The sequence below is a fragment of the Pseudomonas sp. 9AZ genome (genome assembly GCF_902506525.1).
In the GTDB taxonomy this organism is placed as follows: domain Bacteria; phylum Pseudomonadota; class Gammaproteobacteria; order Pseudomonadales; family Pseudomonadaceae; genus Aquipseudomonas; species Aquipseudomonas peli.
Genome location: NZ_LR733840.1, coordinates 953229 through 1065773, shown reverse-complemented (window position 1 = coordinate 1065773; position 112545 = coordinate 953229). Strand labels below are relative to the sequence as shown.

Below are 112545 nucleotides of genomic sequence, written 5' to 3'. Positions count from 1 at the left end.
GTAACCCGACGACCCCTCTCCCGAATACGGGAGAGGGCGGTTGCTTAGCCATGATGAAGAGGAGTGACGCGATGCCGATCTACGAATACGACTGCACCGATTGCGGTGATTTCACCCAGCTGCGGCCGATGGCCGAGCGTGACCAGCCCTGCAGCTGTCCCTGGTGTGGCGGGGCCAGCGCGCGGGTGATTCTCAGCGCGCCGAGCCTGGCGACCATGTCCGGCAGCCAGCGCCGTGCCATTGCGGCCAACGAACGCAGTGCCAATGCGCCACAAACGGTTGAAGAATACGCGCAGAGCCGCAAGCACCCGAAAGGTTGCGGTTGCTGCACACCGAACAAACCTTTGGCGCCAACCAAGGCAAATCCCCATGCACTCAAGACCAAACCCAGCGCCCGGCCGTGGATGATCAGCCACTGAAGCCCTTGCGGGTGAGCTGCAGGGGCGTTGTATATAAATGCATTCAAGATCAATCGTTTAGCCCACAGTAATGGTGCAAAACGCTGTGGATAAGGTGTGCGGCCCTGGCGCTTGGTCAAGCGGCTTGCGGTCTGCAGGGCGCTGGTTGTTTATTGACCAGTTGCTTCACGTAGTCGGGTCGCGTGCCCGGCGGCAGCCCTGCGTATGCGCTACATGCGCGCTCTGAAGCGGCGGCTGATGGCTTCAATGCCCGGTTGATAGTCAGCCTGCTCTACGGCTTGCAGCGCCCAGGCCATCACCCGTTCGGCGATCTGCTCATGTTGCTGGCTGGTGGTGTTGACGCGCATCGGCAGAAAGTCGAGTAACCGGGTGTCGCCGAATGTGGCCAGGCGCAGTGCCGACCAGGCGGCATCGGGCTGCTGATAAATCGCGTCCAGCACGCCCTCAAGCAAGACATACGCGGTGGTGATCAGTGCATCCGGCGGCCCGTCTGCAGCAATCAGGTCGTGCATCTGCTGGTAGCCACTGTCACGGCTGAAGTGCTCGCTGTGATAAACGCTGACGCGCCCGTCGAAATCCGCCAAGGCCTTATGGAAACCACGTTCGCGTGCCTGGCTGATAACCAGTTCCGGGCGTGCGCCGAGCAGGGCGATATGCCGGGGTTTGGGCGTCAGCAGGCTGTGCGTCAACTGCTGGCCAGCCGCTTCATCATCACTGATCACCGAACGAATGTGGCCGGGGCAAAGGGCCCGGTCCACCGCAATGATCGGCAAGCCGTCGCTGACCAGCTTGGGGTAGAGCGGGTCGTCCTGTGGCAGGCAACTGGCGACGATCAGCGCCGCACAGCGGCGTGAACGAAACAAGCTGATCAACTGCCGCTCGCTGTTCGGGTTGTCATCAGAGCTGGCTATCAGCAACTGATACCCGGCGGCGCGGGCCTTCTGTTCCAGCCGCTTGGCCAGGCGGGCGTAGCTGGGGTTTTCCAGGTCCGGGAGGATAAAGCCCAAACAACGGCTGTCGCCACGGCGCAGCCCCGCGGCCTGCTGGTCGGGACGATAGCCGTATTGCTCGACCACCGCCTGCACCCGTTCTACGGTTGTGGGACTGATCCGCCGCTGAGCAGCTTGGCCATTGATCACATAGCTGGCGGTGGTTACCGAGACCGCTGCCAGCCTGGCGATGTCACTGAGTTTCACGGGCGTAGCACTCTTTCACTGAGGGATATCCGGGCTGGAATACAGGGCCGCGCGGGGCGCTGGCCACTGTGCTGTTATCCGTGTCGGGCTTCAAGGATTACCCATAATCAGCTAAGGTGCCACTGCTTGATGAATCGTTTCAGCAATGTTGTTCACCAGGCAGGTTTCAAGCCAGCCGCGACACCTTGTCAAACCGGATAGCCAGAGGAATACCCATGCTCGAACTTGATGCCAGCCAGATCCAAATGGGCTGCCATGCGGCGGATAAGGCGCAGGCACTGGCCATGCTGAGCGAGGCGCTGGTCGATGGTGGGCTGGCCACTGCCGCGTATCTGCAGGGTTTGCAGGCACGTGAGGCGCAGGGTTCGACTTTTCTTGGGCAGGGCGTGGCGATCCCGCATGGCACGCCGCAAACCCGCGATCACGTTCTGCGTACCGGGGTGCGGTTGATCCAGTTTCCCGATGGGGTCGACTGGGGGAATGGTCAGCAGGTGTACCTGGCTATCGGCATTGCCGCGCAGTCCGATGAGCATTTGCACCTGCTGCAATTACTCACTCGCGCGCTGGGGGAAGGCGATCTCAGTCAGGCGCTGCGTCAAGCGCGCGAGCCCGAGCAGCTCGTCGAACTGCTGCAAGGTGCGCCACAGGCGCTGGCACTCGACGGCCAGTTGGTCGGGTTGGGGCTGCACATTGAGGACTTTGACGAGCTGCTGTGGCAAGGCGCGCGGCTGCTGCGGCAGGCTGAGTGTGCCAGCAGCGGCTTTGCCCTGGGCTTAGCGCGCAGCGAGCCGCTGCCCCTGGGCGATGGGCTGTGGTGGCTGCACAGTGAACAGAGCGTGCTGCGCCCCGGTTTGGCGTTTGTCACCCCGGCGCAGCCCCTGCAGTTTCGCGGCGAGGTGCTGAAAGGGCTGTTTTGCCTGGCCAGCCAGGGCGAGGCGCACCGTCAGGCCCTGGAGAGGTTGTGTGATGTGCTGATCGGCGGCCGCGCTGCCGAACTGAGTGAAGCCAATGACAGTCGCCGGGTGATCGAGGCGCTGGGCGGCGAAGTCGCCCCGGACTGGCCGAGTTTGACTCTGCCGCTGCTCAATGCCCATGGTTTGCATGCGCGCCCGGCCAAGGTGCTCAGCGAGCTGGCGCAGCGTTTTGGTGGTGAGTTGCGCGTCCGCTTGAGCGGCGATGAAGGGGCTGGGGTGTCGGTGAAAAGCCTCAGCCGTTTGCTGTCGTTGGGTGCGCGGCGTGGGCAGATGCTGCACTTCAGCGCCGAGCCGAGTATTGCCGCCGATGCCTTGCCCGCCCTGCAAGCGGCGCTGGAAAGCGGTTTGGGCGAGGCAGTGGAACCGTTGCTGGCCGAACAGGGCGCGGCGCTGTTGCCGGCGGCTGCGCCCGTGCCAATGGCGCCGCCCGCGGGCAGTCAGTTGATGGCGGTGGCGGCATCGCCCGGCATCGCCATCGGCCCGGCGCTGGTGCGGATCTTTCCGCGCTTTGAATATGCCGAGCACGGCCAGGGTGTTGATGTCGAGCGGCAGCGCCTACAAGCGGCGCGTGCGGTGGTTGCCGTGCAGGTTCAGCGCCTGGTCGACGGTGCCGGTGTGGCCAGTATTCGGGAAATATTCAGCGCTCACCTGGCGATGCTGGATGATCCCGCGCTGATTGATGATGTTGAGGTTCGGCTGCTCGCCGGAGCCAGCGCCGAAGCGGCCTGGCAACACGAAATCGATGCTGCTGCGCAGCGTCAGGAGGCGTTGCACGACGCGCTGCTGGCCGAGCGTGCGGCGGATTTGCGTGACATCGGCCGGCGTGTGCTGGCGCAGTTATGCGGCGTTACTTTGCCTGACGAGCCGCGCGAGCCCTACATCCTGGTGATGGATGAAGTGGCGCCCTCGGATGTCGCCGGTCTCGATCGGCAGCGTGTAGCCGGCATTCTCACCGCGCGCGGTGGGGCCACTGCGCACAGTGCGATCATTGCCCGCGCCTTGGGTATTCCTGCGCTGGTCGGTGCCGGTGAGGCGGTGCTGGCGCTGGCGCAGAACACCTTGTTGTTGCTGGATGGCGACAGCGGGCTGCTGCGCGTAGCACCGGATCAGGCCACCCAGCAGCAGGCCCTGCGTGAGCGCGAGGCAGCGCAACTGCGCCAGCAGCAGGCCCATGCCGAGCGCCTGCAGCCGGCCATCACCCGTGATGGTGTACAGATTGAGGTGGCCGCGAATATTGGTGCCAGTGGCGAAACCGCCGAGGCCGTGGCGCTGGGTGCCGAGGCGGTCGGCCTGTTGCGCACTGAACTGGTGTTTATGGAGCACGCCCAAGCCCCGAGCCAGGCGGCGCAGGAGCGCGAATACCGGCGTGTGCTGGATGCCCTGGGCGGACGACCGCTGGTGGTGCGCACCCTGGATGTCGGCGGCGACAAACCGTTGCCTTACTGGCCGATGCCGAGTGAAGAAAACCCCTTCCTTGGCGTACGTGGCATTCGCCTTAGCCTGCAACGCCCGGACATTCTGGAAACCCAGTTGCGCGCCTTGCTGGCCTCGGCCGACGGGCGTGCGCTGCGGATCATGTTTCCCATGGTCAGCACGGTTGAAGAGTGGCGTGTGGCGCGCGATATGGCGCAGCGTTTACGCGAAGAAATTCCCGTGGCAGACCTGCAACTCGGGATCATGATCGAAGTGCCCTCGGCTGCGCTGATGGCTCCGATGTTGGCGCGGGAAGTGGACTTCTTCAGCATCGGCACTAACGACCTGACCCAGTATTGCCTGGCCATCGACCGCGGCCATCCGACCCTCTCTGCACAGGCTGACGGCTTGCATCCAGCGGTGTTGCGACTGATCAGCATGACGGTCGACGCCGCGCATGCCCACGGTAAGTGGGTCGGCGTCTGCGGCGAGCTGGCCAGTGATCGTTTGGCGGTGCCGCTGCTGGTTGGCTTGGGGGTGGATGAGCTGAGTGTGTCACCGCGCTCGATTGCCCTGGTCAAGGCGCGCGTGCGCGAATTGACGATGAGCGCCGCACGCACCCTGGCTGAGCAAGCGTTGACACTCGATAGCGCTGCGGCTGTGCGTGCCCTGATCGCGGGGATGCACTGATGGCCCGTATCCTGACCCTGACCCTGAACCCGGCGCTGGATCTCACGGTTAGCCTCGACAAGCTGATCCCCGGTGCGGTCAATCGCAGCCTGGGCCTCACGCGTCACGCCGCTGGCAAGGGGCTGAATGTCGCCCAGGTACTGGCTGATCTGGGCCATCACCTGACGGTCAGCGGTTTTCTTGGCAGCGACAATGCGCAGCCATTTGAAAATTTGATGCAGGCCCGTGGTTTTGCCGATGCCTTTATCCGAGTGCCGGGCGAGACCCGCAGCAATATCAAACTGGCTGAGGCCGATGGGCGGATTACCGACCTAAACGGTCCTGGTTTGCAGGTCGAGGACGAGCACCTGCAGAGCCTGCTCGATAACCTGATACCGCTGGTGGCGGGGCACGATGCGATTGTGGTGGCCGGTAGTCTGCCGCGCGGCGTGAGCACAGCGTGGTTTGCCGCGTTAGTGCATCGGCTCAAAGCCAGTGGCGTTCCGCTGGTGCTCGACAGCAGTGGCGCGGCGTTGCAGGCCGCGTTGCCCATTGCGCCCTGGATGATCAAACCCAACGAAGAGGAGCTCAGCGAGGTCTGCGGCAGCGACCTCACGGCGGCTGTGCGTAAATTGCGCGGGCAAGGCATCGAGCATGTTGTGCTGTCGCGGGGCAGTGCCGGTGTCGACTGGCATGGCCCCGGCATTGCCTTGCGCGCCATACCGCCTCGCGTCGAGGTCGTTAGCACAGTCGGTGCTGGCGATTCGCTGTTGGCCGCCAGCTTGCACGGCCTGCTGCAAGGCTGGCCGGCTGAACGCACCTTGCGTATGGCGACGGCGGTGGCTGCGCAGGCGGTGACGCAGATCGGCTTTGGCATCCATGACCGCGAACAATTAGCCCGCTTAGAAGCCGCTGTGCGGCTACAGCCCTTGTAAGAATAAGAGGCATTGACCATGAATCTGCTGATCATTACCGCCTGCCCCAATGGCCAGGTCACCAGCGTGTTGTGCTCGCGGCTGCTGCAGGCCGCCGCCGAACGCCTGGGTTGGAAGGCCAAGGTTGAGGTTCAGGATGCGCGGGCTATCGGCTCGCCATTGAGCGCGGCGGATATCACCGCGGCCGACCTGGTACTGGTGGTGAAAACCGGCGAGCTGTCGCTGAGCCGTTTTGTTGGTAAGCGCCTGGTGCAGTCCACGCCCGCTGATGCCTTGGCTGACCCGCAACGCTTCCTACGAGAGGCGGCTGAACGCGCGGAGCCCTATGTCGAAGAGGCTGCGGTTGCCAGCAGCGTGCGACGCTTGGTTGCCGTGACCGCCTGCCCCACCGGTGTGGCACACACGTTTATGGCAGCCGAAGCCTTGCAACAGGCGGCGGCGCGCATGGGCATCGTGCTGCAGGTGGAGACCCGCGGCTCTGTCGGTGCGCGCAACCTACTGGATGACGCCACCATTGCTGCCGCCGACGCCGTTCTACTGGCGACCGATATCGAGGTGGACACTGCCCGTTTCGCCGGCAAGAAGGTGTACCGCTGCGGCACGGGTGTGGCGCTCAAACAGCCACAACAAACGCTGGAGCTTGCTTTTGCTGAAGCCCGCCCTCTGACGGGCGAACCGTCAGAGGCTAGCGCGAGCCCTTCCCCCAGCGAGAAAAATGGTCCCTACAAGCACCTGCTCACGGGTGTGTCCTACATGCTGCCGATGGTGGTGGCTGGTGGTTTGTTGATCGCCCTGTCATTTGTCTTCGGCATCGAGGCGTTCAAGCAGGAGGGCTCGCTGGCCGCCGCGCTGATGCAGATTGGCGGGGATGCAGCATTCAAGCTGATGGTGCCGTTGCTGGCCGGTTACATTGCCTATTCGATTGCCGACCGGCCGGGGCTGGCTCCTGGGATGATTGGCGGGCTGTTGGCCAGCTCCTTGGGCGCAGGCTTTCTCGGTGGCATCGTGGCCGGCTTTTTGGCGGGCTATTCGGCCAAGGCGTTGGCGCGTTGGGTCAAGTTGCCGACCAGCATTGAAGCGCTCAAACCCATTCTGATCATCCCGCTGCTGGCCAGCCTGTTTACGGGGTTGGTGATGATCTTTGTGGTCGGCAAACCGGTTGCCGGCATGCTCGCCGCGCTGACCGTGTTTCTCGACACCATGGGCACATCCAACGCGGTGCTGCTGGGGTTGTTGCTTGGCGGCATGATGTGCGTGGACCTTGGCGGGCCGATCAACAAGGCCGCTTATGCCTTCTCGGTTGGCTTGCTGGCCTCGCAGAGCTACGCCCCCATGGCAGCGGCCATGGCCGGCGGTATGGTACCCCCCATCGGCATGGCGATTGCCACCGTGCTGGCGCGGCACAAGTTCGCGCAAAGCGAGCGCCAGGCAGGCAAGGCCGCTGGTGTTTTGGGGCTGTGTTTTATCTCCGAAGGGGCGATTCCGTTTGCCGCCAAGGACCCGTTACGGGTGATTCCAGCGAGCATCGCTGGAGGCGCACTGACCGGTGCTCTGTCGATGTATTTCGGCTGCAAGTTGATGGCCCCGCATGGTGGCCTGTTTGTGTTGTTGATCCCCAACGCGATTAACCATGCGCTGTTGTACCTGTTAGCCATTGTTGCGGGCAGTCTGCTGACTGGGGTGAGCTATGCACTGTTGAAACGTGCGGACACTCAGCCTCTGGTTGAGGCGGCGGCATAAGCCCGCGACGTATGGTTTCGCCCCAGGTCAGTCCCAGCAAAACAACTCGGTGGCATTGCGGCTGCTGGCGCTGGCTAGCTCTTCGGCACTGATGCCGCGTAGCTCGGCCAGGGCCGCGCAGATGTCCGGCAGGTAGTCCGGGCTATTGCGCTGGTTGGGGTGCATGGACGGCGCCATGTCGGGTGAGTCGGTTTCCAGCACGATGGCCTCCAGCGGCAATTGCGCCACCACCTTGCGCAGGCGCAGTGCCTGCGGCCAGGTGGGGGCGCCGCCGAGGCCGAGTTTGAAGCCGAGCTTGAGGTATTCCCTTGCTTCTTCAGTGCTGCCGGCAAAGGCATGGATGATGCCGCCACGTGATGGTTTGAAGCGTTTCAGCGTGGCGATGGTCGCCGCATGGGCGCGGCGTACGTGCAGTAGGGCCGGTAGTTCGAATTCGCTGGCGAGTTTGAGCTGCGCTTCGAACAGCTGTTGCTGCCGATCGCGGTCCAGCTGTTCGAGAAAATAGTCCAAGCCGAACTCGCCCACGGCGCAAAGCTTGGGGTGGCCGGCGCAGCGAGTCAGCCAGTCACGCAGTTCGCTCAGGTGTTCTGGCTGGTGTTCATCCAGGTACACCGGGTGCAGGCCGAACGCCGCGTACAGGCTGTCTTCGGCTTGCACCAGATCCCACACCCGCTGCCAGTTGGCCTGATGCACACCCAGCACCACCAATCGCTCAATGCCATGGCTTCGGCAGCGGGTTAGTAGCTCGCTGCGATCCGCATCGAAATCGGGGAAATCCAGGTGGGTGTGGGTGTCGATCAGGCGCATGGCGTTAAGGTTGGCACGGTTTGCCAGAGAGCTGCATGCGACGGGCTTCCGCGTCGCTGACGCACGCACTGTCGTAGCCTTGGACGATTCGTGGAGATTTTCCACTGATGCTACTGGTGAAGCTGTCGATAAAACGCTGCGCTTTGTGCGCGTCGTCAAAGCGGCGAGCGGCTCCCTGGTTGGCGGAATAGCTGCCGTTACTCGACGCAAAGCATTGTGGGTTGCCCTCGCAAGTCAGCTCGACGAACCAGTAGGGTTGGCGGATTTCTACCCCGGCCAGGCTGTAGCTGGCGAGCAGGCTTAACGCGGTGAAGAGCATCGTGCGCATGGAGTTACTCCCTGTAGGTTGAGAAACCAGCCTAAGCCAGTGCCTTGTCCGTTGGAAGTGTGGCGTTCGATGTTGAGGCAAAAGCCGCGCATGCGTGCATACGCGGCTTCGCCGTGGCTTAGTGGTGTTCGCGAGTGGCGCGGAATTTCACGTCCGGCCAGCGCTCTTCCATCAGGCTCAGGTTGACCCGCGTCGGTGCCAGGTAGGTGAGGTGGCCGCCGCCATCCAGGGCGAGGTTTTCCACCGCCTTGTTGGAGAATTCTTCGAGCTTCTTCTTGTCGCTGCAGTCGATCCAGCGCGCCGACCAGACCGTGATCGGCTCGTAGGCGCACTCGACCTTGTATTCCTCTTTCAGGCGGCTGGCGACCACGTCGAACTGCAGCACACCGACTGCGCCGAGGATGATGTCGTTGCTGCGCTCGGGGAAGAACACCTGCGTTGCGCCTTCTTCGGCCAGCTGCTGCAGGCCCTGGCGCAGTTGCTTGGATTTCAGCGGGTCCTTCAGACGCACGCGGCGGAACAGTTCCGGGGCGAAGTGCGGAATACCGGTGAAGCCCAGCGCTTCGCCCTCGGTGAAGGTGTCGCCGATCTGGATGGTGCCGTGGTTGTGCAGGCCGATGATGTCGCCAGCATAGGCCTCGACCAGCATTTCGCGTTCGCTGGAGAAGAAGGTCAGGGCGTCACCGATGCGCACATCCTTACCGGTACGCACATGGCGCATCTTCATACCCTGGCTGTATTTGCCCGAGCAGATACGCATAAAGGCGATGCGGTCGCGGTGCTTAGGGTCCATGTTCGCTTGTATCTTGAACACGAAGCCGCTGAACTTCTCTTCCACCGGCTCCACGGTGCGCTCGTTGGCGATGCGGGCCAGCGGCTTGGGTGCCCAGTCGACTACCGCGTCGAGCACATGGTCGACGCCGAAGTTGCCCAGCGCGGTGCCGAAGAATACCGGGGTCAGTTGGCCGTCGAGGAACTCCTGCTGGTCGAACTCGTGGCAAGCACCCTGCACCAGTTCCAGCTGCTCGACAAAGCGCTCGTACTCGTCGCCCAGGTGGGCGCGTGCCTCATCGGAGTCGAGATGCTGGATGATCTTGGTTTCGGTGCGCTCGTGGCCGTGGCCCGGGGTGTAGACAATGATGTAGTCGTCGGCCAGGTGGTACACACCCTTGAAGTCGCGGTAGCAGCCAATCGGCCAGGTGATCGGCGCGGCTTTAATTTTCAGGACGGCTTCGATCTCGTCGAGCAGTTCGATCGGGTCGCGGATGTCGCGGTCGAGCTTGTTGATAAAGCTGACGATCGGCGTGTCGCGCAAGCGGCAGACATCCATCAAGGCGATGGTGCGTGGCTCAACGCCTTTACCGCCGTCGAGCACCATCAGCGCGCTGTCCACGGCGGTCAGGGTGCGGTAGGTGTCTTCCGAGAAGTCTTCGTGGCCGGGGGTGTCGAGCAGGTTGATCATGTGCTCGCGATACGGGAACTGCATCACCGAGGTGGTGATGGAGATGCCGCGCTGCTTCTCCATTTCCATCCAGTCGGAGGTGGCATGGCGGTCGGATTTACGCGACTTAACCGTACCGGCCACGGCGATTGCCTTGCCCATCAGCAGCAGCTTCTCGGTAATGGTGGTTTTACCGGCGTCTGGGTGGGAAATGATGGCGAATGTACGGCGTTTGCCGACTTCGGTGGCCTGGATGGTCATTGTGCGGGAACCCGTCGACTGAATAGTCGGTCTGTCAAAAAAGGCGGCGATTATAACGGTAAACGTCGGTCAGCGCGGCGACCTGTAGTCAGTGCGCAAAACCTGGGTTTTTTCGCGCGTTGTGCAGCATTTCATGGCGTTTTGTTTTGAATATAAAACGTTCAATCAATAAGGCGACAAAGAGGAGCAAAAGCACGGCATTTTTGATTGATCTCAGCCCCCCATGGCCCTAAAGTTCGCGCCCGAACGTCCATGCTGGCAACGATCCATCCGGCTCAAGTACTGACGACGAGAGGCCCACAGGGTTCTCGGCGACATGCCTTGGGAAGTAGGCGAACCAAAGTGGGGAAACTGATCAGACGTTCTACCTGTGCGGGTTAGCCGCCAGGTCTCCCTAAATGGTGGGCAACGGGCTGCGTACGCAGCGGTTGCCTGACTAAAACTGTGTTAACGGGTTCAGCCAACTGGAGTTCCGCATGCCGATCAAGGTCGAAGACTATTACGCACCCGCTACGTTTCAGCGCATGAAGGCGTTTGCCGATACTCAGGAAACCCCGTTCGTGGTCATCGATACCGCGATCATCAGCCAGGCTTACGATGACCTGCGCGCTGGTTTCGAATTCGCCAAGGTGTATTACGCAGTCAAGGCCAACCCGGCGGTCGAGATTATCGACCTGCTCAAGGAAAAGGGCTCCAGCTTCGACATCGCCTCGATTTATGAGCTGGACAAGGTCATGGGCCGTGGCGTCAGCCCGGACCGCATCAGCTACGGCAACACCATCAAGAAATCCAAGGACATCCGCTACTTCTATGAGAAGGGCGTGCGCCTGTTCGCCACCGACTCGGAAGCCGACCTGCGTAATATCGCCAAGGCTGCGCCGGGTGCGAAAGTCTATGTGCGCATCCTCACCGAAGGCTCGACCACGGCCGATTGGCCGCTGTCGCGCAAGTTCGGCTGCCAGACCGACATGGCCATGGACCTGCTGATCCTCGCCCGTGACCTCGGTCTGGTGCCTTACGGCCTGTCCTTCCATGTTGGTTCGCAGCAGCGCGACATCTCGGTGTGGGACGCGGCGATTGCCAAGGTCAAGGTGATCTTCGAGCGTCTTAAAGAAGAAGACGGCATTGAGCTCAAGCTGATCAACATGGGCGGTGGCTTCCCGGCCAACTACATCACCCGTACCAACAGCCTGGAAACCTATGCCGAGGAAATCATCCGTTTCCTCAAGGAAGACTTCGGCGATGACCTGCCGGAAATCATCCTTGAACCGGGCCGCTCGCTGATCGCCAACGCGGGCATTCTGGTCAGCGAAGTGGTGCTGGTGGCGCGCAAGTCGCGTACCGCGGTCGAGCGCTGGGTATATGTCGATGTGGGCATGTTCAGTGGCCTGATCGAAACCATGGGCGAAGCGATCAAGTTCCCGCTCTACACCGAGAAGAAGGGCGAGATGGAAGAGGTTGTCATCGCGGGGCCGACCTGCGACAGCGCTGACATCATGTACGAGAACTACAAGTACGGCCTGCCGCTCAATCTGGCCATTGGTGACCGTGTCTACTGGCTGTCCACTGGCGCCTACACCACCAGTTACAGCGCTGTGGAGTTCAACGGCTTCCCGCCGCTGAAGTCGTTCTACCTGTAATACGCAGGCTAAACGCTAGGCAAAAAGGCACGGGCTCACCCTCGTGCCTTTTTTGTGCCCGCAATCTTCTGCCTCTGATCCGTCAGGTGCCTGCCGTTATTGCAGGCGTGTGGGCTTCAGTTCTGGGTGTTTCGCCGTAACAATTTTGTTACAAACGAGTTGCTGTAAACGAGATGTAAAGATTGATTGAGAGTGCTTACTAATTAGAATTGCGCCAGATTTTTAAGCCTGAGCGATTCTCATGAACAACTACGATAAAAAGCGCAGAAGTCTCCCGCAACGCCGCCTGCTGGCCAGCGCCATCGGTTTTGCCATCGCGTCCTGTGCCAGCCACAGCTTGGCTGCCGACGCCGATAAAACCCCAGTTGAGCTGGGCAGCGTCACGGTTAAAGGTCAGCAGGACGACGGCTACAAGGTCGATAAAGCCTCATCGCCAAAGCAGACTGCAGCGTTGCTGGATACGCCGCAAACCTTCAGCGTGATCCCTGAAGCGCTCTTCAAAGAGCAAGGCGCGCGCAACCTGACTGACGTGCTGAGCAACACGCCTGGTATCAGCTTCAATGCCGGCGAGAACGGCTTTGCCAGTGGCACCAACAATTTCAGCCTGCGTGGTTTCGACACCAGCGGCAGCATCTTTATCGACGGTGCGCGCGACAACGGCAGCTACACCCGTGACGTATTCAATGTCGAGTCGGTTGAAGTGGCCAAGGGCCCGGCGGCCGACAACGGCCGGGGTGGTGCAGGTGGCTACGTCAACCTGGTGACCAAGACGCCGACTCTGGAAGAATTTATCGGCGGCGGCATCAGCTATGCCTTCGACCAGTACGATTCCGAGGCGCGCAAGCGCATGACCCTCGATACCAATCAGGTGATTAACGACAGCACCGCAGTGCGCCTCAACCTGCTGCTGGAAGACAGCGGTGTGGCCGGGCGTGAACATGCCGAGAAGAACAGCTGGGGCATCGCACCTTCGGTAGCGTTTGGCTTGGGCACCGGTACGCGCGCGATCTTCGCCTATGAGCATGTACAGATGAATGATCGTCCTGACCTTGGGGTGGCCGGGGTGGCGCTGCGCGACAAACTCAAGGGTGCCGGCACGCCCTATGACCCGTCCGTTTGGTCGGCGGACCGTGACACGTTCTTCGGCCTAAAGTCGGATTTCGACGACACCACCAGCGATGCATTGCTGTTTCGTATTGAGCAGGATCTTGGTGCTGTCACCACTGTGAGCAACCAGACACGCCTAGCGCGGGTGGATCGTCAGGCGCGGTTTACCCATGTGCTGGATGACGATAACAATGCCAATGCCGCGCTGGTCAATGTGCAGCGTCAGCAATACGACCGGGTCAACACGTCCCTGAGCAACATCACCAACCTGTCCACCCAGTTTTCGACCTGGGGTATTGCCCACAACCTGTCCACTGGGCTGGAGTTGACTCACGAGAAGTCCGAGTCGCTGGCATTCGCTTCACAGACCTTACCCGGCCTGGTCAATGTGTTTGACCCGGACTGGTCGCGCAGTGTGCCGGCAGCACTGGCTCCGCGTGATCGCACCAAGGTGAATGTGGATACTGCCGCGCTTTATGTTTACGACACGCTGGAGTTCAACCCGCAGTGGCAACTCACCGGTGGCCTGCGCCTGGAGCAATACGAGGCCAGCATCAGCAGCCGTAACCTGAGCAGCGGTGCCGCTACGGCGGGCGATGGTTTCAATGACACCGAGTTGAGCCTGGGCGGCAAGCTGGGCCTGGTGTACAAGCCACTGCCGAATGGCAGCCTCTACACCGCGTATGGCGTTTCCACTCAGCCGCCAGGCTCCTACCTGTCGAACTCCGATATCTCGCGAGCCGACCAGGGGCTGCCCGCGCTGATCAAGGGGGCCGACCCGGTGCGTGCGCACAACTATGAAATCGGCACCAAGTGGGATTTCTTCGACAAGCGCCTCTCGACCGCGGCGGCGTTGTTCTACACCGTGAAGAAAAATGTGGCCATCACCGGGCTTGATGTTGGCCAGACCGGCAGCGCCACGCTCAAAGGGTATGGTGAGCAGGCCGTCAAAGGGCTGGAGTTGAGCGCTTCGGGCAAACTCACCGATAACTGGAGCGTGTTTGGCGGCATCGTCTTTATGGACAGCGAACGTAAGCACAGCGCTTACCTGGATGACGTACGTCGTCGTGCGAATGCTGGGGATTACGGCACTGAACTGCGTACCAATGGCGACGAGCTGGCCTTTACGCCAAAAGTCTCCGGCAACCTGTGGACGACCTACCGCCTGCCGGTCGGGCTGACCTTCGGTCTGGGCGCGCAGCATGTCGGCTCGTCGTACCTGGGGCGTCCGGATGATGCCGAGCGTATGGTCGCCAATGGCCGCTTTGGTCGCGTGCCGAGTTACACCACCTTTGCAGCGATGGCTTCTTATGAAGTGAATGCCAATGTGGATGTGCGTCTGAACATCGATAACCTGACGGATGAGGAATATGTCGCCTCAGCCAACTGGCAAGGTCGCCGTGCTTTGTTGGGTGATCCACGCACCCTAACCTTGAGCACTGATTTCCGTTTTTAAGTCACACCAGGCAGCAAACAAGCGCCCCGAATACCGATGGTATTCGGGGCGTTTTATTTTTCCGCTGCCGCGGTTGGCTGGCGCATTGAGGTGGAGGCTGAGCGCTTTTTATTGGGCTGGATCAACGCCGCGGTGTGTGGCGCTGTCATAGTGCGCGCTAGCTATTTAGAATCATTTGCAACTGTTTGGTGGCGGTCGCTCAGGGCGGCCGGTGAGGAGAGCGAATCATGATGTTGAGCATTGCCGATGTGCTGACGCCCGAGCAGGTGCGGGAGTGCCGTCAGGCCTTTGAGCAGGCCAGTTGGCAGGATGGCCGCCTGACCGCCGGCCATCAGGCGGTGAAGGCCAAGGCCAATCAGCAGCTGGCGCAGGATGATCCGCTGGTGGTGCAGATTGGCGACTTTATCGTGCAGCGCCTGGGCAACCATCCGCAGTTTGTCTCGGCCGCCTTGCCGCTGAAAGTGTTGCCACCGCGCTTCAACCGTTATACCGGTGGTGGTACCTATGGCAACCATATCGACAATGCGATTTTCAGTGTGCCGGGTACGCCGCATCGAGTGCGCAGTGATCTGTCGGCCACGCTGTTTTTCAGTGATCCGGATGAGTACGAGGGTGGTGAGCTGGTGGTCGAGGACAGCTACGGCAGCCATAGCGTCAAGTTGCCGGCTGGGCATCTGGTGCTGTATCCCGGCAGCAGCCTGCACCGCGTCAATCCGGTAACCCGTGGCACGCGTTATGCGGCGTTCTTCTGGATTCAGAGCCTGGTGCGTGATGACACCCAGCGCGGCCTGTTGCTGGAGCTGGATCGGGCGGTGCAGGCACTGACCCTTGAAGTGCCAGAGAGTGCTGAGCTGGCGCGGTTGACCGGGGTTTATCACAACCTGCTGCGGCAGTGGGCCAATACATGACCGGCATGCCATTACCAAAACTGACGCAGATTCCGCCAAGTGTTGCTGCCGTGGCGGACTATGAACCCCTGGCCCGCGAGCGCATGAGCGCCCAGGCCTGGGCCTATATCGCGGGCGGCGCGGCTGATGAACTGACTCTGGCGGAAAATCAGGCGGCGTTTCGGCGTATTCGTCTGCGTACGCGGGTGTTGGCTGATCTCAGTGGTGGTAACACTCATCTGCAGTTGTTCGGTCAGACCTTTACTCACCCGGTTTTCCTCGCTCCGGTGGCGTATCAGCAGTTGGCGCATGCCGAGGGTGAGCTGGCTACGGTGCTGGCTGCGTCGGCTGTGCAGGCCGGCATGGTGCTGAGCACCCAGGCCAGTGTGTCCCTTGAAGCCGTGGCCGAGCAGGCGCATAACCCGCTGTGGTTTCAGCTGTATATCCAACCTGATCGAACCTTTACTGAAGCGTTAGTCAGGCGCGCCGAAGCGGCGGGTTATCAGGCGCTGGTGTTGACGGTGGATGCGCCGGTCAACGGCATGCGCAACCGCGAACAGCGCGCGGGCTTTTGTCTGCCCGGGGGCATTGAGGCGGTCAATCTGCGCGGCATGCAGCCATTGCGTGAGGAAGCTCCGCCTAGCGGTGGTTTGCTGCTCGGTGGTGCGTTGCTTGCGGCAGCGCCAGGCTGGGCGGATGTGCAATGGCTGCGTTCATTGACGCGTCTGCCGATCCTGCTCAAGGGCGTGATGACTGCCGAGGATGCGCGGCGTGCAGTGGCCGAAGGCGTCGACGGCATCATTGTCTCCAATCATGGCGGACGGACTTTGGACGGCCAGCCCGCAACCATCGAGGTACTGGCGGAAATTGCTGCTGCGGTGCAGGGGCAGGTGCCGCTGCTGCTCGATGGCGGTATTCGCCGTGGCACGGATGTGTTCAAGGCGTTGGCCTTGGGCGCTGATGCCGTGCTGGTCGGGCGCCCCTATGTGTATGGCCTGGCAGCCGCCGGGGCGAGCGGGGTGGCGCATGTGGTACAGCTGTTGCGCGCTGAATTGGAAGTGGCGATGGCGCTGACGGGCTGTCGTGATCTGGCCAGTATTGGAAGCGAGTGCCTGCTGGACAAAAAACCACGAGGAGGGAACTAAATACGAATTAAGGTGTAAATGCCTATTGCTTGATAATAGTTATCAATTAGAATCACGCCTCGTTTTTATCTGGGGGTGGTTCTCATGGGTATGGGTAAAAAAGCCGGCAGTCTGCCGCAGCGTCGTGTTCTGGCTTCGGCCATTGGTCTGGTCATCGCCTCTTGGGCGGGCGCAGGCCTGGCCGCTGAGCAAGCGCCGCAAAAAGCCAAGACACCGGTTGAGCTGGGCAGCGTAACGGTCAAAGGTGAGCAAACCGAAGACTACAAGACCGAAAGCTCGGCGTCGGCCAAGTACGCTGTGCCGCTACTCGATACCCCGCAGACCATCACCGTGGTACCGCAGGCGCTGCTTAAAGAGCAGAAAGCCCTGAGCATGAAAGAAGTGCTGGCCAACGTTTCCGGCATCACCTTCAACGCCGGTGAGGGCGGTGGTGGCTCGGGCGACAGCATCAACATCCGTGGCTTCAGTGCCAACGCCAACATGCAGATCGACGGCCTGCGTGACAGCTCGCAGAACAACCGTACCGATACCTTCAATATCGAAGCCGTTGAAGTCATCAAGGGCCCCAACTCGGTATTCGGTGGTTCCGGTACCACTGGCGGCAGCATCAACCAGGTCAGCAAACAGCCGCTCCAGCGTGACTTCACTGAAATTGGGGCTAGCCTGGGCACCGACAACTATCATCGCCTGACCCTGGACTCCAACCAGACCCTGGATGGCGTGGGTACCGGCAGCGCCATGCGCCTCAACCTGATGGCCCATGAGAACGATGTGCCAGGCCGCGACTATGTGGATCGTCAGCGCTGGGGCATCGCGCCGTCGCTGCTGTTGGGTCTGAGCGATTCGACGCGTTTGACCCTGAGTTACTTCCACCAAACGGATGACAACCTGCCTGATTACGGCGTGCCGGCAATCAATGGCAAGCGCCTGGCGGGTGTGGACCGTGAAAGCTTCTTTGGCTGGCGCAACCTGGACAAGGAAGAAATTGAGAGCGATGCATTCACGGTCAAGCTTGAGCATGACATCAACGACAGCCTGCGCTTGCAGAACCTGACCCGTTACTCGGAAATCCACCGCGATACAGTCATCTCGGCGTCCCATGTGAACCTTGAGCGTCGTCGTTCAACGACAACGGGTGTTGGTCCAGTTCTGGCGGCTGGCAAGTATCTGCCCGCAGGTCCGCAGGCCTACGGTCGTGATGTCACCAGCAAAATGCTGATCAATCAGACCAACCTGACTGCCAACTTCGAGACTCTTGGCCTGGCCCACACGCTGGTCAGCGGTGTCGAGCTGTCACGTGAGACCTATGACCGTACTACCTACGCCTATAACTTGGCGTTTCCGGACAGCGGTTATGACCTGAGTAACCCGCCTGGTCGTTGGAATGGTCCGACCAATAAGGCTGATAGCGCGAATACCGAGACGCGCCTTCTCGACCGCGCGCTGTACGCGTTCGACACCATCGCACTGAACGACTACTGGGATCTGAGTCTCGGCCTGCGTTATGACTGGGTGGATGGCGATGCCGATGATCACACCCTGGCGACCAATGCCCGGACGTCCTTCAACTCAAGCGACGAGCATCTGAGCAAGCGTGCTGGACTGACCTATAAGCCGGCCGAGAACGGGCGTATCTACGTTGCCTATGGCGACTCCTTCAACCCATCCGCCGAGAACCTGGCGACCAGCGGTGCTGGCCTCTCTGCGGCGACTCAGGATCTTGAGCCTGAGAAGAACAAAACCTGGGAGTTGGGCACCAAGTGGGAGTTCCTCGATAGCCGTCTGGGCCTGGATGCAGCGCTGTTCCGGGTAGAGAAGAGCAATGCCCGTGAAACCATGGTTGACGGCTCTACCCAGCTGGCAGGCAAGCAGCGCGTTCAGGGCTTTGAGCTGGGCGCAACCGGACGTGTCACTGATCAGTGGAATGTCTACGCCAACTACACCTTCCTGGACAGCGAGACCCTGGAAGCGGCCAACACGGCGGCAGGTATTGCCCGCGAAGGTCAGGCGTTGGCCAACACTCCGCCTCGTTCGCTCAATCTGTGGACGACTTATGATCTGCCAGCTGGCTGGCGCGTCGGTTACGGTGCCCGCTATGTCAGCGAGCGTAACCTTACCGCTTCCAATGATGGCGTAAAGCTGGATGCCTATTGGCTGCACAACGCCATGGTCGGTTACAAGGTCAACAAGGAACTTGATCTGCAACTCAATCTCAACAACCTGTTTGATAAGGAATATGTTGAGAGCGTGAGAACGCAAGTGGGCACCACAGTGGGTGCCGGCACCACCACCGCACGCTCTTCGGCCATCGAGTACGGTGCAGCGCGTTCGGCAGTGCTGTCGGCCACATACCGCTTCTAGCCACGCCAAGCGGCAGGCAGGCTGCGTAAGCCAGCCTGCCTGCGAGCCAATTGAGAAAACCCTGCTCGAGTATGTGCAGGGTTTTTGTGCGTTCGCTGACCGCTAACTGTTGCAGTCCGCTATGTCGGATGGCTGCGCTGAGTGAACGGCGATCGCGGCCGGCGCCGTGCCGAGTGAGCGGCTCGGCTTCACTCAGGCTTGAATCGTTCGTGTCGTTCAACGAATCACGGCTTTAGGGCTGTTTGTATGAGCGTTCACGCTAGGTAAAGAGTCGGTAAAGGTCGGCATATGGCTGGTTATTGAAACAAATTATTAAATAGAATTGCTTCTCTTTGGCCGTTGCCGGTTTGTAGTGCGACTGCCTGTGTTCAACGCCGGTGATCGAGTTTCCCGTGTTAAAGAAAATACTGTTCCAGCTGCATTGGCTCTTCGGTATCACAGCCGGCTTGGTGTTGGCCTTGATGGGTGTTACGGGTGCGGCCTACTCGTTTCAGGATGAGCTGATGCGTGCGCTCAACCCCGATGTGCTGAAGGTCGAGGTGCGTGACAGTGGCACGCTGTCGCCCGCCGAGCTGGTGCCTAAACTCGAAGCGGCCAGTCAGCAGCGGGTGGTCGGCCTGTGGTTGGCGGTAGAGGGTGATCGGGCTGCGCGGGTGTTTTTCGCACCGCCGCCTGGCGAGCGTCGTGGGCCGTCGCGTTACTTCGATGGTTACAGCGGTGAATTGCTAGCTGAGCCACGCGGGCAAGGGTTCTTCGACCTGATGCTGAGGCTGCACCGCTTCCTCGCCATGGGGGAATACGGCAAGCAGATCACCGCAGCCAGCACGTTGATACTGGTGTTCTTCTGTCTCTCGGGGCTGTACCTGCGGTGGCCGCGTCAGGCGGGCAGCTGGCGCGCCTGGCTGACTCTGGATTGGGCGCGCAAGGGCCGCAGCTTCAACTGGGATCTGCACGCGGTGGCCGGTACCTGGTGCCTGGCGCTATACCTGCTGGCGGCGCTGACAGGGCTGTATTGGTCATATGACTGGTACCGCGAAGGCGCAACCGCGTTACTTAGCGCTGAGCCTGGTGGTCAGCAGCGCGGAGGCAAGCGCGGCCCGCCACCGGCCGGTGAGTTGCCGATAGTGAACTACCACGCCGTCTGGGAAGGCCTGCAGCGTGAGGCCGGCAGTCAGTTGAGCAGCTACAACCTGCGCTTGCCGCCAGTGGCTGGGCAACTCGTGACTGTGTTCTACCTGCGTGATGATGCACCGCACGAACGTGCTTTCAACCAACTGGCGCTTGACCCTTTAAGCGGCGAGGCAGGAAAGCACACGCGCTACGAGCAACAGAGCTTTGGCGATCAACTGCTGACCAGTGTGTATGCCTTGCATGTGGGCAGCTATTTCGGCCTGACCGGGCGCATTCTGATGATGCTTGCCAGCCTGGCGATGCCGTTGTTCGCCATCACTGGCTGGTTGCTCTACTTGGATCGTCGGCGTAAAAAGCGCGCCATGCTCAAGGCGCGTGGGGCGTTGCAACCGAGTACGGGGCTGGGCGAGGGTTGGCTGATTGGCTTTGCCAGTCAGAGCGGTTTTGCCGAACAGCTGGCCTGGCAAACCGCCGGGCAGTTGCAGGCTGCCGGCCTGGCCGTCAGTGTGCAGCCCTTGGCCAAACTCAATGAACAGATGCTACGCCAGGCGCATAACGCGCTGTTTGTGCTCAGCACCTTTGGTGATGGCGAGGCGCCGGACAGTGCGCGCGGCTTCGAGCGCAGGCTGCTGGGGCAGGCGTTGCATCTGCCTAATCTGCGGTATGCCATGCTCGCCCTGGGAGATCGCCAGTATCAGCACTTCTGTGGCTTTGCCCAGCGGGTCCACGGCTGGCTGGCTCAGCAGGGGGCGCGCAGTTTGTTCGAGCCGGTGCAGGTCGACGCTGCCGATGTGACAGCCTTGGCTCACTGGCAACGTCAACTCGGTGAGCTGACAGGCGCCCAGCCGCTGCCTCAAGCGGAAACGCCGCCCTGCCTGTGGACACTAACGCGTCGCGAGCTGCTTAATCCGGGTAGTCAGGGCGCGCCGACATACCTGCTGGCACTGCGTGCTGAACAGCCGGTCGACTGGAGTGCCGGCGATATTCTCGACGTACCGCCGCGCCATAGCGATGCCACCGTGCAGGCCTGGTTGCAGGCCCATGCGCTGGACGGCAACCAGACGGTCAGCCTCGATGGCCTGACGCAGTCGCTGCAGCAGGCACTGCGTGGCAAGCAGCTACCTGAGCAGTTCACCCACCTGGTCGGCTTGCACGCCCAGGCCATGCTGGATGCGCTGGTGCCGCTCGCTGCGCGCGAATACTCGATCGCCTCCTTGCCCCGCGACGGCGAGCTGGAGCTGATCGTCCGCCAGGAGCGGCATCGCGATGGCTCGCTCGGGCTTGGCTCCGGTTGGTTGACGGAAGGCGCGGCGCTGCAGGGCCAGTTGCTGGCGCGGGTACGGCGCAACAGCGCCTTCCATGCCCCCGAAGATGATCGACCGCTGCTCCTGATCGGCAACGGCACTGGCCTGGCCGGGCTGCGCAGCCTGCTCAAGGCGCGGATCATCGCCGGGCATCGGCAAAACTGGCTGCTGTTCGGCGAGCGTAATGCGGCGCATGACTTCTACTGCCAGGCTGAGTTGCAGGGCTGGCTGGCAACCGGTGAGTTGGCGCGCTTGGACCTGGCTTTCTCGCGTGATCAGGCCGCCAAGGTCTATGTGCAGGATTGCCTGCGTGAGTCCGCCGAGCAGCTGCGTGAGTGGCTGGCCGAGGGCGCTGCAATCTACGTCTGCGGCAGCCTCGAGGGTATGGCGGCTGGGGTGGATGCGGTGTTGCATGAGTTGCTCGGCGAATCCGCTGTCACGGCCCTGCGCGAAGAAGGGCGCTATCGCCGCGACGTGTATTAACGCGGCCAGGCTTCCCGCAGCGGTAATGCACCACTAAGCTTGTCTGCATGAAAAAAATCCTGCTGAACTGCGACATGGGTGAAAGCTTCGGCGTGTGGCGCATGGGCGATGATGTGCATGCCATGCCGCTGGTTGATCAGGCCAACCTGGCTTGCGGCTTTCATGCGTCCGACCCGATGACCATGCAACGCACCGTCGCCCTGGCGGTGCAGCATGGGGTGAGCATTGGTGCGCACCCGGCTTATCCGGATTTGCTCGGTTTCGGCCGTCGGCATATCGCTTGCTCGCCAGAGGAGGTCACCGCGCTGGTGCTTTATCAGCTCGGCGCGCTGGATGCCTTCTGCCGCGCGGCCGGCATCCAGCTGGCCTACGTCAAACCGCATGGCGCGCTGTACAACGACCTGGTGCGTGACGATGCGCTGTTCAACGCGGTGCTTGAGGCCTGCGCCAGTTACCGCAAGGGCTTGCCGTTGATGGTGCTGGCGCTGGCCGACAACAGCCGTGAGCTGCGCCTGGCCGATGCCGCCGATGTGCCGTTGATGTACGAGGCCTTTGCCGACCGTGCTTATCTGGCTGATGGGCAGTTGGCGCCGAGGCGTTTGAGCGGCGCGGTGCACCATGATCCGCAGCGAATCTTTCAGCAGGCCCTGGCGATTGCCCAAGGCGAGCCGTTTGCCGATATTGATGGCAAGCCGCTGCAGCTGCGCGCCGACAGCCTGTGCGTGCATGGCGATAACGCCGACTCCCTGGCCGTATTGCGGAGTTTGCGGGCCAGCCTGGACGCCCTATGATCCGCCTCGAACCGGCCGGTGCCGAAGCGCTGCTGCTGGTGCTGGCCGAGCAGCCGGATGCGCAGCTGCCGCAACGGATCGCCCTCTTGGCCGAGCGTGTCCGTGGCGAGTTGGGTGAAGTGCTTACCGATCTGGTGCCGGGTTGGACCAGCCTGCTACTGCACTACGACCTGATGCGCACCGATCATCTCGAACTGGCCGAGCGGCTCAAACCCCTGCTGGAGCGCTGGCTGGCCGAGCCTTTTGTTGCGCAGGCCGGGCGGCTGCATGAAATCCCTATCTTGTATCACGGTGAAGACCTCGCCGAGGTCGCGCGACTGTGCCAGCTGAGCGGCGCTCAGGTGATCGAACTGCATGCGGCGACCGAGTACCGCGTTGGCGCGATTGGTTTTGCTCCGGGGTTTGCCTACCTCGGTGAGCTGGATGCGCGCCTGGCCTTGCCGCGCCGCGCCACCCCGCGCATTGCCGTACCGGCCGGAAGTCTGGCGATTGCCGAGCGGCAAACGGCGATCTATCCACACAGCTCGCCCGGCGGCTGGCACCTGATTGGCCGTTGCCCCTGGTCGTTGTTCGACGCCGCGCGCACGCCGCCCTGTCCGCTGGCGCTGGGTGATCGGGTGCGTTTTCGCAGCATCGATGAGCGCGACTTTATCCGCGAAGGCGGTCAGCTATGATCGGCCTGCGGGTGCTCAAGCCAGGGCCGCAAAGCCTGTTGCAGGATGCTGGGCGGCGCGGCTGGCAGCATCTGGGTGTATCGCCGGCCGGGCCGCAGGATTGGCATGGTGCGGCCTGGGCCAATCATCTGCTGAACAATCCCTGGGGCACGCCGCTGCTGGAAATCGCCCTGGGCGGTGTCGAGTTGCAGGCCGAGGTCGACACCTGGGTGGCGGTGTGCGGCGCGCAGATGCCGCTGAGTGTGGATGATCAGCCGCAACCGTTGTGGACGCGCCTGCCATTGCGCAAAGGCCAGCAGTTACGCCTGGGCTTTGCCCGCAGTGGTCAGCGCGCCTACCTGGCAGTGACGGGCGGTTTTGTCGCCGAGCCGCTGCTGGGCAGCGTTAGCGTGCAGCTGCGCGAAGGGTTGGGGCGGGCGGTGCAGGCGGGCGATCTGCTGGCCTGTCGGGCTGCGCATTTTACTCACGCGGCCAGTGTGCCCTGGCCTTATCTGCCAGATTACCGCTGCAAACCTTTGCTGCGGGTAATTACCGGCGGCGATGCGGCGAGTTTTGAGGAGGACCAGTTGCAGGGCTTTTTCGCCCAGACCTGGCAGCTTAGCCCACACTCCGATCGCATGGGCGCACGACTGCTCGGCGAGGCGGTGCAGCCGCCTGTGCGGCAGTGGTCGTTGGGCGTTGCTCGTGGGGCGATTCAGGTACCACCGGATGGCCAGCCGATCATCCTGCAGGCCGACCACCAGAGCATGGGCGGTTACCCGTTGCTCGGTTGGCTGCATCCGCTCGATCAGGGGCGCCTGGCGCAATGCCCGGCGCACCATCCGCTGCGCTTCACCCCGGTCAGCATCGGCGACGCGCAGGCTGAGCTGCGCGAGTTCTACCGATTTTTTCGTCGTTAAAGCGTTTTAGCCATACGGCTGGCCATCAACGCCCAGGCAAATAGCCCCAGGCAGATAATCAGCATGGGCCAACCACGCCACTGCAGATAAGGCGTGAGCCCCTGCATCGGTTGCACTTGGCCGTAGAGCACTGCCTGTTCGAACTGCGGCAGTTGTGTGGTGATCTGGCCTTGCGGGTCGATCAGTGCGGTGACGCCGTTGTTGGTCGCGCGGATCATCCAGCGGCCGGCTTCCAGAGCACGCATCTGCGCCATCTGCAGATGTTGCAGCGGGCCGATGGAGCGGCCAAACCAGGTGTCGTTGCTGATGGTCAGCAGCAGGTCGCTCTGCGCGGCCAGGCCGGCGGAAAATTCCGGGTAGACCACTTCGTAGCAGATAAACGCGGCAATCGAATGGCCCTTGGCCTGCAGCAGGCTCTGCTCGGCGGAGCCACGGGCGAAGTCGGACATCGGCAGGTCGAAGAAGGCGATCAGCCCGCGCAGCACTTCCTGCAGCGGTACGTATTCACCAAACGGCACCAGCTTCTGCTTGAGGTAATCGCCGCTGCCCTGGCCGACCACGCTGATGCCGTTGTAGTAGCGCTGTTCGCCGCGCTCGTTGCTCTGGCGAATCGGCACGCCGGTAATCAGCGCGGCATTTCGCTCATTGGCGAAGCGATTGATCATGCCCAGGTAGCCCTGAGCGCGGTCCTTGAGCACCGGGATGGCGGTTTCCGGCCAGACGATCAGGTCGGTCGGTTTGGCGCTGAAGGTCATGTCGCGGTAAAGCGCGAGCTGCGCGTTGAGCTGCTCGGGGTCCCACTTCATGTTCTGTTCGATATTGCCCTGCATGGCCGACACGCTCAGCGGTTCGCCTAGCGGTTGGGTCCAGGCGTGGCCCTTGAGCGCGAGACCGGCGATCCACGGGGCGACTAACAGCACAACGCCGATGGCGAGAAACGCCTTGCGCGTGCGCAGTTGCGCCAGATTCACCAGCAGCGCGGCGCTCAGCGCCAAGGCAAACGACAGCAGCCACACGCCGCCCACCGGGGCCAGGCCAGCCAGAGGGCCATCCAGCTGGCTGTAACCGGCATACAGCCAGGGGAAACCGGTGAGAAACCAGCTGCGGAAGGCTTCCTGCGCCAGCCACAGGGCGGCAAAGGCCAGGGCGTCGGCCAGCGGCGCTTCGACTCGGCGTAGCCAGCGCGTCCAGACCCAGGCGCTGAGGGCGAACAGCAGACCGAGGCCACCGACAAACAGCAGGGTCAGAAAGACCGCCAGGGGCGGCGAGGCCGCGCCGTAATCGTGGATGCTTACGTACACCCAGCTGGTGCCGGCGGTGAACATGCCAAAGCCATAACTCCAGCCACGCAGCACTGCCTGGCGCGGCGTGAGGTCACGCAGGCCGAGGTAGAACAGGGCGATGGAGAGGATGGCCAGCGGCCACAGGTCGTAAGGTGCCAGCGCCAGGGGCGTGATAGCGCCAGCGAGTAGCGCGATCAGGTTGCCGGGCCAGCCAAGTCGGGTTATCCAGTGCATTGCATGCAGGTCCTTGGATTGAGGTGGCGCAAGGGTAAAGCGGGAAAGCAGGCGGGGGAAGTGTTGCGAACCGGCCACCCTTGGAGGTGGCCGGTTTTGGATCAATTACTAACCGGGCTCAGGCGCAGCAGATGGATGCGGCGACTGTCGGCGTTGAGGACGCGGAAGCGGAATTCGCCGATCTGGGTGACTTCGTTGCGCTTGGGCAGGTGGCCGAACGCGCTCATCACCAGACCGCCGACGGTATCGAACTCGTCATCGGAGAATTCGGTATCGAAGGCTTCGTTGAAGCTTTCAATCGGCGTCAGCGCCTTGACCAGAAAATCGCCGGAAGGCAGTGGTTTGACGTAGCTGTCTTCCTCCACGTCGTGCTCGTCTTCGATATCGCCGACGATCTGCTCCAGCACGTCCTCGATGGTCACCAGGCCAGCAACGCCGCCGTACTCATCGATCACCACGGCCATGTGGTTGTGGTTGGCGCGGAACTCGCGCAGCAGCACATTGAGGCGCTTGGACTCGGGCACAAAGGTGGCCGGGCGCAGCAGGTCTTTGATGTTGAAGTTGGGCTGTTCGCCCGAGAGGATCAGCGGCAGCAGGTCTTTGGCCAGGAGGATGCCGACCACATCGTCGAGGCTCTCGCCCACCACGGGATAACGCGAGTGCGCGGCTTCGATGATCGAGGGCAGAAATTCCTTGGGCGTCTGGTTGGCCTTGATGCTCATCATTTGTGAGCGCGGCACCATAATGTCGCGAACCTGCAGGTCGGCGACCTGAATTGCACCTTCAACGATGGCCAGTGCTTCGCTGTCGAGCAGCTTGTTCTGATGCGCTTCGCGCAGCACTTCCAGCAATTCCTTGCGGTTTTTCGGCTCATGAGCAAAAGCCTGGGTCAGTCTGTTAAACCAGGACTTCTGCTCGTTGCTCGATCGGTCTTCGCTCATGGTGGTTACTCAGGAACCTTTTGTAATTTCAGTTGGGTTTGCGTAGAGGGGTATTTATTCGTGGTCGGCGTAAGGGTCGGGATGACCCAACTCAGCCAGCAATTCTCGTTCCAGCGCTTCCATCTCTTCGGCTTCCTCATCGTCGATGTGGTCATAGCCGAGCAGGTGCAGGCAACCGTGGATCACTAGGTGCGCCCAATGCGCTTCGCTGGTTTTAGCTTGTTCTTGGGCTTCGCGCTCAACCACTGGCACGCAGATCACCAGATCACCGAGCAGCGGTATATCCAGCATCTCGTCCGGCACGTCGGCAGGGAAGGATAGTACGTTGGTGGCGTAATCTTTATGACGCCAGGTGTGATTGAGCTCGCGGCCTTCGGCTTCATCGACCAGACGGATGGTCAGCTCGGAATCTGCCGTGCGCTGGCGCAGGGCGATCTCGCACCAGGCGCGAAACTGCGCCTCGCTCGGCAGGGAGGCGGCGTCGCTGGCGATCTGCAGGTCAAGCTCAAGCATTGTGATCATCCTGCTCGTCATCCAGCTTGCCGTGCATGCGATTGTCGTAGCGCTCGTAGGCTTCGACGATGCGCTGCACCAGTGGGTGGCGCACCACGTCCTTGGGCTTGAAGTGGGTAAAGCTGATGCCCGGAACGTCACGCAACACATCGATGACGTGGGTCAGGCCGCTTTTGGTGCCGCGTGGCAGGTCGACCTGGGTGATGTCGCCGGTGATCACGGCGGTGGAGCCGAAACCGATGCGGGTAAGGAACATCTTCATCTGTTCCAGCGTGGTGTTCTGGCTTTCGTCGAGGATGATAAAGCTGTTGTTCAGGGTGCGGCCGCGCATGTAGGCCAGCGGCGCGACTTCGATCACCTGTTTCTCGATCAGCTTGGCCACCTGTTCGAAGCCGAGCATCTCGTAAAGCGCGTCGTACAGCGGGCGCAGGTAGGGGTCGATCTTCTGCGACAGGTCGCCGGGGAGGAAGCCGAGCTTCTCGCCAGCTTCTACCGCCGGGCGTACCAGCAGGATGCGGCGAATTTGCTCGCGTTCCAGGGCGTCCACGGCGCAGGCCACCGCCAGGTAGGTTTTACCCGTACCGGCTGGGCCGATGCCGAAGTTGATGTCGTGGTCGAGGATGGCTTTGACGTAGCGCTGCTGATTGGCCCCGCGTGGGCGAATCATGCCCTTGCGGGTGCGCAGGGCGACGCTGGCTTCGACGGTCGGGTTGCTCATTTCCTCGATGCCGGACTCCTGTAGAAACAGGTGCACCAGCTCGGGCGACAGTTCGGTGTTTTCGGCTTCGCGGTACAGGCGGCGCAGCAGCTGTTCGGCTGCGCGGGTCTGGCCAGCGGTGCCGACCAGTTCGAACTGGTTGCCGCGGTTGCGCAACTCGATGCCCAGGCGCTGTTCGATCAGGCGCAAGTGCTCATCAAATTGGCCGCACAGGTTAGCGAAGCGGCGAGCCTCAAAGGGTTCAAGGATAAAGCGGAGTGGTTCTATGGGTGCGTTCAAGGTCGTGTGATGGCCGCCAGTCGGCTGGGGTAGTGAAACGAAGAATAGCGCTAGCGGCCGCGAGGGGGAAGCTCGGGCCGCTGCGGCTTTAGTTGCAGACGGTTTCGCTGAGCAAAGTGCCGCGCAGCGAGTTGGGCATGGCTTCGTCGATAAACACGTCGACAAACTGGCCGATCAGGCGCGGGTTGTCGCTGCGGAAGTTGACCACCCGATTGCTCTCGGTGCGGCCCTGGAGCATGCCAGGGTCCTTCTTCGAGTAATCGTTGACCAGGATTCGCTGCACAGTGCCGGCCATGCGTCGGCTATTTTCGAAGCCCTGCTGGGTGATGCGGTGTTGCAGCAGTGCCAGGCGCTGTTTTTTCAGCTCCAGCGGGGTGTCATCGGGCAGGTCCGCCGCCGGGGTGCCAGGACGCGCGCTGTAGACGAAGGAGTAGCAGAAGTCGAAACCGACATCCTCGACCAGCTTCATGGTCTGCTCGAAGTCCTTCTCGGTTTCACCGGGGAAACCGACGATAAAGTCCGAGCTGATCAGAATGTCCGGCACGGCGGCGCGCAGCTTGCGGATGCGCGACTTGTATTCCAGTGCGGTGTGGTTGCGCTTCATCGCCGCGAGAATGCGGTCGGAGCCCGATTGCACCGGCAGGTGCAGGTACTTCACCAGTTCGGGAATTTCGGCGTGGGCCTGGATCAGCGCGTCGGAGAACTCCAGCGGATGGCTGGTGGTGTAGCGAATGCGGTCGATACCGTCGATTGCCGCTACGGCGTAGAGCAGCTCGGCGAAGTCAGCAATCTGCCCATTCTGGGTTGCGCCACGGTAGCCGTTGACGTTCTGCCCGAGCAGGGTGATCTCACGCACGCCGTGTTCGGCCAGGTGGATGATCTCACCGAGCACGTCGGCCATGGGGCGGCTGACTTCTTCGCCACGGGTGTAGGGCACCACGCAGAAGGTGCAGTACTTGCTGCAGCCTTCCATCACCGACACGTAGGCGCTGGGGCCGTCGACACGTGGTTCGGGCAGGCGGTCGAATTTTTCGATCTCGGGGAAGCTGATGTCGACCTGGGCGATCTTGGTGGTACGCGCGGCGTCGATCATTTCCGGCAGGCGGTGCAGGGTCTGCGGGCCGAAGACCACGTCGACGTAGGGCGCGCGATCACGAATCGCCGCGCCTTCCTGGCTGGCTACACAGCCACCGACGCCAATCACCAGGTCGGGGTTGGCAATTTTCAGTTTTTGCCAGCGGCCGAGTTGCGAGAACACCTTGTCCTGGGCTTTTTCACGGATCGAGCAGGTGTTGAGCAGGATGATGTCAGCGTCTGCTGCCTTCTCGGTGACTTCCAGGGCTTGATGTTCGCCCAACAGGTCAATCATGCGCGAGCTGTCGTACTCGTTCATCTGGCAACCGTGGGTTTCGATATAAAGCTTCTTGGTCATGCGCGCTCAAAAAGGGTGATTCGAAGAACCGCGCATTATAGGGAGCTAGTGCCAGGGTTCCTAGCGTTGGCTGCTAGGCGGCTATGCTATGATCCGCGCCCTTTCAATTAACCCATCGGTACGAACTGCATAGCCATGAGCAAGCGCGAACCCATCTACAAGGTGATTTTCCTCAACCAGGGTCAGGTGTACGAGATGTACGCCAAGCAGATCTTTCAAAGCGATCTGTGGGGCTTTCTGGAAGTAGAAGAGTTCGTCTTCGGCGAACGCACCCAGGTGGTCGTCGACCCCAGCGAGGAAAAGCTCAAGGCGCAGTTTGACGGTGTGGTGCGCAGCTTTATCCCCATGCACGCGATCATCCGCATCGACGAAGTCGAACGCCTGGGCACGCCGAAGATCAGCGAAGCCAAGGGTGGCGGCAATGTCATGCCGTTCCCCATGCCCATGCCGGACAAGTAAGCAGTCGGCATACGATCTGCTGCGCGTCGGCCCTGCTGCGTTAAAAACAGCCTCAGAATGCTCATGTACAAAAGTACACTCCGCTTCCTCGTCTGTTTTTGCCTTGCATGACTCTAGCTCGCGAGATCTTAAACAGTGTCTAAGCGTGTTAGATGGGTTGAATCAGGGCAGCGGGGCGAACGGTGAGGTAAGGGTGTCGGCGTTCTGCAATTCCAGCAGGTAGTTGCGGAAGATTTGCCCGAGCACCTGGCTGGCGATTTCCAGCTCATCACGGGGCATCTGTGCGGCAATCAGGTCGGCGCTGTCCATGGCTTCATCCGAGCCATTCACCGCCGCCATCTTCAGCACGATATAAGCCTGCACCGCGTTTGCCTGCACGCCTTCGCCGCGGAAAAACATCATGCCCAGGCGGTACTGCGATTGCGCATGGCCTTGCAGTGAGGCCTGCTCGAACCATTTCAGCGCCTGGCTGAGATCGCGTTCGACGCGCTTGCCGTCGTAATAGAACTCGCCCAGTTCAAACTCTGCCTGCAGATCGCCATTGAGCGCAGCTTGCTCGCAGGCTTCGACAGCAGCGGGTAGTTCTTCGGGGGCGGTGTTGAGTGAGCAGCTGCCAAGCGCGGGGATCAGCAAGGAATTGCCGCTCGCCGAGGCAAGCAGTGGCAGCAGGAGCAACAGGCAGCCCAGAGACAGGGTGCGGCCGGTGCGTTTCATGAAAATCCGTTTACCTCGGGATGCACAACAGGCGATGTGCCTGGCCGCCGTAACGCGGCAGCCATCACATTATGAAATAAGCAGCGGCGTTCTTACAAAGTCTTTACCGGGTTTTCTTCCGTGCGGCCATTTTTTGCGCTGCCAGGCAGGCTCAACAGTAGCCAGGCCAGCAGTGGGTAGGCCGGCGTCAGCAGGGCGTGGAACAAGTCGACTCGGCGTAAAGAACCGATAAAGCCCTCGGTGCCGACGGCCAAGCCGGCCAGCAGAAACAGCCCGACCACCGCAATCGCCGAAGCCAGGGGTGCGCGTCTGGGCCACTGCACAGCACCGGCGTAGAGAATCAGCAGCAAGGTTGCCAGGTTGAGCAGCAGGCGATAATCCTCCAGCTGGTTCATCTGCCGGAACAGCTCGAAGAACGCGCACAGCCCCAAAAGGATGCGCCCCCAGTTGGCGCGACTCCATTCCCAGCCTCGGCCCAAAGCCAGTGCGGCTGCGCCGAGCAGCGGCAGGCCGAGAAAGCTGCTGGCTTGGCTCAGCCACAAATGTGCAGCTTGTGCGTCGGGGTCGATGCCGAAGCGAACCACGCCAACGGTCGCCGCAGCGGCCGGCAGGAGAAACCCTAGCAGGGCGCAAAACAGCGCGGGCTGATCGGCCTCGCCATAGTGCCTGCGGGCTTTGCCGATGGCGATTGCGCAGGCCAGGCAGGCCAAAGCCAGTACGCCATCGGAGAGTGCCGTGCTGTACTGCATCAGGCGTTCTTCAGCTCGGCAAAGGCCCGTTCAGCGGCATCCAGGGTGATCTTCAACTCGGCATCGCTGTGGGCGATGGAGGTGAAGCCGGCCTCGAAAGCACTCGGCGCCAGGTACACGCCACCGGCCAGCATCAGGTGGAAGAAGCGCTTGAAGCGCTCGGCATCGCTGGCCATTACATCCTCAAAGGTGACGATGTCGTCAGCGCCGCTGAAATACAGGCCGAACATGCCGCCCGCTTGGGTGGTGACAAACGGGATGCCGGCCGCATCGGCGCGATCCTGCAGGCCCTGTAGCATGCGGCTGGTGTAGTCAGTCAGCTCGGCGTGGAAGCCCGGGCGTTTGATCAGGCGCAAAGTAGTCAGGCCTGCGGCCATGGCCAGCGGGTTACCCGACAGAGTACCGGCCTGGTACACCGGTCCGAGCGGGGCGATGCAGTGCATGATCTCGCGTTTGCCGCCGAAACAGCCGACCGGCATACCGCCGCCGATGATCTTGCCGAAGGTGGTCAGGTCCGGGGTGACGCCGTAATACGCCTGGGCACCACCGAGGGCGACGCGGAAACCGGTCATCACTTCGTCGAAGATCAGCACCACGCCATGCTTGTCGCACTGCTCGCGCAGACCCTGCAGGTAGCCCGGTGCTGGCGGCACGCAGTTCATGTTGCCGGCTACCGGCTCGACGATGATGCAGGCGACGCTCGAACCGACTTCGCTGAGCATCTGCTCGACCGCTGCCAGGTCGTTGAAGGGCAGGGTCAGGGTGTGTTTGGCAAAGTCCGCCGGCACGCCGGCCGAGCTTGGCACGCCCTGGGTCAGCAGGCCGGAGCCGGCTTTCACCAGCAGGCTGTCGGAATGCCCGTGGTAGCAGCCTTCGAATTTGATGATGTTGTCGCGGCCGGTGTAGCCACGGGCCAGGCGGATGGCGCTCATGGTCGCCTCGGTGCCGGAGCTGACCATGCGCACCATTTCCATCGACGGCACCAGGCTGCACACCAGATCGGCCATCTCGGTTTCCATCGCGGTCGGCGCGCCGTAGGACAGGCCGTGCTGCAACTGGTTACGCACTGCGTCGAGGACTTCCGGGTGGCTGTGGCCGAGGATCATCGGGCCCCAGGAGCCGACGTAGTCGACGTAGCGCTTGTCGTCTTCATCGGTGACGTAGGCGCCTTCAGCATGCTTGAAGAACAGCGGCGTGCCGCCGACGCTTTTGAAGGCGCGCACCGGCGAGTTGACGCCGCCAGGGATGTGCTTTTGCGCGTTGGCGAAGAGGGTTTCGGAACGGGACATGGCAGGGCCTCTCAAACGGGGAGTTGGGGCAAGCCGGGCTGCCCCTGACAAGAATTAATTATGGCCTGCCATCCCTGGCGGCCACCCTTCGGGTCGTCGCTGTGCGACGTTAATAATGGCTCCAGGCCTTTATTTCTGGGTAAACAGGGCGCTAAAAGCGCGGGCGCGACGCTCGACTTCAGCAGCCGAGTCGGCCCCGAACAGGCCATGCACCACAGCCACCATGCTGGCGCCGTGGGCAATCAGCTCAGGGGCGTTGTCCAGGGTCACGCCGCCGATGGCGACAATCGGCAGGTTGATCTTGGCTTTCGCCGCTGTCAGCAGCTCAGCATCAGCCGCCGGTGCGCCAGGCTTGGTGGTGGAATTGAAGAAGCGGCCGAAGGCGACGTAGCTGGCGCCTTCTTTGGCGGCGGCTTCGGCCAGTTCCAGCTGGGCGTGGCAGGTGCCGCCGATAATTGCTTTGCGCCCGAGCAGGGCGCGGGCGACGGACAGCGAGCCATCGCCTTGCCCCAGGTGTAAGCCCACGCCGAGGCGCGCCGCCAGTTCGGCGTCGTCATTGATGATCAATGCGGCGCCATAGCGGTTGCACAGCTCGCGTAGGGCTTCGGCTTCGCGTAGGCGCCGCGCTTCGTCGCTGGATTTGTCGCGGTACTGCAGCAGCCTCGCGCCACCCTTGAGTGCCGCCTCAACGTAGGGCAGCAGCTTGCCCTTGAGTAATTCGCTGTCGGTGATGGCATACAGGCCACGCAGTTTCATCGGGTACTCCATCAGCGGCTAACTATTAAGAGATATCCAGCGGCAGGCGGCGCGGGATGTACTGGCCGTGGCCCGGTTGTTCGGCATCGCGCAGGGTGCGCCAGGTGTAATCGAGGGCGAACTGCACAGCGCTGACCAGTTCCTGGCCTAGTGCCAGGCGCCCGGCCAGGGTGCTGGCCAGGGTGCAGCCGGAACCATGGTAGCTGCCGGGTAGGCGCTGGCAGGTAAAGGTGTGGCGGCTGCCATCACGGCTGTACAGGCGGTTGTGCACTTCATGCTCATCGCCATGACCGCCGGTGATCAGCAGGTGTTGGATGAAGGGCAGCAGCTTCTCGGCGCACTCATCGGCCGTACCCTCGGGCAACTCGGCGAGGATGCGCGCTTCCGGTAGGTTCGGCGTGGCAATGGTGGCAACGGGCAGCAGGCGCTCGCGCATGGCATAACCGACTTCGTCCTTGCCCAGCGCGCCGCCGCCGCCGGCACGCAGCACCGGGTCGCAGACCAGCGGAATGCCGGGTAAGCGCTGCATGATATGCAGCACGGTCTCGACCATCTCGACCGAGCCGAGCATGCCGAGCTTAACGGCTTCGACCGGCAGGTCATTGATCACCGCATTGGCTTGGGCCAAGACCCAGTCGCGGTCGAGCACGCGGAAGTCAGAAACATTGACGGTGTCCTGCACGGTCAGCGCGGTCACGGTAGGAGCGGCGTGACAGCCTTGGGCGAGCAGGGCTTCGATATCGGCTTGCAGGCCAGCACCACCACTGGGGTCGTGACCGGACAGGCACAGCACTACGGGGCGAGAAGTAGGCGTTTTCATGGTGCGCGAGCTTACCACCAAACGGCGGCTTGCAGACCCTGTTGCGGCAGGAAAGCCCATGCTGCGGACGATCTGTCGCAGGCTCGGAAAGAGTTGTGACACGGCCCAATGAACGGTCAAAAAACTCCAGGTCATTCAGGTTTTCCTGGGGTTCTGGTGTAAAGGCCTATGTTAGAGTGCCAGCATTCAATTACACCGCTTCCAACGGCGCGCCGTGGCGCTGTTGGCCTACTCTGGCTGAGCTGCATGCACTACATCCTTCTCTGCTTCTTCATGCTGGTGCCAGGGTTGGCCGGGGCATTGGTTTTTGACGAAAACACCCGCAGCCTGCCGCTCGGCACGGCCATGTCTGTATTCGAGGATGTACGCGGCGATGCCAGCATCGAGGACATCACCTCTCCAGCCCTGCAGGCCAGCTTCCGTCAGCATGACAAGGGCGTACTGAATGCTGGTTATTCGCGTTCAGTGTTCTGGCTGCGCCTGGATCTGGAGTACCGCCCGCAGCAGGCGAATGGCGACCAGCCCTGGTTGCTGGAGCTGGCCTATCCGCCGCTTGATCATGTGCAGCTGTACCTGCCCGATGCACAGGGACGCTATCAACTGAGCCAGCACACCGGCGATGCCTTGCCGTTCTCCAGTCGCGAGATCAAGCAGCACAACTATGTGTTTGAACTGAGGTTGCCACCGGGGCAACGGCAAAGTGTTTACTTGCGCCTGGAAAGCCAGGGCTCGATCCAGGCGCCACTGACCCTCTGGGCGCCCAACGCCTACCTGGAAGAGCAACCGGCGCGCATCTATGTGCTGGGCATCATCTACGGCGTGCTGCTGGTGATGCTGATCTACAACCTGTTTATCTTCCTCAGCGTGCGCGACACCAGCTACCTGTATTACATCCTCTATATCGCCTCGTTCGGCTTTTATCAGCTGTCGGTTAACGGCGCGGCCATCGAGTATTTCTGGCCCAACAGCCCGTGGTGGGCGAACGCTGCCACGCCGTTTCTGATTGGTGCGGCTGCGTTGTTTGGGTGTCAGTTCGCCCGCAGCTTCCTGCATACCGCCGAGCACAGCCCTTGGGTCGACCGCGCCTTATTGCTGATGATGGGGTCTGGTGTGCTGGTGATGACCCTGGCACTGACGGCCAGTTATGCCCTGTCATTGCGTTTGGCCACCTATCTGGCGCTGGGCTTTACCGTGGTGATCTTCAGTGCTGGCATCCTCGCCTGGATGCGCGGCATGCGTGTGGCGCGCTATTTCATCATCGCCTGGACGGCCTTTCTCGCCGGTGGGATGGTCAACACGCTGATGGTGCTGGGCTACCTGCCGAATATGTTCCTCACCATGTACGCCAGTCAGATTGGCTCGGCGTTGGAGGTTGGCCTGCTCTCGCTGGCCCTGGCCGACCGCATCAACGCGATGAAGGAAGAACGCACGCGCATCCTCCAAGAGGCCGGGCTCAAGCTCGAAGCCTTCAACCAGGAACTGGCCAACAGCAACCGCCTCAAGGATGAATTCCTCGCCACCGTCACCCACGAACTGCGCACACCGATGAATGGGGTGATTGGTTCGCTTGAACTGATGCAGATGCTCGAGATCGACGGTGAGTTGGCGCATTACCAGCGCACCGCTGCGAGCTCGGCCCGCGACATGATGCGCATGGTCAATGACATCCTCGCTCTCACCGAGCTGCAGGCCGGACGCCTTTACCCACGGCGCGAGCCATTCAGCCTGCGTGGCCTGTTCGACGGTTTGCGTGCGCAGTACGCGCCGCGCGCCGAAGACAAGGGCCTGCGCTTTGTGCTGGAGCTGGATGACAGCCTGCCGGACACCCTCGAAGGCGACGCCAGCAAACTGGTGCAAAGCCTTAACTGCCTGCTGGATAACGCCATCAAGTTCACCTTACATGGCGAGGTGCGTGTAAGGGTCAGCCGTGGCGGTTCGGCCAGCGATATTCTGCCGCTGCGCATCGAGGTGATTGATACCGGTGTGGGCTTTGCCGTACCGGCGGACGGCAAGCTGTATCAGCGCTTTCAGCAGCTGGATGGTTCGATGACCCGCGAATACGGCGGCCTGGGCATTGGTCTGGCGATCTGCCGGCAGCTGGTCGATCTGCTCGGCGGTGATCTCAGTCATGAATCACAGCCCGGTCAGGGTAGCTGTTTCCGCCTGGAGCTGCCGTTGGCCTTGCCGGTGCAAATGACCTCCCCAGTCGCCGTCGTGCTGCGCGCCACCGGCCCGGCGCTGCGCGCGCCTGAGCAGTGCACGGTATTAATCGTCGAAGACAACGCGATCAATCAGCTGGTAACCCGCGGCATGCTGCTCAAGCTGGGGTATCAGGTGCGCACGGCCGACAATGGCGCTGAAGCCCTTGAGCTCTTGCGTAGCGAGACCATCGACGCCGTGCTGCTGGACTGCCAGATGCCGGTGATGGACGGTTTTGCCACCTGCCGGGCGCTGCGTAATCTGCCGGGCTGTCAGTTGCTGCCGGTGTTGGCGATCACCGCCCACAGCCACAGCGGCGACCGCGAGCGCTGTCTTGCTGCTGGCATGAGCGACTACCTGGCCAAGCCGGTGAAGTTCGAGCAGCTGCGCAATCTATTGCACGACTGGGTGCTCTGCCGCGAGTCCTGATCTTACGATCTGCTGCGCGTCGGCACTACTGCGTTAAAAGCAGGCTCGGTAAGCCACTTGTGGCTAACGCGCTTTAGCGCGGCCCGTAGGGCGAGTGAAACGAGTAATGCTCATTTACAGCTCGTAAACTCCGCTTCCTCGCCGCTTTGACCAGCCGAAGGCTGTTACTAACGTAGCGCCTTGTATGGCTCTAGCTCGCGAGATCGTAAATACATTATTGAGTTGTATGCGCCAACAGCTGGCCAATATGCCCGCTGTTGTGCCCGGAATCGCCCTTTAGCCAAACTCTGAATCCTGATTCACTTGAGCAATAGTGAATCAGGATTCAGACCATGGCTTATCGCACCACCGCCCTGCGTATCGATCGTGACCAGGCGCTGCGTGAGCGCATCATCAGCGCCGCCTTGGCGCGGGTGGCCGAAGGCGGCTTTGCCGCGCTGACCATGCAGGCCCTGGCCGAGGATGTCGGGATTGCCACCGGCAGCCTCTACCGTCACTTCAGCAGCAAGGGCAGTCTGGCAGCCGAGGTGTTTGCTGTGGCCAGCCAGCGTGAAGTCGATGCGTTGGCCGCCACCATGCGCGGACCCGGTCGTCCGGAGCAACGCCTGGGCGCGGGGCTGGAGCGCTTTGCGGCGAGGGCTTGGGAAAGCCGCCGCTTGGCCTTCGCCCTGATTGCTGAGCCGGTTGATCCGGAAGTCGACGAGCAGCGCCTGTTCTACCGCGAAGCCTATGCCGAGCTGTTCGTCGAATTGCTGCAGGAAGGCGCCGCACTCGGCGTGTTCCGTGTACAGCAGATCAACCTGGTCGCAGCCTGCCTGGTCGGCGCCATTGCCGAAGCCCTGGTCGGCCCGTTATCGCCGCCCGCGCGCGCCGCCCGCGAAGCCGGTTATCCCGCCCCCAGCCTGGCTGAAGTCAGTCAGGCCTTGGTTACCTTTTGTCTACGCGCTGTGGGCGCCCCATTGCCCGCAGAGGAGCCTCAGTCATGAATGCCAGCCAACACGCCGAAACCCATGAAGTGTTCAACCAGGTGCCGCCGCTGGATGGCGCTAACCTGTACCGCGTTGACCTACCGCTGCAGGAGTGGAGCAAACGCTTCGGCGGCGGCTGGGCCGAGCAGCGCCTGGATGTGTATGGCGGCCTGGCCGGTGGTGAGCTGATGGCCGCAGGCTTTCTCGCCAATGAAAACAAGCCGGTGTTCAAAAGCCACGACCGCTATGGCCATCGCGCCGATCTGGTGGAGTTTCACCCGGCTTATCACCAACTGATGAGTGCGGCCATCGAGCATGGCCTACCGTCCATGCCCTGGACCGATCAGCGCGCCGGTGCTCAGGTGGCGCGCGCCGCCATGAGCTACCTGCACAGCCAGGCCGAAGCCGGCAGCGGTTGCCCGCTGACCATGACCTTCGCCAGCGTGCCCGCACTCAAGCTGCAGGCCGATGTGGCCGAGAAGTGGCTGCCGAAAATACTCTCCACCCAGTACGACCCGCGCAATCTGCCGATCGAGCAGAAAACCGGTGCGACCATCGGCATGGCCATGACTGAGAAGCAGGGCGGCACCGATGTTCGCGCCAACACCACCCGCGCTTACCCCGTAGGTCTTGGTGGCCCGGGCCAGGCTTACGAGCTGGTCGGTCACAAATGGTTCTGCTCGGCGCCGATGTGCGATGCCTTCCTGACCCTGGCATACACCACCAAGGGCCTGACCTGCTTTCTGCTGCCGCGCCACCGCCCGGACGGCACGCGCAACGAGTTCTATATCCAGCGCCTGAAAAACAAGCTGGGCAACTGGTCGAACGCCTCCAGTGAAGTGGAGTTTCGCGGCGCCCTGGCCTGGATGGTTGGCGAAGAAGGCCGTGGCGTGCCGACCATTATCGAGATGGTCGCGCTGACCCGCTTCGACTGCATGATCGGCTCCAGCGCCCTGATGCGTCAGGCCCTGACCCAGGCCGCACACCACTGCGCTCATCGCCAGGTGGGCGGTCGGGTACTGAGCGAACAGCCGCTGATGCAGAACGTACTGGCCGACCTGGCCCTGGAAAGCGAGGCAGCCCTGGCGCTGACTATGCGCATGGGTAAGGCGCTGGATAATCCGCATGACGAGCAGGAAGACAAGTTCGCCCGCCTGGTCACTGCTGTGGGCAAATACTGGATCTGCAAACGTGCGCCCGCCATGATCAACGAGGCCGCCGAATGCATGGGCGGCGCCGGGTATGTCGAGGACACCATCTTGCCGCGCCTGTACCGTGAAGCACCGGTCAACTCGACCTGGGAAGGCTCGGGCAACGTGCAGTGCCTGGACGTGTTGCGCGCCCTGTCCAAGGAACCCGGCGTACTCGATGCACTGTTCCATGAACTCGGCGATGGTCATGCTGATGCACGCCTCAAGGCGCATATCACCAAGCTGCAGGCAGACTTCCGCGACACCGCCGATATCCAGTACCGCGCCCGTCAGTTGACCGAAGACGTGGCCCTGGCGCTGCAGGCCAAGCTGCTGCTGGAAGCCGGCAATTCGGTGGTAAGCGATGCCTTTATCGCCAGCCGTTTGGGCGGGCAGGGCGGCCGGGTCTACGGCACTCTGCCGCGTGGGGTGAATGTCGAGGCGCTGGTGGTGCGCAGTACGCCGCATCTGATCTGAGGCTTGGACATGCACAGCAGTCTCTTTGAGCGATTAAAGGCCTGGCTGGCCGGTGATATCGGTGCGGACTACGGTATCGCTCAGCTGCAGGCCGCAGCCGGTGTGGCGAGCTTCAGCAGTCAGCCGCCGGCTGTGCACTTCAATCCGCTTGGCGGTGTGCATGGCGGCTACACCGCCACGCTGTTCGATGCGGCGTTGGGGTTGGCGGTGTATTCGCAAGCCTGTGCCGAGGAGGTCTACGTGACCGCCAGCCTGCAGGTGAATTACCTGCGCCCGATTGGTCTTGCGGCCTTGCCGCTGCGAACCGAAGCCCGCGTGCAGCAGCGCGAAGGGCGACATGTCGCGGTACAGGCCACGCTGCACGATGCTCAGGGGCTGCTGTGCGCCAACGCCAGTGGTGTCTTCACTTGCTTGCTCCATACGGCGTCAGGCGCTACTCAGTCCGTTGGTTTACCTGCGCGGTAAACGCCCGGCTCTGTCATTTCCCGCGGCCGCCGGGTAAGGTGGCCGCCGATGGTTCCAGCCCGTGTGATGCGACTGGATGAAAAGGGAACATGGAAAGCACCACAACCGGTGCCGAAGCCATGGCTGCCCCCGCAACTGTAAACGGCGAGCGACGCCCAGATGCCACTGACCGCAAGGTTGGGAAGGCGGGTGGAGTATCAAGCCGTGAGCCAGGAGACCTGCCATCGAAGTAGGGCGCTTATGCCCATTCCCTCAATCCGGATCATCGCGCGGTGGGCGCGGTACAGGAATCGCTATGCACATCGAACCAGAAGTCGTTACTGGCGCCAAACTCTTCCTCAGTTATGCAACCGCCGCAGGTGCCTTTGGCCTCACGGCCAAGCTTGCCCTCGACAGCGTACGCAGCAATGGTGGCGCCGCCGCCCTGGCGCTGCGTAGCCTGCTAACCACCGCCTTGGTGTTCTGCTTCTTCGAGGTCTTTCCGCACCATGCGGTCGGGGTTTCCGAGGTACACCTGATCCTCGGCTCGACCCTGCTGCTGCTGTTTGGCGCGGGTGCCACGGCTGTTGGTCTGGCGCTCGGCTTATTACTGCAGGGGCTGCTCTTTGCTCAGTTTGACCTGCCGCAGTACGGCATGAACGTCACCACGTTGCTGGTGCCGCTGTGGGCGATCAGTGTGCTGGCCAAGCGCATTATCGCGCCGGGCACCGCCTATGTAGACCTCTCCTACAAACAGGCGTTGGCGCTGTCGACCGCCTATCAGGGTGGCATCGTCGCCTGGGTCGGCTTCTGGGCGTTCTATGGCAACGGTTTCTCCGGTGAGAACCTGGCGGCCGTGGGCAGTTTTGGTCTGGCCTATATGAGCGTGATCCTGATCGAGCCACTGGTTGATCTGGGTGTGCTGGCCGCTGCCAAGGCACTGTCCGCTTATAGCCGTGGGCCGCTGTTCAACACGCGTCTGCATCAGCCGGCCTGATTGACTACTGGCGGCGCTGCCAGATCAGCTTGCCGGTATTGCTCTCAGTGACCAGGTACTGGTCACTGAAGCGGTAGTAAGCGGCGGGCTGATAATCGCTGCGGCCCTGCATCTGCACTTCCAACAAGCCGTTGTTGCTCTGCCAGCGGCCGCTGTATTGCAGCTCGCCAGGGCTGTCGTAGTTCCAATCAGCGCCACCTGCCACACTGCGCGTCCACTGCGAAACGCTGCCGTCATCACTCAGTTGCAGAATCATCTGGGTGGTCATTGAGGCGAAATTGGCACCGCCGCTGTTGATGATCTTCTCGTGTACCCAAGTGCCGATCAGCGCCGGATCGCGTGTGGCGCTGCTGCTTGGTGCTGCCGCTGCAGCGTTAAGGTTCTGCCGGTGGAACAGCGCCTTGCGCTCCAAGGTGGCCCCGGTCGTCGGGTTGCGTGCGGCAATATGGGCGTTGAGCATGCCATTGGCGTAAGTGGCGTTCATATTGGCGATCAACTGGCCAGATTGCGCATCACTGATCTGAGCCCGGAGCAGTTGCCCGTCAAAGGTGCCGCTGATCTGCAGGTGCAGCCTGCCACCTTCCACGTACTCCCCCATGACCTGCTGGCCCTGGCTGCGCAGGTGCATTTCGGCTGGCTGGCCGTCCAGCGTGGTCAGGTAGTGGCCATCCAGGCTATCGGCCAGCAGAAAACTGGGTAACAGACAGAGCACAAATGTGACCAGGGCGCGCGGCATGAGTTTTCCTTAGAAGACGAGCTGACAGAAGATTAGCAACGGATGCTTGACCTGGGGGCCGCCCCACACTTGCAGACTGGCAACGCAGCTTAATAGAGGAGCGTTGCCATGACCCGTGAACAAGCCTTCTGGCAGGAGTACCAACTGGCCCGCGCTCAGCGCGGCACTGATCCCACTGCCGAGCTGCGTCATCTGGAGCGGGCGCATATTCTCGGTCAGCGTTATTTCAGCGAGCACCTGCGCAGCCACCTGTGGATGCTCGCTTGGGCCTGGCGTCAGCGTGACTGGGCCGAGGGCCTGGCACAACTGCTGCGTATCCCCGGTAGCCTGGGTTCGCTGCTGGGGCTGTTTCCCTTGGGTAATCCGGGTACACGGCGCGTCGGCCCGCTTACCCCGCAGGCTGTGCCCGAGGATCTGCAGGCGCTACTCAAGTAGCCTGCGCGGGCAACGTCGCGCTATCGCAAGCGCGGCGGATCAGGGCAAGATAGAGCCATTCCGATCAGCCAGGAAGGTGCCTTGTGAACCCTTGTTCCGATGACTTTATTGTCGCCAACACCGCTGAAGAAGCAGTGGATCGTCTGGCCGCCTTGCACCTGCAGGCGACCACGGGCTTGAGTCAGGCGCTCAAGCGCTACCTGAAAGAGCGCGTCAAACCGGATGCCGCTCAGCAGTGCCAGTTCCGCTACCCTGAGTTGCGTCTGGTCTACCTGTGTCAGGGCGAAGTGCCGACCACCGTGCGCGCCTACGCCAAGGTGCAGGTGCCGGGCACCTACAGCATCACCGTCACCCACCCGGCAGCGTTTCGTAAATACCTGCTGGAGCAGCTGCGCCCGCTGATGAGCGACTTCACCGTGCGTGTGGAAGTGGGCATCAGCCAGCAGAACATTCCTTATCCGTACGTGGTTGAACAGGGCGATGAGCTGGCCGGCTCCGGGGTGACTGCCGCCGAGTTGGCGCGGGTGTTCCCCAGTACCGATCTGTCCGCCGCAACCGATGGTACAGCCGATGGCCTGTACGACTGGGAAAACACCGACCCGCTGCCGCTGGCGCTGTTCGACGCCGCGCGGGTGGATTTCTCCCTGCGCCGCCTGGTGCATTACACCGGTAGCGACTGGCGGCATGTGCAGCCGTGGATTCTGCTGACCAACTACCACCGCTACGTCGACCAATTTATTCGCCATGGTCTGGACATGCTGGTCGGTGAGTCGCGCTTCAACCGCATGGTGCTGCCGGGCAACGTGGTGATCGAGCGCGGCATGGCCGAAGGTGAGATGCAGGCGATTATCGAGAACGTCATTTGGCACCGCTACCAGATGCCGGCCTACCACCTGCAGGCTGAGGACGGCCACGGCATTACCTTGGTCAACATCGGTGTCGGCCCATCCAACGCCAAGAACATCACCGATCACCTGGCTGTGCTGCGTCCGCATTGCTGGCTGATGATTGGCCACTGTGGCGGCCTGCGTCAGTCGCAGACCATTGGCGACTACGTGCTGGCTCACGCCTATATGCGCCGCGACGGCATTCTTGATCGCGTGCTGCCGCCGCATATCCCACTGCCTGCCCTGGCCGAGGTGCAGCAGGCGTTGCAGGAAGCGGCCAAGTTGGTGACCGGTGAAGAGGGCGATGAGCTGAAGAAGCGTCTGCGTACCGGCACCGTGCTGACCTACGACGACCGCAACTGGGAACTGCGCTGGGCCCAGGAGCGGCCGTTGATCAACCTGTCCCGCGCCGTGGCCGTGGACATGGAAAGCGGCACCATCGCCGCGCAAGGTTATCGCCTGCGCGTGCCCTATGGCACGCTGCTGTGCGTGTCCGACAAACCGCTGCACAGCGAGATCAAACTGCCGGGTGCGGCCGGTGCCTTCTATGAGCGCGCGGTCACCCAGCACCTGCATATCGGCATCACCGCGCTGGAACTGATGCGCAGCCAGCTCAACTCGCTGCACTCGCGCAAGCTGCGCAGCTTTGATGAGCCGCCGTTCCGCTAACGCATCAAGCGAGGCGCAGGTGCAGAATCGGGAAAGGCCGCCCGCCGCCATCCAGCGGTGAGCGGCCTTCGACTGCTAAGCCCTGGCTCAGGTAGAAACCCAGCGCCTGGAGGTTCTGCTCATTGACGTCGACCTGGTGTGCGCCGAGGCGTACCACTGCGTCGTTGAGCAGTGCTCGACCAATGCCCATGCCGTGGTACTGCGGGTCAACGAACAGCATCTCGACCTTGCCTTCGGCATAGCCGAGAAAACCGGCGATCGTGCCATCGTCGCCACGTATGCAACTGAGCTGAACCAGGGGGAAGTACTGCTCGATCAGTAAGGGTTTGAGCAGCTGAATGTCGTGCTCTTCGAGAAAGTCATGGGTAGCGCGTACGGCTGCTTCCCACACTTCAAGCAAGCGCGGGAAGTCGGTGGCGCGGGGTGTTTCGATCGGGTGCGGCATGTGTGGCTCAGCGGCGGTGAAAAAGGGGCAAATCATGCAGCTGATTTGCCCCTGCTGTCACTTGCTGGCGTCCAGCACCACGCGGTAACGCGCTTTGCCGGCGCGCAGGTGGTCAATGGCGTCGTTGACCTTGCTCATGGGGAAGTGCTCGACCTGCGGCAGGATTTGATGGCGCGCGCAGAACTCGAGCATTTTCGCCATGTTGGCCGGTGAGCCAACCGGTGAGCCAGACAGGCTCTTCTGTTTGGGAATCAGGTTGAACACATGCACCGGGATCGCGCTTGGTACGATGCCGACAAAGTGCAACCGGCCTTTACCACGCAGGGTGCCGATCATAGCGCTCCAGTCCAGGTCGGCACTGGCCGTGACCAGCAGGAAATCCAGGCTGCCGGCAATCGCTTTCAGCGCTGCGCTGTCGGTCGAGGCCACCACTTTGTGTGCGCCCAGGCGTTTGGCTTCTTCCTGTTTGCTCAGCGATGAAGTGAATGCGGTGACTTCGCAGCCCCAGGCATTGAGAAAGCTCAGCGCCAGGTGACCAAGGCCGCCGATGCCGACCACGCCGACCTTGTCGGTGGGTTTTACATCGAAATCCAGCAGCGGGCTAAACACCGTGGAGCCTGCGCAGAACAGCGGGCCGACCAGCGCTGGCTCGAGGCCGTCTGGCAGTGGTACTGCCCAGGCCCAGTGGCTACGCAGGCGGTCGGCGAAACCGCCGTTGCTACCGACAATCGTTGGTTTTACCGTGCCGCACAGCTGGTGCGAGCCTTCCATGCACGAGCTGCAATGCATGCAGCTGCCCTTGTACCAGCCTATGCCTACACGTTGGCCGAGTTTGAGGCCGCGTGCCTGGGGGCCGAGACGCACCACGGTGCCGACCACTTCATGGCCGGGGATAAAGGGATAGCGCGCGTTGCCCCATTCGTTGTCGATCATCGACTGGTCGGAGTGGCAGATGCCGCAGTATTCCACCGCCACTTCCACTTCTTCGGCGCCCAGCGGGCCGGGGTCATAACTGTGCGGTTCGAGGGGCGCGCCGGGGGCTTTGGCGGCCCAGCCGGTAAAGGTATTGACGATGGATTCGGACGAACTCATAACAATGGCCTCGGGACGGGAAACACAACTTTGCCAGCATAGCCCGCTACACCAGCCAAGGCTGCGCGGATCACTCAGCCTGATAGTCCAACCTTGGCCTCGGTTACACTGGCAGCCTCGTAACCTGTTGCTGGATCACCTATGTCGCGCCCACCTCGCCCTGCGTCCCCTCGTCCGCACAGCGGCAAACCTGCCGTGCGCCGCGTGGCCAAGGCACCGCCCGCCGAGCCGCGTTTGCTGGTGCTGAACAAACCCTTCGACGTGCTGACCCAGTTCAATGACGACCAGGGCCGCGCCACCCTCAAGGATTTTGTCGATGTGCCCGGCGTCTATCCGGCCGGTCGGCTGGACCGTGATAGCGAAGGTCTGTTGCTGTTGACCAATGACGGCGGCCTGCAGGCCCGCATCGCCGATCCCAAGCACAAGCTGGCGAAAACCTATTGGGTGCAGGTGGAGGGCGAACCGAACGGCGTGCAATTGCAGCAGCTGCGTGACGGCGTGCAGTTGAATGACGGCCCAACCCTGCCAGCCGAAGCTCGGTTACTGGATGAGCCGCAGCTGTGGGAGCGCAACCCGCCGGTGCGCTTTCGCAAAAGCATCCCGACGGCCTGGCTGGAGCTGGTGATTCGCGAGGGGCGCAACCGTCAGGTACGCCGTATGACCGCCGCTGTTGGGCTGCCAACGCTGCGCCTGGTGCGCGTGCGTATCGGCCCGTTCAGCCTGGATGATTTGCAGCCGGGGCAGTGGCGCGAAGTGCCGGCCCGGCTGGATTGATCAGTAACCAGCTTTGATAACGGCGATGCCTTTATCCAGCACCTCATTCCAGGCGTTGCGGGTTTCGTTGCAGTACTGCTGATCATGCTCGCCGATGGTTTGTAGCAACGCTTGCTGCCACAGCACATACAGCTCTGGGCGGATGTCCATGGCGGCGCGGGAGTGGCTGCAGCCCAGGGCGCGCAGCTTGGTATCAGGCATGCCGCGCGCATGCATCACCAGATTGAGAATGCCCTGACGCAGAAGGAGCTTTTGTCCGTTCATCTCGGTATTGGCAAACTTCTCGCGCACCTCGGGTGAGCTGGCGAGGAAATGCCGGTAAAAGCTGTCGAAAAAATCAGGGCTGGCGCAGCAGCGGCCATAGCTCTGCATCACCCGGTCGGAAGGGGACATGAATGCTCCTGGAGGAAGGCGGAAAGGCGCATTCTAGAGCAGTTTGCTGCGGCTTGGTGTGCAGTGGTCGGCGCGGGGCAGCTTTCTAGCCGTGGATGCCGCGACTTGCTTCGATGATGTAGGTGATGACCGGTTTGGCCAGGAAGGCAAACAGGCACAGGCCCAGGCCGAGGAACAGGATGGCGGTGCCCAAACGGCCGGCTTTGGAGGTTTTTGCCAGGTCCCAGATGATGAAGAACATAAAAACCATCAGCCCGCCGACCAGGGCGTACATCATCAGGGATTCGAACTGTTCGGTTTCCATTCGGGCCTCGTGAACCTGCAGGTGCTCGGCTGGGTGCCGACCAGCGCTATGCGAGGCGCATGAAAGGAAGGCCATCGCACAGAGGCCGCGATTATACGCACCATCGGCGGCTCTGCCAGCCGACCACTGCCAAGGTGCGGCGATCAGCCGCGCAGGTGCTGTAACGGCAGCTGAGTACTGGAGAGAATCTGTTGCAGCACAAAGCTGGAGCGCACGCTGGAAACGCCCTCGATGCGGGTCAGGGTACCCAGCAGCAGTTTCTGGTAATGATCCATATCCGGTACCACCACCTTGAGCTGATAGTCCGCGTCCATCCCTGTCACCAGGCAGCATTCCAGCACTTGCGGGCATTTGCGGATTTCTTCCTGAAAATGCTCAAAGCGTTCCGGGGTGTGCTTGTCCATGCCGATCAGCACGTAGGCGGTCAGCGTCAGGCCGAGCTGTTTACGGTCGAGCAGGGCGACCTGACCGAGGATATAACCATCGTCTTCGAGCTGTTTGACCCGCCGCGAGCAAGGGGAGGGCGACAGGCCGATGCGTTCGGCCAGGTCTTGGTTGGACAGGGTGGCGTCGCGCTGCAATTCAGCGAGGATATTCAGGTCGTAACGATCAAGTCTGTTCATCTCTATCCTGCTTTCGTTATTAGGTTGTGCAGAATGATGCGCTTGTGGTTATTAATTGCGCAAGTGGTGGGTATTTCAGCAATGTTCGCAATCTTTCACTACGTCGGCAGGCGTAAGCTTTACCTCAACTTCAAGGCCCGGACGACACGTCCAGCCGCCTCGCCCAATCAGGTGAGCGGTCGCCGCCGATCCAACCGGATCGTCACGGCACCCGGGTTCGCACTGCCCAACCAGGTAGGCGAAGAAAAGGCGTTACCATCGCCACAATGACGGACACGCAAAAAAGGGGAAGGCCTGCAGGCCTTCCCCTTTTTTGTGCCCGCTGTCTTCGGCTGCGCGCCGCTAAACATGGTGTCAGGCGACTCCTGTTACCTGCTCGCTACCTTCAAGAGGCCGTTGCTGGCGGTGCCACATTGCTTGGGTCGGCGTGTACCAGTACCTCGGCGCGGGGGAACTCGCTGCGGATCGCCGCTTCAACCTGATCGCACAGGCCGTGGGCATGCTGCAGGCTCAACTCGCCCGGCAGCTCCACATGCAGCTGCACAAACCAGTGGGTGCCGGAGAGCCGCGTGCGCAAGTCATGCACGCCCAGCACGCCGGGCACGGCGCAGGCCAGGCTGTGCATCTGTGCGCTGATCTGCGGGTCGAGCTCCTGATCCATCAGTACGGTGGCGGCTTCGCGGACGATGCTGATGGCGCTCCAGAAGATATACAGGGCAATGCCGATACCGAAGATGGCGTCCAGTTGCGGCCAGCCGTAACTGGCCAGCAGCAGTGCCAGGAGGATGCTGCTGTTGAGTAACAAATCCGAGCGGTAGTGCAGCGAATCGGCGCGAATCGCGGTGGAGCCGGTCAATTTCACCACATGGTTCTGAAACATCAGCAGGGCGATGGTCACCGCCAGTGACAGTAGCATCACCGCGATGCCCAAGGCCGGTGCACCAATCGGTTCGGGATTGAGCAGGCGGTCGATGGCGTGACTGCCGACTAAGATCGCGCTGGCGCCGATAAACAGCGCCTGGCCCAGGCCAGCCAGGGCTTCGGCCTTACCGTGACCGTAGCGGTGATCCTCATCGGCCGGGCGCAGGGCGTAGTGCACGGCGATCAGGTTGAGCAGCGAAGCGGCGCCATCAAGCAGCGAGTCGGTCAGCCCCGCCAGCAGGCTGACCGAGCCGCTGAGCCACCAGGCAATGGCTTTGGCCAGTGCCAGCGTAAGTGCCGCCGCCAGTGCGGCGAAGGTCGCCAGGCGCATCAGGCGGGCGTGTTGCGGCTGTATGTTCACGGGTTATCCAGAGTGGGGACGTTCTGCCAAGGCTAGCGCTAAATAACAAAAGCCCGTCGTAAAACGGGCTTTCAGTATGAGCTTGCTGTTACCGGGCTTAGGCTGCTGGGCGCAGGCCATAGGCTGCCAGTTGCTCCGCACTGCCGCTGTGCTGAATCAGACGCGGGTCATCAAGCGGCAGGCTGTGGCCCGTTTGCACTTCGATCAGTGCCTTGAGCTTGATCGGATCGACCTTGCCGTCAGCATCCACCACATTCTGCAGGTCTTGCGGGTCAACTTGGGAGGTCAGGCCGCCCGGTAGGTAGATCGCGCCGGTGGCGAAGTCGATACCAAAGGCGATCAGTCCTGGGATCACATAGAACAGGATGCCGATAGCGTTGAGCCCAGCGACCATGGGGTCGATGCGGCCTTCGATCTGGCCACGGCGATCCGGGAAGAACAGGGTGCCGCAGGCGGTCAGTTGGGTGAGCAACGCGGCGACGATAAGGCCACCGATAACGCGGGTTTGGGTGCGCATTGAACATCTCCATGGAAAAAGTGGCGCAACTATACCAATGCCTGTATTGCAATGCCGCTGCGTCAGGCGCTGCCAGCGCTATTTCGCGCAGCCATACCTAACACTCAGACAGCGCCAATGCTCTACAGGTTCGCCGTTATAATCCCGCGCCTTGAATGGAGCCCGCATGAATTCCCTGCCAATCGATGTGCTGCTGCCTGAGCTGTGTCAGGCCCTTGCCCTGCGTGACGAAGCGGTGCTGGAAGCGCCGCCCGGTGCCGGCAAGACCACCCGTGTGCCGCTGGCGCTGCTGGAGCAGCCCTGGCTGGACGGGCAGACCATCATCATGCTTGAGCCACGTCGGCTGGCAGCGCGCGCTGCGGCCGAGCGACTGGCCAGCGAGCTGGGTGAGGCGGTGGGGGAAACCGTCGGTTATCGCATCCGCCTGGACAGCAAGGTCGGCCCGCGCACCCGTATCGAAGTGGTCACCGAAGGCATTCTGGCGCGGCGGCTGCAGGACGACCCTGCGCTGGAAGGCGTCGGCCTGGTGATCTTCGATGAATTTCATGAGCGCAGTCTGGATGCGGACCTGGCGCTGGCGCTGTGCCTGAATGGTCGAGCGATGTTTCGTGGTGCGGACTCCGGCGAACTGCCGCTCAAGGTGCTGCTGATGTCGGCAACCCTGGAAGGTGAGCGGTTGGCGGGCCTGCTCGGCGATGCGCCGGTGCTGCGCAGCGAAGGGCGGATGTTCCCCGTGGATATCCGCTGGGGCGCGCCCTGGCAGGCGGGCGAGTGGGTCGAGCCGAAAGTGCTACAAGCCATCCTGCAAGCGCTGGCCGATGAACCGGGCAGCCTGCTGGTGTTTCTACCGGGGCAGGCGGAGATTCGCCGGGTCAATGAACAACTGGCAGAGTCCCTGGCCGGACGGCGCGATGTTCTGCTCTGCCCGCTGCATGGCGAACTGGATCTTAGCGCCCAGCGCGCTGCCATCGAGCCTTCACCAACGGGCCTGCGCAAGGTGGTGCTGGCGACCAACATCGCTGAAACCAGTCTGACCATCGATGGCGTGCGGGTAGTGATTGATGCCGGTCTGGCGCGGGTACCGCGCTTTGACCCGAACAGCGGCATGACCCGCCTGGACACCCAGCGCATTTCCCGCGCCTCGGCCACCCAGCGCAGCGGGCGGGCCGGGCGCTTGCAGCCGGGCGTCTGTTATCGGCTGTGGTCGCAGGCGCAGCATGAGCAATTGGCGGCCTACGGCACGGCGGAAATGCTCCAGGCCGACCTTGCCGGCCTGGCCTTGCAATTGGTGCGCTGGGGCGTGCAGCCGGCCGAACTGGTCTGGCTTGATCCGCCGCCGGCAGCCGCCTATGCCCAGGCTTTGGAGCTGTTGGGACGGCTGGGCGCGGTGGATGCTCAAGGCAAACTGACCGCTCACGGTCAGGCCATGGCTGAGCTGCCGACTCATCCACGTATCGCCCATCTGCTGCTGCGCGGTCAGGAGTTGGGCCTTGGCCCATTGGCCTGCGATCTTGCTGCGTTGCTCGGCGAACGCGACATTCTGCGTGGCGCGGGCGCTGATCTGCACAGCCGATTGGCCTTGCTGGCGGGTGAGTCACGCGGCGCGCGCGGCAGTCAGGGCGGGGTGCAGCGCGCCCGGCAACTGGCCCGGCAGTTTCAGGGGTACCTCAAGCGCCGGCCCAGCCCGCAGGCAGTCAGCGATCCCGAGCATCCGCGCTGGCTGGGCGCGTTGCTGGCGTTTGCCTACCCGGATCGCATCGCTCAGCAGCGGCGTGACGGCGGCGCGGAATACCGTTTGGCCAACGGCCGTGCAGCGCTGTTTACCGAAGTCGATGGCCTGATGAAACACAGCTGGCTGGTGGTGGCGGACCTGGGCAGTCGTCAGGGGCAGCGTGAAGAGCGTATCTACCTGGCCGCTGAGCTGGAACCAAAGCTATTCGAGGGGGTGCTGGCTGAGCAGGTCAGCAACCTGGACGTGCTGGATTGGGATGAACGCGAAGGCGCCCTGCGCGCCGAACGCCAGCGCAAGGTCGGTGAGCTGGTGTTGTCACGCGAGGCGTTGACCGGGCTCGATGCGCAACAGCGCAGTCGCGCCATGCTCGGCCTTGTGCGGCGCAAGGGCCTGGCGCTGCTGCCCTGGACGCCGGAGTTACGCCAGTGGCAGGCGCGAGTGGCGTTGCTGCGCACGCTGGATCTGGCCAGCAAGGGCACCAGCGAATGGCCCGATGTCAGTGATACCACCTTGCTGGCGACGCTGGAGAGTTGGCTACAGCCCTATCTGGATAACGTCACCCGGCTCAGTCACTTCGCCAATCTGGATTTGCCCAGCCTGTTGCTGAATCTGCTGCCCTGGCCGCTGCCGCAGCGTCTGGATGAGTTGGCGCCACGCAGCGTGCAGGTGCCGTCTGGTTCGCGCATCAGCCTGGATTACAGCGAGCAGCCGCCGGTGTTGGCGGTGCGTTTACAGGAGCTGTTCGGTCTGGCCGATACGCCACGCATTGCCGGTGGCCGCCAGGTGGTCAAGTTGCACCTGCTGTCGCCGGCGCGGCGGCCCGTGCAGGTGACTCAGGACTTGGCCAACTTCTGGCGCAGCACCTATGCCGAGGTGAAGAAAGATCTCAAGGGCAGGTACCCGAAACACTACTGGCCGGATGATCCGCTGATCGCCGAACCCACCGCGCGGGCCAAGCCGCGTAAGTAGGCCTCAGGGCAGGCGCAGGTCTTCGCCGGCCGCCTGAAGCTCGGCATAGGCACGATCCAGCGCATCGCGCAGGGCTTCGGCGCCGGGGGCTTTATTGGACACAATCAGCTTCAGCGGGATGCGCTGCAGCTCCACATACGGCAGCTCGGACATGCCCAGGCGTTTGCGCGCCTGCTCCACCGGGGTTTGGTAATCGAGAAGGAAGTCGCCGCGGCGGCGCTGGAGCATTTCCAATGCGGCGGTGTGGGTGCCGGTGCGGTGTTGCTCTACGGCCAGTTGCGGGTCGTTGAGCATTTCGTTGACCGTCTGCCAGTAGGTGTAACCACTGATCATGATCACGCCGCGACCCTTGAGGTCGTCAGGCAGGCGCGGCATCAGGGTGTCCCGGCGGAAATACAGGTTGAGCACGATCTCGCCCAACAGGGTTTGGGTTTCCAGGGTGTGCTCGCGCAATTCCAGTTTGCCCGGTGCGCCCGGCCAGACCTGTACGCTGCCATCCTGAATAGCGTTGTACAGCCGTGCGCTGGGGTAGGAGCGCAGTGTGGTGCGATAGCCCGCATGTTCCAGCAGGCGTTTGCTCAACTGCAATATGGCGCCTTTGGCGCGCCCTTGGCTGTCCGTGTAGGAATAAGGTGGAAACTCGTAATATCCCACGTGCACCAATGGTCGCGAATCATCGGCGGCAGAAGCGGCGAGGCTGGCGCTGCAGTGCAAGGCTACAGCCAGCGCGAGGCAGAGAAATCGTGGCATCAAATGGGTACGTACTGCGGCTATCTGCCGTCTTTTCGTTATAAAAATGTCACACAACCCGAGCATGGCTAACTGCAAGCATTTTTGTCCAGTGGCTTGCTGAAAAAGCTTAGTCCAGCGTCGGCAGCAGCAGGCGGGCGAGCACCGGCAGGTGGTCAGAAATGCCTAAGCTGTCGTGTTGGCGTACCTGGCTGTCGAGTAGCGTCAGCTGTGGGCTGTGGAACAGGTAGTCGAGGGTACGATCCGGGCCAGTCACTGCCGGATCGTTGGGGTAATGGGTGTACCAGCGCGTCTGTTCGGCGCCGCTGGCCTGCTCCGGGCTCGGCACCATCGGGTAGCGCTCAGCCAGTTGCTGCAACTCACTGGTGGGGCTGTACCAGCTGCGCTGGTTCTCAGGCAGGCGCTGGTACTGGCCGGGAGGCAGTAGGTTGAAGTCGCCGCCGATCACCCAGGGTATGCCGTCGGCCTGGAGCTGGTCGAGCAGGCTGCGGGTCATGGCCACTTGGCGCTGCATGGTGTCATTGCCTTGGGCGAAGGCATCCAGATGGGTGTTGATGGCGACCAGTTCGCCACCGCCACGCACGGGTAGGTGACTGACCAGCAAGGCACGCTTGAGGTTGAATTGGCGGCTGATCAGGTTGGCGGGCATCAGCGGCAGTTGCAGGCGTTCGGCGTGGGATATCTGGAAGCGGCTGAGGGTGCCCAGCTGCATGCCGACGCTGCCGAGAATCTGCGGGTGCGGCACAAAGGCGGCTTTCCAGTAATAGGCATGGCTGCTGCACGGATACAGGTCGCTTAAACGCTCGTGCAACAGTGCGAGCTGGTTCTGATAGTCCGTGGCTTTGGCCCCGTTGTGCAGTTCTTGCAGCAGGACGATATCGGGCTGTTCGTCACGCAGAATGCGGGCGACTTCATCCAGGGTAAACGCCAAGTCTTGCGCGCTGGGGCGCTGGTCGGGGCCATTGCCACCGACCAGGTCGTACCAGAACACATAGCGCTTGCCGGCCAGGTATTGGATGTTCCAGGTCATCACTTTCAGAGCCTGGCCAGGTTGCAGTTGCGGCGCGCTGGTCTGGCAGCTCACGGGGGCGGCTTCGCGGGCGGCTGGGTGCCAGGTCAGGCTGTAGATCAGTGCCGCCAGCACGCAGCACAGGCTAGCCAGGCTGAGCAGGAGAAGGCGCAGGAATCGGGGCAGGGGCATAAACAGGATCGCCGGCAGGTGAACTATGCTGTGGGAGCATACCGGAGATGGCCGATGCTGCCGATGTTGCAGGGCCTTGCTCGGGTGCTTCAGGAGGTCACATGACTCACCCAACGATTGCCCAGCGCAGCCCCTATGCGGTTGCGGTCACCGCCGGCAACGACTACTTCTGGTGCCGCTGCGGGCTCAGCGCCGCACAGCCGTTCTGCGACGGCAAGCATAAAGGCAGCGGTTTCACCCCGTTGAAGTTCCACGCAGACGAGGACGCCACCCTGTACTTCTGTGGCTGCAAGCACACCCAGATACCGCCTTGTTGCGATGGCAGCCATAACAGGTTGTAGTAACCGCCTTTGCAGTCACTGGGTTGGAGACAGGTTATGTACCGCAAGGTGTTCGCCAACAAGGTATTCGACCGTAAAGTTGTGGTGATTACGGGCGGCTGTGCCGGTATTGGCCGCGCGCTGGCGATGCGCTTGGCACAGGCCGGCGCACGGCTGGTGATCTTTGATTTGCAGCAGCAGGCGCTCGACAGCCTGGTGCAGCACCTGGCCGATCATCACAATGCTGAGGCCCTGGGCGTGCTCTGTGATGTGGCTGATGCGGCGGCAGTTGAGCGGGCGATGGCGCTGACCGTCGAGCGTTTTGGCGGCATTGATGTACTGGTCAATAATGCCGGCATTACCCACCGCAGCAGCTTTGCCGACACGGAGTTAGCGGTGTTTCAGCGGATTATGGCGGTCAACTATTTTGGCGCGCTGCACTGCACCAAGTCCGCTCTGCCCAGTTTGATCGCCCGCGGCGGGCAGATCATCGTGCTCAGCTCTCTCTCAGGCTTTGCGCCGCTGCTTTATCGCAGTGCCTACAACTCCAGCAAGCATGCCCTGCATGGTCTTTTTGAAACCCTGCGCTATGAGCTGAAGGGCTCCGGGGTCAATGTGATGCTGGTATGCCCTGGCTTTACCGCCACTGATTTGCGCAAAAATGCCTTGGTCGGTGACGGCTCGGTGGCGGCGCAACCTCCGTTGGCTATGGGCTCGGTGGCTTCGCCGCAGGATGTCGCTGAGGCTATCTACCAAGGTGCCTTGAAGCGTCGTCGGCTGCTGGTATTGTCCAATGTCGACTGGCGCGCGCGGGTGTTGGCGCGGTTCTTCCCGCGGCTGTTCGAGCGGGTGCTGCTGCCGCGCCTGTCTGGCTTGAAGCCGCAGCGTGCAGGACGGTCCTGATGCGCCGCGCATGGCCCGTTTTACTGCTGTTGCTCGGTGCGCCGCTGCACGCCGAGGAGCCGCCTGCGTTGCGGGTCATGACCGATATCTGGCCACCGTTCCGTATGCAGGAGGGTGATGGCCCGCTAACGGGGCTAGACATTGATGTGCTCGAGCAGCTTACTCAGCGCACCGGGTTGCGCTTCGATGTCCAGCGCGCGCCCTGGGCGCGCGGTTTGGCGGCGCTGCAGAACGGCAAGGCGGACTTGATGACGGGGTTGGCGAAAACCCCTGAGCGTGAGGGTTATATCCATTACCTCGCACAGCCTTACTACGCTTGTGCGCCGCGTTTCTATGCTGCACCGGCGCAGGCCAAGGCGCTGCAGAGCTACAGCCAGTTGGCCAGTCTGACGATCGGCCATGTGCTGGAGTCGGCGTACTTCGAACCGTTTGATTCGGATCCGCAACTGCGCAAAACCGCGGTCAATACTGAAGGGCAGTTACTGGAAATGCTGGTGCGTGGTCGCTTGCAAACGGTGATCGGCACTGATTGCCAGGTCGACTATGAATTGCGCGATGCGCGCTGGAATGGCCATATCGCCAAGGCGGTGTTTCAGCCCGAGGCACACACCGATTTGTACATTGGCTTCTCCCGCCAGCGCGGCTTGCAGGCGCAGTATCAGCAGGTAAGCGAAGCACTGGCGCAGATGCAGGCTGAAGGCTGGATCGCCAAGGCGGCGCAGCGTTATCAGTCCACCGCGCCTTGAGCTGCAACAGCCTCAGCCATCAATGTTCGTGTGGCTCGATATACACCTCGTAGATCATTTCCAGATCCCAGAACGCTGCTTCGATCTTGTGGCCATCCAGATCGCGAACAAAGCAGCCGTAATAGGGCTCGCCATATTCTGCGCGAGGGCCGGGAGCGCCTTCATCGCTGGCGCCAGCTTCCAGGGCTGCCTGGTAGAAATCGTGCACGGCGGCCTTGTTCGATGCGACAAAGCCGAAGTGGCTGCCATTGCCAATACTTGCTGGTTTGCCGTTGATCGGCGTCTGCACCCAGAACTCCGGGTATTCGCGGCCATAGGCGACAGCGCCGGGGTGGGCGAGTACGCGCTTGCAGCCGAGGGTGGCGAGCACCTGATCGTAGAAGGCGGTGGCCTTGTCGAATTGATTGGTGCCTATGGAGATATGCGAAAGGATGCTCGGGTTGGCGTCAGCCATGGCTCTGTCCTCCTTGAGTGTTGCTGGCGTTCACTCGACTTCGGGCTGGGCGCTGCGCAGCATAAATAGACGAAACAGCACGACGCTTGAGAATAGTTGTAAAAAGCGACTTGCGCAGTCGAGCAGCAGGCTCGCTAGGGCGTTGTCGGCCAAGACCTCGTTGGAGTGACTCCAGCCGTCGAGCAGCCACAGCGGCAGCATGACAATCAGGATGCAACCGAGCATAGGCCAGAAGTAACCGCTGCTCAGTTGGAAGCTCTCGTGCAGCGCCTTCATCGGGCTCAGACCGCGCAACACCAGCAGGTACTCGGCAAACGCCAGTTTGACCATCAGCCAGATTCCCGGTAGCACGAACAGCGATGCGCCGAGCAGAATCGCCAAGGTATTGAGGCCTGCCAGCAGAGCAAAACTTGGCCACAGCCGTAGGCTGGCTGCGAGCAGATCGCGAGCGCGCGGCTGCTGGCCTTGGCTGCGTGCGTCGAGGAATAAAATCAGCGCGGCGCTATATAACGGGTAGAACAGCAAACCGGCGAGCAGGCGCCAGAGGGTGGCGGATTCGGCATCCACCAGGCTGGTGACCTGCTGCAGCAACAAGCCTTCGAGCACGATCAACGGCAGGCACAGGCGGGCAATCGCCAACAGGTTATGGCTGAAGAAATACCAGGAGTCGCGCAGAGCGGAGGTCATATTCATGGTGGGCGCGTGTTGAGTCTGAGAGTCGCCACTCTAGCCGATTGCCCCAGGCGCTCCAATTTATGCCGGCTTTGCTAGTGCCTTGCTTCTGGCATACTGCCCGGCGCTTATTGCCCTGCCATGAGGATTACCGGTGAAGAAGATCGCCGTATTCGCCGATGTACAGAACCTCTATTACACCGTGCGCCAGGCCTATGGTTGCCATTTCAACTACGCCGCGCTGTGGGCCGATATCAGCCAGCATGGGCAGATTGTCGAAGCTTATGCCTACGCTATCGACCGAGGCGATCAGAAGCAGCAGCAGTTTCAGCAGATCCTGCGCAACCTCGGCTTTACCGTAAAACTCAAACCCTTTATCCAGCGCAGTGACGGCTCGGCCAAGGGTGATTGGGATGTCGGCATCACCATCGACATCATGGACGCTGCGCCGCGCGTCGATGAAGTGGTGTTGGCCTCCGGTGATGGCGACTTCGACCTGCTGCTGGATAAGATTCGCGGCAGTTATGGCGTTGAGGCGGTGGCCTATGGCGTGCCAGGTCTGACCGCGCAATCGCTGGTGCGTGCGGCCAGTCGCTACGTGCCGATCGACGGCGCACTGCTGCTGAGAAACTGAGCAATGCTTGCCGACTCCATCGCCGTACTCGACTTTGAAACCACTGGCATGTCGCCGGCCCAGCAGGCGCGTGCCACCGAAATCGGTGTGGTAATCGTCGAGGGTGGGCAGATCGTTGCGCGCTACCAGAGCCTGATGAACAGCGGTGCCTGGGTGCCGCCGTTTATCGAGCAGCTCACCGGCATCAGCAACGCCATGTTGCGCACCGCACCGCCTGCCGCGCAGGTTATGCAGGAAGTGGCCGAGTTTGTCGGTGATCGTCCGTTGCTGGCGCATAACGCCAGTTTCGACCAGAAGTTCTGGGACGCCGAGCTGGGACTGATTCGCCGTCGACGTGTGCAGCCGTTTGCCTGTTCTTTATTGCTGTCGCGTCGTCTGTTACCGATGGCGCCGAGCCACAAGCTGGGCAATCTCAACCAGTGGATTGGTCTACCCGATACTGGCAAGGCGCACCGTGCGCTGGCCGATGCGGAAATGGCGGCCAATCTGACCTGCTTCATGGCGGCGTTGCTGCGCGAGCGCCATGGCATTGCCGAGATTTCCCATGAGCTGCTGTGCAACCTGCAGCGGGTGCCCGCCGCGAAGATGTCGCTGGCGTTGCAGAAAATCCGTGATCACGCCTTTGGCTGACGATGCTTTTAGCGGCTTGTTACATCTGCGTCTCAACCATGGCGCGTGGCTGAATTAAGCTGGACAGGCACCTATCCGGGGCTCTTTGTCGACAGAGGCACACAGCATGTTCGGTTTGTTTAAAAGCGATCCCGCCAAGAAACTACGCAAGCAATACAGTGCCAAGTTGGAAGAGGCAATGCAGGCGCAGCGTAACGGTGATATCCGCAGCTATTCGATGCTGACGGAAGAAGCGCAGGCGTTGTGGGCGCAGTTGGAGCCCCTGGAGCGGGCCAAGCAATAAGTTGCCGATGCAAAAATCAAAAAAGGCTGCCATCAGGCAGCCTTTTTGCGTTTCAGTGGGGCTTAGTTTTGCGCCAGCTTCTGCTCGTATTGGGCGAGCATTTTCTGTGCGTGAGCCACTTCCAGGGCTTCCATGGCGTTGATCGGCTTGATCGCTACTGCGCGCTTGAGGTGTTGCAGTGCCTTGTCCTGCTCGTCGTCACCGTACACATAGGTCAGGGCGTTGGCGTATTCGTAATGGCCGATGGGCAGGTTGTCCTGGGCTTTGAAGCTGCGGCTGAAATACTTCTCCATATTGTCGGCGCTGACGCCGTAGGTCATACGCCCGACCATCTTGCCGACCTTGCGGATCACTCCAGCCTCATAGCCGCCATACAGGGCCAGAGCGAATGGCTGTTGCGGGTGTTTAGCCAGCAGGGCTTTCAGCTCTTCGGGGATCTGCGAGGTGTAGCCGCGCTTGAGCACTACAGGCACCGCCAGCTCTTCGCCCAGGCGCGCCTTGGCGTACACCCGGCCGAATTGCGCCACCGTATCGGCCTGAACCAGCTCGCCGGCCTGGTCGGTGTAAGTGATCACCTCTTCCAGCAGCTTGTGCTTCTCGGCCTGGTCGGGCACCAGGAACATGGCATACACCACCTGGGCAAACATCGCCGGGATCTGCCCGCCAACACCCAAGGCTAGGCCCTGTTGCTTGGCCTCGGCGAAATCACCACGGAACATCAACCGCCAGACATCCTGCAGCTTGGCCGCGTAAACCTCGGCTTCTTCCGGCTTGCCAGTGAAGCCGGTGTTTGCCAGCACGGTTTTTTCCAGCGCCTGAGGGTGCGTGGTGGCCATGGTCACCACCCAGTCGGCGTCGGGGAAGGGGTAGTCGGCGCCGAAGCCGCGAGTCAGTTGCGGCCACGCCTGGCGCAACTTGTCGCCTGAGTAGTCGTAGGCGCTTTGGTCGTAGGGGAAGGGTTTCCAGTTGTCAGCGGCGACAGCGCTGAAGCTGCAGGCGGCAAGTAAGGCGATAAGTGTGCGGCGCATGGCGATGACCTGATTGTTGTAGGTATGCGCCGATCATAGAGTGCTGCCGCCCGCGCCCCACCCATCCAAGGATGAGTTGCGCGGTTTTTCAGTGCGTTGAGCCTGCTGCTGTGCCGATCTTAAGCATGGCTGTCCTTGTGCTGGAACTGTCGGCGGTACTGGTTGGGTGACAGTTCCGTGTGCTGACGGAACAAACGGGCGAAGAAGCTGGCATCGTCGTAACCCACTTCATAGCTGATGGTCTTGATGCTTTTGCGGGTGGCGCTGAGCAGACCTTTGGCGGTTTCGATACGCAGGCGTTGCAGGTAGTGCAGCGGCTTGTCGCCGGTGGCGGTTTGGAAACGGCGCATAAAGTTACGGATGCTCATGCCGTGCTCGCGGGCGACATCTTCGAAGCGGAACTTGTCGGCGAAGTGATCTTCCAGCCATTGCTGGATCTGCAGGATGGTCATGTCGTGGTGCAGCTTCTGCCCGCCAAAGCCGATGCGGCCGGGGGCGTAGTTGCGTTGCACTTCATACAGAATGTCGCGGGCCACACCCTGGGCCACGCTGGCGCCGCAGAAACGTTCGATCAGGTAGATATACAGGTCACAGGCGGAGGTCACACCGCCGGCGCAATACAGGTTGTCAGCGTCCGACAGGTGCTTTTCCTGGTTTAGCAGTACCTTGGGGAAGCGCTCGGCAAACTCGTTGAAGAAGCGCCAATAGGTGGTCGCTTCCTTACCGTCGAGTAGGCCGGCCTGGGCCATCCAGAACACCCCGGTGGCTTCGCCGCAGATTGCGCTGCCGGCGGCATGGCGCTGTTTCAGCCAGCTGAGCACTTGCGGGTGGCGCTGGCACAGGGCGTCGAAGTCATCCCAGAAGGCCGGCAGGATAATCACGTCGGCATCTGCCAGTGCGCCGTCGACCGGGATCAGCACATCACTGAAGCTGCGCACGGGCTTGCCGTCCGGGCTGACTAGATGGATTTCAAAGGTCGGCGTCAGGCCTCGGCCCTGCTGTTTGCCGTAGCGCAGACTGGCCATGTGGAAGAAGTCTTTGGCCTGCATCAGGGTCGAGGCAAACACACCCTCGGTTGCAAGAATGCTGACACGGTGCAGCGGCGCTGGTGACGGATTCGGCATATATATTGTTCTTATTAAGGCTAAGTGGTCATGAGCTGGCTGGATCGTCTTATTTTTTGGCGCTTGTGTCCAGTGTGACCAAGCGTTTGCTTGGCTAAAGTCGAGGCCACTTTAAAACCGCTCTATCAAGCAGGTGTTGCCATGATCCCTAGAACGATTTTCAGCTCCGAACACGAACAGTTTCGCGACAGCGTGCGCAAGTTCCTTGAGCAGGAAGCCGTGCCTTTCCACCATCAATGGGAAAAGGATGGGCATATCGACCGTGCGCTGTGGAACAAGGCGGGGGAGGCGGGAATGCTCTGCTCGCATATCCCGGAAGAGTACGGTGGCATGGCCGCGGATTTTCTCTACAGCACCGTGGTGATCGAGGAAGTCGGCCGCCTGGGCCTGACCGGTATCGGTTTCTCCCTGCATTCGGACATCGTCGCCCCCTACATCCTGCATTACGGCAGCGAAGCGCAGAAACAGCATTACCTGCCAAAACTGGTGTCTGGCGAGATGGTCACTGCCATCGCCATGACCGAGCCCGGTGCCGGCTCCGACCTGCAAGGCGTAAAAACTACCGCCGTGCTGGATGGTGATGAGTATGTGATCAACGGCTCGAAGACCTTTATCACCAACGGTTTTCTCGCTGATTTGGTAATCGTGGTGGCCAAGACCGATCCGAAGGCTGGCGCCAAGGGCACGAGCCTGTTCCTGGTCGAGGCTAATACACCGGGCTTCTCCAAAGGCAAGCGCCTGGAAAAAGTCGGCATGAAGGCCCAGGACACCTCCGAGCTGTTCTTCCAAGATGTGCGCGTACCGAAGGATAATCTGCTGGGCCAAGCCGGCATGGGCTTCGCCTATTTAATGCAAGAGCTGCCGCAGGAGCGTCTGACCGTCGGTGTCGGCGCCTTGTCCTCGGCCGAGGCGGCGCTGCAGTGGACCCTGGAGTACACCCGCGAGCGCAAAGCGTTCGGCAAGGCAATTGGTGACTTTCAGAATACCCGCTTCAAATTGGCCGAGATGGCCACGGAGATTCAGGTGGGTCGGGTGTTTGTTGATCGCTGCCTGGAATTGCACCTGAACAAGAAGCTGGATGTGCCGACCGCCGCCATGCTCAAGTACTGGGGCACTGACCTGCAGTGCAAGGTGCTGGATGAGTGTGTGCAGTTGCACGGTGGCTACGGCTATATGTGGGAGTACCCGGTGGCGCGTGCCTGGGCCGATGCACGGGTGCAGCGCATCTACGCCGGCACCAACGAGATCATGAAAGAGATCATCGCCCGCTCGCTGTGATCAAACGTTGAATAAAAAGCCCGGCTATTGCCGGGCTTTTTTATGTCGTTGCTATTGGTCAGGGGGCTGGGTTGGGCTGGGCTTTGTGAATCGCCTCGATGCCAGCCAGTACCTCGGCAGAGAGTGTCAGTTCGCTGCTGGCCAGGTTGCTGTCCAGCTGCTCCAGGCTGGTCGCGCCGATGATGTTGCTGGTGACGAAGGGTTGCGCGGTGACAAAGGCCAAGGCCATCTGGGCTGAATCCAGGCCATGCTCACGCGCCAGGGCGACATAGCGTGCGCAGGCGGTTTCCGATTCCGGGTTGGTGTAGCGGGTGAAGCGGCTAAACAGGCTGATTCGCGCATTGGCCGGACGCGCGCCTTCAGCGTATTTGCCGGAGAGCATGCCGAAGGCCAGGGGTGAGTAGGCCAGCAGGCCGCATTGTTCGCGGATGGCGATTTCTGCAAGGCCCACTTCGAAGCTGCGGTTGAGCAGGTTGTAGGGGTTCTGGATCGATACGCTGCGCGGCCAGCCACGTTGTTCGGCCAGCTGCAGGAACTTCATGGTGCCCCAGGGCGTTTCATTGGACAGGCCGATATGCCGGATCTTGCCGGCCTTGACCTGTTCATCCAGCGCTTCGAGAGTTTCCTCCAGTGGCGTGTATTCGCTGTCCTGGTGGCGATAACCAAGCTGACCGAAGAAATTGGTCGGGCGTTCCGGCCAGTGCAGTTGGTAGAGGTCGATCCAGTCGGTTTGCAGGCGTTTTAGGCTGGCATCCAGCGCTTGGGCGATATGCGCGCGGTTGTGTTTGAGCTGACCGTCGCGGATATAGCCGATGCCATTGCCAGGGCCGGCGATCTTGCTGGCCAGCACCCAGTCGGCACGATCGCCACGCTGTTTGAAGTACTCACCGATGATTTGTTCGGTCTTGCTGTAGGTTTCGGCGCGTGGCGGTACCGGGTACATCTCGGCGGTATCGATGAAATTTACCCCGTAGGCCTTGGCGCGTTCGATCTGGGCGAAGCCCTCGCTAGAGCTGTTCTGTTCGCCCCAGGTCATGGTGCCCAGGCACAGGCTGCTGACCTTGAGATCGGTGCGGCCGAGTTGACGGTAATCCATTGCTAGCTCCTTGAGAAAAGCGGGTCGGCATAATCGTGTTGAAATTCTCCGCGCAATCTGCATAATTGCGCACCTCTTTCTGCAGTGGAAGTGATGCGCCGCCTGCCGAAGAATCTTGCCGTATTACGGACGCGCTGACCCGAGCCCCCGATAGCGCCTGTTTTCGGCTGCCTTTGACTTGTCAAAGTACGCACTATTCAGTAAGATCCGCCGTCTTATTTATCAGGGCGGCCCCTGAGGCTATAAAGAATGAAAACTTTTACTGCTAAACCGGAAACAGTTAAGCGCGACTGGTTTGTCGTCGACGCTGCAGGTCAGACCCTGGGTCGTCTGGCTACCGAAGTTGCAAGCCGTCTGCGTGGCAAGCACAAGCCTGAATACACTCCGCACGTTGATACCGGTGACTACATCGTCATCATCAACGCTGAGCAGATTCGCGTTACCGGTGCCAAGACCACTGACAAGATGTACTACTCCCACTCCGGTTTCCCGGGCGGCATCAAGTCGATCAACTTCGAGAAGCTGATCGCTAAGGCCCCTGAGCGCGTGATCGAGACCGCGGTTAAAGGCATGCTGCCGAAGAACCCGCTGGGTCGCGACATGTATCGTAAGCTGAAAGTGTATGCGGGCGCTGCTCACCCCCACACTGCTCAGCAGCCCCAAGAACTGAAGTTTTAACGGAATAGTTCATTATGTCGGCGACTCAAAATTACGGCACTGGCCGTCGCAAGACTGCAACCGCTCGCGTTTTCCTGCGTGCGGGCACTGGCAAAATCTCCATCAACAATCGCACTCTTGATGGTTTCTTCGGTCGCGAAACTGCCCGCATGGTAGTTCGTCAGCCGCTGGAACTGGTTGAGATGACCGAGAAGTTCGATATCTTCGTTACCGTAATCGGTGGCGGTGTAAGTGGTCAGGCTGGCGCAATCCGCCACGGCATCACTCGCGCCCTGATGGACTACGACGAAGCTCTGCGTCCTGCACTGCGTAAAGCTGGCTTCGTGACTCGCGACGCCCGTGAAGTTGAGCGTAAGAAGGTTGGTCTGCGTAAAGCGCGTAAGCGTCCGCAGTACTCCAAGCGTTAATTCGCTACCTGCGTTCACGAAAACGCCCAGTTTCCTTTCGGAGCTGGGCGTTTTTTGTGGGCGATTATTTGCTCTGCGGCATCATGCCGCATCCGTGCACGCCGTGATTTGTAAGGGGTTGAGTCCGCTCTGGCTGGGTAATTACCTTGTCAGTAGAGGGGCTTTTCTTTACCATTTGGCAAATTTTTTGCGCGACTCGATTTTTACCTAGTATAGGCCTGACCAACAGGCCATAAAGCTGATGGGAGACGACTGAATGAGCAATGACGGCGTGAATGCAGGCCGGCGTCGCTTTCTAGTAGCGGCCACCTCTGTGGTGGGCGCTGCAGGAGCGGTGGGTGCCGCGGTCCCGTTCGTAGGGTCCTGGTTCCCAAGCGCCAAGGCTAAAGCTGCCGGAGCACCCGTGAAGGTGAACGTCAGCAAAATTGAGCCTGGCCAGCAGATGGTTGCTGAATGGCGGGGGCAGCCGGTGTTTATCGTGCGCCGTACCGAGGAAATCCTCAGTAACTTGGTGAAAATCGAGGGCCAGCTGGCTGACTTCGATTCCAAGGCGTCTGAGCAGCCAAGTTATGTCGATCCGAAAACCCGCTCGATCAAGCCGGAAGTGCTGTTGCTGGTAGGTCTGTGCACCCATCTGGGTTGTGCACCGTCTTTCCGTCCGGAAGTTGCACCTGCTGATCTGGGTGCTGACTGGGTTGGTGGTTACTTCTGCCCCTGCCACGGTTCTCGCTATGACCTGGCTGGCCGCGTGTACAAGGCTCAGCCTGCGCCCATGAACCTGCCGGTGCCGCCGCACACGTATGAGTCGGATGATGTGATCATCATCGGTGTGGATCAGGAGAAAGCATGATGAGCAAATTCATGGAATGGGTCGATGCGCGCTTTCCCGCGACCAAAATGTGGGAAGACCATCTCTCCAAGTATTACGCGCCAAAGAACTTCAACTTCTTCTACTTTTTCGGCTCCCTGGCACTGCTGGTGCTGGTTAATCAGATCGTTACAGGCGTCTGGCTGACCATGAGTTACACGCCTTCGGCTGAACAGGCATTTGCCTCGGTCGAGTACATCATGCGTGACGTGGAGTACGGCTGGATCTTGCGCTACCTGCACTCCACCGGAGCTTCAGCGTTTTTCGTGGTGGTGTACCTGCACATGTTCCGCGGCCTGCTCTACGGTTCCTATCAGAAACCGCGTGAGCTGGTGTGGATCTTCGGCATGCTGATCTACCTGATGCTGATGGCAGAAGCCTTTATGGGCTACCTGCTGCCGTGGGGCCAGATGTCCTACTGGGGTGCCCAGGTAATCATCTCGCTGTTCGGTGCCATCCCAGTGATCGGTGCGGACCTGACTCAGTGGATTCGCGGTGACTACCTGATTTCCGGGATCACGCTGAACCGCTTCTTCGCCCTGCACGTGGTGGCCCTGCCGATTGTGATTCTCGGTCTGGTGGTGCTGCACATTCTGGCGTTGCACGAAGTTGGCTCGAACAACCCAGACGGCGTTGATATCAAGAAGAATAAAGACGAGAACGGCATTCCGCTCGACGGCATCGCCTTCCACCCTTACTACACCGTGAAAGACATCGTCGGTGTGGTGGTGTTCCTGTTTATCTTCTGCTTCGTGATCTTCTTCTTCCCGGAAATGGGTGGTTATTTCCTCGAGAAGCCGAACTTCGAAGCCGCTAACCCATTCAAGACGCCTGAGCACATTGCTCCTGTTTGGTACTTCACTCCGTTCTACGCGATTCTGCGTGCGGTGCCTGACAAGCTGCTGGGTGTAATTGCCATGGGTGCGGCTATTGCAGTGCTGTTCGTGCTGCCGTGGCTGGATCGTAGCCCGGTTAAATCGATGCGCTACAAGGGCTGGATGAGCAAGGTCTGGTTGCTGATCTTCTGTGTGTCTTTCGTGATTCTGGGTGTGCTGGGTGTACTGGCGCCGACACCAGGCCGTACGTTGCTGTCGCAGGTTTGTACCTTCCTGTACTTCGCGTACTTCATCCTGATGCCGTTCTATACCAAACTCGAGAAGACCAAACCGGTTCCGGAAAGGGTGACTGGCTGATGAAAAAGCTATTTGCTGCACTCGTAATTGCTGCAATGCCGGCCCTGGCTCTGGGTGCTGGTAGTGGTTATCCACTGGATAAAGTGGAAATCGACCTGACCGATAAAGCAGCCATGCAAGATGGTGCGCGTACCTTCGCGAACTACTGCATGGGTTGCCATTCTGCGCAATACCAGCGCTATGAGCGTGTTGCAGACGACTTGGGCGTTCCGCATGAAGTCATGCTGAACAACCTGGTGTTTACCGGCGCGAAGATTGGCGAGCACATGAACATCGGGATGAAGCCAGCCGATGCTAAATCTTGGTTTGGTGCTGCTCCGCCGGATCTGACTCTGGTTGCGCGTGTGCGTGGCAATGACTGGTTGTACACCTACCTGCGCACGTTCTATGAAGATCCTGCGCGTCCGCTGGGTGCTAACAACAAGGTGTTCCCAAACGTCGGTATGCCGAACGTGCTCGTGGGCCTGCAGGGTCGCCAGTACATCGGTTGCAAGCAGGTTCAAGTGGTCGAAGACGGCAAGAAGATGTTCGATCCACTGACTGGCACGCCGATTACTCATGAAGCCTGCGACCAGCTGACCATCGAGCCGAAAACGGGTGCGTTGAGTCCGGAGGAGTTCGACGAGAAGATCCAGAACTTGGTGACCTTCCTCGCTTACTCGGCTAACCCGGTCAAACTGAAAAGTCAGCGCATCGGCACCTACGTGCTGCTGTATCTTGCCTTCTTCTTCGTATTCGCCTATCTGCTCAAGCGCGAGTACTGGAAGGACGTGCATTAATCCGTTGCATCTCCGCTGTTGACCTGCGCGCCCCTTTGGGCGCGCAGGTCTTTCTGCTTCACATAACTTTATAAGCGAGGAGGACCGCCATGGGCGTGACCAATCGGTTGGCCTGTTACTCCGACCCCGCCGACCACTATTCCCACCGCGTACGTATTGTGCTCGCCGAGAAGGGTGTAAGCGCCGAGATCATCAGTGTCGAAAAAGGTCGTTATCCGGCCAAGCTGCTTGAGGTTAACCCTTATGCCAGCCTGCCGACCTTGGTGGACCGCGATTTGGCACTGTATGAGTCGACAGTGGTAATGGAATATTTGGATGAGCGCTACCCGCATCCACCATTGTTGCCGGTGTACCCGGTTGCGCGTGCCAATAGCCGTCTGTTGATCCATCGCATTCAGCGTGACTGGTGCGCGCAAGTGGATCTGATCCTCGATTCGCGCAGCAAAGAGCCGGCCCGTGCCCTGGCGCGCAAGGAGCTGCGCGAGAGCCTGACAGGGGTGTCGCCGCTGTTTGCCGACAAGGCTTACTTCCTCAGTGATGAGTTGAGTTTGGTGGACTGCTGTCTGCTGCCGATTCTTTGGCGTTTGCCGATTCTGGGGATAGAGTTGCCAAAGCCGGCCAAGCCTTTGCTGGACTACATGGATCGTCAGTTTGCTCGTGAAGCGTTCCAGGTCAGTCTGTCGCCTGTCGAACGTGATATGCGTTAACCCGAGGAGGTAGTGATGAAGTCGAGTCGTCCTTATCTGGTTCGTGCCCTCTATGAGTGGATCGTGGACAACGACTGCACCCCGCATTTACTGGTCAATGCCGAATTTGCCGGTGTGCAAGTGCCTACCGGCTTTGCCAGCGATGGTCAGATAGTCCTGAATGTCTCGCCGACCGCCGTGCGCAATTTGCACATGGATAATGAGGCCGTGAGCTTTGAGGGGCGTTTTTCCGGCGTGCCGCAAAGCCTGTATATCCCTGCGGCTGCGGTACTGGCGATTTATGCGCGGGAGAATGGTCAGGGCATGGTATTTGATGCCGAGTCGCCGATGCTTGAGGGTGGCGAGATCGACGATCCGGATGAGCAAAGCCCTCCGGATGATGAGCCGCCACGCCCCAGCGGCAGGCCCAGTCTTAAAGTGGTTAAGTAAATATAAAAAAGGCGATCCGAGGATCGCCTTTTTTATTGCTGCTATTCAGTTCGGCTGTAGAGCGATCAGTTGGTGTACTCGAACAGCTTCACAACTTTCTGCACCCCAGAGACGCTCTGCACCAGGTTGGTGGCATGACTGGCTTCCGCCTGCGAGACCAGGCCGAGCATGTAGACGATGCCATTTTCGGTGATCACCTTGATGCGTGTGCCTGGCACGGCGCTGTCCGCCAGCATTTGGGTTTTGATTCGGCTGGTCAGCAATGAGTCATTGCTGCGTACAAGAAGAGAGGTGGGCTGCAGGACCTGCAGTTCGTTGTGCACCTTTTTCACATTGCCGACTCGGCGAGCAGCTTGCTCAGCCATGCCTTTGAGCTCGTTGCGCGGTGTCTGGCCGGCCAGGAGCACCACACCGTTGTAGCTGGTGACGATGATGTGTGAGGTCGGGCTGGTCAGGTCGATGTGCGCGCGTGCCACGCTGGAGCTGACTTCCGAGGGAATAAACTGGTCATCGATCTTGTTGCCGACGCTGCGATTGCCGCAGCCGGCCAGCGCAAGGGTCAGCGCCAAAGCGGCGAGGATTAATGGTGAGCGGGTCATTCTTCACTCCCAAACAGTTGGCTGTCGATCAGGTCGCACAGGCAGTGGATGGCCAGCAAGTGGACTTCCTGAATGCGTGCGGTGACTTTTGAAGGTACGCGGATTTCCACGTCTTCCGGCAGCAACAGTGACGCCATGCCGCCGCCATCGCGACCGGTGAGGGCCACCACGGTCATCTCGCGGTCGTGAGCGGCTTGGATGGCCTGGATCACGTTTGCAGAGTTGCCGCTGGTAGAAATTGCCAGCAGCACGTCGCCTGGCTGACCGAGTGCGCGAATCTGCTTGGAGAACACCTCGTTGTAGCTGTAATCGTTGGCGATCGAGGTGATGGTCGAGCTGTCAGTGGTCAGTGCGATGGCCGGCAGGCTTGGGCGTTCACGCTCGAAGCGGTTGAGCAGTTCCGAGGAAAAGTGCTGGGCATCGCCGGCTGAGCCGCCGTTACCGCAGGAGAGGATCTTGCCTTCGCTCAGCAGTGCCTGAACCATGGCCTGGCTGCCCTGCTCGATGAAGGGGATGAGCACTTCCATGGCCTGCTGCTTGGTTTCAATGCTGGCTTGGAACAGATGGCGAATACGGGCTTGCATGTCCATTAGGGGTCTAACCTTCAGTGTGGCTTCTGTTCAGGTATCAAAGGCGTTTTGAATCCAGTCCAGTTGCGCGGGGGCTTGGCTGTCGGCGGTTATGGCAATCACATCAAAACGGCATGGGTACTTGGCCCAGCGTGCTTCTTGTTGCAGAAAGTGCTGAGCGGCGCGGCTGAGTTTCTCACGTTTACGTGCATCCACGCTCTCGGCTGCGCCGCCCCAGGCGCTATGGCGCCGATAGCGAACTTCTACGAATACTACTGTATCGGCGTCGAGCATGACCAGATCGAGCTCGCCGACACGGCAGCGCCAGTTCTGTGCAAGCAGGCGCAAACCATGTTGTTCAAGATACTGCCGGGCCTGTGACTCGGCAGCGTCTCCGCGTTGTTGCGTGCTGATGCGCTCGTTCAATTGATGCTGTCGGGAAGCGGTTGAACCTGGCCGTCACGGAACTCGGCCCAGGGCAGTTGCCGCTCGATGCGCTGGCTCGGGTTCAGGCTCAGATTGCCGGAGAGGCCTTGCAGGCGGGTATCGGGCAGGGCTTTTAGCTGATTGAGGCGTGGCGCCAGCAGGTAGGCGTCGGCGCCCATGGCATACAGGCGACCGAGGCTACCGCCTGCTTGAGGCCATTGTGTACTGGCTTGTTGCCGGAGTGGGTCGTTGACATTGAGTAGCCATGGGGTTTCGCAGAACATGATGCCGTTGAGGTCGATGTACTGCGCCTGGTTGTAGGTGCCGGTAAACAAGTGCGACGTGGCATACACCGGCACATCACCGGCGTACTGGAAGGCCAGCGTCGGTTTGATCTGCTGAGCCTGCTGCGGTGTTGCAGCGAGGAAGATGAAGTCGACATCACGGCGGCGTGACGGAGCAGCGGCCACCGAAGTGCCCAGTGTGCTCGCCAGGCGCTTGCTGCGCGCTTCACTTTCGCGCAGTTGGAACAGGTCGGCGATCTGCCGGGCCAGTTCGACCGGCTGATCAACATGCTCGGCAGCGATCAGGGTGCCGCCTTGGGCTTGCCAGCTTTGGCGGAAAGCGGCGAGCACGCGGTCACCCCATTCACCGTTGGGTACCAGCGCTACGGCGCGGCGCATGCCGTCTGCCCAGGCGCGCCGGGCGACTTCGCGGGCTTCGTCCTCGGCTGCGAGGCCGAATTGGAACAGTTGTGCAGGGCCTTCCTGGCTGCCTTCGCTGTAATTCAACGCTAGAGTTGTGATGGGCAACTGTTCACGGCTGCTTAGCTGGCTGACCAGGTTTTTCTCCAGCGGACCGATCACTAGCTGCACGCCACTGGCTTGGGCCTGGGTGTAGAAAGCGTCCATGGAGCCGATGCGCGAGCTGTCAAAAATTTGAATGTTCGGTGGGTTCTGCCCGGCTTGCTGCGCTTGATAGTGGGCTGCCAGGAAGCCGTCGCGCAGAGCGCGAGCCACGCTGGCCAGTTGACCATCTTGTGGCAGCAGCAAGGCGATCTCGGTCAGCGGTTGGCTGGACAGCTTTTTCAGCTCGACCAGCGCCTGCGGCAGTTGCTGTGCGGCAGGGTGCTGCGGATTGGCTGCAACCCAGGCATCAATAGCGCTTTGCTGCTGCTCCAGGGTGCCAGCGCTCTTGGATGCACGGGCCAGCTCCAGCCAGCCGTCGAGGTCAGCATCGCCGCTGGCTTGCAGTTCGCCTTGTGGCAGGCTGGAAACCAGTGCCCAGATGGTTTCCTGGTTGTCTGTGGCACTGGCACCACTGAGCAGTGGCGCGATATAGGCGCGCTCGCGCGCTGCGGCCAGGACTTGCCCGGTGGCCTGCAGGGCGTTCGCGCGTACTAGCTGGCTGCGTACCTGTTGTTCAACTGGTAGCTCGCCGAGACGTTCCATGCTCGGGTGGCTGAGGGCGCGCAGGGCAGCCTTGGGTTTGTTGCGGCTCATGTCCAGCTCTGCGCGCAGGGTGCTGGCGTAGATCTGCTGGGCGGGCTTCAGGCTTTCCAGTTGCACTTGCTCCAGAATGCTGCTGGCGCGGGCTAAGTCCTTCTGCTTATAGGCCAGGTCTGCCGCCGACAAGCGTAGTGCTGCGGCTTGCTCGATGGGGCTTTCGGCTGCTTGTTGCAGCAGCTGTTCAATGTTGGCTTGCGGCGTGCGCGGCAACTCGCCCAGGGTCGATGAGGGCTGGCTGGCGCAGGCGGCGAGCAGGCCGGCAAGGCAGAGAATAGAGATGGGGCGCAGGCAGGCGATCATGTAAGCGTTCCTGATACTTGATCAAATTGAGCGTCGAATTGTACCCAAGCCCGCCGGGTGACGCGATGTCGAAGGTTGGAAACGGGCTACAATGCGCGCTTTGCTGATTTAAGAGGCCTGTGCTGTGACCACTTCCGCTGCTGCGAATTCGCCTTTGGGCAGTCTTTATGTGGTTGCTACACCCATCGGCAACCTCGATGACATCAGCGCGCGCGCGCTGACTATCCTGCGCAGCGTGGCTCTGATTGCTGCCGAAGACACCCGCCATTCCGCACGCCTGATGCAGCATTTTGGCATCGGTACGCCGCTGGCAGCCTGTCATGAGCATAACGAGCGCGATCAGGGCGGACGTTTTCTCACGCGGCTGTTGGCGGGGGACGATGTGGCGCTGATCTCCGATGCCGGTACGCCGCTGATTTCCGATCCTGGGTATCACCTGGTGCGCCAGGCGCGCGCTGCTGGCATTGCCGTGGTTCCAGTGCCGGGTGCCTGCGCACTGATTGCTGCGTTGTCTGCTGCAGGCTTGCCGTCGGATCGTTTTATTTTCGAAGGTTTTCTGCCCGCCAAGGCGGCAGGACGACGCGCGCGCTTGGGGCAGGTAAAGGAAGAGCCGCGCACGCTGATCTTCTATGAGGCGCCGCATCGCATCCTCGAATGCCTGCAGGATATGCAGCTGGTGTTTGGCGATGAGCGCCCCGCGTTGCTGGCGCGCGAGCTGACCAAGACTTTCGAGACTCTCAAGGGTATGCCGTTGGCTGAGCTAGCCGCTTGGGTGGCTGCCGACAGTAATCAACAGCGCGGCGAATGTGTGGTGCTGGTCGCGGGTTGGCAGGCACCGGAAGGCGACGAGGCTGTCAGTGCCGAAGCCATGCGTGTGTTGAATCTGCTGTTGGCGGAAATGCCGCTGAAACGCGCGGCAGCGCTGGCGGCAGAGATTACCGGAGTGCGCAAGAACCTGCTCTATCAGGTGGCGCTGGAGCAGCAGAAAGACGTTTAAACCTTGTTCTATAGGGCGCAGGCCGTTAACCTTGCCCGCGGAGAGTCGATCGGACAGTCGCTGCCGTGTTGCGTTCTGCGTAATGCGGGGGAGGAAAGTCCGGGCTCCATAGGGCGGAGTGCCAGGTAACGCCTGGGAGGCGTGAGCCTACGGAAAGTGCCACAGAAAATAACCGCCTAAGCGCTTCGGTGCCGGTAAGGGTGAAAAGGTGCGGTAAGAGCGCACCGCGCGACTGGTAACAGTTCGTGGCTAGGCAAACCCCACTCGGAGCAAGACCAAATAGGGTTCCATTGGCGTGGCCCGCGCTGGAACCGGGTAGGTTGCTAAAGGCGTGCAGTGATGTACGTCGTAGAGGAATGACTGTCCTCGACAGAACCCGGCTTACAGATCGACTCTCCACCTTCCTCATTTATCCGCTTCACTGTTTCGCCTCCTTTCTAAGACCGAAAAAATCTTACTCTTAACAAACTACTTTAACTTCGTAGTGCAACGCGCTGCATATGCTCATTTTTACATCCATTACTTCGCGTTATTTCTCCGTTTTGCCCCTCTCAAAGTTCGCTAAATCGCCGTTCTATAAGGATTTTTCCCGCCAAGCGTGCCTTGACGGTGGGGGGCGTGCGTTCCTATAGTGTGCGCGAGTGGTAAGAAGTGGCACAAAGTGGGTTTCTTAGGCACGGATAGCTAATAAAAAAGGGGAAACGCGATCGTGTTTCGCGGAGCAAACGCCATCAGTCTCGACGCCAAAGGGCGACTCGCGATGCCAAGTCGGTATCGGGACGAGCTTGTGTCGCGTTGCTCCGGCCAGCTTATCGTCACGATTGATGCCATTGACCCCTGCCTGTGTGTCTATCCACTGTCCGAGTGGGAGCTGATTGAAGCCAAGCTCCGCGAACTCGCCTCCTTCCGTGAAGAAAACCGCCGCCTGCAGCGTTTGCTGATCGGCAACGCTGTTGATCTTGAGCTGGATGCCAGTGGTCGTTTCCTGGTGCCGCCACGTCTGCGCGAGTACGCCAAGCTGGACAAGCGCGCGATGCTGGTCGGCCAGCTCAATAAATTCCAACTGTGGGATGAAGATGCCTGGAATGCTGTGGCCGATGCCGATCTGGCGGCGATCAAGCAACCGGGTGCTTTGTCTGACGACCTACGTGACCTGATCCTGTGACCATGACTAGCAATTTCCGCCACATCACCGTGCTACTCGACGAGGCTGTCGAAGGGCTGGCTGTGCGCGCGAACGGTTGCTACCTGGATGGCACCTTCGGGCGTGGCGGGCATAGCCGGCTGATTTTGGAAAAGCTCGGGCCAGACGGTCGCTTGCTAGGGTTTGACAAGGATCCCCTGGCAATTGCGACGGGAGATGCGCTGGCGGCCGAAGACGGCCGCTTTGTCGTTGTGCAGCGCAGCTTTGCTGAGCTGGGTGACGAACTGGCGCAGCGCGCTCTAGCAGGCAAAGTCAGCGGTATTCTGTTGGACTTGGGCGTGTCGTCGCCGCAGCTGGATGACGCCGAGCGCGGCTTCAGCTTTATGAATGACGGCCCGCTGGACATGCGCATGAACCCGGATGCGGGCGTTAGCGCCGCCGATTTTATTGCCAGCGCCGCCGAAGAAGAAATCGCGCGCGTCTTCAAAGAGTACGGCGAAGAGCGCTTTGCCAAGCGCATGGCCCGTGCCGTGGTGTTGCGCCGCGCCGAGCAGCCGTTTACCCGCACCGCCGACCTGGCTCAGGTGCTGACCGTCGCCAATCCGGCCTGGGAAAAGGGCAAGAATCCGGCAACTCGCGCCTTCCAGGGCCTGCGCATCTATATCAACAACGAATTGGGTGATCTGGAAAGTGGCCTTGAAGCCGCTCTGGAGAACCTCGAAGTGGGCGGCCGCCTGGTGGTGATCAGCTTCCACTCGCTGGAAGACCGCATCGTCAAACTCTTTATGCGCAAGCATGCCAAGGGTGAGATGGACAAGCTGCCGCGCGATCTGCCGATCATCCCGAAAGCCTTCGAGCCACGCTTGAAGCTGATTGGTAAGCCGGTATTTGCCTCCGAAGCCGAGCTCGCAGTCAACCCGCGTTCGCGCAGTGCGGTGATGCGCATTGCAGAGAAAATGCGATGAGCGCGCTATTCGCCAAGCCATTGCCCGGCGGCAGTCTGCTGATGCTGCTGTTGTTTGTGGCTGTGCTGGTATCTGCGGTGGGCGTTTCCTACAGCGCGCACTGGAACCGTCAGCTGCTTAATGAACTGTATGCCGAGCTCAGTGTGCGCGACAAAGCGCAGGCTGAATGGGGGCGCTTGATCCTCGAGCAAAGCACCTGGACCGCGCACAACCGTATCGAAGCCCTGGCCACTGAGCGCCTAAGCATGCGTATCCCTGATGCCGCCGAAGTGCGGATGGTGGCGCCATGATGGGCCTTGAAGGTGCACTCTACCCTTGGCGTTTCCGTCTGGTGCTGCTGCTGCTGGCACTGATGGTGGGCGCGATTGCCTGGCGTATTGTCGACCTGCAAGTATTCGATCAGAGCTTTCTGCAGGCCCATGGTGACGCGCGCAGCGTGCGGCATATCCCGATTCCGGCGCATCGCGGTTTGATTACCGACCGTAATGGCGAGCCCTTGGCTGTCAGTACCCCGGTGACCACCCTGTGGGCCAATGGCAAGGAACTGCAGAGCGGTAAGGCCAAGTGGGATGCCTTGGCGGCTGCTTTGGGACAGGACCCCAAGACATTTTCCGCACGCCTGGCGGCTGCACACGAGCGCGAGTTCATGTACCTCGTGCGCGGGCTGACGCCTGAGCAGGGTCAGCGAATTCTCGATCTGAAAGTGCCGGGCGTGTATGGCATTGAAGAGTTCCGCCGCTTCTACCCAGCAGGTGAGGTGGCTGCCCATGTGGTGGGCTTTACCGACATTGATGACCGTGGCCGTGAAGGCATGGAACTGGCCTTCGAGGATTGGCTGGCTGGCGTGCCCGGTAAGCGCCAGGTGCTCAAGGATCGCCGCGGGCGGCTGATCAAAGACGTCCAGGTAGCTCAGAATGCCAAGGCCGGTAAGACCTTGGCATTGTCGATTGACCTGCGCCTGCAATACCTCGCACACCGCGAGCTGCGCAACGCCGTGACCGAGTTCGGTGCCAAAGCCGGCAGCCTGGTGCTGCTCGATGTGCAGACCGGTGAAGTGCTGGCCATGGTCAATCAGCCGACCTACAACCCGAACAATCGCCGTAACCTGCAGCCGGCTGCTATGCGCAACCGCGCGATGATCGACGTGTTTGAGCCGGGTTCGACCGTTAAACCGTTCTCCATCGCTGCCGCCCTCGGCTCGGGTCGCTGGACCCCGGAAATGACCGTAGACACCGCCCCCGGCAGCCTGCGTATCGGTCGTTACACCATTCGTGATGTGTCGCGCGGCGGCGTGCTTAATCTCACCCAGATTCTGATGAAGTCGAGCAACGTCGGTATCAGCAAGGTGGCCTTCGATATCGGCGCCGAGCCAATTTACGCCGTGATGCAACAAGTCGGCCTGGGCCAGGACACGGGTCTGAGCTTCCCCGGCGAGCGCGTCGGCAATCTGCCCAATTACCGCGTCTGGAAACAGGCCGAGACCGCCACCCTGGCTTACGGCTACGGCCTCTCTGTGACCGCTGTGCAACTGGCGCACGCCTACTCGGTGCTGGGCAACGATGGCAAGAACGTAAACCTGTCGATGGTGCGCCTGGATCGCCAGCCGGTTACGACCCAAGTAATTGATGAGCAGATCGCCAAGACCGTGCTCGGCATGCTCCAGTCCGTGGTTGAAGAACCGGGCGGCGGCGGCGCGCGGGCCAAGGTGCCGGGCTACCACGTCGGCGGCAAAAGCGGCACCGCACGTAAAGCCGCAACCGGCAGCAAGGGCTATGTCGACAAGGCGTACCGCTCATTCTTTGCCGGCGTTGCGCCAATCGATAACCCGCGTATCGCCGCCGTGATCATGATCGACGAGCCGAGCGAAGGGGGCTACTACGGTGGCCTGGTTTCTGCTCCGGTGTTCGGCAAGGTCATGGCTGGCGCACTGCGCTTGATGAATGTCGCACCGGATAACCTGCCAGAACCTGAAGCCGTGAAGGTCGAAACCGCCGCTGCCGCACCCGTTAAAGGAGGGCGTATCTGATGCCCATGCCCCTTAATCAGTTACTGCCGCAAGCCGCCAGCTCGACACTGATTCGTGAATTGACCCTGGACAGCCGCAAGGTGCGTCCGGGTGACCTGTTTCTGGCCGTGCCCGGCACCCAGCAGGACGGCCGCGTGCACATCGCTGATGCGGTTGCCCGTGGCGCCGCCGCCGTGGCTTATGAAGCCGAAGGTGCCGCGGTGATGACCGCGCACAGCGCTGAATTGGTCGCGCTTAAGGGCCTGGCCAATCAGCTGTCGGCGATTGCTGGGCGCTTCTATGGCGAGCCAAGCCGTGGCCTGCATTTGATCGGTATTACGGGCACCAACGGCAAGACCAGCGTCAGCCAGTTGTTGGCACAAGCTCTGGACCTGCTGGGCGAGCGCTGCGGCATTGTCGGCACCCTGGGCAATGGTTTTTATGGCGCGCTTGAACAGGGCCGTCATACCACGCCGGATCCGATCGGCGTGCAGGCGACATTGGCGGACATGAAAAACGCCGGCGCGCGCGCGGTGGCGATGGAAGTGTCGTCCCACGGCCTGCACCAGGGCCGCGTTGCGGCGCTGGCATTTGATGTGGCGGTGCTGACCAACCTGTCCCGTGATCACCTGGACTATCACGGCTCGATGCAAGCCTACGCCGAGGCGAAAGCCGCGTTGTTTGCCTGGTCGGGTCTGCGTTGCCGGGTGCTCAATCTGGACGATGCCTTTGGTCGTGAGTTGGCAGCTGCTGAGCACGAGTCGCGCCTGATCAGCTACAGCCTGAGCGATGCCGAAGCCTATCTGTATTGCCGCGATGCGCAGTTTGACGAGCAGGGCGTGCGCGCCACGCTGGTCACCCCGCGCGGCGAAGGCAGCCTGCGCAGCTCACTGCTCGGGCGCTTCAACCTGAGCAACCTACTGGCAGTGGTCGGCACGCTGCTGGGGCTGGATTACCCACTGGATGAAATTCTCCAGGTGCTGCCGCAGCTGCAAGGCCCTATCGGTCGTATGCAGCGTTTGGGGGGCGGCAAGCAGCCGCTGGTGGTGGTGGACTACGCACACACTCCGGATGCTTTGGAAAAAGTTCTCGAAGCCCTGCGTCCGCATGTTAAAGGCCGCCTGCTTTGCCTGTTCGGCTGTGGTGGCGACCGTGACAACGGTAAGCGCCCGCTGATGGCCGCGGTGGTTGAGCGTCTAGCCGATGCAGTGCTGGTCACCGATGACAATCCCCGCACCGAAGCGCCGGCAAAGATTTTCAGTGACATTCGAGCAGGTTTCGTCACACCTGAGGCCGTGCAGTTCGTCCATGGCCGTGGTCAGGCGATTGCTCAGCTAATCGCCAGCGCGTCTGCCGATGATGTACTGGTGCTGGCCGGTAAGGGGCATGAGGACTATCAGGAAATCAACGGCGTGCGTCAGCCATTCTCCGACCTGGTCGAAGCGGCCAACGCTTTGGCCGCATGGGAGGTGGCGCATGCTTAAGGCGCTGCGGTTGAGCGAAGTGGCTGGCCCATTGAGCGCCCGGGTGATCGGTATCGATGTGGCATTCAGCGCAGTTAGCAGCGACAGCCGGGCGATTCAGCCTGGCCAGCTGTTCGTCGCCCTGGCCGGTCCGCGCTTTGATGGTCATGACTACCTGGCTGAAGTCGCCAGCAAAGGTGCTGTGGCGGCACTGGTCGAGCGTGAAGTGGCGGGTGAGCCGCTGCCGCAACTGCTGGTCGCCGATACCCGTCTGGCCCTGGGTCAGTTGGGTGCGCTCAATCGTCAGGCATTCAACGCACCTGTGGTGGCGATTACCGGCTCCAGCGGTAAGACCACCGTCAAAGAAATGCTCGCCAGCATCCTGCGCGAGGGTCTGCAAGGTCCGGTGCTGGCCACCCGTGGCAACCTGAATAACGATCTTGGCGCACCGCTGACCCTGCTGGAGCTAGCGCCTGAGCATGTTGCCGGGGTGATCGAGCTGGGCGCCAACCATGTCGGCGAGATTGCCTACACCGTTGGCCTGACCCAGCCGCAAGTGGCCGTGCTGAATAATGCCGGGACTGCGCATGTCGGCGAATTCGGCGGCCCTGAGAAAATTGTTGAAGCCAAGGGCGAGATACTCGAAGGCCTGAGCGAAAGCGGTGTGGCCGTGCTCAACCTTGATGATCGGGCCTTTGCCATCTGGCAACAGCGCGCCAAAGGTCGCCGCGTCAGCAGTTTCGCCTTGGTTAATCCGGCGGCCGACGTTTATGCCAGCGAAGTGGCCCGCGACGCCCGTGGCTGCTCAGCCTTTACCCTGCATTGCGCCAGCGGTGAGGCACGTATTCAGCTCAACCTGCTCGGCGAACACAACGTCGCCAATGCCCTGGCTGCGGCGGCGGCTGCCCAGGCGCTGGGCCTGGTCCCTGCGGCGATCAAGGCCGGGCTGGAAAGCCTGCAACCGGTCAAAGGCCGCGCCGTTGCGCAGATTGCGCCGAACGGCCTGCGCGTGATCGACGACAGCTACAACGCCAATCCGACATCCGTCTGCGCAGCCATCGATATCCTGGCCGGTTTCCCTGGCCGCCGTGTGCTGGTGCTGGGCGATATCGGCGAGCTGGGCGCGTGGGCCGAGCAGGGCCATCGCCAGGTCGGCAGCTATGCGCTCGGTAAGGTCGATGCGGTGTATGCCGTTGGTCCCCTGATGGCGTATGCCATTGAAGAATTCGGCACACAGGGTCGGCATTTTGCCGACCAGCCCAGCCTGATTGCTGCGCTGCAAGGCGAGCAGGGCGACACCACCCTTCTAATTAAAGGTTCACGCAGTGCGGCGATGGAAAAAGTCGTAGCGGCGCTGTGTGGCACATCCGGGGAGATTCACTAATGCTGCTGCTGCTGGCGGAGTACCTGCAACAGTTCCACAAGGGTTTCGCAGTGTTTCAGTACCTGACACTGCGCGGCATCCTCGGCGTGCTTACCGCCCTGGCCCTGTCGTTGTGGCTGGGCCCTTGGATGATCCGCACCCTGCAGATTCGTCAGATCGGCCAGTCGGTACGTAACGACGGCCCGCAGTCGCACCTGTCGAAGAAAGGCACGCCAACCATGGGTGGCGCGCTGATTCTCTCGGCCATCGCCGTCAGCACCCTGCTCTGGGCTGATCTGTCCAACCGTTATGTCTGGGTTGTGCTGGCCGTAACCTTGCTGTTCGGCGCCATTGGCTGGGTGGATGACTACCGCAAAGTGATCGAGAAGAACTCCAAGGGCCTGCCGAGCCGCTGGAAATATTTCTGGCAGTCGGTGTTCGGCCTCGGTGCTGCGTTCTTCCTTTATATGACCGCGCAGAGCCCGGTGGAAACCACCCTGATTCTGCCGATGATCAAGGATTTCGGTCTGGAGCTGGGTGTCGGCTTTATCGTACTGACTTATTTCGTCATCGTCGGCTCGAGCAACGCTGTCAACCTGACTGACGGCCTCGACGGTCTGGCCATCCTGCCCACCGTGATGGTCGGCGGCGCGCTGGGCATCTTCTGCTACCTGTCAGGCAACGTGAAGTTCGCCGAATACCTGTTTATTCCCTACGTGCCGGGTGCGGGTGAGCTGATTGTGTTCTGCGCCGCCCTGGTCGGTGCGGGTCTCGGTTTCCTCTGGTTCAACACCTACCCGGCGCAAGTGTTTATGGGCGATGTCGGCGCGCTGGCGCTGGGCGCGGCCCTGGGCACCATCGCGGTGATTGTTCGTCAGGAAGTGGTGCTGTTCATCATGGGCGGCATCTTTGTGGTGGAAACCCTGTCGGTGATCATCCAGGTCGCCAGCTTCAAGCTGACCGGCAAGCGCGTGTTCCGCATGGCGCCGATCCATCACCACTTTGAACTTAAAGGCTGGCCCGAGCCGCGCGTGATCGTGCGCTTCTGGATCATCACCGTGATCCTAGTGTTGATCGGCCTTGCCACCCTGAAACTGCGTTGAGGACTGAGGATTTATAACAGCATGACCCTGATCGCTTCTGACCACTTCCGCATCGTTGTCGGCCTCGGCAAGAGCGGCATGTCCCTGGTGCGCTTCCTCGCGCGCCAGGGCCTGCCGTTTGCCGTGGTCGACACCCGTGCCAACCCGCCGGAGCTCGCCACCTTGCGTGAGCAGTTCCCGCAGGTTGAAGTGCGTTGTGGCGAATTGGATGTCGAGTTCCTCTGCCGCGCCAGTGAGCTGCTGGTCAGTCCGGGCCTGGCCCTCGCCACCCCGGCGCTGCAGGCTGCCGCTGCGCGTGGGGTCAAGCTTTCGGGCGATATCGACCTGTTCGCCCGTTATGCCAAGGCGCCGATCGTGGCGATTACCGGCTCCAACGCTAAGAGCACCGTGACCACCCTGGTCGGCGAGATGGCGGCTGCGGCCGGCAAGAAGGTTGCCGTCGGCGGCAACCTCGGTACGCCGGCGCTGGACCTGCTCAGTGATGAGATCGAGCTGTACGTCATGGAGCTGTCGAGCTTCCAGCTGGAAACCACCGACCAGCTCAATGCTGAAGTGGCGACCTGCCTGAACATCAGCGAAGACCATATGGATCGCTACGCCGATCTGCCGGCTTATCACCTGGCCAAGCACCGCATCTTCCGTGGCGCGCGGCAGGTGGTGGTGAACCGCGATGACGCCTTGTCGCGTCCGCTGGTGGCCGATCAACTGCCGTGCTGGTACTTCGGCCTGGGCAAGCCGGATTTCAAGCGTTTCGGTCTGCTCGAAGAGGACGGCGAAAAATTCCTGGCGTACCAGTTCGCTGCGCTGCTGCCGGTGCGTGAACTGAAGATTCGCGGCGCGCACAACCAGTCCAACGCTCTGGCGGCGCTTGCGCTGGGTCATGCTGTGGGCCTGCCGTTCGAGCCGATGTTGGCCACCCTCAAACAGTTCGCGGGCCTGCCGCATCGCTGTCAGTGGGTTGGCGAGCGCAATGCCGTGAGCTTCTACGACGATTCTAAGGCCACCAACGTCGGTGCCGCGCTGGCCGCTATCGAAGGCCTGGGTGCGGATATCGCCGGCAAACTGGTGCTGATCGCCGGTGGCGATGGCAAGGGCGCGGATTTCTCAGCCCTGAAAGCTCCGGTCGGCAAGTTCTGCCGCGCCGTGGTGCTACTCGGTCGCGATGCCGAGCTGCTGGCTGAGGCGCTGGGCGACGCCGCACTGCTGATCCGGGTCAAGACCCTGGAAGAGGCTGTACAGCGCTCTGCCGAACTGGCTGAACAGGGCGATGCTGTGCTGCTGTCGCCGGCCTGCGCCAGCCTGGACATGTTCAAGAATTTCGAAGAGCGCGGGCGTCTGTTCGCCCAGGCCGTGGAGGGTTTGCAATGATGCTGGCCCGCCTGCTCGCCGCGCCTTCTCCGCTGCATACCCGTCGCGGTATCGATATCGACTTCCCATTGTTGGCCGGTTGCCTGGCGCTGCTCGGCTTGGGTTTGGTGATGATCGCCTCGGCCTCCTCGGAAGTGGCGGCAGTACAATCGGGTAACCCGCTGTACCACATGATTCGCCACCTGATTTATCTGGCCATTGGCCTGGGCGCTGCGCTGGTGACCCTGCTGGTGCCTATGGCGCTGTGGCAGCGTTACAGCGGCATGCTGCTGCTGGCGGCGGTGGTGCTGCTGATTCTGGTACTGCTGCCGGGCATTGGTCGTGAGGTCAACGGTGCTAAGCGCTGGATCGGCCTGGGCGTGTTCAACCTGCAGCCATCCGAGTTGGCCAAGCTGTTTAGCGTGATGTTCATCGCCGCCTACCTGGTGCGTCGCCAGGAAGAAGTACGTGAGAAGCTCACCGGCTTTATCAAACCGATGCTGGTACTGGGCCCGATTGCCGCGCTGCTGTTGGCCGAGCCGGACTTCGGCGCCACCGTGGTCCTGGTTGGCGCGGCCATCGCCATGCTGTTCCTCGGCGGGGTCAACCTGCTGCGCTTTATTCCGCTGGCGGCCTGCGTTCTCGGCCTTGGCGTGTTGGTGATGACCAGCCAGGCCTATCGCCTGGAGCGTCTGACCAACTTCGTCGACCCCTGGGCTGATCAGTACGGTGCCGGTTACCAGCTGAGCCAGGCGCTGATTGCCTTCGGTCGTGGTGAATGGTTCGGCGTCGGTCTGGGCAACAGCGTGCAGAAACAGTTCTACCTGCCGGAAGCACATACCGACTTCGTGTTTGCCGTACTGGCCGAAGAGCTGGGCATGGTCGGTGCACTGATTACCGTCGCCCTGTTCGTTTTCGTCAGCGTGCGCGCCCTGTATATCGGCCTGTGGGCGGAGAAGGCCAAGCAGTTTTTCTCGGCCTATGTGGCCTACGGCCTGGCGTTCCTGTGGATCGGTCAGGTGCTGATCAATATCGGCGTGAACGTTGGTCTGCTGCCGACCAAGGGTCTGACTTTGCCATTCCTCAGCTACGGCGGCAGCTCGCTGGTGATCTGCTGCGTCAGCCTGGCGCTGCTGCTGCGTATCGAGTGGGAGCGTCGCACCCAGTTGGGCAATGAAGACGTTGACTTCAAAGAGTCGGATTTCTTCGAAGGTCAGTCCGCCGAGGAGGTTCAGCATGCGCGGTAATGTGCTGATCATGGCCGGCGGCACTGGCGGGCACGTATTCCCGGCGCTGGCCTGCGCCCGTGAGTTCAAGGCGCGTGGCTACAGCGTGCATTGGCTGGGTACGCCGCGCGGCATCGAAAATGAACTGGTGCCGGCGGCCGGTCTTCCGCTGCATTTGATCGACGTCACTGGCTTGCGTGGCAAGGGCAAGCTGTCGCTGCTGAAAGCACCGTTCCAGCTGATCAAGGCGCTGTTCCAGGCGCGCAAGGTAATGCGTGAACTGCAGCCGGTGTGCGTGTTGGGGATGGGCGGTTATGTCACCGGTCCTGGCGGCCTGGCCGCGCGCATGAGCGGCGCGCCGCTGATCATCCACGAGCAGAATGCTGTTGCCGGTACCGCTAACCGCAGCCTGGTGCCGTTCGCCAGCCGCGTCTGCGAAGCCTTCCCGAATACCTTTGGCAACAGCGACAAGCGTCGCACCACCGGCAATCCGGTGCGTGAAGAACTGTTCCTGGAAACCCCGCGTGATTCGCTGCGCAACCGCCAGCCGCGTTTGCTGGTGCTGGGCGGCAGCCTGGGCGCCGAACCGTTGAATAAATTGCTGCCCGAAGCCCTGGCGCTTGTAGCAGCCGAGCTGCGCCCTGAAGTGTTCCATCAGGCCGGCAAGCAACATGATGCAATTACTGCTGAACGCTATCGCGCGGTTGACGTCGAAGCGCAGGTCGCGCCGTTTATCAAGGACATGGCGCGGGCGTATGCCTGGGCCGATCTGGTGGTATGTCGCGCAGGCGCCTTGACCGTCAGCGAACTGGCCGCCGCCGGCCTGCCAGCATTCCTGCTGCCGCTGCCACACGCGATCGATGATCACCAGACCCGTAATGCCGATTATCTGGCCAGTGCCGGCGCTGCCGTACTGCTGCCACAACGTTCCACTGACGCCGCCAAGCTGGCCGCGCAGCTGACCGAGGTTTTGATGCACCCCGAACAACTCACTCAAATGGCGCAGACGGCTCGTCGTCTGGCCAAGCCCGATGCAACCTGCACCGTTGTCGATATCTGCCTGGAGGTGGCCCGTGGCTAAGTCTCCCGCCGCTGCACGTTCGGAAATCCGCCGCATGCGCCGCATTCGCCGTATCCACTTCGTCGGTATCGGTGGTGCCGGCATGTGCGGTATCGCCGAAGTGCTGCTCAATCTGGGTTATGAAGTCTCCGGTTCCGACCTCAAGGCCTCGGCCGTGACCGAGCGCCTGGAAACCTTCGGTGCGCAGATATTCATTGGCCACCGCGCCGAGAATGCCGAACAGGCCGACGTGCTGGTCGTCTCCAGCGCGGTCAATACCAGCAACCCGGAAGTGGCCACGGCCCTTGAGCGTCGCATCCCCGTGGTGCCACGCGCTGAGATGCTCGCCGAGCTGATGCGCTATCGCCACGGTATTGCTGTTGCCGGCACTCATGGCAAGACCACCACCACCAGCCTGCTGGCCTCGGTGTTCGCCGCAGGCGGCCTGGACCCGACGTTTGTGATTGGTGGCCGCCTGAATGCAGCCGGTACCAACGCGCAGCTGGGCAGCAGCCGTTACCTGATCGCCGAAGCCGATGAGAGTGACGCCAGCTTCCTGCACCTGCAGCCGATGGTCTCCGTGGTCACCAATATCGACATGGACCACATGAGCACCTATGGCGGTGACTTCAACAAGTTGAAGAAAACCTTCATCGAGTTCCTCCACAACCTGCCGTTCTACGGTCTGGCGGTGATGTGCGTGGATGACCCGATAGTGCGCGAGATCCTGCCGCAGGTAGCCCGTCCGACCGTAACCTACGGCTTTGATGAAGATGCCGACGTGCGTGCGATCAACGTGCGTCAGCAGGGCATGCAAACCTTCTTCACCGTGCTGCGCCGCGACCGCGAGCCGCTGGACGTGTCAGTGAACATGCCGGGCAACCACAACGTGCTGAACGCCCTTGCAACCATCGCCATCGCCAGCGACGAAGGCATAAGTGATGAAGCCATCGTCCAGGGCCTGTCGCAGTTTCAGGGTGTGGGTCGACGCTTCCAGGTCTACGGTGAGCTGCCGGTGGACGGCGGCAGCGTGATGTTGGTCGACGATTACGGCCACCACCCGCGCGAAGTCGCCGCAGTGATCAAGGCCGTGCGCGGTGGTTGGCCGGAGCGCCGCCTTGTGATGGTTTACCAGCCGCACCGTTTCAGCCGCACCCGCGACCTGTACGACGATTTTGTTCAAGTACTCGGTGATGCTCAGGTGTTGTTGCTGATGGAAGTCTACCCGGCCGGTGAAGCACCGATTCCGGGTGCGGACAGCCGCAACCTGTGCCACAGCATCCGCCAGCGCGGCCAGCTCGACCCGATCTATATCGAGCGCGGTGTGGACCTCGCGCCCATCGTCAAGCCGCTGCTGCGTGCCGGTGACATTCTTCTCTGCCAAGGTGCCGGCGATATCGGCGGCCTGGCTCCGCAACTGTTGCAAAGTCCGCTGTTCGGAGCGGCCGAAGGTAAGTCGAAATGAGTGCTGCCAGTCTGCAATCACAATTTCCGGTCAGCGCCTTCGGGCGCGTGGCCGTGCTGTTCGGCGGCAAGAGCGCCGAGCGTGAAGTCTCGCTGAAGTCCGGCAATGCTGTGCTGCAAGCGCTGCTGGCTGCCGGTGTGGATGCGTTCGGCATCGACGCAGGCGATGATCTGCTGCAGCGCCTGACAGCCGAGAAAATCGACCGCGCCTTTATCGTGCTGCACGGCCGTGGTGGTGAAGACGGTTCGATGCAGGGCTTGCTTGAGTGTGCCGGGATTCCTTACACCGGCAGCGGCATTCTTGCGTCGGCGCTGGCCATGGACAAGCTGCGCACCAAGCGCGTGTGGCTGAGCCTCGGCTTGCCAACGCCGGCCCACGCGGCGCTGGCCTGCGAAGCCGACTGCCATGCGGCGGCGGCCGAGCTGGGCTTTCCGCTGTTCGTCAAGCCGGCCCATGAGGGTTCGAGCATTGGCATGGCCAAGGTCAATGATGTCGATGCGCTGATCGCCGCCTGGAAAGATGCCAGCCGCTACGACTCGCAGGTGCTGGTAGAGCAGATGATCGCCGGTCCGGAGTTCACCATCGCCATGCTGCGCGGTCAGGTACTGCCGCCGATTGCCCTCGGCACGCCGCACAGCTTCTACGACTACGACGCCAAGTACTTGGCCAATGACACTCAGTACCGCATCCCGTGCGGCCTCACGGCAGAAAAAGAAGCCGAGCTGAAGGACCTTACGGCGCGCGCTTGTGAGGCCGTGGGCGCCCAGGGCTGGGCCCGCGCAGACGTGATGCAAGACGCCGACGGCAAATTCTGGCTGTTGGAAGTCAACACCGTGCCGGGCATGACCGACCACAGCCTGGTGCCAATGGCAGCCCGTGCTGCGGGTCTGGATTTTCAACAACTGGTGTTGGCGATTCTTGCCGACAGCCTTGAGGCACGGGGTTAAGTCATGACGGCCACCTTGCGTCACCAGCCAGGCTCGAACCGCGCCCCCGTGCGCGGTAAGCCTGCGCAGCGCGGCGCCAGCCGTTTGGTGGCCAAGGAGCCGATCAGCCTGCGGATAAGCCTGCCAAAAGCCCGTTTAACCGGCATGGGCAGCTGGCTGAAGCGCCTGACCTGGCCGCTGTTGCTGCTTTCGTTGGGGTACGGCACCTATGAGTTGTCGTTGCGTGCGTTGCCCTATGCCGACCAGCCGATTGCGCGGATCAGCGTTGAGGGCGACCTCAGCTACGTCAACCAGCAGGCGGTACAGGAGCGCATTGCGCCTTATGCCAATGCGAGCTTTTTCAGTGTCGACCTGCTCAGCCTGCGCCACGAGCTGGAGCTGATGCCTTGGATTGCCAGCGCTCAGGTACGCCGCATATGGCCTGATCAGTTGGTGGTGCGTCTGGAAGAGCAATTGCCGATTGCCCGCTGGGGTGATGAGGCGCTGTTGAACAACCAAGGCGAAGCCTTTGCCCCGCAGGAAGTCAGTAATTACCAGCACTTGCCGCAGTTGTATGGCCCGCGTCGTGCCCAGCAGCAGGTGATGCAGCAATACCAGGTACTCAGTCAGATGCTGCGGCCCATGGGCTTTTCCGTGGCTCGGTTAGAGCTGCGTGAACGCGGCAGCTGGTTCCTCTCCACTGGGCAGGGCATTGAACTGCTGCTGGGGCGTGACCACCTGGTGGAAAAAATGCGGCGCTTCACGGCTATTTACGACAAGGCCTTGAAAGAGCAACAAGCGAATATTGCGCGGATCGATCTGCGCTATGCCAACGGTCTTGCCGTGGCATGGCGTGAGCCGGTAGCGCCCGCAGCGGCTGAAACCGCTGTCGTGCAGTGAATCAGGAGAAGATGAAAGCCATGGCAAACGTGCAGAGCGGCAAGATGATCGTCGGCCTCGATATCGGTACCTCCAAGGTGGTGGCGCTGGTCGGTGAAGTGAATGCGGACGGCCAACTGGAAATCGTCGGCATCGGCACCCATCCGTCACGCGGTTTGAAGAAGGGCGTGGTGGTGAATATCGAATCCACCGTGCAGTCGATCCAGCGCGCCGTAGAAGAAGCCCAGCTGATGGCTGGCTGCCGCATTCACTCAGCCTTTGTCGGCGTGGCCGGCAACCATATCCGCAGTCTCAACAGCCATGGCATCGTTGCCATTCGTGATCGCGAAGTCAGCCCCGCGGATCTGGAGCGCGTACTCGATGCCGCCCAGGCCGTGGCCATCCCGGCGGATCAGCGCGTGCTGCACACCCTGCCGCAGGATTACGTGATAGATAACCAGGAAGGCGTGCGTGAGCCGTTGGGCATGTCCGGCGTACGTCTGGAAGCCAAGGTTCACGTGGTGACCTGTGCCGTGAATGCCGCACAGAACATCGAGAAGTGTGTGCGTCGCTGCGGTCTGGAAGTGGACGACATCATTCTTGAACAACTGGCCTCGGCGTACGCGGTGCTGACCGACGATGAGAAAGAGCTGGGTGTGTGCCTGGTCGACATCGGTGGCGGCACCACCGACATCTGCATCTTCACTGAAGGTGCAATTCGCCACACTGCGGTGATCCCGATTGCTGGCGACCAAGTCACCAACGACATCGCCATGGCCCTGCGTACACCGACCCAGTATGCCGAGGAGATCAAGATTCGGTATGCTTGCGCGCTGGCCAAGCTGGCTGGTGCGGGCGAAACCATCAAGGTTCCCAGCGTCGGCGATCGTCCACCCCGTGACCTCTCGCGCCAGTCCCTGGCTGAGGTGGTGGAGCCGCGTTATGACGAGCTGTTCACCCTGATTCAGGCTGAACTACGTCGCAGCGGTTATGAAGATCTGATCCCGGCTGGGATCGTGCTGACCGGCGGTACAGCGAAGATGGAAGGAGCCGTCGAGCTGGCCGAAGAGATTTTCCATATGCCGGTGCGCCTGGGCGTGCCGCAAGGCGTCAAAGGATTGGCCGACGTAGTGCGTAACCCCATCTATTCCACAGGCGTAGGCCTGCTGCTGTACGGGCTGCAAAAGCAGGCCGATGGCATCTCCATGTCTGCGCTTGGCAGCTACAGCGATGAACCCAAACAACCTGTGCTGGAACGGCTGAAACGCTGGGTCCAGGGCAATTTCTGATTTTGCAGTAGGCGTTATAACTAGAAAGTAAAGGAGAGGGAAAATGTTTGAACTCGTAGACAGCGCTCCAGCTAGTGCAGTTATCAAGGTCATCGGCGTGGGCGGCGGCGGCGGTAATGCTGTCAATCACATGGCGAAAAACAACATTGAAGGCGTTGAGTTCATCTGCGCCAACACGGATGCTCAAGCCCTGAAAAACATCGGCGCGCGTACCGTGCTGCAGTTGGGCACTGCGGTGACCAAGGGTCTCGGCGCTGGCGCCAACCCAGAAGTCGGTCGTCAGGCAGCGATGGAAGACCGCGAGCGTATCGCTGAAGTGCTGCAAGGCACCGACATGGTCTTTATTACCACTGGCATGGGCGGCGGTACCGGTACCGGTGCAGCCCCAGTCATCGCTCAAGTTGCCAAAGAAATGGGCATCCTCACCGTTGCGGTGGTGACCCGTCCGTTCCCGTTCGAAGGCAAGAAGCGCATGCTGATCGCCGAAGAAGGTATCCGCGCACTGTCGGAAAGTGTCGACTCGCTGATCACCATCCCGAACGAAAAACTGCTGACCATCCTCGGTAAAGACGCCAGCCTGCTGTCGGCTTTCGCCAAGGCTGACGATGTACTGGCCGGTGCCGTGCGCGGTATCTCCGACATCATCAAACGTCCGGGCATGATCAACGTCGACTTCGCCGACGTGAAAACCGTGATGAGCGAAATGGGCATGGCGATGATGGGCACTGGCTGCGCCAGCGGTCCGAACCGTGCACGTGAAGCTACCGAAGCGGCGATCCGTAATCCGCTGCTGGAAGACGTCAACCTGCAAGGCGCGCGCGGCATCCTGGTGAACATCACTGCCGGTCCTGACCTGTCCCTGGGTGAGTACTCTGACGTGGGTAACATCATTGAGCAGTTCGCTTCCGAGCACGCCACCGTCAAGGTCGGTACTGTGATCGATCCGGATATGCGCGACGAGCTGCACGTGACTGTAGTTGCCACGGGTCTGGGTGCGCGTATCGAGAAGCCGGTCAAGGTTATCGACAATACTGTGCAAGTTTCTGCCAGCACTGGCAGCAACGCAGCAGCCCCGGCGCGTGCCGAGCAGAGCGTTAACTACAAGGACTACGAGCGCCCAACCGTTCAGCGCCAAAGCCACGGCGGCGCAGCCACTGCGGCTAAGCTGAACCCGCAAGATGACCTGGATTACCTGGACATCCCAGCGTTCCTGCGTCGTCAGGCTGATTAATGAAATGTATCAGGAGTATTGGGGTGATTGGTGTTCAGCAAAGGCCGGTTCTGCTATCATCGCCGGCCATTGTTGAAAACTATTCGCAACTAGTGCTATAGCGGCCAAAGCCATGATCAGACAACGCACCCTGAAGAACATTATCCGCGCCACTGGCGTCGGCCTGCATTCCGGGGAAAAGGTATACCTGACCCTGAAGCCGGCACCCGTGGACACCGGTATCGTGTTCCGTCGTACCGACTTGGACCCTGTCGTGGAAATTCCCGCGCGTGCAGGCAATGTTGGTGAAACCACCATGTCGACCACATTGGTCAATGGTGATGTCAAGGTGGATACGGTAGAGCACCTGCTTTCGGCCATGGCTGGCCTGGGCATCGATAACGCCTACGTCGAGCTCTCCGCATCCGAAGTACCGATCATGGATGGCAGCGCGGGTCCCTTTGTATTCCTGATTCAATCTGCTGGTTTGCAAGAGCAGGACGCCCACAAGCAGTTCATCCGTATTCTTCGTGAAGTCACTGTTGAAGAGGGCGACAAGCGCGCCACCTTCGTGCCTTTCGAAGGGTTCAAGGTGACCTTCGAGATCGATTTCGATCATCCGGTGTTCCGCAATCGCACCCAGTCAGCCAGCGTTGATTTCTCCAGCACCTCGTTTGTGAAAGAAGTCAGTCGCGCGCGTACCTTTGGTTTTATGCGTGATATCGAGTTCCTGCGCTCACAGAACCTGGCGCTCGGCGGCAGCGTAGATAACGCCATCGTGGTAGACGAATTCCGCGTGTTGAACGAAGACGGCCTGCGTTACGAGGACGAATTCGTTAAGCACAAGATTCTCGATGCGATTGGCGACCTCTACCTGCTGGGTAACAGCCTGATTGGCGAGTTCAAAGGCTTCAAATCGGGGCACGCGCTGAACAATCGCCTGCTGCGCACTCTGATTGAGCAGCCTGATGCTTGGGAGGTGGTCACGTTTGACGACCCCAACACCGCGCCAATCTCTTACATGCGCCCGGTTGCGGCCGTGTAAAGCAACACTCTCCTTACTTTGTTTTCGAGGCCACCTTCGGGTGGCCTCTTTTTTGCCTAAATTTTAGCGGCTATCCATGCGCTTATTCAGTGGGCTTGCCGTGCTTGGCGAGGCGCTCCAGCGCCGCGCGTAGCTTGGGGTCGCTGATGCCTTCAGCAGTGGATTGGATGTTTTCGGCAGCGCTGCTGGATAGGCAGATTGTGCGATCCGGTGCACGCCTTTCGGCAGTCGGAGGTTGCACCTTGAACAGGATCTTCGTTAAGGTCGCGAACTCTTCAAGGGCCTGCAGTTGTTTCAACAAGCGTTTTTGTTGATAGCGCAGGCGCGTGGCCCAGTGGCCATCGGTGATGATTAATAGCAGGCAACCCTCGCGCCATGAGGCTACATGGCAGTGTTCGCGAGCAGCAGGTTGCAGCTGGCTTTCCAAGAGGTGCTGCAGGCGATCAATGCGTTGCGCTTGATTGAACAGTGCCTTTAGGGGTTTCGCTTCGCGCAACAGCGCCGCGGGAGCCCGGGCCGGCAAAGGACGAAAAGTCATGGCAGGACGCCTGAAAAAGTGAGGTTGCCATGGTAGCAGAATCACTGCTGCCGACTGACGCTTCACCACTAGGGGAAGGCCGTGCACATCATATTACTCAGTCGGCACCACGGTGCTGCACGTTCACTCAGTCTGGATCTGCGCTGGTTATTGCTGGCGTTGCTGCTGGCGCTCGGCGCGGCACTGGCCAGTGGCGTAGCTGTTGGTGCCTGGTGGGCACCTGCGACGGTTGAGGTGCATGATGACACCCAGCTCAATCAGGCGATTGATCAGCAGCGTGCCGAGGTCGGCGAAGTACGCCGTGACGCGCAGCGGCAGTTGGATGCCTTCGCTGTGCATGTGGCCGAGCTGCAGGCGCGTCTCACTCGTTTGGATGCCCTGGGTGCGCGCTTGACCGAACTGGCGGACCTGGATGCCAATGAATTCGACTTCTCGCTTAACGTGGGGCAGGGCGGTGCGGAGGATGCATTGGGCGACGCTGCGTATGCGCCCCCGCCTTTTATGGACGAACTTGATCGCCTGAGTTTACGCCTGGATAGTCGCGAGCAGCTGCTTGAAGTGCTGGAGCAACTGATCGGCGAGCGTCAGCTCAACGAGGCCGAATACTTATCTGGCATGCCGGTGCGTCATGGCTATATGTCTTCGCCATTCGGTCGTCGCGTGCACCCGCTCACCGGGCGCAATACTCAGCACAAAGGGGTGGACTTTGCCGCCAAGCCAGGTAGTGATGTGGTAGCGGTTGCGGCTGGAGTGGTGAGTTTTGCGGGGAAGAGGTCGGGTTATGGCAATGTTGTTGAAATCAGCCATGCCGATGGGTACACAACCCTGTACGCGCACAATAAAAGCAATCAGGTGCAGATTGGTGATCTGGTTCAGCGCGGGCAGACGATTGCCAAGGTTGGCCGCAGCGGCCGTGCCAGTGGTTACCACGTGCACTTCGAAGTTACTAAGAATGGCCGGCTGGTCAATCCGGCCAGCTACATAGCCCGGGTTAACGACGTCGAATAACGCCGCTTTCCTCGTTTGCGTTTCCGGGTAGAATGCCCCCTTCGCACGCAGCCATAAAGGCTGCATGGGTCGCTGCTCAGCCGCCCTCAATCCATACGCCTGGAAGATCCTGTCGATATGTTTGCGCCTTTGTTGAAGAAACTCTTTGGAAGCAAGAACGAGCGTGAAGTCAAACGCATGCTCAAGGCGGTACAAGCCGTCAACGGCTTCGAGGAGCAGATGCTTGCCCTTTCCGATGAGCAACTGCGTGCCAAAACGGAGGAGTTCAAAGCCCGTCTGGCCAAAGGCGAAACCCTCGACCAGCTGCTCGCCGAAGCCTTTGCGGTAGCCCGCGAAGCCGGCAAGCGGGTGATGGGCATGCGCCACTTCGACGTGCAGTTGATTGGTGGTATGACCCTGCATGAAGGCAAGATCGCCGAGATGCGTACTGGTGAGGGTAAGACCCTGGTAGCGACCCTGGCGGTGTACCTCAATGCACTGGCCGGCAAGGGTGTGCACGTGGTTACGGTCAACGATTACCTGGCCCGTCGCGACGCCAACTGGATGCGTCCGCTGTATGAATTCCTCGGTATGAGCGTGGGTATCGTGACCCCCTTTATGCCGCCGGAAGAGAAGCGTGAAGCCTACGCTGCCGATATTACCTACGGCACCAACAATGAATTCGGTTTCGATTACCTGCGCGACAACATGGCCTTCAGCCTGGAAGACAAATTCCAGCGCGAGCTGAATTTCGCCGTAATCGACGAAGTTGACTCCATTCTGATCGACGAAGCGCGCACCCCGCTGATCATCTCCGGCCAGGCCGAAGACAGTTCGCGCCTCTATACCGAGATCAACAAGCTGATTCCGCGCCTCAAGCTGCATGTTGAGGAAGAAGAGGGCGTGGTCACGCAGGAAGGCCACTACAAGGTCGATGAGAAGGCTCGCCAGGTCGAATTGAACGAAGCGGGCCACCAGTATGTTGAAGAGATGCTCACCGAAGTCGGCCTACTTGCTGAGGGCGAGAGCCTGTATTCGGCGCATAACCTGGGCCTGCTGACTCACGTCTATTCGGGCCTGCGTGCGCACAAGCTGTTCAACCGTAACGTTGAATACATCGTGCAGAACAACCAGGTACTGCTGATCGACGAGCACACCGGCCGCACCATGCCCGGTCGTCGTTTGTCCGAAGGTCTGCACCAGGCGATCGAGGCCAAAGAAGGCCTGCCGATCCAGGCCGAGAGCCAGACCCTGGCCTCGACCACCTTCCAGAACTACTTCCGCCTGTACAACAAGCTGTCCGGTATGACCGGTACTGCGGATACCGAAGCTTTCGAGTTCCAGCAGATTTATGGCTTGGCAGTGATCGTGATCCCGACCAACCGTGCGTTGGCGCGTAAGGACTTTAACGACCTGGTCTACCTGACTGCGGAAGAGAAGTACGCCGCCATCGTCACCGACATCAAGGAAAGTATGGCGCTGGGTCGTCCGGTGCTGGTCGGTACGGCCACCATCGAAACTTCCGAGCACATGTCTCGGCTGCTTAATCAGGAAGGCATCGAGCACAAGGTGCTCAACGCCAAATTCCACGAGAAAGAAGCGGAAATTATTGCCCAGGCCGGTCGTCCGGGCGCGCTGACCATTGCCACCAACATGGCCGGTCGTGGTACCGACATCCTGCTGGGCGGCAACTGGGAAGTTGAAGTTGCCAACTTGGAGAACGCTACACCTGAGCAGATAGCGCAGATCAAAGCCGATTGGCAGAAGCGTCATCAGCAGGTCATCGAGTCGGGCGGCCTGCATGTGATCGCCTCCGAGCGTCACGAGTCGCGTCGTATTGATAACCAGCTGCGTGGTCGTGCCGGTCGTCAGGGTGACCCGGGTTCCAGCCGGTTCTACCTGTCGCTGGAAGACAGCCTGATGCGCATCTTCGCCTCGGATCGGGTGAAGAACTTTATGAAGGCCCTGGGCATGCAGTCCGGTGAAGCCATCGAGCACCGGATGGTCAGCAACGCCATCGAAAAGGCCCAGCGCAAGGTTGAAGGTCGTAACTTCGACATGCGTAAGCAACTGCTGGAATTCGACGACGTGGCCAACGAGCAGCGCAAAGTGATCTATCACATGCGCAACACGCTGCTGGCTGCCGACAACGTCGGCGAAACCATTGCCGAGTTCCGCCAGGAAGTGCTGGATCACACCATCAATCAGCACATCGCGCCGCAGTCGCTGCCTGAGCAGTGGGATATCGCCGGCCTGGAAGAGGCGCTGTACAGCGGTTTCAACCTGCGTCTGCCGATTCAGCAGTGGCTTGATGATGACCACAAGCTGTACGAAGAGACCCTGCGTGCGCGCATTCTTGAAGAGCTGGTCAGCGCCTATAACGAGAAAGAAACCGAAGCCAGCGCTGAAGCCCTGCGCACCTTCGAGAAGCAAATTCTCCTGCGTGTCCTCGACGACCTGTGGAAAGACCACCTGTCGACCATGGATCACCTGCGCCACGGTATTCACCTGCGCGGCTATGCGCAGAAAAACCCCAAGCAGGAATACAAGCGCGAGTCCTTCACCCTGTTCCAGGAACTGCTGGATTCGATCAAACGCGACACCATTCGCGTGCTCTCGCACGTGCAGGTACGTCGTGAAGATCCGGCTGAGGAAGAAGCGCGTCTGCGTCGTGAAGCCGAAGCCATGGCCGAACGCATGCAGTTCCAGCATGCCGAAGCCTCGGCCCTGCTGCCGCAAGCCACTGAAGAAGAGGGTGATCTGGCGGTTGCCGTTGCGCCAGTGCGCACCGAGCCGAAGATCGGCCGCAACGAGCCTTGCCCTTGTGGTTCCGGCAAGAAGTACAAGCACTGCCACGGCCAGGTTAATTAACCCCACCGTGTAGAGCGGGTTGAGCCGACAGTGACGTTGGTGATGCTTGGCCCAGCTTGATTAACGCCGCGAACGGTTTGACCGCTCGCGGCGTTTTACCATCGCAATCAGTCCTACCACCTCAAGGAGCGTTCCCTATGGCTGTTGGTCTTGGCCCGTTGTCTACCCTGCACCCTGTTCCAGGTTTCGAACTGGGCATCGCTTCGGCGGGCATCAAACGCCCAGGGCGCAAGGATGTGGTAGTGATGCGATGTGCCGAAGGCTCCAGCGTAGCGGGTGTGTTCACCCTCAATGCGTTTTGCGCCGCACCGGTTATTCTGGCCAAGAAGCGTGTGCAAGGCAGCGTGCGTTACCTGCTGACCAACACCGGTAACGCCAACGCCGGCACCGGCGAGCCGGGCCTAGCGAATGCCATGCGCACCTGTGCCGCCCTGGCTCAGTTGACCGGCGTGGATGAGGGCGCTGTGCTGCCGTTCTCCACCGGGGTGATTGGCGAGCCGCTGCCGGTCGAAAAGATCGAGGGCGCGCTGCAGGCTGCTCTCGACGACTTGTCCGAGAACCATTGGGCAGAAGCTGCCACCGGCATCATGACCACTGACACCCTGCCCAAAGGGGCCAGCCGCCAATTTGTTCACGATGGCGTCACCGTCACCGTGACTGGCATCAGCAAGGGCGCCGGGATGATCCGGCCGAACATGGCGACCATGCTCGGCTATATCGCCACTGACGCCAAGGTTGCGCGCAGCGTGCTGCAGGACCTGGTGCGTGACGCGGCGAACAAGTCGTTCAACCGCATCACCATCGACGGAGACACCTCGACCAACGACTGCTGCATGCTGATCGCCACTGGCAGGGCCGCTCTGCCAGAAATCACCCAGGCCAGCGGCGACCTGTTCGCCAAGCTCAAGGAGGCCGTGTTCGGTGTCTTCATGGAGGTGGCCCAGGCCATCGTGCGCGACGGTGAGGGCGCGACCAAGTTCGTCACCGTGCAAGTCAACGGCGGCGCGACCCATCAGGAATGCCTGGATGTCGGCTACGCGGTAGCCCATTCGCCACTGATCAAGACAGCGCTGTTTGCCTCCGACCCGAACTGGGGCCGTATTCTCGCCGCCGTCGGTTACGCCGGTGTGGCGCAGCTGGATGTCAGTCTGATCGACGTGTTCCTGGGTGATGTGTGCATCGCCAGCAAGGGCTGCCGCGCGGCCAGTTACACCGAAGAGCAGGGCGCCGCAGTGATGGCCAAGGAAGAGATCACCATCCGCATCGAGTTGGGCCGTGGTGGCTGCAGCGAGACCATCTGGACCACCGACCTGTCCCATGAGTATGTGAAGATCAACGCCGAATACCGCACCTGATCGCTCACCTACCTGCTGTTTGACTGCCCGCATTCCCGTTGCTCATGTCCCTATGAGCAACGGGAATTTGCTATTGCGGGAGCCGCCTTTTAAGGTCATGCGACCCTCTCGCAGCGAGCGCAACCCATGTCACTTACTCTGGTTATCGGCGACAAAACCTATTCGTCCTGGTCGCTGCGTGCGGCGCTGGCCCTGGAACTGACCGGTGCGCCCTATGCTGAGCAGCTGATTACCCTGAACCGCCCCGATACCCGCGCGCTCATTTTGCAGCACTCGCCGACCGGCAAGGTGCCGTTGCTGATCAGCGACGACGGCGCCATCTGGGATTCCCTGGCGATTGGCGAATACCTGGCCGAGTGCTTTCCCGCTGCCCAGCTGTGGCCGCAAGCCCGGGCTGCCCGCGCGCTAGCGCGCAGTGCCAGTGCCGAGATGCACAGCGGCTTTGTTGCGCTGCGCAGCCATCTGCCGATGGACCTCAAACGCAATCAGGCACTGGCTGAGATACCGACCGATGCCATGGCCGATATCCAGCGCATCTGTGCCCTGTGGGCCGAGTGCCGGCAGCGCTTTGGTCAGGGCGGCGGCTTCCTGTTTGGCCAGCCAAGTCTGGCCGATGCCTTCTTTGCCCCGGTTGCAGCGCGTCTGCGCAGTTATCAGGTGGCGCTGCCAGCAGAAGCTGCCGCCTATGTCGACACCATCTATCAGTGGCCGGCGTTTCAGCGCTGGTACCAAGCCGCCCAGGAGGAACATCTGGCGTGAAACGTATTCATGTAGCCGCTGCAGTTATTCGCGGTGTGGATGGGCAGATTCTGCTCGCCAAACGGCCCGAAGATAAGCATCAGGGCGGCCTCTGGGAGTTTCCCGGTGGCAAGGTCGAAGCCGGTGAGACGGTTCAGTCAGCCCTGGTCCGCGAGTTGGACGAGGAACTCGGCATCCGCCCCAGCGCCGCGCGGCCGCTGATTCAGGTGCGCCACGACTACCCGGACAAGCAGGTGCTGCTGGACGTCTGGGAAGTCTCGGCGTTTACCGGCGAGCCCCACGGCGCCGAAGGCCAGCCGCTGGCCTGGGTCAGCCCTCGGCAATTGGGCGACTATGAATTTCCTGCAGCCAATCGGCCGATTGTCGCGGCGGCACGTTTGCCCGAGCGTTATCTGATCACCCCCGAGGGGCTGAGTGGGCCAGAACTGCTGCGCGGTATTCAGGCTGCGCTGAAAAGCGGTATTCGTTTGCTGCAACTGCGTGCCCCGGCGATGTTCGATGCGCAGTATCGTGATATTGCCGTAGATGCACTCGGCTTGTGCGCCGGCAAGGCGCAGCTGATGCTCAAGGGCCCGCTGGAGTGGCTGGGCGACTTTCCCGCAGCAGGCTGGCACCTGACGGCGCAGCAGTTGCGCGAATTGAGCGCTGGTGGTCGACCGTTTCCAGCGCAGCGCTGGCTGGCGGCCTCCTGCCATTCGGCGCAGGAGCTGGAGCTGGCCACGCAGATGGGCGTGGATTTCATCACCCTATCTCCCGTGCAAGCCACCCAGACCCATCCCGATGCGCAGCCGCTGGGCTGGACGCAGGTTGCCGAGTTGCTGCAGGGCTTCAATCAGCCTGCTTATCTGCTGGGCGGCGTTACCCCGGCCGATGTAGAGCAGGCCTGGCAGGTCGGCGCCCAGGGCGTGGCGGGTATTCGCGCGTTCTGGCCCGAGTGAGTCCGTTTATGCGTCTGCTTGATCGAGTGCATTGATGTCTGTTGAAGCCCGTTCCCCGTCCAACATGCGCCCCAGCACCCTGCATCTGCCGCGTGGCAACTGGGCGACGGTGTTCGAATGCTTGTGCGCGCACTTTCCGGCAATTACTCCGACGGTGTGGCAGGAGCGGATTGCCCGGGGGCGGGTGCTGGACGCTCAGGGGCAGCCGCTCGGTATGGCGGCGGCTTATCGCGAAGGGCTCAAGGTACATTACTTTCGTGAGGTGCCGGCGGAGACGCCGATCCCCTTCGAAGAAACCGTGCTGCATGTTGATGAACACCTGCTGGTGGCTGACAAACCGCATTTCCTCCCTGTGATGCCCGCCGGTGAATACGTTGAGCAGACCCTGCAGGCGCGGTTGGCCAAGCGCCTGGGTAATGCCGACCTGGTGCCGCTGCACCGGATTGATCGGCACACCGCAGGCCTGGTGCTGTTTTCCACCAATCGGCAGAGCCGTGGTCAGTACCAGGCGCTGTTTCGCCTGCGGCAGATGGACAAGTGCTACGAGGCGCTGGCGGCGGCTTTGCCGCAGCTGGATTTTCCGCTGTTGCGGGCAACGCGGTTGGAGGGCGCTGAGCCGTTTTTCCGCATGCAGGAAGTGGCCGGGGAGGCCAATACGGAAACCCGCATCGAGGTTGCCCAGCGTCTGGACGAGCACTGGCTGTACCGGTTGTACCCGGTCACGGGCAAGAAACATCAGCTGCGCGTGCATTTGGCCGCGCTGGGCGCGCCGATCCTCAATGATCCATTCTATCCCGAGGTCAGCGATGCGCCCGATGCGCCGGATGACTACAGCAAACCGCTCAAGCTGCTGGCCAGGGGGCTGAGCTTTATCGACCCTCTGACCGGCGAACGGCGCACCTTCGAAAGCCAGCTCAGTTTGCTCTGAAGGCTTAGGGTGGATGGCGCGTTACCCATCCACCAACCGGTAAAGGTGAATTAAAACAAGGTCATCCTCCCTACGCGGCGATACGCTTAGCTTTGTGGTTCTTTGGGCGCTGCCTGCCAGAGCACTTCAGCAATCCCTTGGCGTTTGGCGATCAGCCGCGCCGCGACAAACAGCAGGTCAGACAGTCGATTGACGTAGGCCAGACCGACGCTGCGAATCGGCTCCACCGCATTCAGGTGTTGGCAGCGCCGCTCGGCGCTTCGGGCCAGGCTGCGGCAAACGTGTGCTTGGGCGATCAGGCGCGAGCCGCCGGGCAGGATGAAATTCTCCAGCGGGCCGACTTCTTCGTTCCAGCGGTCGATAGCGGCTTCCAGGCGCTCGATTTCCGGCGTCTGCAGGGCTTGATAGTCGGGCATCGCCAGTTCCCCGCCAAGGTCGAACAGGCGGTGTTGGCAGGGTGCGAGCACCTCAATGATTTCATTCAATCCGGGGCACTGGGCGGTGTGCTCGGCAAGGTCAGCCAGCAGCAGACCGATGTGGCTGTTCAGCGTGTCGACCTCGCCCATGGCATCCACCCGAGGGTGGTCCTTGGTTACGCGGCGGCCATCGGCCAGGCCTGTTTCGCCGGCATCGCCGGTGCGGGTGTAGATTTTCGAGAGGCGGTAGCCCATGTTCAGAGACCTGTGTCTGGGGTGGCGGTGGTCATAGGCAGGCGCAGGGTGAAGCAGGTGCCCTGGCCGGCTTTGGACTGCACTTCCATCTGCCCTTTGTGGTTGTTAGTGATGATGAAGTAGGACACTGACAGGCCAAGCCCCGTGCCCTGGCCGACTTCCTTGGTGGTGAAGAACGGCTCGAAGATGCGCTTGCGCACCGATTCAGGCATGCCTACACCATTGTCCTCCACCTGGATTTCTGCCCAAGGCGGCGCCAGACGGACGCGCAGGATGATCTGCCCAGGCGTCGAGTTATCGTCGCGCTGGTGAATGGCCTGGGCGGCGTTTTTCAGCAAATTGAGCAGGACCTGCTCCAGTTCATTGGCGGTGGCCGGCACGGCGGGCAGGTCCGCGGCAAACTCGCGCTGGATGGTCAGGCTCTTGAAGTCGAAACTCTCGGTCAGGTCGAAGTCATTGCTGGCGATCTCGACTGCCTGATCAACCAGCGCCGGCAATTGGCATGGCGCCAGCTGGCGGTCGCTGCGGCGGCTGAAGTTGAGCATGTGGCTGACGATCTTCGCGGCACGGCTGCCTGCTTGTTGAATACCGTCGAGCAGGCGCGGAATCTCCCGCGCATTCAGGTAACGGTCGATGGCCTCCAGGCTGATGCCGGCCTGATCGGCCTGTTCACGGTTCTTTTCCAGCTCCGGTGACAGACGCCGGCGGATGTTCTGCACGTTATGCAGAATGGCGCCCAGCGGGTTGTTGATCTCGTGCGCCATACCTGCGGCCAGGCCGCCGACGGACAGCATCTTCTCTGACTGCACCATCATTTCTTCCAGGTTGAGACGCTGGGTGATGTCGTCGATGCGGATCACCACCCCTCGGCCGCTGCCGCCCGTCAACGGGTAGAAGGTCAGGGCGAAGTGACGTGGTTGCTCGCTGTTACCCCAGGTGACCCGCTCGATCTTTTCCACCTGATGCTGTTCCACGGTGCGCCGCAGCTGCACCAGGAAAGGCTTGAGCGGTGGGAAGGCAAGGAAAATCGGCTGGTTCAGGGCTTCGTCTAGGCGGGTGCCGGAAAGGCTGCTGGCCTCCTGGTTCCATTGTGTGACGTAGAACTGTTCGTCGAGGGCAATGAGCGCCGAGGGCATGGAATCGATGATGCTGTTGAGGTACTTCTGAAAGCCGGTGAGCTTCTTCTCGATCTTGCCGCGTACCTGCACTTCCAGCTCCAGTTTACGGTTGGAGTGGCGGGTTTCTTCGGCCAGATGCTGGGCTTGGTCGAACGCTTCCTGGGCGTCATCACGGGCACGTTTGAGTTGCTGCTCACGCGCCTCGATGCGCACCAACATGGTGTTGAATGCGTCGGCCAGGTTGCCGATTTCATCGCGATTACCCCGGCGTGCGCGCAGGGCATAGTTCTCTTCACGGGTGACCTGGCGTGAGAGCTCTTCCAAGCGGCGAATAGGGCGGGTGATCAAGCGGCGCACCTGGCGTGACACGATCAACCAGAGCAGCACGCTAAAGGCCAGAATAACCAGGCTGGCGGTCAGGGTGCCGGTGTAGAACACCCCTGGCAGCTCACTGGAGGCCACCAACAACAGATGACCAGGGTTGCCTGTGGCCTGCGGCAGCTCGACGAGCTGGCTGATACGGAATTCGCTGTGGCGCCATGATTCCACCTCTTCGACGCGCGGCGGCAGTTGCAGCTTGGTGCCGCGCTGCAGCTGTGCCAGGTTCAGTCCCTCGGCGTCATAGATCACGGCCGCGCGCAGCGGCGCGTAGTCATCCAGGCGGCGGAGTAGCGCTTCGGCCGCTGCTGGGGTGCTTAATGCTTCCTTGCTCAATGGCGGGCTGGCAATCAGCCGGCCGAGGGTGTGCAGGGCCTGAGGGGCCACACTTTCCTGAGAAATCCAATAGGCGGCGCTGATGAACGCCAGGTTGGCCACCAGCAGCACTGCCGCGAGCAAGGCCAGCAAGGCGACCAGCAGTTTGCGACCGACCGGTAGGTTTTCGAGGCGCTGACGCAGGGGCATGGTGGGCTATCACGGCGACGGAAGTGCGGGCAGGTTAACGCGGGCCTTAGTGGCTGGGCAATCCGCGTGCAGCAAGGTGCGCCAGCAGCTGGCTGTGCAGTGCCTGCAGATGCGGCAGTACCAGTTGGTGGCGCTGTGCGGCGTCACAGGCATAGCCCAGCAGGTAGGCGATTTCCGTACGACGGCCCTGGCGGACATCCTGGTGCATGGACGAATAGTTGGCGGCGGTGGCCTGAATCACACGTTGCACGTCGTCATGCAAGTTCTCGGCAGCGGCGCTGTGGCCGCAGGTGTGCAGCAACTCGCTCAGTTCGCTGCACAGGCACGCCACTTGCGCCGGGTGTGCCTGTAGCTCGCCATTGCGGCAGTCATGCAGCACGGTCAGTGGATTGATGGCGCAGTTCAGCGCCAGCTTGCGCCACAGCCGGCTGAGAATATCCAGGCTCCAGTCGTGAACAATGCCGGCGTGCTGCAAGTCTGCCAGCCAACTGGGCGGCTGCAGATTCTGTGGGTCACCGAGCCAAGTGTGGCCGTGGCCAGCAAACACAACCTGGAAATCGGCCTGACGAAACGCGCCTTCGGTACTGGAGGCAAAGATGCAACGTGCCTGGGGCGCCGCGCGGGCGACTTCGTCCTGGCTGCCCAGACCATTTTGCAGCAGGAGGATTTCGGCACCCGGCGCCAGGCGTGACGCCAGTTGGCTTACCGCGTTAGCCGCGTCATAAGCCTTACAGGCGAGCAGTAGGCGCTGGATCGGCTGGCGATGATCGGGTGTTTGCGCAGGGACGGGATAATGCTGTGGCTGGCCATGCTCAATCAGCGTCAGCCCGCCGGCCTGTTGATAGCTATGCAGGCGCGCCGAGTCACGCAGGATCAGCTCTACTGGCAGGCCGGCTCGCGCCAGACGTGTCGCCCATAGGGTGCCGAGGCTCCCCGCACCGAGGATATGCCACATGCTGAACGTGGCTTATTGCGGTAACGACAAGCGCAGGGCAGTGACCAGCCCGGTGCTGTGTGATTCGGGCAGGATTCTGGTCGCGTTATCGATGATCTGTTCTGGGGTGATGGGGAGGCCTTTGGCATCCAGGCCCACCAGGCTGATACCCGCTTTGAGGCTGATAAATCCTTCGCTGGTCTTGAAGGCTTTGAGGTTGATGCCTTCATGCAGGCGCTTGAAGCTGCTGGGCGAGCATTCGTGCAGGTCGGTCAGCAAAGTAATCAGGCCGAAGTGGCTTTCATCCAAGCGCACCAGAACATCCAATGGCCGTACCAGCTGCTGCAGGCGGCGCGCCACGCCGGTGAGCAGTTCGTTGTAGAAGGTGTCGCCATAGCGCTGGTGCAGCTCGTGCATGTCTTGCAGACCAATCAGCAGGTAACACAGCGCACCGCCACGCGATTCCACCTGGCGCAGGCTGTCGAGCATCTTCTGGTGCAGGTAGCGGCTATTGCCCAGCCCGGTAAGCGGGTCGATAAGGTTGCGTTGTTCCAGGCTGGCAATGTTTTCGGTCAGTAAGCGGTTTTCCTGCAACAGACGTTGCAGGGTGTTGCACAGGCGATCGGCCGCATAGACGCGTGGCACCAGTTGCTCGTTCATCGCGGCCTTACTGATGAAGTCATCGACACCGCTGTCGAAGGCTTCGCCCAATACGTTTTCGCCTTCCTTGCCGGTGAGCAGGATGACGTAGGTGTAGTGATGGGCCATTTCATCAAACTGGCGGACCTGCACTGTCAGCTCTAAGCCATTCATCTCGGGCATCAACCAATCGGCGAGCAAGACGCTGGCGGGGCGCTGTTCGAGCAAGCGAATCGCTTCGGCGGCACTGTTGGCAAAACGAAGGTCCTGATAACCCGCCTGGCTAAGCGCGCGCCCAATCATGGCGCTGGAGAACTTGGCGTCATCGACGACCAAAATGCTCAGGTGGGGGTTCGGCATGGGCAGGCTCGCTAGGGGGAAATCGCGTGGGCCCGATACTTCGCCGGGCAGTGTGTGTTGCTACCGCTATATAATGGCCGGGTTTTTTCACCGTCAAGCCAGGCGTGTCCCGTTCGTGATGCAGGGCGCGCCGTCTATCTGGAGTAAGCCCATGCCCTCGTTCGACGTGGTGTCCGAGTTGGACAAACATGAAGTTACCAACGCCATCGACAGCGCCATCAAAGAGCTGGATCGTCGTTATGACCTACGCGGTAAAGGTAGCTTTGAGCTGAAAGAGCTGACTGTCAACCTGACAGCCGATGCGGATTTTCAGTTGGAGCAGATGGTTGAGATTCTCAAGCTCTGCTTGGTCAAACGCAAGATCGACGTACAGTGCCTGGAGTTCAAGGACGCCTACCCGTCGGGCAAGAGCGTCAAGCAGGAAGTGATCCTGCGTGAAGGGATCGAGAAGGATCTGGCGAAGAAGATCGTCGCGCACATTAAGGACATAAAACTCAAGGTGCAGGCCGCCATTCAAGGCGAGCAAGTGCGTATCACCGGCAAGAAGCGCGATGACCTGCAGGAAGCGATTGCCGCTTTGCGTGCCAAGGACTTCGGTATGCCATTGCAGTTCAATAACTTCCGCGATTAATGCATGCGCAATGAACCTTGCCGCTGTTAAAGCGTCGCAACGGTGTTGGTGCAGTAAAAACGCCACGGCTTGCCGTGGCGTTTTATTTTCAAAGGCTTACAAGGATTAACAAATGGATATGAACATCGAACAACTGGTGAAAGTATCAGAGGCCTGGTTGCCAGTGGTGCTGGAATACAGCGGTAAGTTGACTCTGGCGTTGATCACCATGCTGATCGGCTGGTGGCTGATCAGCAAGCTCATCAATAGCGTGGGTCGTTTGCTCAACCTGCGTCAGGTTGATCGGGCCTTGAGCAGTTTTATCTGCAGCCTGGTCGGCATCGTATTAAAGGTGCTCCTGCTGGTCAGCGTGGCGTCGATGGTGGGTGTGGAAACCACCTCCTTTATTGCGGTGATCGGTGCCGCCGGTCTGGCCATTGGCCTGGCCTTGCAAGGTAGCCTGGCGAACTTCGCGGGCGGTGTGTTGATCATGTTTTTCCGTCCATTCCGCGCCGGTGACTGGATTGAGGCCCAAGGTGTCTCGGGCAGTGTCGACAGCATTCAGATCTTCCACACCACGCTGAAAACTGCGGATAACAAAGTGGTGATCGTGCCCAACGGCAGCCTGTCGAACGGCCATATCACTAACTATTCGCGCGAATCCACGCGGCGTGTGGATATCAACCTGGGTATCGATTACTCAAGCGATATCAAGCAGGCCCGTGAGGTGTTGCTGGACATTGCCAAGGACCCGCGTGTGCGTCAGGACCCGGCGCCTGTGGTGTTTGTTACCGGTTTGGGTGATAGCGCGATCAACCTGTCACTGCGCATCTGGGTGGCGACGCCGGATTTCTGGCCTGTGACTTTCGCCTTCACCGAGCAGGCTAAAGAACGCCTAAGCGAGGCCGGTATCGGCATCCCATTCCCGCAGCGGGTGGTGCACCTGGTGCAGCAACCCACTGTCTGAAGGAACGCTGAGTTAGCGACTGGTGGCGTTATAGAGCGTTTTGAACGTGCGGCCCATCGCCAGTTGGTAGTGGTTGATCAGGCTTTGCCAGTCGGCCTGATCCCACGGCGAATGGCGCCGCAGTTGCAGCATGTCGTGCAACGCGGCTTGCTTGCGGGTGAGGCGGCGGCGCGACTTCTCAAGATCGAGCAAGGCGATTTCGCACGATGGCGGCGTATCTGCAGCCTGGATACGCACAAAGATATGTTTTGCATACATGCAGCCATGTTGCTGGCGGGCTTTGTGCAAATTGGCCAGGCTTTGCGCGATCTGCTGCAGCAGTTGCTGGTGTAGAGAGGCGTCTAGCGCCTCTTGAGCATGATGCTCATACCATTCATCGAGAGGCTGAAAGCCCTCCAAGGCTTTGGTCACCAGCAAGGCACGCCAGCCTTCGCGGTTGCGCTCGGCGGCGCAGTAAACGATCTCGGGTACCGCTACACCGGCCTTGAGTGCTCTAAGCAGAGCGTCGCGTTCACGCAGTACCGTCGGCCGCCCCCAAGGGTGAAGCAGGCTGCGGTAGGTGTGCCCGGTTTGCTTTTTGGCGTAGAGCGACTGACCCAGCTGGGTGAGGCGTTGAACACCGCTATAACCACCGCGGCGCTCGTTAGGCTCTTCGACCCATTCACCCTGGGTTTGCCACCAGCTTTCAAAGCTGGGGTAGTGGGTGAGGCGGGTGGCGTTACTGAATGCTACGGTCATGGCCTGCCCTCTTGTTGTGAGCAGGGTAGAGCAAGAGTCTTGCCAGTAATGCTATTGGTGCTGTTCGGTGGCGTTAGTCACGCTTAAATCGCTGGTTTGCAGCCGTTCCCGGCGCCATTGCAGGATGATCAGCAGCAGTGTCGGAATACCCAGCAAGGCAGTGACCAGGAAGAACTGGGCATAGCCGAACTTCTCCACCATTACGCCGGAATAACCACCGATCAGGCGCGGCAACAACAGCATGATCGAGCTGAGCAGGGCGTACTGGGTGGCGGAGAACTTCAGGTTGGTCAGGCTCGACAGGTAGGCGACGAACGCCGCTGTGGCCAGGCCGGCGCTGAAGTTGTCGGCGGAAATGGTCACGATCAGCATCTGCAGGTCAGCGCCCATGCCGGTAAGCATCAGGAACAACAGGTTGGTCGCTGCCGAGGCCGCGCCGCCAATAAACAGGATCGGCAGGATACCGAAGCGCACGATCAGCAGGCCGCCAAAGCCTGCACCAATGAGGGTCATGACCAAGCCGAAGAGCTTACTGACGCTGGCAATTTGGTCCTTGGTAAAGCCCTGGTCGATGTAGAACACGTTGGCCATCACACCCATTACGGTGTCGGACATGCGGTAGGTGGCAATCAACCCGAGCAGCAGGAACGCTTGCCAGCGGTAACGCAGGATAAAGTCGTTGACCGGTGTCAGCACTGGCGCCAGGCCACGGCGCCCCATGGACGACAGGCACAGGGCGCTGAGAATGGTGTAAAGCAGGGCGCGCAGGAAGGCGCGGTCTTCCAATAGCAGGTCAAGCATGCTGGCTTCGCCGTTGATCACGCTGGCGAAGTCGGTGTTGTAGAACTGGGTAAACATCGCCGGTACCGATACCAGCAACACAATCAGTACCAGTACCGAGGCGATCTGGTGACTAAAGCCATAACGCGCAGCGGCCAGTTGCGTGCGCAGTGGCACATCCGGCTCGCGCATCCACAGGCTGGTCAGCAGGCCAGGCAACATCAGCAGGGCAAACAGCAGGTAGGTGCCGGCCCATGCACCGTGCTGATAGAGCAGTGCGGTGGAGCCAAAGCCTTCGGCGAAATACAGTGCGCCGGCGGTGGCCAGCAGGGCGGCGACGCGGTAGCCGGCCATATAGCTGGCGGCCAGCGCGGCCTGGCGGGTGTCGTCGACGATTTCCAGGCGGTAGGCATCAACGGCGATGTCCTGAGTGGCCGACGCAAAGGCCACCAGCACCGCGAGGGAAATCAGCCAGGTCAGGTGCGTCTGCGGATCGCACAGGGCCATGCCAGCGAGGCCGATGGCGATCAGGATCTGTGATAGCACCAACCAGGAGCGTCGGCGGCCCAGTTTGCCCAGCAGCGGCAGGCGCCACTGATCAAGCAGCGGAGACCAGACCCATTTGAAGGCATATGCCAGGCCGATCAGGCTGGCAAAACCAATGGTGTCGCGTGCCACGCCGGCTTCGCGCAGCCAGACAGACAGGGTGGAGAACACCAGCATATAAGGCAGGCCAGCGGCGAACCCTAGAAGCAGCAGCACCAAGGTTGAGGGGCTGGAGTAGGCAGCAATGGCATCACGCCAGCTTTTACGGGGCATTGAAGGGGTATCAGCCTGAGATTGACCTAATAAAGGGCGCACTCTACCCGCTGTGCTCCATTGGGCGCCAGCCATAGCGCGGCATATCCACCCGATCGTTATGGATTTGCACGCCTTCCTCACGTAAACGACTGCGTTGTTCTGTGCCGGAGAGGCTGCCAGCCGGCAAGCTGAGGCGGCCACCGGCAGCAATTACCCGGTGCCAGGGCAGGGTGCTGCCGTCCGGTAGCTGGCTGAGGGTGCGCCCGACCCAGCGCGCGGCGCGACCCAGGCCTGCGTATGAAGCCAGTTGCCCGTAACTCACCACGCAGCCGGGTGGAATCTGCGCCAGCACCGCATAAAGTGCCGTGCGACGCTCGAGCTGGCTTGCTGTTGGCTGGCCTGGCGCGGCATGCTTCGGCACCTGTTCTGGCTCGTTATCCGGCTTTCCCATCATGCTTATACGTACTCTGTTGTGCTTTCTGGTTCTTGCTCTGACCACACCTGTGTGGGCGGACACGGTGTGGTTGAACAATGGTGACCGTCTGAGCGGTGAGATAGTTCTGCTCGATGGCGGCAAACTGGCCCTGAAAACCAAGTACGCCGGCCAGGTGCTGATTGCCTGGAAGGATATCGACACCCTGCGCTCGGAGAAACCCTTGCTGATGCGCCGCCAGGGGCTCGATAGCGAGCACAGCAACCAGCTGGAAGCAGCCGGCAAGGGCATGGTGCGGGTGGTCAGCGACAACACGCAAACCGTGCCGCTTTCCAGCATCAAGCGTCTGATCCCACCGCGCCCGGTACTGCAGGACCGCTTCTGGGAGGGCAATCTGGACGCCAAACTCGATATGAAGCGCGACGACAACGACACCGACGAGTGGAAGCTCAAAAGCAATACGCGTGTGGAGCACGGCCGTTGGCGTCACGTGTTGGGCGGTGAGCTGGAGCGCAAGATTAAGAATGACGCGAAAACCGCTGACAACTGGCAGCTGGAGTACGACCTCGACCGCTTTATCACGGATCACTGGTTCTGGCGGGTGGGGGCAGAGCAGGACGAGGATGAGTTTGCCTTTTTTACTCGCCAGCGTTCGCTGGGCACCGGACCGGGTTATCGCTTCTGGGATAACGAGCTGGGCCGGCTGGATGTGATCGGCCAGTTCAATCGCCTGCAATTGGAGGCCAGTGATGCTGAGCGGTCGTTCAATACCTACTCGCTTGCCTTGGATTACAAGCGTCTGCTGTGGGGTACCCGTCTGGAGTTTTACAGCACAGCCGAGCTGCAATTGCCTGCGATAGAAGAGATTGACTACGTTCTCGACAGTGAAATAGGCCTGCGCTACCGGCTGACAGATTGGGCGCGCCTATCGCTGCTGTATGAGCTGGATCAGGCGCGTGCGCTCGGGCAAACCAGCAGTGAGCGTCGCTATCTGTTGGGTGTGGGGGTCGGCTGGTAGGTCACGCAATGATGAACTCGCGGTGATTCTGTCGGTCAGTGCTTGCTCTGGCGTCGTGCTTACGGATAATGCGCGACCTTCCGCGAACCCGAAGTAGACAATTCATCCCTATGTTTTCCAGAACCCTGCTGTGCCTGGCCCTTTCTGTGGCTGCTACCTCCGCGTTGGCGGATACCGTCTGGCTGAAGAACGGCGACCGCCTGACCGGCAAGATCAAGTTTTACGACGGTGGCAAGCTGTTGCTGGCGACCGACTACGGCGGTGCGATTGCCCTCGACTGGAGCAAGATCGCCACCCTGGAAAGCGATCAGGAACTGCTGATCAAGGAAAATGCCATCGCTGGTGAGCGCGCCAAGTCCCTGCAGCCGGCCGAGCCGGGCAAGGTGATCCTGGCCAATGGCGATGCGCCCAAGACTATCGAGCTCGCCAGCATCAAGCAGATCCTCAAACCCAAGCCATTGGTCGAGGATTTGGTCTGGAAGGGCAATATCGATGCGGCGCTGGACTACAAACGTGCCGAGCGCGACACCGACGACTACGACGTCAGCTTCAAGACCCAGGCTCGCCATGGCCTCTGGCGCCACAACGCGCAAGCCGACTACAACCGAGAGTTCCAGGACGACGTGGTCACCACCGATAACTGGAGCGCCGAATACGCCCTCGACCGCTTCCTGACCGAGAAGTGGTTCTGGCAGGGTCGCTTCGAGTACAAACGCGACATGGTCGAAGAGCTTGAGCGTCAGCGCACCGTGGGTACCGGTCCGGGTTACCAGTTCTGGGATAACGAGCTGGGCGCCTTCTCGGTGGCCGGCCTGCTTAACCGCACAGACTACGAGTACAGCAATGGCGAGAGCGACAACTTCTACGCCGCGAGCCTGAAGTGGGATTACAACCGCTACCTGGTCGGCAAGAGCGTCGAACTGTTCAGCGATGGCGAGGTGGGCAAGCCACTGGCCAACGCCGCTGACTACACCCTGGATGCCGCCGTGGGCCTGCGTTACAAGCTGACCGATTGGGCTTCGCTGAATATGAAGGCTGAGAAGGACCTGGTCAGCGGTGCAGAAGGCGAGCTGGATGAAACCCGTTATAGCCTAGGTTTTGGTGTGGGTTGGTAAGTATTTGGCCGTCGATCTGCTGCGCGTCGGCCCTGCTGCGTTAAAAACAGGCTCGGGATGCCGCTTACGGCTAACGCGCTTTAGCGCGGCCCGAAGGGCAAGTGAAACGAGTAATGCTCATGTACAACAGTACACTCCGCTTCCTCGCCTGTTTTGCCTTGCAGGTCTCTAGCTCGCTAGATCTTGAAAAATTAAAAGCAAAAAAGCCCCGCATTGCGGGGCTTTTTGTTTGCAGCGTGTCGATCTAGCCGATCAGAGACGCAGGCCGCCATCCAGCTCCAGGATCCGACCGGTGTAGTAGTCATTTTCCAGGATATAGGCCACCGAGTGAGCGATCTCGGCCGGTTTGCCCATGCGGCGCAGTGGGATGACCGACGTCATGCGCTCCAGCGCTTCCGGTTTCATGCTGGCAACCATTTCGGTTTCGATAAAGCCCGGTGCTACGCCCGCGACACGGATGCCGTAACGCGCCAGCTCTTTGGCCCAGACCACGGTGTCGGCCGCTACACCGGCTTTGGCAGCCGAGTAGTTAGCCTGGCCGATGTTGCCGGCACGGGAAATGGAGGAGATGTTGATGATCGCGCCTTCGTTCTTCAGCTCGATCATCTTCGCCGCCACTTCACGGGTGCAGAGGAACACACCTGTGAGGTTCACGTCGATAACCGACTGCCACTGCGCCAGGCTCAGTTTGGTGATTTCGCCATCCTTGACCTTGATGGTCAGGCCGTCACGCAGGATGCCGGCGTTGTTGACCAGGCCATTGAGTGCGCCGAAGTCTTCAGCGATCTGTGCCACGGTCTGAGTCACTTGCTCTTCATTGGCAACGTTGCACAGGTAAGCGCGCGCTTCTACGCCCAGCGCCTTGCAAGCCGCCACGGCTTCGTCGAGTTTTTCCTGGTTCAGGTCGACCAGCGCCAGTTTGGCGCCTTTTTCTGCCAGGTACTCAGCCATCGCGCGGCCCAGGCCCTGACAGCCGCCGGTGATGACGATAACTTTATCTTTGAGTTGCATCGCGAGTCCCCTCAAATGGTGTTGTGTGACCTTGCCGGCGGTTAATCTAGGCGCCTCCCGTTCTGTGACGGAATCTATGCAAGGAGTCATAAGGTGAGCGTGAAAGCCGGCAAGCATGCCCGAGAATTGCTGCTCAAGGAATACCGGGGCGTGCTCAGCACCCATTCCAAAGCCATGCCGGGTTTCCCTTTCGGATCAGTGGTGCCCTATTGCCTGGATGCTGACGGTTATCCGCTGATGCTGATCAGTCGCATCGCCCAGCACACCCACAACCTCAAGCAGGATGGTAAATGCTCGCTGCTGGTGGGCGAGCGTGGGGCTGAAGATGTGCAGGCTGTCGGTCGTCTTACGCTGCTCGCCGAGGCGCGGCAATTAGATGACGAGGCGCAGATTGTTGCGGCTGCGCAGCGCTATTACCGCTATTTCCCGGAGTCGCGTGGCTACCATCAGGCCCATGATTTCGATTTTTGGCGCCTGGAGCCCGTGCGCTGGCGCTACATCGGCGGGTTTGGTGCGATTCACTGGCTGGATGAGGTGGCCCAGGCCAACCCCTTTGCCGGCGACAGCGAAATCAGCATGGTTGAGCACATGAACAGCGACCATGCCAAGGCTATCGCTCATTATGTCGAGCTGGCAGGTTTACCCCAGCATGCGCCGGCTGAGCTGGTTGGGGTCGACAGTGAGGGCTTTCACCTGCGGATCGGTCAGGGGCTTTATTGGCTGGCCTTTCCAACATCCTGTAACAGTCCGCTGGAGGTGCGCCAGGCCTTGGTGGCACTGGCCCGCGCCGAAGTCTGGCCGACCGACGGTCAGGCTTCAGCTTGAATTCAGCTCAACACCCCATACTTCAGTCCCATAGGAAGCTGATCTTCCGTTAAGGATCCTTTGATGCGTGCGTTTCTGTTTCTGTTTCTGCTGTTCCCGTTCATTGAATTGGCCCTGCTGATTCAGGTGGGCAGTGCCATCGGTGTCTTACCGACCTTGTTGCTGGTGATTGGTACCGGCATCCTCGGCGCCATTCTGCTGCGCGTTGCAGGGGTGGCCACCGCGTGGCGTGCACGCGAGAAACTGGCCAGAGGTGAGTTACCCGAGCAGGAAATGCTCGAAGGCCTGCTGATCGCCGTCGGTGGTGGTCTGCTGTTGCTGCCTGGCTTTATCAGCGACATCTTCGGCGTGCTCTGCCTGATTCCCT

The 112545-nt window shown here is 61.0% G+C and carries 108 protein-coding genes, 1 other RNA gene, 1 pseudogene and 1 riboswitch (2 of these 111 running past the window's edge); of the genes and pseudogenes, 68 read left to right on the top strand and 42 right to left on the bottom strand.

The genetic code is table 11. The features are described from left to right. Together fmdA and ALTER154_RS05100 are read left to right on the top strand one after the other, a co-directional pair. Positions 1-4: the 3' end of a formamidase gene (gene fmdA / locus ALTER154_RS05105; RefSeq protein WP_160085514.1), read on the top strand. Its footprint begins 1226 nt before the window's first position; only the last 4 of its 1230 coding nucleotides appear in the window; the start codon falls outside the window, past its left edge; it ends in the stop codon at positions 2-4. 67 nt (positions 5-71) lie between these two features. Further along, on the top strand, positions 72-419 hold the full coding sequence (locus ALTER154_RS05100; protein WP_160085513.1) for a zinc ribbon domain-containing protein: 348 nt from the start codon (positions 72-74) through the stop codon (positions 417-419). 209 nt (positions 420-628) lie between these two features. Here ALTER154_RS05100 and cra read toward each other — a convergent pair whose 3' ends face one another. Beyond that, entirely contained in the window at positions 629-1615 is a 987-nt protein-coding gene (cra, locus tag ALTER154_RS05095; protein WP_160085512.1) for a catabolite repressor/activator, read from the bottom strand. Positions 1616-1830: 215 nt separating this feature from the next. On the opposite strand from cra, the gene ptsP reads away from it, so the two are divergent. Genes ptsP through ALTER154_RS05080 form a run of 3 tightly spaced genes read left to right on the top strand, consistent with a single transcriptional unit; the run spans position 1831 to position 7346 of the window. Further along, positions 1831-4692 carry a phosphoenolpyruvate--protein phosphotransferase gene (gene ptsP, locus ALTER154_RS05090; RefSeq protein WP_160085511.1) on the top strand — a complete coding sequence of 954 codons (2862 nt, stop codon included), beginning with the start codon at positions 1831-1833 and terminating at the stop codon, positions 4690-4692. Then, positions 4692-5606: a 1-phosphofructokinase gene (gene pfkB, locus ALTER154_RS05085; protein WP_160085510.1), complete on the top strand. Its 915-nt coding sequence runs from the start codon at positions 4692-4694 to the stop codon at positions 5604-5606. The genes ptsP and pfkB overlap by 1 nt, the downstream gene beginning before the upstream one ends. Positions 5607-5624: 18 nt before the next feature. Further along, positions 5625-7346 carry a fructose-specific PTS transporter subunit EIIC gene (locus ALTER154_RS05080; protein ID WP_160085509.1) on the top strand — a complete coding sequence of 574 codons (1722 nt, stop codon included), beginning with the start codon at positions 5625-5627 and terminating at the stop codon, positions 7344-7346. Positions 7347-7373: 27 nt separating this feature from the next. Here ALTER154_RS05080 and ALTER154_RS05075 read toward each other — a convergent pair whose 3' ends face one another. From ALTER154_RS05075 to ALTER154_RS05065, 3 genes are all read right to left on the bottom strand, one after another. After that, entirely contained in the window at positions 7374-8153 is a 780-nt protein-coding gene (locus ALTER154_RS05075; protein WP_160085508.1) for a TatD family hydrolase, read from the bottom strand. Between the two features lie 4 nt (positions 8154-8157). Beyond that, entirely contained in the window at positions 8158-8481 is a 324-nt protein-coding gene (locus ALTER154_RS05070) for a hypothetical protein (RefSeq protein ID WP_160085507.1), read from the bottom strand. A gap of 118 nt (positions 8482-8599) precedes the next feature. Next, positions 8600-10183: a peptide chain release factor 3 gene (locus ALTER154_RS05065; protein WP_160085506.1), complete on the bottom strand. Its 1584-nt coding sequence runs from the start codon at positions 10181-10183 to the stop codon at positions 8600-8602. A gap of 476 nt (positions 10184-10659) precedes the next feature. On the opposite strand from ALTER154_RS05065, the gene ALTER154_RS05060 reads away from it, so the two are divergent. The 9 genes from ALTER154_RS05060 to ALTER154_RS05020 all read left to right on the top strand — a co-directional run bounded on the left by ALTER154_RS05060 (position 10660) and on the right by ALTER154_RS05020 (position 24061). Further along, complete coding sequence (locus tag ALTER154_RS05060) at positions 10660-11823, top strand: type III PLP-dependent enzyme (protein ID WP_090249249.1); 1164 nt, start codon at positions 10660-10662, stop codon at positions 11821-11823. 241 nt (positions 11824-12064) lie between these two features. Next, positions 12065-14386: a TonB-dependent siderophore receptor gene (locus ALTER154_RS05055; protein ID WP_160085505.1), complete on the top strand. Its 2322-nt coding sequence runs from the start codon at positions 12065-12067 to the stop codon at positions 14384-14386. Between the two features lie 227 nt (positions 14387-14613). Continuing rightward, positions 14614-15294 (top strand): Fe2+-dependent dioxygenase, encoded by a 681-nt coding sequence (locus ALTER154_RS05050; protein WP_160085504.1) that lies wholly within the window; start codon positions 14614-14616, stop codon positions 15292-15294. A 5-nt stretch (positions 15295-15299) separates the two neighbouring features. After that, positions 15300-16418 (top strand): alpha-hydroxy acid oxidase, encoded by a 1119-nt coding sequence (locus ALTER154_RS05045; protein WP_160085503.1) that lies wholly within the window; start codon positions 15300-15302, stop codon positions 16416-16418. Positions 16419-16508: 90 nt separating this feature from the next. Next, positions 16509-18779: a TonB-dependent siderophore receptor gene (locus ALTER154_RS05040; RefSeq protein ID WP_160090020.1), complete on the top strand. Its 2271-nt coding sequence runs from the start codon at positions 16509-16511 to the stop codon at positions 18777-18779. 392 nt (positions 18780-19171) lie between these two features. After that, complete coding sequence (locus ALTER154_RS05035; protein ID WP_160085502.1) at positions 19172-21697, top strand: sulfite reductase flavoprotein subunit alpha; 2526 nt, start codon at positions 19172-19174, stop codon at positions 21695-21697. 47 nt (positions 21698-21744) lie between these two features. Beyond that, positions 21745-22488: a 5-oxoprolinase subunit PxpA gene (locus ALTER154_RS05030; protein ID WP_160085501.1), complete on the top strand. Its 744-nt coding sequence runs from the start codon at positions 21745-21747 to the stop codon at positions 22486-22488. Further along, positions 22485-23162, top strand: coding sequence for a 5-oxoprolinase subunit PxpB (gene pxpB / locus ALTER154_RS05025; protein ID WP_160085500.1), 678 nt, complete (start codon positions 22485-22487; stop codon positions 23160-23162). Before ALTER154_RS05030 ends, pxpB begins: the two co-directional genes overlap by 4 nt. Further along, entirely contained in the window at positions 23159-24061 is a 903-nt protein-coding gene (locus ALTER154_RS05020; RefSeq protein WP_160085499.1) for a biotin-dependent carboxyltransferase family protein, read from the top strand. The genes pxpB and ALTER154_RS05020 overlap by 4 nt, the downstream gene beginning before the upstream one ends. Here ALTER154_RS05020 and lnt read toward each other — a convergent pair. The 5 genes from lnt to miaB form a co-directional block, all read right to left on the bottom strand. Continuing rightward, positions 24058-25578 carry an apolipoprotein N-acyltransferase gene (lnt, locus tag ALTER154_RS05015; protein ID WP_160085498.1) on the bottom strand — a complete coding sequence of 507 codons (1521 nt, stop codon included), beginning with the start codon at positions 25576-25578 and terminating at the stop codon, positions 24058-24060. The two genes, ALTER154_RS05020 and lnt, sit on opposite strands and share 4 nt — an antisense overlap. Before the next feature lie 101 nt (positions 25579-25679). Further along, a complete protein-coding gene (locus tag ALTER154_RS05010; protein WP_090249233.1) occupies positions 25680-26519 on the bottom strand; it encodes an HlyC/CorC family transporter in 840 nt (279 codons plus the stop codon). A gap of 54 nt (positions 26520-26573) precedes the next feature. Beyond that, positions 26574-27032: an rRNA maturation RNase YbeY gene (gene ybeY / locus ALTER154_RS05005; protein WP_160085497.1), complete on the bottom strand. Its 459-nt coding sequence runs from the start codon at positions 27030-27032 to the stop codon at positions 26574-26576. Next, on the bottom strand, positions 27025-28029 hold the full coding sequence (locus ALTER154_RS05000) for a PhoH family protein (protein WP_160085496.1): 1005 nt from the start codon (positions 28027-28029) through the stop codon (positions 27025-27027). The genes ybeY and ALTER154_RS05000 overlap by 8 nt, the downstream gene beginning before the upstream one ends. An 88-nt stretch (positions 28030-28117) precedes the next feature. Further along, positions 28118-29461 (bottom strand): tRNA (N6-isopentenyl adenosine(37)-C2)-methylthiotransferase MiaB, encoded by a 1344-nt coding sequence (gene miaB / locus ALTER154_RS04995; protein ID WP_160085495.1) that lies wholly within the window; start codon positions 29459-29461, stop codon positions 28118-28120. A 135-nt stretch (positions 29462-29596) separates the two neighbouring features. On the opposite strand from miaB, the gene ALTER154_RS04990 reads away from it, so the two are divergent. After that, positions 29597-29920, top strand: coding sequence for a DUF1820 family protein (locus ALTER154_RS04990; RefSeq protein ID WP_090249225.1), 324 nt, complete (start codon positions 29597-29599; stop codon positions 29918-29920). A gap of 162 nt (positions 29921-30082) precedes the next feature. On the opposite strand, the gene ALTER154_RS04985 is transcribed toward ALTER154_RS04990, so the two are convergent. From ALTER154_RS04985 to ALTER154_RS04965, 5 genes are all read right to left on the bottom strand, one after another. Then, complete coding sequence (locus ALTER154_RS04985; RefSeq protein ID WP_090249223.1) at positions 30083-30634, bottom strand: tetratricopeptide repeat protein; 552 nt, start codon at positions 30632-30634, stop codon at positions 30083-30085. Positions 30635-30726: 92 nt separating this feature from the next. Beyond that, positions 30727-31383 carry a hypothetical protein gene (locus ALTER154_RS04980; protein WP_160085494.1) on the bottom strand — a complete coding sequence of 219 codons (657 nt, stop codon included), beginning with the start codon at positions 31381-31383 and terminating at the stop codon, positions 30727-30729. Beyond that, positions 31383-32672 carry a glutamate-1-semialdehyde 2,1-aminomutase gene (gene hemL / locus ALTER154_RS04975; protein ID WP_160085493.1) on the bottom strand — a complete coding sequence of 430 codons (1290 nt, stop codon included), beginning with the start codon at positions 32670-32672 and terminating at the stop codon, positions 31383-31385. The genes ALTER154_RS04980 and hemL overlap by 1 nt, the downstream gene beginning before the upstream one ends. A gap of 129 nt (positions 32673-32801) precedes the next feature. Next, positions 32802-33428 carry a thiamine phosphate synthase gene (thiE, locus tag ALTER154_RS04970; RefSeq protein WP_160085492.1) on the bottom strand — a complete coding sequence of 209 codons (627 nt, stop codon included), beginning with the start codon at positions 33426-33428 and terminating at the stop codon, positions 32802-32804. 25 nt (positions 33429-33453) lie between these two features. Next, positions 33454-34248, bottom strand: coding sequence for a hydroxymethylpyrimidine/phosphomethylpyrimidine kinase (locus ALTER154_RS04965; protein ID WP_160085491.1), 795 nt, complete (start codon positions 34246-34248; stop codon positions 33454-33456). A gap of 246 nt (positions 34249-34494) precedes the next feature. Here ALTER154_RS04965 and ALTER154_RS04960 point away from each other — a divergent pair, with 246 nt between their 5' ends. The 5 genes from ALTER154_RS04960 (at position 34495) to ALTER154_RS04940 (ending at position 40952) form a co-directional block, all read left to right on the top strand. Further along, complete coding sequence (locus ALTER154_RS04960; protein ID WP_160085490.1) at positions 34495-36876, top strand: hybrid sensor histidine kinase/response regulator; 2382 nt, start codon at positions 34495-34497, stop codon at positions 36874-36876. A gap of 332 nt (positions 36877-37208) precedes the next feature. Further along, positions 37209-37862, top strand: a complete 654-nt coding sequence (locus tag ALTER154_RS04955; RefSeq protein WP_160085489.1) for a TetR/AcrR family transcriptional regulator — start codon at positions 37209-37211, stop codon at positions 37860-37862. Continuing rightward, entirely contained in the window at positions 37859-39511 is a 1653-nt protein-coding gene (locus ALTER154_RS04950) for an acyl-CoA dehydrogenase family protein (RefSeq protein ID WP_160085488.1), read from the top strand. The genes ALTER154_RS04955 and ALTER154_RS04950 overlap by 4 nt, the downstream gene beginning before the upstream one ends. A 9-nt stretch (positions 39512-39520) precedes the next feature. After that, positions 39521-39976: a PaaI family thioesterase gene (locus ALTER154_RS04945; protein WP_160085487.1), complete on the top strand. Its 456-nt coding sequence runs from the start codon at positions 39521-39523 to the stop codon at positions 39974-39976. Between the two features lie 32 nt (positions 39977-40008). Beyond that, a riboswitch (cobalamin riboswitch) is annotated at positions 40009-40217 on the top strand. A 54-nt stretch (positions 40218-40271) separates the two neighbouring features. After that, a complete protein-coding gene (locus ALTER154_RS04940; protein ID WP_160085486.1) occupies positions 40272-40952 on the top strand; it encodes an energy-coupling factor ABC transporter permease in 681 nt (226 codons plus the stop codon). 4 nt (positions 40953-40956) lie between these two features. Here the strand turns inward: ALTER154_RS04940 and ALTER154_RS04935 are convergent, their stop codons facing one another. Next, the gene (locus ALTER154_RS04935; RefSeq protein WP_160085485.1) at positions 40957-41688 is read right to left on the bottom strand and encodes a hypothetical protein; all 732 of its coding nucleotides are present in this window, start codon (positions 41686-41688) and stop codon (positions 40957-40959) included. A gap of 108 nt (positions 41689-41796) precedes the next feature. On the opposite strand from ALTER154_RS04935, the gene ALTER154_RS04930 reads away from it, so the two are divergent. Next, entirely contained in the window at positions 41797-42123 is a 327-nt protein-coding gene (locus tag ALTER154_RS04930) for a DUF3703 domain-containing protein (protein WP_160085484.1), read from the top strand. Positions 42124-42206: 83 nt separating this feature from the next. Further along, on the top strand, positions 42207-43679 hold the full coding sequence (amn, locus tag ALTER154_RS04925) for an AMP nucleosidase (RefSeq protein ID WP_160085483.1): 1473 nt from the start codon (positions 42207-42209) through the stop codon (positions 43677-43679). A 4-nt stretch (positions 43680-43683) separates the two neighbouring features. On the opposite strand, the gene ALTER154_RS04920 is transcribed toward amn, so the two are convergent. Both ALTER154_RS04920 and ALTER154_RS04915 read right to left on the bottom strand, forming a co-directional pair. Further along, positions 43684-44124 carry a GNAT family N-acetyltransferase gene (locus ALTER154_RS04920; RefSeq protein ID WP_160085482.1) on the bottom strand — a complete coding sequence of 147 codons (441 nt, stop codon included), beginning with the start codon at positions 44122-44124 and terminating at the stop codon, positions 43684-43686. 57 nt (positions 44125-44181) lie between these two features. Then, a complete protein-coding gene (locus ALTER154_RS04915) occupies positions 44182-45216 on the bottom strand; it encodes an NAD(P)-dependent alcohol dehydrogenase (RefSeq protein ID WP_160085481.1) in 1035 nt (344 codons plus the stop codon). Between the two features lie 204 nt (positions 45217-45420). Here ALTER154_RS04915 and ALTER154_RS04910 point away from each other — a divergent pair, with 204 nt between their 5' ends. After that, positions 45421-45990 (top strand): pseudouridine synthase, encoded by a 570-nt coding sequence (locus ALTER154_RS04910; protein ID WP_178126359.1) that lies wholly within the window; start codon positions 45421-45423, stop codon positions 45988-45990. Here the strand turns inward: ALTER154_RS04910 and ALTER154_RS04905 are convergent, their stop codons facing one another. The 5 genes from ALTER154_RS04905 to ALTER154_RS04885 all read right to left on the bottom strand — a co-directional run bounded on the left by ALTER154_RS04905 (position 45991) and on the right by ALTER154_RS04885 (position 49109). Then, complete coding sequence (locus tag ALTER154_RS04905; protein ID WP_160085479.1) at positions 45991-46383, bottom strand: globin; 393 nt, start codon at positions 46381-46383, stop codon at positions 45991-45993. A gap of 85 nt (positions 46384-46468) precedes the next feature. Further along, positions 46469-46687 (bottom strand): DUF2788 domain-containing protein, encoded by a 219-nt coding sequence (locus ALTER154_RS04900; protein WP_090249191.1) that lies wholly within the window; start codon positions 46685-46687, stop codon positions 46469-46471. 143 nt (positions 46688-46830) lie between these two features. Next, positions 46831-47310 carry an Lrp/AsnC family transcriptional regulator gene (locus ALTER154_RS04895; RefSeq protein ID WP_090249188.1) on the bottom strand — a complete coding sequence of 160 codons (480 nt, stop codon included), beginning with the start codon at positions 47308-47310 and terminating at the stop codon, positions 46831-46833. Positions 47311-47695: 385 nt separating this feature from the next. Next, positions 47696-48562: a cation diffusion facilitator family transporter gene (locus tag ALTER154_RS04890; RefSeq protein ID WP_160090019.1), complete on the bottom strand. Its 867-nt coding sequence runs from the start codon at positions 48560-48562 to the stop codon at positions 47696-47698. A 127-nt stretch (positions 48563-48689) separates the two neighbouring features. Beyond that, complete coding sequence (locus ALTER154_RS04885) at positions 48690-49109, bottom strand: polyribonucleotide nucleotidyltransferase (protein WP_090249184.1); 420 nt, start codon at positions 49107-49109, stop codon at positions 48690-48692. A 166-nt stretch (positions 49110-49275) separates the two neighbouring features. Here ALTER154_RS04885 and hrpB point away from each other — a divergent pair, with 166 nt between their 5' ends. Next, on the top strand, positions 49276-51810 hold the full coding sequence (gene hrpB, locus ALTER154_RS04880; protein ID WP_160085478.1) for an ATP-dependent helicase HrpB: 2535 nt from the start codon (positions 49276-49278) through the stop codon (positions 51808-51810). A 3-nt stretch (positions 51811-51813) separates the two neighbouring features. On the opposite strand, the gene ALTER154_RS04875 is transcribed toward hrpB, so the two are convergent. Both ALTER154_RS04875 and ALTER154_RS04870 read right to left on the bottom strand, forming a co-directional pair. Then, positions 51814-52560 (bottom strand): ABC transporter substrate-binding protein, encoded by a 747-nt coding sequence (locus ALTER154_RS04875; protein ID WP_090249180.1) that lies wholly within the window; start codon positions 52558-52560, stop codon positions 51814-51816. A gap of 109 nt (positions 52561-52669) precedes the next feature. Then, positions 52670-53761 carry an endonuclease/exonuclease/phosphatase family protein gene (locus ALTER154_RS04870; RefSeq protein ID WP_160085477.1) on the bottom strand — a complete coding sequence of 364 codons (1092 nt, stop codon included), beginning with the start codon at positions 53759-53761 and terminating at the stop codon, positions 52670-52672. Positions 53762-53862: 101 nt separating this feature from the next. Between ALTER154_RS04870 and ALTER154_RS04865 the strand changes: the two genes are divergently transcribed. The 3 genes from ALTER154_RS04865 to ALTER154_RS04855 are packed head-to-tail and all read left to right on the top strand — an operon-like array spanning position 53863 to position 55730. Further along, positions 53863-54102 carry a CDGSH iron-sulfur domain-containing protein gene (locus tag ALTER154_RS04865; protein WP_090249176.1) on the top strand — a complete coding sequence of 80 codons (240 nt, stop codon included), beginning with the start codon at positions 53863-53865 and terminating at the stop codon, positions 54100-54102. Positions 54103-54138: 36 nt separating this feature from the next. Then, positions 54139-54984: an SDR family oxidoreductase gene (locus tag ALTER154_RS04860; RefSeq protein WP_160085476.1), complete on the top strand. Its 846-nt coding sequence runs from the start codon at positions 54139-54141 to the stop codon at positions 54982-54984. Continuing rightward, complete coding sequence (locus ALTER154_RS04855) at positions 54984-55730, top strand: ABC transporter substrate-binding protein (RefSeq protein WP_160085475.1); 747 nt, start codon at positions 54984-54986, stop codon at positions 55728-55730. Before ALTER154_RS04860 ends, ALTER154_RS04855 begins: the two co-directional genes overlap by 1 nt. Positions 55731-55749: 19 nt before the next feature. On the opposite strand, the gene ALTER154_RS04850 is transcribed toward ALTER154_RS04855, so the two are convergent. Both ALTER154_RS04850 and ALTER154_RS04845 read right to left on the bottom strand, forming a co-directional pair. Then, positions 55750-56184 carry a VOC family protein gene (locus tag ALTER154_RS04850; protein ID WP_090249171.1) on the bottom strand — a complete coding sequence of 145 codons (435 nt, stop codon included), beginning with the start codon at positions 56182-56184 and terminating at the stop codon, positions 55750-55752. A 30-nt stretch (positions 56185-56214) separates the two neighbouring features. Further along, positions 56215-56877, bottom strand: coding sequence for a YciC family protein (locus ALTER154_RS04845; RefSeq protein WP_160085474.1), 663 nt, complete (start codon positions 56875-56877; stop codon positions 56215-56217). A gap of 133 nt (positions 56878-57010) precedes the next feature. On the opposite strand from ALTER154_RS04845, the gene ALTER154_RS04840 reads away from it, so the two are divergent. The 3 genes from ALTER154_RS04840 (at position 57011) to ALTER154_RS04830 (ending at position 58403) form a co-directional block, all read left to right on the top strand. Continuing rightward, entirely contained in the window at positions 57011-57490 is a 480-nt protein-coding gene (locus ALTER154_RS04840; protein ID WP_108489414.1) for an NYN domain-containing protein, read from the top strand. Between the two features lie 3 nt (positions 57491-57493). Next, on the top strand, positions 57494-58120 hold the full coding sequence (locus ALTER154_RS04835) for a PolC-type DNA polymerase III (protein ID WP_160085473.1): 627 nt from the start codon (positions 57494-57496) through the stop codon (positions 58118-58120). Between the two features lie 106 nt (positions 58121-58226). Then, complete coding sequence (locus ALTER154_RS04830) at positions 58227-58403, top strand: DUF6435 family protein (RefSeq protein ID WP_143003799.1); 177 nt, start codon at positions 58227-58229, stop codon at positions 58401-58403. Between the two features lie 62 nt (positions 58404-58465). Here the strand turns inward: ALTER154_RS04830 and ALTER154_RS04825 are convergent, their stop codons facing one another. Both ALTER154_RS04825 and ALTER154_RS04820 read right to left on the bottom strand, forming a co-directional pair. Continuing rightward, positions 58466-59431 carry a hypothetical protein gene (locus ALTER154_RS04825; RefSeq protein WP_160085472.1) on the bottom strand — a complete coding sequence of 322 codons (966 nt, stop codon included), beginning with the start codon at positions 59429-59431 and terminating at the stop codon, positions 58466-58468. Positions 59432-59550: 119 nt separating this feature from the next. Continuing rightward, positions 59551-60456 (bottom strand): GlxA family transcriptional regulator, encoded by a 906-nt coding sequence (locus ALTER154_RS04820; RefSeq protein WP_167144274.1) that lies wholly within the window; start codon positions 60454-60456, stop codon positions 59551-59553. A gap of 240 nt (positions 60457-60696) precedes the next feature. On the opposite strand from ALTER154_RS04820, the gene ALTER154_RS04815 reads away from it, so the two are divergent. Beyond that, positions 60697-61833, top strand: coding sequence for an acyl-CoA dehydrogenase family protein (locus ALTER154_RS04815; RefSeq protein ID WP_160085471.1), 1137 nt, complete (start codon positions 60697-60699; stop codon positions 61831-61833). A 58-nt stretch (positions 61834-61891) separates the two neighbouring features. On the opposite strand, the gene ALTER154_RS04810 is transcribed toward ALTER154_RS04815, so the two are convergent. Beyond that, positions 61892-62929 carry an NADP(H)-dependent aldo-keto reductase gene (locus tag ALTER154_RS04810; protein WP_160085470.1) on the bottom strand — a complete coding sequence of 346 codons (1038 nt, stop codon included), beginning with the start codon at positions 62927-62929 and terminating at the stop codon, positions 61892-61894. 249 nt (positions 62930-63178) lie between these two features. On the opposite strand from ALTER154_RS04810, the gene rplM reads away from it, so the two are divergent. From rplM to ALTER154_RS04775, 7 genes are all read left to right on the top strand, one after another. Next, the gene (gene rplM, locus ALTER154_RS04805; protein WP_090249152.1) at positions 63179-63607 is read left to right on the top strand and encodes a 50S ribosomal protein L13; all 429 of its coding nucleotides are present in this window, start codon (positions 63179-63181) and stop codon (positions 63605-63607) included. 14 nt (positions 63608-63621) lie between these two features. Then, positions 63622-64014 (top strand): 30S ribosomal protein S9, encoded by a 393-nt coding sequence (rpsI, locus tag ALTER154_RS04800; protein ID WP_090249150.1) that lies wholly within the window; start codon positions 63622-63624, stop codon positions 64012-64014. Between the two features lie 256 nt (positions 64015-64270). Further along, on the top strand, positions 64271-64864 hold the full coding sequence (petA, locus tag ALTER154_RS04795) for a ubiquinol-cytochrome c reductase iron-sulfur subunit (protein ID WP_160085469.1): 594 nt from the start codon (positions 64271-64273) through the stop codon (positions 64862-64864). Next, the gene (locus ALTER154_RS04790; RefSeq protein WP_160090018.1) at positions 64864-66075 is read left to right on the top strand and encodes a cytochrome bc complex cytochrome b subunit; all 1212 of its coding nucleotides are present in this window, start codon (positions 64864-64866) and stop codon (positions 66073-66075) included. Before petA ends, ALTER154_RS04790 begins: the two co-directional genes overlap by 1 nt. Beyond that, positions 66075-66854, top strand: coding sequence for a cytochrome c1 (locus tag ALTER154_RS04785; RefSeq protein ID WP_160085468.1), 780 nt, complete (start codon positions 66075-66077; stop codon positions 66852-66854). The genes ALTER154_RS04790 and ALTER154_RS04785 overlap by 1 nt, the downstream gene beginning before the upstream one ends. An 89-nt stretch (positions 66855-66943) precedes the next feature. Then, the gene (locus ALTER154_RS04780; RefSeq protein ID WP_160085467.1) at positions 66944-67561 is read left to right on the top strand and encodes a glutathione S-transferase N-terminal domain-containing protein; all 618 of its coding nucleotides are present in this window, start codon (positions 66944-66946) and stop codon (positions 67559-67561) included. Positions 67562-67576: 15 nt separating this feature from the next. Then, positions 67577-67990 carry a ClpXP protease specificity-enhancing factor gene (locus tag ALTER154_RS04775; protein WP_160085466.1) on the top strand — a complete coding sequence of 138 codons (414 nt, stop codon included), beginning with the start codon at positions 67577-67579 and terminating at the stop codon, positions 67988-67990. 65 nt (positions 67991-68055) lie between these two features. Here ALTER154_RS04775 and ALTER154_RS04770 read toward each other — a convergent pair whose 3' ends face one another. From ALTER154_RS04770 to ALTER154_RS04755, 4 genes are read right to left on the bottom strand one after another with little or no spacing between them, the layout of a single operon-like run. Beyond that, positions 68056-68589, bottom strand: a complete 534-nt coding sequence (locus tag ALTER154_RS04770; protein WP_160085465.1) for a BON domain-containing protein — start codon at positions 68587-68589, stop codon at positions 68056-68058. After that, positions 68586-69179 carry a phosphoheptose isomerase gene (locus tag ALTER154_RS04765; RefSeq protein ID WP_090249136.1) on the bottom strand — a complete coding sequence of 198 codons (594 nt, stop codon included), beginning with the start codon at positions 69177-69179 and terminating at the stop codon, positions 68586-68588. The genes ALTER154_RS04770 and ALTER154_RS04765 overlap by 4 nt, the downstream gene beginning before the upstream one ends. Before the next feature lie 30 nt (positions 69180-69209). After that, entirely contained in the window at positions 69210-69584 is a 375-nt protein-coding gene (locus ALTER154_RS04760) for a YraN family protein (protein ID WP_256665554.1), read from the bottom strand. After that, a complete protein-coding gene (locus tag ALTER154_RS04755; protein WP_160085464.1) occupies positions 69581-71392 on the bottom strand; it encodes a penicillin-binding protein activator in 1812 nt (603 codons plus the stop codon). The genes ALTER154_RS04760 and ALTER154_RS04755 overlap by 4 nt, the downstream gene beginning before the upstream one ends. Positions 71393-71546: 154 nt before the next feature. On the opposite strand from ALTER154_RS04755, the gene rsmI reads away from it, so the two are divergent. The 18 genes from rsmI (at position 71547) to lpxC (ending at position 90879) form a co-directional block, all read left to right on the top strand. Further along, a complete protein-coding gene (gene rsmI / locus ALTER154_RS04750) occupies positions 71547-72389 on the top strand; it encodes a 16S rRNA (cytidine(1402)-2'-O)-methyltransferase (protein ID WP_178126358.1) in 843 nt (280 codons plus the stop codon). A gap of 41 nt (positions 72390-72430) precedes the next feature. Continuing rightward, positions 72431-72789: RNase P RNA component class A (gene rnpB, locus ALTER154_RS04745), an RNA gene on the top strand. A gap of 309 nt (positions 72790-73098) precedes the next feature. Continuing rightward, positions 73099-73554, top strand: a complete 456-nt coding sequence (gene mraZ / locus ALTER154_RS04740) for a division/cell wall cluster transcriptional repressor MraZ (RefSeq protein ID WP_090239869.1) — start codon at positions 73099-73101, stop codon at positions 73552-73554. 2 nt (positions 73555-73556) lie between these two features. Next, the gene (gene rsmH / locus ALTER154_RS04735) at positions 73557-74498 is read left to right on the top strand and encodes a 16S rRNA (cytosine(1402)-N(4))-methyltransferase RsmH (protein WP_178126324.1); all 942 of its coding nucleotides are present in this window, start codon (positions 73557-73559) and stop codon (positions 74496-74498) included. Then, positions 74495-74788 carry a cell division protein FtsL gene (gene ftsL / locus ALTER154_RS04730; RefSeq protein WP_090249124.1) on the top strand — a complete coding sequence of 98 codons (294 nt, stop codon included), beginning with the start codon at positions 74495-74497 and terminating at the stop codon, positions 74786-74788. The genes rsmH and ftsL overlap by 4 nt, the downstream gene beginning before the upstream one ends. Beyond that, the gene (locus ALTER154_RS04725) at positions 74785-76524 is read left to right on the top strand and encodes a peptidoglycan D,D-transpeptidase FtsI family protein (protein WP_372239914.1); all 1740 of its coding nucleotides are present in this window, start codon (positions 74785-74787) and stop codon (positions 76522-76524) included. The genes ftsL and ALTER154_RS04725 overlap by 4 nt, the downstream gene beginning before the upstream one ends. Continuing rightward, positions 76524-77987, top strand: coding sequence for a UDP-N-acetylmuramoyl-L-alanyl-D-glutamate--2,6-diaminopimelate ligase (locus ALTER154_RS04720; RefSeq protein WP_160085461.1), 1464 nt, complete (start codon positions 76524-76526; stop codon positions 77985-77987). Before ALTER154_RS04725 ends, ALTER154_RS04720 begins: the two co-directional genes overlap by 1 nt. Beyond that, positions 77980-79350 (top strand): UDP-N-acetylmuramoyl-tripeptide--D-alanyl-D-alanine ligase, encoded by a 1371-nt coding sequence (murF, locus tag ALTER154_RS04715; protein WP_160085460.1) that lies wholly within the window; start codon positions 77980-77982, stop codon positions 79348-79350. The genes ALTER154_RS04720 and murF overlap by 8 nt, the downstream gene beginning before the upstream one ends. Continuing rightward, complete coding sequence (gene mraY, locus ALTER154_RS04710; RefSeq protein ID WP_160085459.1) at positions 79350-80432, top strand: phospho-N-acetylmuramoyl-pentapeptide-transferase; 1083 nt, start codon at positions 79350-79352, stop codon at positions 80430-80432. The genes murF and mraY overlap by 1 nt, the downstream gene beginning before the upstream one ends. 21 nt (positions 80433-80453) lie before the next feature. Beyond that, the gene (gene murD / locus ALTER154_RS04705; protein ID WP_160085458.1) at positions 80454-81800 is read left to right on the top strand and encodes a UDP-N-acetylmuramoyl-L-alanine--D-glutamate ligase; all 1347 of its coding nucleotides are present in this window, start codon (positions 80454-80456) and stop codon (positions 81798-81800) included. Then, complete coding sequence (ftsW, locus tag ALTER154_RS04700; RefSeq protein ID WP_090251240.1) at positions 81800-83026, top strand: putative lipid II flippase FtsW; 1227 nt, start codon at positions 81800-81802, stop codon at positions 83024-83026. The genes murD and ftsW overlap by 1 nt, the downstream gene beginning before the upstream one ends. Continuing rightward, positions 83016-84086 (top strand): undecaprenyldiphospho-muramoylpentapeptide beta-N-acetylglucosaminyltransferase, encoded by a 1071-nt coding sequence (gene murG / locus ALTER154_RS04695; protein ID WP_160085457.1) that lies wholly within the window; start codon positions 83016-83018, stop codon positions 84084-84086. Before ftsW ends, murG begins: the two co-directional genes overlap by 11 nt. A 34-nt stretch (positions 84087-84120) precedes the next feature. Beyond that, positions 84121-85530, top strand: coding sequence for a UDP-N-acetylmuramate--L-alanine ligase (murC, locus tag ALTER154_RS04690; protein WP_218585095.1), 1410 nt, complete (start codon positions 84121-84123; stop codon positions 85528-85530). Continuing rightward, positions 85527-86477 carry a D-alanine--D-alanine ligase gene (locus tag ALTER154_RS04685; RefSeq protein ID WP_160085455.1) on the top strand — a complete coding sequence of 317 codons (951 nt, stop codon included), beginning with the start codon at positions 85527-85529 and terminating at the stop codon, positions 86475-86477. Before murC ends, ALTER154_RS04685 begins: the two co-directional genes overlap by 4 nt. A gap of 3 nt (positions 86478-86480) precedes the next feature. After that, positions 86481-87356 (top strand): cell division protein FtsQ/DivIB, encoded by an 876-nt coding sequence (locus tag ALTER154_RS04680; protein ID WP_160085454.1) that lies wholly within the window; start codon positions 86481-86483, stop codon positions 87354-87356. Positions 87357-87376: 20 nt separating this feature from the next. After that, positions 87377-88624, top strand: a complete 1248-nt coding sequence (gene ftsA / locus ALTER154_RS04675) for a cell division protein FtsA (RefSeq protein ID WP_090251236.1) — start codon at positions 87377-87379, stop codon at positions 88622-88624. Positions 88625-88667: 43 nt separating this feature from the next. Beyond that, positions 88668-89855, top strand: a complete 1188-nt coding sequence (gene ftsZ, locus ALTER154_RS04670) for a cell division protein FtsZ (RefSeq protein ID WP_160085453.1) — start codon at positions 88668-88670, stop codon at positions 89853-89855. A gap of 112 nt (positions 89856-89967) precedes the next feature. Beyond that, the gene (gene lpxC, locus ALTER154_RS04665) at positions 89968-90879 is read left to right on the top strand and encodes a UDP-3-O-acyl-N-acetylglucosamine deacetylase (RefSeq protein ID WP_090249100.1); all 912 of its coding nucleotides are present in this window, start codon (positions 89968-89970) and stop codon (positions 90877-90879) included. Between the two features lie 82 nt (positions 90880-90961). Here the strand turns inward: lpxC and ALTER154_RS04660 are convergent, their stop codons facing one another. After that, entirely contained in the window at positions 90962-91417 is a 456-nt protein-coding gene (locus tag ALTER154_RS04660) for a DUF721 domain-containing protein (protein ID WP_160085452.1), read from the bottom strand. Between the two features lie 81 nt (positions 91418-91498). On the opposite strand from ALTER154_RS04660, the gene ALTER154_RS04655 reads away from it, so the two are divergent. The 6 genes from ALTER154_RS04655 (at position 91499) to ALTER154_RS04630 (ending at position 99255) form a co-directional block, all read left to right on the top strand. Further along, a complete protein-coding gene (locus ALTER154_RS04655; protein ID WP_160085451.1) occupies positions 91499-92425 on the top strand; it encodes a M23 family metallopeptidase in 927 nt (308 codons plus the stop codon). 117 nt (positions 92426-92542) lie between these two features. Next, entirely contained in the window at positions 92543-95275 is a 2733-nt protein-coding gene (secA, locus tag ALTER154_RS04650; protein WP_160085450.1) for a preprotein translocase subunit SecA, read from the top strand. 137 nt (positions 95276-95412) lie between these two features. Next, complete coding sequence (gene argJ / locus ALTER154_RS04645; RefSeq protein ID WP_160085449.1) at positions 95413-96630, top strand: bifunctional glutamate N-acetyltransferase/amino-acid acetyltransferase ArgJ; 1218 nt, start codon at positions 95413-95415, stop codon at positions 96628-96630. Positions 96631-96756: 126 nt separating this feature from the next. Then, complete coding sequence (locus tag ALTER154_RS04640) at positions 96757-97389, top strand: glutathione S-transferase family protein (RefSeq protein WP_160085448.1); 633 nt, start codon at positions 96757-96759, stop codon at positions 97387-97389. Next, a complete protein-coding gene (locus ALTER154_RS04635; RefSeq protein WP_160085447.1) occupies positions 97386-98327 on the top strand; it encodes a Nudix family hydrolase in 942 nt (313 codons plus the stop codon). The genes ALTER154_RS04640 and ALTER154_RS04635 overlap by 4 nt, the downstream gene beginning before the upstream one ends. Positions 98328-98361: 34 nt before the next feature. Continuing rightward, positions 98362-99255: an RluA family pseudouridine synthase gene (locus ALTER154_RS04630; protein ID WP_160085446.1), complete on the top strand. Its 894-nt coding sequence runs from the start codon at positions 98362-98364 to the stop codon at positions 99253-99255. Between the two features lie 86 nt (positions 99256-99341). Here the strand turns inward: ALTER154_RS04630 and ALTER154_RS04625 are convergent, their stop codons facing one another. The 4 genes and pseudogenes from ALTER154_RS04625 to ALTER154_RS04610 form a co-directional block, all read right to left on the bottom strand. Continuing rightward, complete coding sequence (locus ALTER154_RS04625; protein WP_160085445.1) at positions 99342-99926, bottom strand: cob(I)yrinic acid a,c-diamide adenosyltransferase; 585 nt, start codon at positions 99924-99926, stop codon at positions 99342-99344. Between the two features lie 2 nt (positions 99927-99928). Beyond that, positions 99929-101947 (bottom strand): ATP-binding protein, encoded by a 2019-nt coding sequence (locus tag ALTER154_RS04620; protein WP_160085444.1) that lies wholly within the window; start codon positions 101945-101947, stop codon positions 99929-99931. A gap of 46 nt (positions 101948-101993) precedes the next feature. Beyond that, on the bottom strand, positions 101994-102902 hold the full coding sequence (locus ALTER154_RS04615) for a putative 2-dehydropantoate 2-reductase (protein WP_160085443.1): 909 nt from the start codon (positions 102900-102902) through the stop codon (positions 101994-101996). A gap of 110 nt (positions 102903-103012) precedes the next feature. Then, positions 103013-103889: pseudogene (locus ALTER154_RS04610) on the bottom strand (response regulator); the annotation flags it as partial. A gap of 142 nt (positions 103890-104031) precedes the next feature. On the opposite strand from ALTER154_RS04610, the gene ALTER154_RS04605 reads away from it, so the two are divergent. Beyond that, complete coding sequence (locus ALTER154_RS04605; RefSeq protein ID WP_090249077.1) at positions 104032-104511, top strand: YajQ family cyclic di-GMP-binding protein; 480 nt, start codon at positions 104032-104034, stop codon at positions 104509-104511. Positions 104512-104623: 112 nt separating this feature from the next. Beyond that, positions 104624-105457, top strand: a complete 834-nt coding sequence (locus ALTER154_RS04600; protein ID WP_160085441.1) for a mechanosensitive ion channel family protein — start codon at positions 104624-104626, stop codon at positions 105455-105457. 12 nt (positions 105458-105469) lie between these two features. On the opposite strand, the gene ALTER154_RS04595 is transcribed toward ALTER154_RS04600, so the two are convergent. From ALTER154_RS04595 to ALTER154_RS04585, 3 genes are read right to left on the bottom strand one after another with little or no spacing between them, the layout of a single operon-like run. After that, positions 105470-106195: a lipopolysaccharide kinase InaA family protein gene (locus ALTER154_RS04595; protein WP_160085440.1), complete on the bottom strand. Its 726-nt coding sequence runs from the start codon at positions 106193-106195 to the stop codon at positions 105470-105472. A 51-nt stretch (positions 106196-106246) separates the two neighbouring features. Continuing rightward, positions 106247-107794 (bottom strand): AmpG family muropeptide MFS transporter, encoded by a 1548-nt coding sequence (locus tag ALTER154_RS04590; protein ID WP_160085439.1) that lies wholly within the window; start codon positions 107792-107794, stop codon positions 106247-106249. 43 nt (positions 107795-107837) lie between these two features. Then, entirely contained in the window at positions 107838-108227 is a 390-nt protein-coding gene (locus ALTER154_RS04585) for an MGMT family protein (RefSeq protein WP_160090015.1), read from the bottom strand. 1 nt (position 108228) lies between these two features. Between ALTER154_RS04585 and ALTER154_RS04580 the strand changes: the two genes are divergently transcribed. Continuing rightward, a complete protein-coding gene (locus ALTER154_RS04580) occupies positions 108229-109227 on the top strand; it encodes a DUF481 domain-containing protein (RefSeq protein WP_090249068.1) in 999 nt (332 codons plus the stop codon). A 110-nt stretch (positions 109228-109337) separates the two neighbouring features. After that, complete coding sequence (locus tag ALTER154_RS04575) at positions 109338-110342, top strand: DUF481 domain-containing protein (protein WP_160085438.1); 1005 nt, start codon at positions 109338-109340, stop codon at positions 110340-110342. Positions 110343-110594: 252 nt separating this feature from the next. On the opposite strand, the gene ALTER154_RS04570 is transcribed toward ALTER154_RS04575, so the two are convergent. Then, positions 110595-111353 (bottom strand): SDR family oxidoreductase, encoded by a 759-nt coding sequence (locus ALTER154_RS04570; protein WP_090249064.1) that lies wholly within the window; start codon positions 111351-111353, stop codon positions 110595-110597. A 93-nt stretch (positions 111354-111446) separates the two neighbouring features. On the opposite strand from ALTER154_RS04570, the gene ALTER154_RS04565 reads away from it, so the two are divergent. Both ALTER154_RS04565 and ALTER154_RS04560 read left to right on the top strand, forming a co-directional pair. Further along, a complete protein-coding gene (locus ALTER154_RS04565) occupies positions 111447-112178 on the top strand; it encodes a HugZ family protein (RefSeq protein WP_160085437.1) in 732 nt (243 codons plus the stop codon). A gap of 63 nt (positions 112179-112241) precedes the next feature. Next, positions 112242-112545, top strand: partial view of an FxsA family protein gene (locus ALTER154_RS04560; RefSeq protein WP_160085436.1) — the 5' portion only. Its footprint extends 146 nt past the window's final position; 304 of the gene's 450 nt are visible here — the first part of the coding sequence; the start codon lies at positions 112242-112244; the stop codon falls past the right edge of the window.

Excerpts from the sequence above, each read along its gene's own strand:
- ALTER154_RS05100 (WP_160085513.1), top strand. The coding sequence starts at position 72 with ATGCCGATCTACGAATACGACTGCACCGATTGCGGTGATTTCACCCAG.
- ptsP (WP_160085511.1), top strand. The coding sequence starts at position 1,831 with ATGCTCGAACTTGATGCCAGCCAGATCCAAATGGGCTGCCATGCGGCG.
- pfkB (WP_160085510.1), top strand. The coding sequence starts at position 4,692 with ATGGCCCGTATCCTGACCCTGACCCTGAACCCGGCGCTGGATCTCACG.
- ALTER154_RS05080 (WP_160085509.1), top strand. The coding sequence starts at position 5,625 with ATGAATCTGCTGATCATTACCGCCTGCCCCAATGGCCAGGTCACCAGC.
- ALTER154_RS05075 (WP_160085508.1), bottom strand. The coding sequence starts at position 8,153 with ATGCGCCTGATCGACACCCACACCCACCTGGATTTCCCCGATTTCGAT.
- ALTER154_RS05070 (WP_160085507.1), bottom strand. The coding sequence starts at position 8,481 with ATGCGCACGATGCTCTTCACCGCGTTAAGCCTGCTCGCCAGCTACAGC.
- ALTER154_RS05065 (WP_160085506.1), bottom strand. The coding sequence starts at position 10,183 with ATGACCATCCAGGCCACCGAAGTCGGCAAACGCCGTACATTCGCCATC.
- ALTER154_RS05060 (WP_090249249.1), top strand. The coding sequence starts at position 10,660 with ATGCCGATCAAGGTCGAAGACTATTACGCACCCGCTACGTTTCAGCGC.
- ALTER154_RS05055 (WP_160085505.1), top strand. The coding sequence starts at position 12,065 with ATGAACAACTACGATAAAAAGCGCAGAAGTCTCCCGCAACGCCGCCTG.
- ALTER154_RS05050 (WP_160085504.1), top strand. The coding sequence starts at position 14,614 with ATGATGTTGAGCATTGCCGATGTGCTGACGCCCGAGCAGGTGCGGGAG.
- ALTER154_RS05045 (WP_160085503.1), top strand. The coding sequence starts at position 15,300 with ATGCCATTACCAAAACTGACGCAGATTCCGCCAAGTGTTGCTGCCGTG.
- ALTER154_RS05040 (WP_160090020.1), top strand. The coding sequence starts at position 16,509 with ATGGGTAAAAAAGCCGGCAGTCTGCCGCAGCGTCGTGTTCTGGCTTCG.
- ALTER154_RS05030 (WP_160085501.1), top strand. The coding sequence starts at position 21,745 with ATGAAAAAAATCCTGCTGAACTGCGACATGGGTGAAAGCTTCGGCGTG.
- pxpB (WP_160085500.1), top strand. The coding sequence starts at position 22,485 with ATGATCCGCCTCGAACCGGCCGGTGCCGAAGCGCTGCTGCTGGTGCTG.
- ALTER154_RS05020 (WP_160085499.1), top strand. The coding sequence starts at position 23,159 with ATGATCGGCCTGCGGGTGCTCAAGCCAGGGCCGCAAAGCCTGTTGCAG.
- lnt (WP_160085498.1), bottom strand. The coding sequence starts at position 25,578 with ATGCACTGGATAACCCGACTTGGCTGGCCCGGCAACCTGATCGCGCTA.
- ALTER154_RS05010 (WP_090249233.1), bottom strand. The coding sequence starts at position 26,519 with ATGAGCGAAGACCGATCGAGCAACGAGCAGAAGTCCTGGTTTAACAGA.
- ybeY (WP_160085497.1), bottom strand. The coding sequence starts at position 27,032 with ATGCTTGAGCTTGACCTGCAGATCGCCAGCGACGCCGCCTCCCTGCCG.
- miaB (WP_160085495.1), bottom strand. The coding sequence starts at position 29,461 with ATGACCAAGAAGCTTTATATCGAAACCCACGGTTGCCAGATGAACGAG.
- ALTER154_RS04990 (WP_090249225.1), top strand. The coding sequence starts at position 29,597 with ATGAGCAAGCGCGAACCCATCTACAAGGTGATTTTCCTCAACCAGGGT.
- ALTER154_RS04985 (WP_090249223.1), bottom strand. The coding sequence starts at position 30,634 with ATGAAACGCACCGGCCGCACCCTGTCTCTGGGCTGCCTGTTGCTCCTG.
- ALTER154_RS04980 (WP_160085494.1), bottom strand. The coding sequence starts at position 31,383 with ATGCAGTACAGCACGGCACTCTCCGATGGCGTACTGGCTTTGGCCTGC.
- hemL (WP_160085493.1), bottom strand. The coding sequence starts at position 32,672 with ATGTCCCGTTCCGAAACCCTCTTCGCCAACGCGCAAAAGCACATCCCT.
- thiE (WP_160085492.1), bottom strand. The coding sequence starts at position 33,428 with ATGAAACTGCGTGGCCTGTATGCCATCACCGACAGCGAATTACTCAAG.
- ALTER154_RS04965 (WP_160085491.1), bottom strand. The coding sequence starts at position 34,248 with ATGAAAACGCCTACTTCTCGCCCCGTAGTGCTGTGCCTGTCCGGTCAC.
- ALTER154_RS04960 (WP_160085490.1), top strand. The coding sequence starts at position 34,495 with ATGCACTACATCCTTCTCTGCTTCTTCATGCTGGTGCCAGGGTTGGCC.
- ALTER154_RS04955 (WP_160085489.1), top strand. The coding sequence starts at position 37,209 with ATGGCTTATCGCACCACCGCCCTGCGTATCGATCGTGACCAGGCGCTG.
- ALTER154_RS04950 (WP_160085488.1), top strand. The coding sequence starts at position 37,859 with ATGAATGCCAGCCAACACGCCGAAACCCATGAAGTGTTCAACCAGGTG.
- ALTER154_RS04945 (WP_160085487.1), top strand. The coding sequence starts at position 39,521 with ATGCACAGCAGTCTCTTTGAGCGATTAAAGGCCTGGCTGGCCGGTGAT.
- ALTER154_RS04940 (WP_160085486.1), top strand. The coding sequence starts at position 40,272 with ATGCACATCGAACCAGAAGTCGTTACTGGCGCCAAACTCTTCCTCAGT.
- ALTER154_RS04935 (WP_160085485.1), bottom strand. The coding sequence starts at position 41,688 with ATGCCGCGCGCCCTGGTCACATTTGTGCTCTGTCTGTTACCCAGTTTT.
- ALTER154_RS04930 (WP_160085484.1), top strand. The coding sequence starts at position 41,797 with ATGACCCGTGAACAAGCCTTCTGGCAGGAGTACCAACTGGCCCGCGCT.
- ALTER154_RS04920 (WP_160085482.1), bottom strand. The coding sequence starts at position 44,124 with ATGCCGCACCCGATCGAAACACCCCGCGCCACCGACTTCCCGCGCTTG.
- ALTER154_RS04915 (WP_160085481.1), bottom strand. The coding sequence starts at position 45,216 with ATGAGTTCGTCCGAATCCATCGTCAATACCTTTACCGGCTGGGCCGCC.
- ALTER154_RS04905 (WP_160085479.1), bottom strand. The coding sequence starts at position 46,383 with ATGTCCCCTTCCGACCGGGTGATGCAGAGCTATGGCCGCTGCTGCGCC.
- ALTER154_RS04900 (WP_090249191.1), bottom strand. The coding sequence starts at position 46,687 with ATGGAAACCGAACAGTTCGAATCCCTGATGATGTACGCCCTGGTCGGC.
- ALTER154_RS04895 (WP_090249188.1), bottom strand. The coding sequence starts at position 47,310 with ATGAACAGACTTGATCGTTACGACCTGAATATCCTCGCTGAATTGCAG.
- ALTER154_RS04890 (WP_160090019.1), bottom strand. The coding sequence starts at position 48,562 with ATGCGCCTGGCGACCTTCGCCGCACTGGCGGCGGCACTTACGCTGGCA.
- ALTER154_RS04885 (WP_090249184.1), bottom strand. The coding sequence starts at position 49,109 with ATGCGCACCCAAACCCGCGTTATCGGTGGCCTTATCGTCGCCGCGTTG.
- hrpB (WP_160085478.1), top strand. The coding sequence starts at position 49,276 with ATGAATTCCCTGCCAATCGATGTGCTGCTGCCTGAGCTGTGTCAGGCC.
- ALTER154_RS04875 (WP_090249180.1), bottom strand. The coding sequence starts at position 52,560 with ATGCCACGATTTCTCTGCCTCGCGCTGGCTGTAGCCTTGCACTGCAGC.
- ALTER154_RS04870 (WP_160085477.1), bottom strand. The coding sequence starts at position 53,761 with ATGCCCCTGCCCCGATTCCTGCGCCTTCTCCTGCTCAGCCTGGCTAGC.
- ALTER154_RS04865 (WP_090249176.1), top strand. The coding sequence starts at position 53,863 with ATGACTCACCCAACGATTGCCCAGCGCAGCCCCTATGCGGTTGCGGTC.
- ALTER154_RS04860 (WP_160085476.1), top strand. The coding sequence starts at position 54,139 with ATGTACCGCAAGGTGTTCGCCAACAAGGTATTCGACCGTAAAGTTGTG.
- ALTER154_RS04855 (WP_160085475.1), top strand. The coding sequence starts at position 54,984 with ATGCGCCGCGCATGGCCCGTTTTACTGCTGTTGCTCGGTGCGCCGCTG.
- ALTER154_RS04850 (WP_090249171.1), bottom strand. The coding sequence starts at position 56,184 with ATGGCTGACGCCAACCCGAGCATCCTTTCGCATATCTCCATAGGCACC.
- ALTER154_RS04845 (WP_160085474.1), bottom strand. The coding sequence starts at position 56,877 with ATGAATATGACCTCCGCTCTGCGCGACTCCTGGTATTTCTTCAGCCAT.
- ALTER154_RS04835 (WP_160085473.1), top strand. The coding sequence starts at position 57,494 with ATGCTTGCCGACTCCATCGCCGTACTCGACTTTGAAACCACTGGCATG.
- ALTER154_RS04830 (WP_143003799.1), top strand. The coding sequence starts at position 58,227 with ATGTTCGGTTTGTTTAAAAGCGATCCCGCCAAGAAACTACGCAAGCAA.
- ALTER154_RS04825 (WP_160085472.1), bottom strand. The coding sequence starts at position 59,431 with ATGCGCCGCACACTTATCGCCTTACTTGCCGCCTGCAGCTTCAGCGCT.
- ALTER154_RS04820 (WP_167144274.1), bottom strand. The coding sequence starts at position 60,456 with ATGGCCAGTCTGCGCTACGGCAAACAGCAGGGCCGAGGCCTGACGCCG.
- ALTER154_RS04815 (WP_160085471.1), top strand. The coding sequence starts at position 60,697 with ATGATCCCTAGAACGATTTTCAGCTCCGAACACGAACAGTTTCGCGAC.
- ALTER154_RS04810 (WP_160085470.1), bottom strand. The coding sequence starts at position 62,929 with ATGGATTACCGTCAACTCGGCCGCACCGATCTCAAGGTCAGCAGCCTG.
- rplM (WP_090249152.1), top strand. The coding sequence starts at position 63,179 with ATGAAAACTTTTACTGCTAAACCGGAAACAGTTAAGCGCGACTGGTTT.
- rpsI (WP_090249150.1), top strand. The coding sequence starts at position 63,622 with ATGTCGGCGACTCAAAATTACGGCACTGGCCGTCGCAAGACTGCAACC.
- petA (WP_160085469.1), top strand. The coding sequence starts at position 64,271 with ATGAGCAATGACGGCGTGAATGCAGGCCGGCGTCGCTTTCTAGTAGCG.
- ALTER154_RS04790 (WP_160090018.1), top strand. The coding sequence starts at position 64,864 with ATGAGCAAATTCATGGAATGGGTCGATGCGCGCTTTCCCGCGACCAAA.
- ALTER154_RS04785 (WP_160085468.1), top strand. The coding sequence starts at position 66,075 with ATGAAAAAGCTATTTGCTGCACTCGTAATTGCTGCAATGCCGGCCCTG.
- ALTER154_RS04780 (WP_160085467.1), top strand. The coding sequence starts at position 66,944 with ATGGGCGTGACCAATCGGTTGGCCTGTTACTCCGACCCCGCCGACCAC.
- ALTER154_RS04775 (WP_160085466.1), top strand. The coding sequence starts at position 67,577 with ATGAAGTCGAGTCGTCCTTATCTGGTTCGTGCCCTCTATGAGTGGATC.
- ALTER154_RS04770 (WP_160085465.1), bottom strand. The coding sequence starts at position 68,589 with ATGACCCGCTCACCATTAATCCTCGCCGCTTTGGCGCTGACCCTTGCG.
- ALTER154_RS04765 (WP_090249136.1), bottom strand. The coding sequence starts at position 69,179 with ATGGACATGCAAGCCCGTATTCGCCATCTGTTCCAAGCCAGCATTGAA.
- ALTER154_RS04755 (WP_160085464.1), bottom strand. The coding sequence starts at position 71,392 with ATGATCGCCTGCCTGCGCCCCATCTCTATTCTCTGCCTTGCCGGCCTG.
- rsmH (WP_178126324.1), top strand. The coding sequence starts at position 73,557 with ATGACTAGCAATTTCCGCCACATCACCGTGCTACTCGACGAGGCTGTC.
- ftsL (WP_090249124.1), top strand. The coding sequence starts at position 74,495 with ATGAGCGCGCTATTCGCCAAGCCATTGCCCGGCGGCAGTCTGCTGATG.
- ALTER154_RS04725 (WP_372239914.1), top strand. The coding sequence starts at position 74,785 with ATGATGGGCCTTGAAGGTGCACTCTACCCTTGGCGTTTCCGTCTGGTG.
- ALTER154_RS04720 (WP_160085461.1), top strand. The coding sequence starts at position 76,524 with ATGCCCATGCCCCTTAATCAGTTACTGCCGCAAGCCGCCAGCTCGACA.
- murF (WP_160085460.1), top strand. The coding sequence starts at position 77,980 with ATGCTTAAGGCGCTGCGGTTGAGCGAAGTGGCTGGCCCATTGAGCGCC.
- mraY (WP_160085459.1), top strand. The coding sequence starts at position 79,350 with ATGCTGCTGCTGCTGGCGGAGTACCTGCAACAGTTCCACAAGGGTTTC.
- murD (WP_160085458.1), top strand. The coding sequence starts at position 80,454 with ATGACCCTGATCGCTTCTGACCACTTCCGCATCGTTGTCGGCCTCGGC.
- ftsW (WP_090251240.1), top strand. The coding sequence starts at position 81,800 with ATGCTGGCCCGCCTGCTCGCCGCGCCTTCTCCGCTGCATACCCGTCGC.
- murG (WP_160085457.1), top strand. The coding sequence starts at position 83,016 with ATGCGCGGTAATGTGCTGATCATGGCCGGCGGCACTGGCGGGCACGTA.
- murC (WP_218585095.1), top strand. The coding sequence starts at position 84,121 with ATGCGCCGCATTCGCCGTATCCACTTCGTCGGTATCGGTGGTGCCGGC.
- ALTER154_RS04685 (WP_160085455.1), top strand. The coding sequence starts at position 85,527 with ATGAGTGCTGCCAGTCTGCAATCACAATTTCCGGTCAGCGCCTTCGGG.
- ALTER154_RS04680 (WP_160085454.1), top strand. The coding sequence starts at position 86,481 with ATGACGGCCACCTTGCGTCACCAGCCAGGCTCGAACCGCGCCCCCGTG.
- ftsA (WP_090251236.1), top strand. The coding sequence starts at position 87,377 with ATGGCAAACGTGCAGAGCGGCAAGATGATCGTCGGCCTCGATATCGGT.
- ftsZ (WP_160085453.1), top strand. The coding sequence starts at position 88,668 with ATGTTTGAACTCGTAGACAGCGCTCCAGCTAGTGCAGTTATCAAGGTC.
- lpxC (WP_090249100.1), top strand. The coding sequence starts at position 89,968 with ATGATCAGACAACGCACCCTGAAGAACATTATCCGCGCCACTGGCGTC.
- ALTER154_RS04660 (WP_160085452.1), bottom strand. The coding sequence starts at position 91,417 with ATGACTTTTCGTCCTTTGCCGGCCCGGGCTCCCGCGGCGCTGTTGCGC.
- secA (WP_160085450.1), top strand. The coding sequence starts at position 92,543 with ATGTTTGCGCCTTTGTTGAAGAAACTCTTTGGAAGCAAGAACGAGCGT.
- argJ (WP_160085449.1), top strand. The coding sequence starts at position 95,413 with ATGGCTGTTGGTCTTGGCCCGTTGTCTACCCTGCACCCTGTTCCAGGT.
- ALTER154_RS04640 (WP_160085448.1), top strand. The coding sequence starts at position 96,757 with ATGTCACTTACTCTGGTTATCGGCGACAAAACCTATTCGTCCTGGTCG.
- ALTER154_RS04630 (WP_160085446.1), top strand. The coding sequence starts at position 98,362 with ATGTCTGTTGAAGCCCGTTCCCCGTCCAACATGCGCCCCAGCACCCTG.
- ALTER154_RS04625 (WP_160085445.1), bottom strand. The coding sequence starts at position 99,926 with ATGGGCTACCGCCTCTCGAAAATCTACACCCGCACCGGCGATGCCGGC.
- ALTER154_RS04620 (WP_160085444.1), bottom strand. The coding sequence starts at position 101,947 with ATGCCCCTGCGTCAGCGCCTCGAAAACCTACCGGTCGGTCGCAAACTG.
- ALTER154_RS04615 (WP_160085443.1), bottom strand. The coding sequence starts at position 102,902 with ATGTGGCATATCCTCGGTGCGGGGAGCCTCGGCACCCTATGGGCGACA.
- ALTER154_RS04605 (WP_090249077.1), top strand. The coding sequence starts at position 104,032 with ATGCCCTCGTTCGACGTGGTGTCCGAGTTGGACAAACATGAAGTTACC.
- ALTER154_RS04600 (WP_160085441.1), top strand. The coding sequence starts at position 104,624 with ATGGATATGAACATCGAACAACTGGTGAAAGTATCAGAGGCCTGGTTG.
- ALTER154_RS04595 (WP_160085440.1), bottom strand. The coding sequence starts at position 106,195 with ATGACCGTAGCATTCAGTAACGCCACCCGCCTCACCCACTACCCCAGC.
- ALTER154_RS04590 (WP_160085439.1), bottom strand. The coding sequence starts at position 107,794 with ATGCCCCGTAAAAGCTGGCGTGATGCCATTGCTGCCTACTCCAGCCCC.
- ALTER154_RS04585 (WP_160090015.1), bottom strand. The coding sequence starts at position 108,227 with ATGGGAAAGCCGGATAACGAGCCAGAACAGGTGCCGAAGCATGCCGCG.
- ALTER154_RS04580 (WP_090249068.1), top strand. The coding sequence starts at position 108,229 with ATGCTTATACGTACTCTGTTGTGCTTTCTGGTTCTTGCTCTGACCACA.
- ALTER154_RS04575 (WP_160085438.1), top strand. The coding sequence starts at position 109,338 with ATGTTTTCCAGAACCCTGCTGTGCCTGGCCCTTTCTGTGGCTGCTACC.
- ALTER154_RS04570 (WP_090249064.1), bottom strand. The coding sequence starts at position 111,353 with ATGCAACTCAAAGATAAAGTTATCGTCATCACCGGCGGCTGTCAGGGC.